This is a genomic window from Enterococcus sp. AZ067, assembly GCF_051715005.1.
Taxonomy (GTDB): Bacteria; Bacillota; Bacilli; order Lactobacillales; family Enterococcaceae; genus Enterococcus_D; species Enterococcus_D casseliflavus.
This window is the reverse complement of the sequence record NZ_JBIOSY010000001.1, coordinates 827,844-943,186: the sequence shown is the minus strand read 5'-3', so window position 1 is coordinate 943,186 and position 115,343 is coordinate 827,844. Positions and strand designations below refer to the sequence as shown.

Here is a 115,343-nt window from a genome sequence, read left to right as displayed (position 1 = left end):
TATCCAGGGAAGGTGTATTCGTTAAGATTCTTCGGTTTTTTTCGCGGTTCGCTCTGGACTGACCCAAACGCCGCTGCCGTAGCCAAGGATGGTCTTGACGGCTGGAATAAAGGTAGTGACGATCGTTATGGCATTGATCATCCAGTAAAACAGCATGTAAAAAGGGGCAAAACGGAAATATTTCAGCTTGCTGCGGTTATCATCCGCCAAGAGGCTGGTAAATAGCTGCATGACCCCCGCAATCATCTCGAAACAAACGAAGAGAAAGGCCATCGTAAACATATGATAGATCCGTTCGTAATTCCCAGTTGCACCATAATAGATCAGATAGAAGACAAACAAGGCAGATGAAAGCCAGAAAAAGAATGACCAGATGATACTTAATGTTTGATCGACAAACATAGCGGTTCGACCAATGTTTTCAAAAGGATGCAAAAAGACCTTTTTAAAGTTGGTCAGCCATACTTCTGTACCGCCCTTCGCCCAGCGTTTCCGTTGTCGGTAGAGCATCTTGAGTGTTTCTGGCACCTCCATGAAAAACATCACTCGTGAAGCAAATAAAGACAGCCAACCTCGGAATTGGTGGTCCCAGGCAATACTGATGTCTTCTGTTGCTCGATTTTGTCGAAACAGACCCACGTCCATCAATGCCGCGCGTCGATACATCGTATTGGCACCGCTATAGGCATAGATGACGCCGAAAACGGCTTGCTGGGTCCGCTTGATAATTCCTACGATACTTGAAAATTCAACGGTTTGTGATTTTCCTACGATCGTTGTGCGGTTTTGAACGTCCATATTCGCCGTAATGGCAGAAATATTGATGGAGTCTTGACGGATGAAATAATTGACATATTTCCATAACGCATCAGGTTCAGGAACCGTATCTGCGTCGTTGCTCAAGATCAATTCCCCTTTGGCAAACCCTACCCCAATATTAAAGGCATGGGCTTTTCCTTGGTTTTTTTCAATGCGCAACACTCTTAGATTTGGGTACTGTTCCATCAATCGGTCTAATATCACAGGGGTTTTATCCGTTGAGCCATCATCAGTCACCAACACCTCATAATTGCTGTAGTTCAGATTGTTCATTAAATAATGAATCGTGTCTTCAATAACGATTTCTTCATTGTGAGCTGGTACCATAATCGTGATCATCGGCTCGATCTCTTCGGGGATCGGTATCCACTCTAATTGTCGATAACGGAACAAAAAACGATTGCAGATCACCCCGATGAACCAAGCAAAGCCACCTAAAATCGGATACGTGAACAGAATCATTAAAACGACTGTTAAAAATGTGTCCAACCACGGGAACCCAGTATCAAAATTGACAACCATCAGCCCACCCCATTTCTACGGAAAAGTTCTTGGATCTCTCTTTCTCCGATGTTTTGCTCCGGTGCAACCGCGTAGTATTTTGCCCCGTGGCGTTCTTCTTTCGTCCCGAAGCGTTCTTCGTAAAATGCTTCTAGCAACTCTTTGCGTTTTTCCAAGGCTGCTTCATCATGCATCGATTGCTTTTGCAGCAATCGTTTGAAGCGGCGGTTGTTCCTCAAAGTTAATAAAGCAAACGTAAGAATTAAAATCAAAAAAGAAATGCCTAAAAATAACGCTAGAAATTCGAAAGTGACTGCTTCTTCTAAATAGGTCCGAAAGGCGATCCGATCCGCCAGATTCGGCAGCGTCAACGGAATGGCCAGCCAGACAAAGGGAACCAAGACCATCAGCCAAGCAAGAATCGTCAAAATCGTTTGGCGGGTCTTTAAAGCGGAACGACCTTTTTGAAAGTAGGCATCTGTTACCAACCGTTCTGTGACTTCTTCCCGTGTCACTCGTTGTTTCATTTTACTCACTCCTTAAATTTTTTTTTATTTGCTGTGAAGAAAAAGAAGCAACAAAAGCAAGTCGTCTGGACCTGCTTCGTTCTTCTTCTGTTTGTCTCACTTAGATTTCTTGCCAACTTTCAACGCATTGAACAGCGTGTGAAATTGGCCTTTAAAGGACATCACTTGCTCAAACACATCTTCCCCATCATTCAGCATCTTGACCGTCACCCAGCCTAATGCTTCGGTAATACCGCTAGCCACACTGGCATTGATTGCAGCTCCAGCAACGGTGCCGACTGCTGGGACAAATTTCAGGATATTGCCAACGGCACTGCGACCAAAACTCACAACGACTAGCTCTTTCGAAATACTTTTCGCTAACCCTTCACGCCATGTTCGCCCAAAAATACGATACAAACGGGCCATCATTGTCATCTGAACTGGCACAAGTAACACTGCATCTGAAAAGGGAATCGGTGAACAGCCGATGATCGCCGCCGTCAAAGAAGCCGCATGGATCGTGCGGTGGGCTTTTTTTCGTGTTTCATCATCTACGCCAACCAAAAACTCCTCAAACACCTGATCAAATTGATCCTTGCTTTTCGCTAACACTTTTTCCGCCTGGGCTTTTGATCCGTCATAGCCTTTCATCACCAGGGCAGCCGATTTTTTCGGCATTCGCTTCATGACATCCGCAAAAAAAGAAGTAAACTCCGCTTCTTCTTGCAGCTCTTCTCTCGTTTGACTTTGCTCGACTTGAACGGACTGTTCCGTTAATAATTCATTTTCGTTTTGCTTCTTTTTGCGTTTTATCCATGGTTTTTTCAAAGAAATGTCTCCTTCTTTCGACTCGTTGTTCATTTAAAAATCAAAGTGAGCCATGATTTTGTTCCTCTTTCTATTTTAGCTCAGGTTTTTCAAGATAGCGAAAATGTAGCTTGAGAGAGCTTACACTTGCTGAAAAATGCAAATTTGCATCTTTAGATTATTTATTTATATTATCGTTTTTTTATGCTATGATACACAAAAGGAGTGGATCGAATGAAAAAGAAATTGAATTGGAAAGTCCTTTTTTATCTAGGCTTATTGACTTACTTTCTTTTAAGCGGGATCTTCGCATTCTTTGGAGTCGAAATACCGTTTCTTTATAAACGTTGATCTTCACGTTTTCTCAGAACCATATCATTCAACTCTTTGCTCTATGTTGAGAGAATCCATCATTCTATCGTCCATTCAATCTAATCAGAAAAGGTGATTTTCTTGTCCATTTTATTTGATCTATTGCAGCTGCTTGCCGTTATCTGTAGCGCGTATTTATTGTTCACAAAAAACCATTTCCTCAAACAATTAACAGATGTTCAGAAAATGGTCTTTGTCGTCTTATGTATTTCGGTGATACTGCCGGCTCTCTACGAATTTATTACTGGTTTTGCGCAGGGATTTTGGGAACGGTTGTAATTGACGTCCTTACAAAACACGCTGCCTTTACAAGACAAATAGATAGCTTATATCTACCAATCCTTTCTCCTTTTATTCATGCAATGAACCAATTCTTTGGTGCTTAGAATACTAAGAAGAAAGGTTTTTTGTCTTTTTCTGTGTTGAAGTATTTTTTGATCGCATAAAAAAAGAACCCCTCAAAAGAGGAGTTCTCAAGGCTTGCTTACATCATGCCGCCCATCTAAGGTTGTCTGACACACTCAATTACACTAGTATAAAAATGCCTATTTAACAGCCTTTTTAACAATTTCAATTATAAAAATAAATCAACTAGTTCGAACTAATAAAGTTATTTTGCCCCTTTTTTGCCCCCTATTCTTTATTTAAACCCTTTACAAAACGAACAAACGTTCGTATACTGAAGATAAAAAAAACAAGAGGAGTGGTCAAAATGAAATATAATGATTTTAAAAACCTTTTGGAAAACCGTCTATCTGGTTACGAAGTATTTATGCAAAAAGCCGAGGAATTCCAAATTGCTAAGAATAAATTGCGTTCTGGAAAGGCTAAGTGGAACGATAAAAAAGTTAACAAAGCAATTAACGGTATGTGGGATCAAGCTGCACAAAATATCTACCAGACTGTAAAAAATATGGATAAGATTCCAAACAGTCGATCATTAGACCCTTACAATGATTGGCTTAAATTTATGGAAAGTAGAAATCTATTTGAAGCACTGTCAGATTCTCTTGCTGATGTCGAAATGGAATAGGAGTGATTGATATGCAAATACCGTTAGCGCATCAAAGAACCTATGCATTAGAAAGATATTACTACGAGTTTGTCGAGAGAATGGGTCCAGCACATTTCATGTACGACCAGTTTGTTCGGACGATGGAGAATTTCGGGAAACCCTACTTTACCGTACCATCAAGCTACAGTGGTTACCCAAAAGAATTAGCTTATGTATTTAAGAAAGATGGTGACAACTACCTGTTTGATCATGTTAGGACACAAGACAAGATACTTCGAAAATATGATCCTAGCATTAAGTACAAGCCTGGCGGTAATTGATATGAATATAATCAGCCAATACGATCAAGGCTACTTATCTCTTCCTGAGTTTATAAACGCATTTCCCGACTCTATTTCTGAATCACAGGAAGCATTATTCGGCTCAAAATGTGTCGAGTTTTATGTTGCTGTCACTTTAGGCAAAACGGATTGTCGCTATTATGTACAAGCTTACGGAGGCGATTGTTATGAAATCGATGAAAGGCTATGTATCGAAGATACGCGTGTTGAAGATGAGCAAGACCCCTTTGGTGCGGTTCTCTTTGAATAATGAGAATTGCTTGATTGCAGCTCATAGCTTGAACTTCTTGGCAGATGTGGATGAAGGAATGCAGATTGTGGTTGCTGGCGAGTATAACGATCGAAAGCAGTTCGTTGTGAAAAAGTATTCGGTGATTGGTAAGACTAAGATCATGATTGAATTTGAAGCAATGAAAAAAGACCTTAGCTTTCGCTAGGGTCTTTTTTTGAAAGAAACTTAAAATGTGTGTGACAAATTATTTATTTTACTATTGAAACTATTATGCACGTTTCTGTGCTCTTTAGGTGTAAAATCTTTAACAGTGGATCTTACATCGATATTTCTTGGAGAAAAATTTTTTGTTTCTAAAAAAAACTGTGATTTTGTACTAGTTTCTTTAATCAATTTAACCATTTGAATTCCTCCTTAATTTATATCCTAAATTATCATCCAAATTAAAGTAATGTTTCCTTTTAACCCATATTGGACCCTCGCTAGGCGTAATAGCAAGAACATCTATAGGCCCACCAACAGTTTCTACTGATGTACTGTATTTTCGTTTAAAACTTGTAAGATTCATTAAAGTTTCGGCAATCACTGATGTTTCTTCAACTGGCAATAATGCAATCATATCTAGCATTGGTTCTATATATACTTTTCTTTGTATTTCAGATAAATTATTAATAATACGATTATACTTTTCTTTGTCTAAGCCGTCAAACACCGCAGATTGATCAACAAGAAATTGAGATAATTGTGGATCTATACCTTGGACGACGGTATTGACAACATCGTCTTGAGCGAAAGGAATAATTGTCGATTTTAATTCATTACTTCCCTGTCCAACTCTAGCTTGTTGATGAAGAGAATATTTGAATTCATCCATAATAAAAGAGTATATTCTAAAAGAACTTAAAGACGGAAAAATTTCATCTTCACCATAACCAGCAATTACTATTCCAGTTGATGATAAAAATAAGTTATCTCTGATTAAAGTAAAATAAATTAGATCAAACAAATCTGAACTTATAGCTTCAGAAACTTCATCTATAGCAGAAATATTATACAGTATTTCTAAAAAAACAGCATAATATCTTTCTTTAAAATCCTCTAGATCCAATTCCAAAACATAAGCTTCATTAAATTGATTTTTTATATTCTTAATTTCTTCTCTTAATAAAGGTATCAAAACGTCAGAGCCAACTGTCTGGCCCTGAGAAATCAAAAAATTAACTGATTCTTCCGTGCTTGAAAAAACAAACGTAGTTACTTTATTTATGAAGGCATAGATATAATTATCTTGGATTTCCTTATTTTTTAAAAAATCATTTGTTTTTAGATATTCTATAAACGAACTTGCGTAATCTTCTAATTTGGATTGTTTTATGTTTCCTATAGACTTTCGATACTCTCCTATCACAATATCCCAAGGAGTTTGCATAAATTCTCCGTTACCATATACCATAATTCCAACAGAGTGATTCGAACTAAGAGTAAATAGCTTTCTTGCAGAATTATACACTTTGTTGTCACCTATGGTTGAAGCAGAATCTGAAGCCAAGACAATACCACTTTTGTTTAGAATTGCTATTTCAGCAGTCATATTACACCTCAATCTTATTTTTTCATTAATTATCCCCCTTTACATTACTTTTGTAAACACTATATTTTTCTTTGCATAAACAAAAAGCTACTCTGCACGAAATTGAAAATATAAACATTGTATCTACATAGTTCTTGGCCTGTCCATTAATTTGGTTTATAATTATTATGATGACGGAACATAGTTCCACTTGTACGGCATATGAGAATATGCTGTGCTTTTTTTTGCAAAAAAAACCACTCCCGGGGAGGAGTGGCACAATTAGATGAAAAAGTTTTTTATAAGGTGATTTCATTATATTAACTATTTCCAAATCTTTCAAACCATTTACTCAAAAATAACCCACCCTCAAGGAGAGTGGGCCTGAAAAAAGATATAAAATGAAATAGCCCCGGTCAAGGCTATGATTCCATTTTACAAGGTAATATTTTTTATTTCAACAAAAAGGCCGCCCTAGTTATGATAGAGTGGATCAAAATAAGTAAAACAATGAAAAAATTGAATTGGTTAGTTATTTAAATACTATACCCTTATTTTGATACAATTACCCTTTTTAAGATTTTCTTTTTTCAGACTTATTTAAATAAATTTCTGATATACTGAAAAAAAGAAATGAGGACCGTCATGAGAAAAATTTTAGGTGGATTATTGCTAATATTAGTTTTAAGTGGCTGTGCATCAGCCAGTAAAAATTCTGATTCGAATAATATCGATGAAGTTCATTTTCAAGTTACGAACGGAAGTATCTATCAATTTGAAGATATAGATAAGAAAAGTTCGGATCAAAAAATAATTTCAAAGGTTCAAGATATGATCTCCAAACTTGAGCTTCCGGATAAGAACAAAGTAAAAGATTACGATGGACTTGTTGGAGCTAATACTTATACGCTAGATTTATCTGAAAATGATAAGATAATTACTAGATATACTTTTTATGGAAATTTTGTCACAGTAAAAACCGATGATGCACAGAGCATCTATGAGTTGGATAATATGAAAGGTGTAGAAAATCTTATTAATTTTTTACAAAAGATCTAACGGTTAACTAAATATTTTACAAGCCCGCCGAAGCGGGCTATTTATTTATAAAAACCAACCATCTTCATGGAGGACTAACATAATTAAATGAAAAGTTTTTTTAATGAATACTGTTTTTCAAATTTCATGCTGGTTAAAAAACGCTGTATACTTCTCTAAAAGTTTAAAGTCCTGCTCGAAGTTTTTTCTGATCAATATTTTATCTCCCAATAACGACTTTCGAGATGTACGTGCTAATTTATGATAAACATCATTTTTAATTAAATAGTCTAATTCCTCATTAATTGTCTCGAGGTTGCTTTGATCAGACAATGACTGAAAGTATCGTATTGCATTGTACTCCAGGTGTTTTGCACTATTAATTACTTTTCTATAATGTAATTTATCAACTTTCATAGAATCACCTCTAATACAAATCTAACGTAAAATTAATCTTTTATCAAATTTTTAGTTTTGATAAAATAATAATTCCATAAATATAATAATAGTTATGACCAAATTATAAGATAATTTCTGAAGATAAGTAGATAAATTAGACGACTTTCTGAACAATAATATCTATTAAGTAAGAACAATGATAAAATAAATACGAAGAGTACTGGTCGCAGTCCAGAAAACTTCCCCAAGTTTCTGCCTAACGCTCTTTTTTGTGCATGTTGCACTATATAATAATATTTTAAAGTAAACTTTTTTCAAGTGAATTTGTTTGAGGGAGGAATTTTATATGACTAAAAAGCAAACTATAATATTTATCTCAAAAATGCTCTTTTATTATGTCTTAATTATTTTGATTGTTTCTTTAATTTCTGGTAATTTTACTTTCTCGCACTTTCTATTCAACGATATATTAAGTCCAAAATCGTTCATTGTACTTTTTGGAATTTTTCTATTTTATAATGAAAAAAGAAAAACTTTTAACGTAATTCAGGCAGAAGTTGATTCCCCTCTATAATTTATCTGAGTTTATGTACAAGCCCTCCTACTCAATTAAGAGAAGAGGGTATTTATTTACCATGGTAACTTATCGTTATTAAGCGTCCGTTGTACTGCTTTTACCATATTAGAAGTTGGACTGATGGTGCCATCTTGTATTGTACCCAAAGCTTTCTGCATTGCTTTGATTGTATTCTTTCCACAAAGTCCATCGACTGCACCATTGTAATAATCTTTTGCTCAAAAATAACCCACCCTCAAGGAGAGTGGGCCTGAAAAAAGATATAAAATGAAGTAGCCCCGGTCAAGGCTATGACTCCATTCTACAAGTTAATATTTTTTGTTTCAACAAAAAACATTAACTATTCTGCCTAGAGTGGACTAAAAGAAAAGTAAACAAATGAAAAATTGGATTGGTTGGTATGAATCTACGATACATCTTTTATTAATTAAACTGAACCAATTTATGACGATTTTCTAATCAATAATATCTATTACATTGAAATAATGCTAAAATAAAAAAATCGAAGAGTACTAGGCACACTTCCCCAAGCATTACCGCCTAATACTCCTCGTAGAGTATTGCACGCACCTACTAATCTATAGGATAAACTTGGTTACTGCAAGTAAAACGAATATGAATTATGTACAAGCCCGCCATAGCGGGCTGTTTTTAATTATCTGAGTTTCTTCACGTAAGCTTCATTGGCAGTAAAATACCCACCAGATTCTAAAAGAAGCCGTGTAATATTGCCATGCTTCACAACCTCTTTCACCAGAAGCTTGCTGCCCTTCGGATAATAGTTACCACGCATATTAGTAAATTCTAAATCCGTGTACTCTTGATCTCCACCTTCACGAATCACTTCAACACGTCTTGCGCTTTGAATATATGTTTTTTTGTTTGTCACGTTTGTTGTGCCTCCATTCGCTTTTTCAAACACCGCATCTTTGAAACGTTCCAGCTCACTTGGCTTTGCTACCCAAGGAGCCGGACAATTCTTGCCTGTTACGTCAAAGTGCCGCCAAATCTTTTCTCTTGTAATATTAGGATAGATAGCGATCAATTCTTTAACAGCCTTAACAGTGTTTTGGAAAGTTTTTTCAGTAATTCTTCCATTCTTATCCAAACACATTTCAACCCCAATCGTGGAGTAGTTAGCATTTCCTAAGATACTTCTAAGTGGATAGTACGGTTGGCCATTTACATATTTTTGGATATCATTCGCATGATAAGCAACTTCATTTAACGGAATAATGCAGATTGCTTCAATATCATCAACGAACAATTGAGCCGAAGCATAGACACCGCTCAAATTATTAAAATACGTTTTATGGTTTCGGGCTGTGCCACCGTTGTTTGCAGTATAATGCATGATGATGCCTTTAATACCGCTGTTCCTGATACCTGGGCGAGAAAACTTGTTCATATTGATATACTCGTACTTAATAAAACTCATTTATATCATCCTTTCTAAAATAAAAAGAGCGGCTTATTCAGCCACTCCTTGATTGATAATCCGGGTAAATGTTTGATGCAACCCTGTAGACGCTAGCCCACTAACTGCACCATAAACAATAGATTCAACCGTAAGACCATTCATGACAAGTCCTAGAATTGCTCCTAGTAAGCCGACAATCAATGGGATGTAATCATTCACCTTATTGGTTAAAACAGGTGTAGTCTTGATAATATAACCAACTACTAAACACGCAATCACAATCACTGGTACAAAGTTTTCTGTTACTACTGATAAATCCATTTAAATTCCACCTTTCAAATTTCCTAATTTATTCTCAATATTTATTAGTTTCGTTGTTAGTTCTTCATTTTCATCCTCTAGTCTTTCAACTTCGGACTGATAAAATGCTATTTCTTTTTCGTACTTGGTTTTCATGATTTCGATTTGGTGTTCTAAACGATCAACTTTCGCTTCCAATCCTTTATTTAGTTCTTCGTACTTCTGATAAAGCTGAGTTGCATTTTTGATATTCGTTTCAGCCAAATTCGTATTATTAGTTGTCTTTGTAGCAGCATAGGTAATCAACCCAGTTACTAACGACGGTAATATTACTATCCACATTTGCTCTGTCATATTTAACCCTCTTTCAGAGCGATTCCAAACGCCAAAAGCGCCATCGCTAGAGAGAATATCCACACAGTATTTGCTGGCGGACTAATTAAGAATGAAATAGCAAAAACCATCCATAAGAATGAAAGGGTCGTCAGTGAAAATCTTTTGATGGCCTTCTTGTTTAACACCACACCTAACAACTTCATTAGTCCCAAAATAACGAATGTTAAACTGATTAATTTCTGATCAAACATCCCATCAATCAACCGATAAACTTTGTAACTCTGCAGAATATCTGGATACAATAGAAGTTGAACACCATAGATTATTGAAACCAGTGATAAAATCAAACTATCCCACTTCAATACCAACACTTTCCACATAGGTCACCTACTTCCTAAAAGAGCAGGACTAACCCTGCTCTTTCTCCGTCATTTCATTAAAATTATGGACCAGCTTCTCTTTCAAAAGATTCGCATAGCCAGTTAACCCAGCGGCGTTTCCATTAAACTCATCCATTGTAAGCCCGACATTCCCTGATAAGATGTCACCACTTTCAAAGTTTGCATTAAAACTAATTTTCACTTTCATCTCAGTATAGTCAAACGACATATTCGTGATTTTAAATCCTGCCATAATTATTTATCCTCCTTATTCTCAAATGCTGTAACTAAAGCAAAAAAGCCTTGTGCATCATCTCCAGAAACATCACCATCGTATTCGTCTAGGAATTTTTCCAAATCATTTAGTTTGCTGGTATATTCTCCGTACTCGATAACCGCATATTCTTCAAATAAATCTGAGATTACTTTCCCAGCATCTTTATTGCCTTCTGGTGAAAGCTTATAGGTCCCATCGTCATTAGTAACCGGCTTACCGTCGCTATCTTTTTCTGCGTGTTCTTCAATAATCAGTTTGCGATCCTCTGTGAATTCCTTCTCCTTTCTCTCTAGCAAAGCGATTGCTTGTGATCGAGCCAAAGACGTTTTGCCTTTCGCAACAATATTTCGTAAGAAGTTGATTACACACATGATTTCTTTATTCTTGATTTTAATTTGCATTGAAAAATCCTCCTAAATTAAAAGAGCCTCACAGCTATGCAGCTTGTAAGACTCTAATTTGATTTTCTAATATTTCTATCTTGGTCTTGAGTTGTTCAATCTCGTCAGTAGTCTTTTTATCGAGCTCTTGAATTGCTTTCCAACTCAAACTGTTCATTCGGTATTGACTGACCCCATCACCGTTAACGACATAATCTGTGATGTTATATCCATTACCGATAACCAAACCGATTTCATTAACGAGCGGATCTGATATGAGATTGTACTCATATACAGTGGAGTCCTTAATTAGGTCAAGCGCATTTTTGGCAAAAGGACGAATGTTCATCTTGTACTCAGCAAGTGAACTTGTATTGAATGCAGATGCACGAATAGCTCTATATGCCGCAGCTTCTGAATCCTCTCCCCCTGCCTTTACACGTACCTCGTCACTTGTTTGTAGGTAAAGCTGAACTGCGTTTGTCGCACCATTAATACTTAAGCTATTTGCATACAACCGCCCCGCTCGCAACCTCGCGTAACTACTAGTACCTCCTGATGCAGTAATTCTCACTTCATTTTCAGCCGTTAGCGGTCTGATGTATACGTTTGTCGGATTACTTCCAGCGCCGGTATTAACTTCAACGAACCCAGCATATAATCCAGCTGCCCGATGATTTACGTAAGTATAATCATTCACGCCACCACTTCCAATTAGAGCTGACGCATAAGTGACCGATCGTGTTTCGTTAAACGCTGCAAGATAAACGTTAAACTCAGAAGTTCCGAAAATATCAGATGTGGTCAACTTGTTTGATGTCTGGAACAACACATCTCCAGAAGTATTTTTCCAGTAGATTCCACTTGTATCCATAATCAAGTTGTCACCGTTCGATTTGGTCATCTTTAGATTGTTCCCTTGGACTTCAAACAGAGAGCCATTGCTTGCCGACTTAATATTTACACCAACTAGCGACCCAGCCGTGACTTTACTCGCATCTAAGTTGATAATCTTCGCAGATGAGATTGTAGCATCAGCAATTTTTGTATTAGTGATTGCTAAATCAGCAATATTTGCCGTCTTAATCACTGCGTTAGCGATATATGTTTCTCCAGTGATTTGGATTTTTTTCCCGGCAATCAGAACACCTTCTGTCGAGATATTGATTTGATTGACCACATCATTCTTTTCTACTCGCAAGTTGATTGAGTCAGATAGCTGTGTGATTTGTGATTGCTGAGACTGAGTAATATCAATTATTTCATATCTTGCAATGTACCAGTTCAACGGTGATTCAGGAGTTGGTGTTGCGCCATTCAGGACGTATAAATGTCCAAAATTTGAAAACGTTCCTCCGGTTCCGCATTCAACTAAATACATGTACTCCGTCCAAGTTCCAGTTCCTTCAAAACTTGTTAGCCAAGTATGTTTCCCTCCTGTTCCTAGGCTATTGCTTGCATATTGAAACCTTCTACCTATGGGCAAATTAGCAATGATTCTTATAACAAATTTTGCATTAATACGTGCATTCGTTTGCCGTACAATTCCACCAAACTGAGGATTTGCTGCACCAGTCACAGTAATTCTCATACGTGTGTTTGAGTTAGTAGGTTGTGTGGCACTGCTTCCAGTGGATTCACGTGTCAATGTTACAACGCCGTTTTGTGCGTTGTTGTATACTGATAAGCCATTGTTTCCTTTGCGGAATTCTGGATCATCAGTTACAAATAATCCTCCAGCCATTCGAGCCTTAATATCCGTCAAGTCCAACTTATCTCCTAGATTGGAAACATCACTCACCGTAGTGGTAACTTGATTACTTAAAATCGTAAACTGCGATTGACTTACTTTGTCCGCAACAGTTAGTTGAATATCGTTGACTGTTTGAGTGATATTAGACATCTCGGTGACTGTTGCTAAGTCCTCAGGTGCCGGCGACCACCCCGTATATTTGTTGCCTTCAACAATCACAAATTCTTTAACTCTAATTACACAAGTGATAGTTGCCTGCAATGCAATAGTAATTTGTGGGTTAACAGTCCATGGGGTTGGTCTAGTTCTTCCTGTTCCTGTCACAAGTTGCCATTCTCCAACTTTGGTAAAGTCAATATATCCTATTGGCGCATCCAACATAGCACCGTTGTTGGTTCTCAAGAAGGCAGTTGAGCCTGTAGCAGTAGCATTGTTGGAAACTGATTCTACATAAACCATCAGCCCCAAAGTATATACCATGTCTGGTTTAATCCTGTCATCAGTAACATCCATGCGAAAAGATGGGCGAGATGTATTCTCACTCGGCTTCGCAAGAAGTGTATAGGAACCTTGCGGTGATGCACTGAGACCGCCTGATATAATCCACCCATTTGTATTATCATAAAGAGAACTATTTGTAACTAAATTCCTAGAATTCACATTAAGATTATCAAAGTCATTTTGCACATTCGCAATCGTGCTGCTCAATCCGTTATAACTACTTTGAAGCGTACCAATCTGTGTTGTGTTACCTTCGACTTTTGTGTTGATGGCTGTAATACTACCAGCTTGCGTTTTTAGTTCAGATTGTATACTCTCCACGTTTCCAGTAATCGTATTAACAGACGACTGACTCGCTTTTAAAGCAATCTCGGCAGCATTAGCACTTATTTGTACTGCTTGAGTGTCGACAGTTCCTTTGAGTTTATCAAAGTCAGTCTGTGATACCTTAACAGCAAGCTGATTGTTGATCTCGTCTACAACGGTTGAAATATTTGTGACAGTACCTTGTACATCAGTTACCGTTGTTAGTAGATTGTTTGCATCTTTAATTGCCTGTTGTGCTTGATCAATTGCACTGGCGGATTGTTCCAAGGCTGTGTTTACAGCTTTATCCATCGAGTCAACTTTTGCAACAGCTTCGTTAGCTTTATCAACTGCATTACTCGCTGCATTCTGCGCTTTTTCTGCCTCATCTTTTGCTTTTTCAATTGCAGCGAGCAATTCGGGATCACCAGCTGAGGTGATTTCCATAACCCAATCTAATACACCATCAACGTTTTTATAGACCCATATCTCAGTATCTTTTCCGTTTGGCTTAAACCAAACATCGCCTTCTTTGGGATTTGGAGGTTCAGTTGAATCATAGTAGTTTGAGTTCCAATTATTCGAGCTTAGAATAGAATCAAGATAATCAATTCGTTGATTCAGAGGCCCTCTATACTTGTAGGTGGCTTGCGAGCTTGAACTGGTAGTTGCTTTTGATTCGGCAGACATCCCTCCATTAAAAGTAACACTATAAGATAAATTAGGAACTGAATATTTTGTTCCGTCATTAGCAGTAACGTATATCCAATCGCCTGCTTCAAGTGGTGGGCAACCTCTCCACTTCAATTCATAAGGAAAGTAATTCAAATCCTTAACCAATTCCCAAGTTTGATTCAGCAATTGTTGGGTCATAACTCTGTTTTCTAATTGAACTTGAGAGCCATTTGTTGATCCTACACGTATGACATCCGTTTCCTCTTCGCCTGTTTTTACTGATATTCCGCCGATTCGATAACTGACTTCATTTTTTGTAAAGCCTTTTAGCATGTAACTTTCTGGGTTTATCTCAAAAGTTGTAGGTGCCAACCTGCGGATTTCTAGCTCTCCATTTCGATTAAAACTAGCAAATCCACCTTCGAACTGTGCGATTAAGCCAATTGCTTGTCTGAATGTATAATCTACAGGTTTATTGATTGCTCCTATACCTAAAGAAGCAAACGAGTTCTGATTGACTTCAACGCCTGATAAGTTAGCTATTTCCAATGCTACTTCTTTATATGCTCTCGGATAGCTCAACTTGGATTCATATGGCCCTTCCATAAATCGCATCTTATCAGTTGCTTTAATCGTTGTAGTATTGTTGTTTCTATTGCGCTCAAATTCATCAATAAAGAAGTGACCTAGCTTTGTATATTCGTAAATACCATTAACTAAAACGCCAAGTTCAGGTAGTAATTCCATATCTTCTTTGACGGTTTCAATGAGTGACGGGAAAATTATCTGAATAGAATTCATATAAGTAGAACCTATTTGGTACGTTTCTCCCGAAATACTGCCAGAATCAAAAGAGAGTGAGGTAATATCCTCACTCCCATACGTAACGTCATTCATTTTTACTCGAATAGATAGCTGTCTTGAGGGGCTTAACCAAGCAGCTATTACATCATCTGTTGTGACTAACAAAATTACCTCACCTACCTTTCAATAAAACTCATCGTTAACCCTTCCCATTTAGGCAATTTGTCATGCCAGGAATATGCTGGAGCTGATCGATCGCCGACATAGAATGTTTTCGTAATAATGCTGCCTTCCATCGGATCGGGATAAGTGACTTCAAAAAAAGGAGACATCACCGCTTTTAAAATTGGTGAAATCTCCGCATCTGTTAAGGCACCCCATTCAAGGTCCATTTTTCGTTTTGTAGCGATATAATCACGAGTCATATCGCCTTTCGCATTACGACCAGAATCACCATCAACTGCTTGTATACTTGCAGTAAACTTTTTAGGAGTCTTGATCGTAACTCCATTAATTTTCAAATATCCAGCCATCAGATCAATCCTCCTAAATGTTTAATTCTGTATAACCAAGCTGCTGATGGTATTTGTTTATCTCTTTCACTGCAATACGACCGAATTCTTTACCGCCAATATTAATGACAATATCACCATTTGGCGCTTGTGTTGGCGTTGCTCCCAATGCAGAAATAGCATTCATCAATGTGGTTACCATAGATGAAGTGAAGTCTTTCATGCCGCCACCTTCATAATTCATTTGGTTATTGTTACTAAACGTACTATTCGACGGTGTGAATGTTGGTGTTTGGAACATTTCTGGCAACATTATGCTTGAGTTGAACATATCAAGTCCAAGATATTCAACAGCTTGTTGGATTAATTCAGCAGCACGTTGAGGTCTCTCAAGAGGGATAACCATCTCTTTCTTGTTGCCTTCTCCCATACGATATAAACCGTCTTGAGTTACCAAACCGCCATTCTCATATCCCACGCCTCGATAAGCTGCCGCAAGTGATCCATAACGACTCAATGCGTATCTCATAGAAGCCAAAATATTCGACATTGGATCCCAAATATTTTTGTTGTACGGGCTTCTTGCATATGCTCTAAAGGTTGGATCAATGACCTGCATCAATCCTTTAGAAGGCGTGCCATTTTTAGCATTGATATCCCAATTATTGATAGCGTTAGGATTACCGTTTGATTCAGTCTTCATTTGGTAAAGCGTGCGATTTGCATTGGCTAGTGAGTAAATGCCTAGTTTGTTCAATGCGCTATTGACAGTCGATCGCCATCTTTCTACTGAAGAACCATACTTACCAGCAACTGCCGCACCTCCAGATGCACCAAACGAAGCATTCTTGTCTATGTCGCTTGCTCCGAGTGAGCCGTTGATATGCAAATGATCGTAGTGGTCATTCTGCGGCCATCTTACCCAACTTCCACTCGATCCAGTACCAGACATTCCTTTGCGGTCTCGAACTTTACCTTGAGTGATTACGTAAGCTACTTTTGAAGCAAAGTTATCGAACACCCAGTTCGCTGGAGCAAAGTATTTAGAAGATCCGTTCATACTGGCTGGATAGGCGACATCAATTGCTTGATGCTTTCCATGGGAATGTGGATCACCTGGTCTAAAGCCAGAAGTGATTCTCATACCAGGATATCGATCGACGGTTTTTCTTGCGATATCATATAGGTATTTGTATACACCCCAACTCCCCATTGATCCATCAAACGAACTATTTTGTGCTTCATATCCTGCATCGAACTTCGATTTAAACCATTCATAAGAACCTTCTGCGATCGTACCAACGGAACCTTTCGCCATTGATAGAGCCGGTTCAACTGCACCTTTCAAGTTAACGAATTTAGAAATTGCTGCATTCAAAAGCTTCTTGGGATTTGATGCATAGGACCAGATATCCGATGCAATTTCTTTTGCGCCATCCCATTTCTCTTTTAACCATTCGCCTACGCCATTTGCATAGGCTGGTACACCATACATTGCGGCAGTCTTCGGACCACTCAAGACGGATGTTCCTTTTGGAAGGTTAACCATCAGATTTCTTTGTGCTGGGAAAATACCCGTACGTCCATCAGGTGTCCGATAAGCTTCTTGATAATTAGATCCTAACCCATCATTTACTAAAGCAGGTCCGCCCGGATGATAGTCGGTACCTTTAGCATAAGTAGGAATGGTCCATTTCTTCAGAGCGCTGTCTCCTGCTCCGACTTTACTTAGCACCCAGTTGATACCGCTGATGACTCCATTGACACCTTTTCCGATAACTCCGACCATACCATTGAAAATTTTACCTGCTCCTTCTTTAACTTTCTTAGCGCCATTGCCAAGCCCTTTCCCGATTTTTTCTCCTAATTCATTAGCCCAACCGGTAATCTTTCCGAAAGCTTCAGAAGCATTTGTCTTCATAGTGTCGAACGAGCTTCCCATGCTCGTTTTTAAATTACTAAATGCAGTACTTGCTTTTTCTTTAGCTGAATTAGCTGAAGTTGAAACCTTATCACGAATGTCATTCCATCTATCAACGGTATTCTTTTTGATGTCATTCCATCGACCGCTCACATTATTCCAGATATCAGAAGCTTTCTCAGTAACTGTTTTCTTGGCATTATTCCAAGTGTCACTGGTCCATTTTTGCACATTGCCCCAAGTGTCAGAAACAGTCTTCATTATTTTGCCAAAGCGATCATCGATAACATCTTTAAGTTCACCAATCGCTTTTTTAGGATTCTTAACTGCGTTAGCAACTTTTTCTAACACTCCAGCAAGAAATTCTAGCCCTTTTGTCAAAAGTTCAATTTGTCCAATAATCAGGAATTTAGCCACCTGAGTAAGTGGAACAATAACGACATCCCAGAACCATTTAAAGATTGGTTTGAAAATCTCAATCACTTGGTTCAACACCTTCAATGCTGCTGAGAACATATCAAAATACTTAGGCACATAGTCTTCAATGAAAAAGCTTGCCAAAGGTAGTAGAACGTTTTTATACAACCACTCAAGTCCATCGCCAACATTTTTCAGGATAGGACGAATCGATTTAAATAATCCATCTATCGCTTTAAGTAATGGCGTAAAATCAAGGTTTTTCGCCCATTCTTCTGTAGCTTTGGTCATACTGTTGATATTTCCTAACAAATCATCTACTGCATCGAGTATCGTTCCGAAGATTGATTCTCCAACTCTTCCTTCTTTCCACGCCTTTTTCAGTTGCTCAGCAATGTTGCCGATCGTATTGAAGATATTCGTATAGATTTCAAGAATATTGGCAGCTATACTTTCTCCACGACCATCGTTCCATGCGTTTCGAAAAGCAACAGCAATTTCATGAAGTAATTCAAGAATTCGATTCCACATATCAAAAATGGATTGAATCAAGCGTGTTCCTCGCCCGTTGTCTTCCCACGCTCGCTTGAACGCTCCAGCTATATCACCAATAATCCCCAGCACATCTGCTAATAGAATAAGGATGTTTTCGATAAACCTCTGTCCAGTTCCGTTCGTCCACACTTCCATAAAGGACTTACCAATTGCTGAAGCAAGACCAATAACCTCACCCAGCGCATAGTTCCAAGCGTCAATGACTTTCTGGGCTTGGTTTTTCCATGCATCTTGGAAAGGCTTGAAGAAATCCTTCAACAAGTTTTGGATGTCTTTCATCCATTTAGGCGTTGAATAAGTGCCTGTCGCTGAACCAAAATCAATGCCAGGAGTTGCGGAATCTTCCTTCTTTTCATCATCCGTATCCATCGTTAGCTTGTTGATTTGGTCAAATCCCATGAGAGATTTTTGTAGTTTTTTCACTTTCTCATTGGCTTTATTTGCAGAAGACCCAGTATCGTTTAGCGCTTGGATATTGTCATACAATCCACTAGCGCCTTGTTTTGCAGCATCATAGGTTGTCCCGAATAACATAGCAATAAATGATGCCAATTGCCCTGTAAGTTGCGCCACAGTACTCATAAGAGCATTTAGCGCTGGCAATATTGCGGTATAGATTGGATAGAAAGCAGTAAGCAGATTGACTTTGATTTGATTCAACGAGGCGCTGAATTGATCGTTCGTTTTTAACGCTGACATCATACTGCTAGCTAGTTTGGTAATTGCGCCACCTAACAGCTGATAAACAACCAATGAAGGTAACAGATATTTCATTGACTGACCAAAAGCATTCGTGCTTCCTGTCATTCGATTTGTTCCAGCTGTAACTTTGTTGGAATTACTAGAAAATAGACTTCCGAACTTTCCAATAAATCCAAGAGAGTTCTTTAAGCCATTCCCGACGCTCCCGAATCCGTGTGAAACAGCATTGGACATGCGGTTGAATACACCGCCATATTTAGAAACAGCCCGCTCAGATTGCTTCAGTCCTGTACCTGTCATACTAGCGCCGCTAGAAGCGTTGCCCGTTTGAATGGAAGATTGACCCAAAGCGGAGTTAACTCGTTGCAGAGCCTTTCTCAACGCATCTGCTCTGTCTTCTGTTTGTGCGTATTCCTTTTGCAAACGATCATTATCACTTATAAGCTTATTCATTTTGATCGATTGTTTTTGAATCTCACCAGACGTTTTCAGAGATTGAGGAGTATCTTCATAATTCTTGAATCCTGATGTAAAGCTGCCAGTTGGCACACGTTGATCGTTGTACTCCGCCTTCAACGTCCGAATTCGTTTTCGCATCGCTTCAATTTGGGCTTCGTTTTGGCTCATACCTTTTGTTATATTTTCCAAGGAAGATGGAACAGCGTCTAATTCACGCTTGATTGTATTACCCATACCTTTTGCCTGATCTTGGAATTTTGTCATCTGAGCTTGCGCTCGAGCGATTTGTTCATCGTATTTAACGACTTTCCCTGTATCTCCTTGACTGAATGCCGTTTGCCTTTGCGATTTCAGATAAGCAACCTTTTCTTGTGCCGCTTTCGCTTGTCCCATTTTAGCGTTGATTTCATTCACCATCGCATCGATTTCCTTGGTAACCTTCGGACGTGCTTTGCGCACCCCGATTGCGAAGTTGTCTCCAGCAGTTTCAGACGATTGCTTTGTCGATCGCTCGAAGTTTGCTAATGTCTTTTCTAGTGCTTGATTCATTTTTTCTAGTTGTTTCGTGAAATTGCTAGCGCCTTTTTCAATATCCATATTTTTCTCAGTACGATCCATTGAGTTACCGGACATTTGTTGGATTCTACTCATAGCACTTTCGATTTGTGGCAGTACACGTTCCAAAGACTGCTCAACTCTAGCAGTATTGATATCTAACAAGACTTCAAGTGTTTCTAATTCCATGCTTTCTCACCTACCTTTCTTCTATGAGTTTTCTTCTTTCTCTTGTTGCTTTGATAGCCTGAGCTTGGGCCAAGAAAATTTCTTGCTCACGCTGCATAGCTTCTTGTTTTGTTTCTTCTTCGGTTTTAGCTTCCTCAACGGCCTGCTCGATTTGCTTGAGAAACGGATAGGCTTCTTCAAACTTTGGCATATGCTTGGGATCGTTAAATGCGAAAACCGCTAGTCTTTGTTGCGAATAGTCGAACATCGCTCTTTCTCGCAGTTCATTCTCTTTGATTTTCTTATTTGCTTGAACTTGTATCATGATTTCCTCAAGTGTCATTCCCCAATACTCTGTAGAGGGGATTCCTGCTTCAACAGCTTGTGGGTACATGTAATCAAGCATTTCGGAAAGATTATTGAAGTTTTTTACAGAAGACTGTCTTCGCTGTTCGTTTGATCCAAAGATTCCCCATCTGTCGCTTCGTTCGCCGTTTCTTTCTTTCCGAAAAAACCAGCTTCATCCAAGAAGTCATTGATTTCGCCAAATAGATCCATCGTTGTTTTTCCTGATTCAATGTATTGCTCGAACGCATCAACGATTGCTTTATCTGTCACGCCGCTTGTTTTATTGGCACCTTGTAAGATAATCAATAAACTGTTGGCTGGTGGTAATTTGATTTCGCCTTGTTTTTTAACAAACAGTCCCATAATCCCTTCATCTAAGCGCTTTTCGATTGCTAAAATCGATTTACCGTCTAAACGAAGTTGTAAATTTAGCTCTCCTAATTGAAATGATTTAGTGTTTGGCATTTGTACTACGTTGTTTTTTGACATGTATGTTTCCTCCTAATTTATAAAAATAGAGACTAAGGATTATCCCTCAGTCTCTGATTCGTATGCATTGTCCCCTGTGGTATCTTCAGGGGTTGTTACTCCCCCGGCGCTGGTGCCGGAGTGATATCTGGACCGTCACTTACAACGATACCTAAGTTAAACCCAATCGCTTGGTTAACTTCAGCTCCATCAAATTTGTAGTAAGGCTCGCCAGTGAATTCAGCTTTCAATCCGTCTGGATAAGTGATCGTCCAAGCCACAGATTTGCCAGTTTCAACCAATGCATGGACATCTCGGAAGTTGTCCCCTTGATAAACGATCGCAAATTCAAAGTTATCTACATCTTCGATACCTTTGATATAAGCTTTCTTTTCTGATCCCAAGTGTGTAACATCAACTTTTTCTGGGTCACTGCCCAATGCCGGGATAGATTTAACTGCTGCTACAGTTTTAGTTGTTGCACCATCTTTGTAGGTTAAGACGGTGCCTTTTGATAATAGTCCTGCAAAATCCATGTGTAATTCCTCCTATTTTTTGTAAACATATTTCGTAACATTATCAACAACAGCTGTTACTTCGACGATGATTCGCTTCAGATCAGCCGTATTAGCATCTTTAGCGGTACCAGAAAAACCAATACTGCCGAATGTGCTTAAAACACTTTCAGCAATACTGGTCTGGCTTTTGTCTCCGTATAATTCAACTGTGATTGTCCAATCTGTTTGTAACTCATTACCCAACGAATCAATCTGATGTGGTTTATTGGCTGTCCTATAAATAGCCAATGGGAATGTATTCCAAGTTGAAGGATAGTCCGTGGCAATCTTTTTGATGTCAGTGACGGCTTGTAATACTTCAACAGTGACTGTCTTCATATTCACTCGTTCCATCACTTCAACTCCCTTAACTTGCGTTGTACATGCTCTTTGTAGATTTCTGGTGCTTCACCGATCAAATCTACTAAAGAAGGATACAAGAATGGTCGTGCTGGCTGTCCTTTGGTAATGTAGAAGTCTGTACCTTGAACAGTCACACGAGGAATACCGTATATAGCTTCCAAATCCGCAGCAACATCTTTTGCCGGGATAAACCATGCTGTTTGCGAGTAAACTGGTGTAAATCCTTCTGGTAAGTCTTTTTGACTAGCTTCACCGACAGGACCAGTACCAACTTCACGGAATAGCGCTTCTTGCTTGTCGGACCAGACACGTCCAACAATTTGGTTTTGTGCATTGATCACAACTTCATTCTTCAAACTACCCAATAATTCACCACTAGAATATTTCATGCTAGACGACAATCGCAATTCGGCAGCTTGTTTGATCAACTCAGTGATTTCAAAAGTCGCATCCCACATCGCATCATCTAAGATTTGCGGTATTGCTTTGACTTTTCGCCGTAAACTTTCAAGGCCTTTGATTTCAACTCCCACGATTATCATTCCTTTCCAGCATAATATTCTTATGTGTAGAAAATGTCTGGATAGATTTGATCGTGAAGTCTGGTTCATCATCTTTGCCGACATATACGCAAACGCCATCTAGTTCGTTCTTTCCCTCATTGATCTTATCACCTTGGTATTTGCATGCTTTCATTGTTTCAAGCTTGCTACCGTAGATTTGTGCGTTTACTGTGCCGCTTGCTGCTTGCACGTTCATTCGTATTTCAATTGGATCAAACGGGTATGTGACTATTTCTTCTGCTTCTTCGTCATGAGTGACTTTTCGCTTTTTTAGGTAGACTGTTTGCAAGTCTCGTTCTCTAAGTCTCATCTGAACGACCTCACTTTAGCCACTCTGTAGCGATTGAGTTTTGATTGGATCTTTGCAGGCACACCAATTTCAAACGATTGAGATACGCCGCCCTCAGTTCGAGTGGTTTCTCCTTCGTTTCCTTCAGTATTTCTGCGAAAGATATACAAATCTTTAACAGAAGACGACATATTGCCCACAAGTACATCTCGATTGCAATAATCCAATGCATCATACATTGCATCTTTGATATCATCTTTCAAAACTTCAATGGCCGTTGGATCCGTAATAGAAAACTTACGCCCTAGTTCGATCGCAAGCTTATCTAGGGTGATTTGATTTTGTTCGTTCATAAGCTATCACTCCTTTGAGTTAGCTTTTTTCTTCTGTTGTACTTCTTCAAAGAGAATTGAGTTAAAATACTTCTTGTCTATTTGAAGTGTTTCTCCTAATTTATACCGGTGTCCATCATAGTACACCGGGGTATCTTTAACTTTGACCTTCATAAGCTAGACCTAAATCGGTTGTGCTTGGAACACTTCATCAGCAGCTGCAAATGAAGGTAATGCAGTTGCAACAGCTTTTGTCCAAGTTCCAACTGGATCACGAGTTTCGTCATATACAGAAGCTAAGACGTTTCCAACTAAGCTGGTATCGACAGCTGGATCACGAGTCAACCGAGTTTCTTCTGCGGTTGGCCCATATAATGTTTCACCCAGCAAATCGTCATTGAACATTGCAAATTTGTTTTCTGGGAAGTATTTCTTAGTAGTGTATGTTCCATTAGCTTCCTGTACTTTGTATTTTTCATCGTAAGTACGGATCACTGGATAACCATGAGTCTCCATGAACGAATCCAAATCAGCTTGAGAAACTACACGACCAGAATCTTTGCCAAAAATTGCAGCAATGATTTTAGGATGAGTGGCAAGCGCACGATAGATTTTGCGAGAAGTCAATGCACGAGTTGGTTTTGTATCCAAAGCATCAATCCAACGTTCGATATCAGCCAATGGATCAGAATTTTCATTCGTCCATACGTTTGTACCAGTCAAAGCTTCTTTGTGTTCAGCAGGCACATGGTAATCAAGTGTAAAGTTCAATCCGTTTTCTTTAACAGTCACTTGACCAGCTGCTAATACTTCCATCCGCATAGCTTCCACTCGAGCGCGAACACCAGCTACTAACTGGTCAATGTCGTTGTAAACTTGCCCTACTAGATACGCTTGTTCTGCTGGTGTACGTGGGTTTTCTAATGCAATAATGTCTGTTTCTTTCAATTGCATTTTGCGTTTGATCAAGCTTAGTTCTAATTCTTGCTTGTTAGCAATACGGCTACCGATTTCAGCCTCAGTATCGAAGTCGTGGATAGATGCTGCGATAGGTATACGGCTACCACCGCTTAATTGATCCAATTTCAAAGAAGGTTGTTTGCGCTCAGGGAAAAGAGTCTCACCTAGCAAAGGTTTATATTCGCGATCACGGACATAGCTTAAAACTTCATTCTGTGTAAATAATTCCATAATTGTTGGCATGTTTGTTTCCTCCTACTTTCTTTTATTCTCCGCCGCCAGCGGCTACTTTTGGTTTTTTGTTAGCATCTAAGAAAGTGATATTCTTTAATGCAGTGATTGCAGCATCCGTTGGTGCTTCTGGCAAACGGTCAGCTAGCACATAGCCGCCTACAAGAATCGCTACTGGTTGTGAGCCTGTATCAGCATCCACAGTTACTGAATTAAATACAATACCTAAAGCTGTACTATCGTTAGCTGGATAGATTTCACCAGCTTCGAAAGATTTGTCAGCTTGAAAGGTAAAGTTTTGGAACGTTGCGCTAGCTAAGAAGTTTAACTGCTCAGCTGTTTTGATTGGTTTTACATACATTTGTATTTCCTCCTAATTTTTTATTTCCAAAAGTTGTCATTGTCTGCTTTTGTACGATTGTTTGCATTTTTGGCATATTGACTACCGATTGATTCTGCATCTGAACCGCCACCGTTACCTGCTGGGTTATCAGCTGATCCAGCAAGACGAATGTTCACAGCTTGCTCAACAGCTTCACGAAATGCTTTAGATACATTGACATAAGCTTCGTCCAAATTCTTTTCATCCCCGCCGAATAGAGGTGCCAAAACTGTTGAGAGAGAGTCAGGAAGCTTATCAGTAGAAAGACGTTTAATTACGCTTGTTTCATCTTTATCACGCTTTAATGCCACGCGGTCAGCTTCTAACCTTTCACGCTCTTGTTGCAACTCGTATTGCGCTTTTTCTTCAGCGGACATTTGACCTTTTTTTTCAGCATCTTGAATGCGTTTTTCAGCTTCTGATTGCCATTTAGCCTGTGCAGTTTCAATTGCTTTAGAAATACGCTTATCGACTACAGAATCAAATTCAGATTGGCTGGTGAAAGAAATCGGCTTGCTTTCACCATCTCCAGAATCACCATCTTGACCACCATCTGCACCGTCACCCTCGCTACCATCAGCAAAGAGCTGCAGTTTCATCTTCATCAATCGATTGCTACATGACTGTCCTACAAATTGGTTCATTAACAATTTATTCTCTTGCATAAACTTTTCTCCTTTACCCATGCACACTCAAAACAGGCATAACAAAAAGCACCCCATCCACGCTTTCGCCCAGACACAGTGCTCTACCTTTGGTATTCTATTTTGAACCCACACACGTTATTAGATTATTGCTCACTTAATTTGTAAAGCCCCAAGTAGCTAATGGGCTTATTAATCATTAATATTTGAAAAAAACGAACTCTTCCATTCCTTAGATTCATCAACATGATCAGCGTAAGCTTTTTCGATTGCAATGAATATCTCGTCTTTTTTTAAAATATTCTCCGAATCTTTATCCTTAATTAGCTTGCTAGCTTTCAGCCATTCTATTTTTAGGTATATCCTGATGAACTCTGTGAAAGAAAATAAAGTTCGAGAATGCTTAATATTATTATTTTCATCAACATATCCTTTTTGTTCAAAGTTTGCTAAATCCTTAGTAAGAATAAAAATAAAATAACTTATATAATCATTCAATCCAGATGAATCGGGACCAAAGTATAGCATGAGCAAATCACCGTTTTTCTGGATATCAAGCTTCATTTTGATATACCTTGAATTAGTATCCAAGTTTGTAAATACTATGTTTCCGTTTATATTTTCTGATTTTTCCGTAGTAGTTTTCAGAAAGCTTATTAGAATATAGCAACTCTCTATAAAATTTACAGATTGTTCTCTTACGTTTTGAATCCATTTGATACGAGAAGCGTTAATTGTATTTCTTTTATAATTAACCTTGTTCAAATAAGTTTGATAAAAAGTTCCCACTAAAGCAATACCCGCTGTTATGGAAGCCCACAGAAAATCGCCGTTATGATCAAAGAATAGTTTGCTAATTATCCCCATTGTTACTACCTCCTTTTAGAAGATAGTAAGTGTTTATTTTTAAAATATCAAATATATACTAAGATATTTGTTAAATTTTCATGGACTATCTAGCTTTTTTTATTTTCTTTTTCTGAAATACAATTTCATCATCCGAATACTTTTCTTTCAACTTATCCATCCATTCGTTATAGGTTGTGTCACCTCTGATTGGAATGACTTTACCGCTGATAGGATCTAAAGCGTTTCTAGGTAGCTTCATGGTGCGTTTGCTGTACATTACTGCTATCGTTCTGCACCAAGGATGGAAAGGCGGATACGTTCCGCTAGCACCGTTTACCTTAGCTTCAGAAACTGGATAAATTTTGTGATCTTTGCCTTTGCAGATTTCAGACGTTCGCAAGTCCAGCACAGCTACTAGCATGTACTCTTTTACACCATTATCTTTCCACGCTTTGAGTTTTGCTTGGTTAGCCATGTAGTTAGCTTCTGTACGTATCAACCGCCTAGCAACACCAATAGAGCGATCAAACTCACTAGCTATTGCCTTTGCCATCTCAAACTCAGACATACCAGTCATGCTCTCAACCGTAAATAGCTCCCCAAGGCGTTTGGCTAATGCTTCAGTATCGCCCCATATCCGTTTAGAATAATTTGATCCATGCCAGTGGCTATCGAGGATGTTCTTTGTATACCTGGTCGATAATTCTTTGAACTGATAATCCTTTTTATTCCACACCTCTATGACTACACCATTCTTAGCATTCTCTTGCGCCTTACGAATGACCGATTCAGCAGTAGCCTCACGATATGACTCATGAATAGCATCTACATAGAACTCTGTCTGCTTTTCTAACTGAACATCTGCAACTTGCTTAGAAACTAAAAAAGACTTGGCTTTCAAGTCCTCTGCACGAGTGATACGCTCTTTATATGCTAATGCTTGCAATCTGTTTTTTGCTGCAGCTTGTAATGCAGGATCTTTAATCTGTTTAGATAGCTTTCTCAATTCTGCTAACTCTTCAACTGACGTTGTTTGATTTAGCATCCTTTTAGCTTCGACCTCAGATAGCCCAGAGCGTTGTTGAGAGCGAGCGAATAACTTTCTAACCTTTTGGGTTAAGTAGGTCTGCGCTTGCCTGTAGGCTTTTGCTACAGCTTCCTCAACTTTGATAGCGCCATCGTTTATTTTTTGTTCAGCATCAACATTGCGGCGCTCCCAATAGGATAGCTTACGTTTCTTTTGAGCCATTTAATCAGCTCCTAATCTTCCTGAACATCATCTTCAGGTTGATCATCCAAATCCGAATGACTATCTTCAGCTTGAACCCCCAAAGCTCTGGCTTGCAATTTCATGTTTTCCTCTTTTTGCTGATTCAACATTTCAACCACTTCTTGTGGATTATCGATATCGTCCAACCAACCTAAACTAATTAATAACGGTATAAACTCTTGCGATTCCTTGATCTGATTTATGATATCCGATCGGTTAATTGGCAAGTTAGGTTTAAACTTGATTGTTGTTCCTTCAACATCTACATTATGTCCTTTTACGTTCAAGATGTTTTGCAACAATTCCAAACGCTGCATAATTCCATCTTCTAAATATCCGATCTTGATTGACAATACAAGTAATAATCCAAACAGTTTATATTTCATCGCTTCTCCAGATTGAGTACCAGCAAAGTTCTCATCATTAAGATTTGGTACATAAGTTGTCTTATGAAAATCGTCTAGCAATGAATCTGCTAGTGTTTGTACTTGAGTTTCATCAAACGTGTTAGTAGCATACTGGAAATCTCCGCCATCTGATTTGGCTGGCGCTTCTATAGCCATTGTTCCATTAATCTCATCTGGCTTTTCGTCTGGCAGACCAAATCCAAACATGATCATAATCGCTTTGACAAAGTTCTTCTTGTCTTTGATACGATCAGTCTGTAAGACGTTGTACCCATCTATCTGGGACAGTTGCTGCTCATAGTCGCCTTGTTTTTCTTCGTTATTCCTAAATTCGACCACAGGCACATCCTTGTAGTAATGTGGTTTAACTTTAGGATTCGGCGATTTATTGATTAAGCTTGTAGGGTCTAATCGCTTCGTTTTAGATAAATAAGTGATCACCCACTTTGGAGTGTAAACTGTTATCTCCCAGAATGTTCTTCTTTTCAAGTCACGCTTCTTGACCATACGAACAGCAAATAGCTTCGTTCGGTCGATAGTATCATCAACCACTAAAAACATACCTCTTGGATCAATCCAAGCAATCTTAGGTATGGTTTCAGGAACATCGTTTCCTTCGGTACCGGGTTTAATAGCAAGGTAATGTAACTCAAGTCCCATGCCCATTGTTGATAGACCTTTTTCTAATTCTTTATCGTGCTTCTTAATTTTCATCTTTTCTAACGCATCCGTAACAGGCGTAATGTCTTTATCCTTTGCTGGTGCATAAGATACAGGAGCGCCGACGGTGAATCCTACCATCATATCCGTTACATATTTAGCGTTGTTGACAAAGATTTCATCCATGTCGTGTGGTGTTCGAATCTTCGTTTGTCCGATCTTATGTGGGTTCCCTTCATAGTAATCAAACAACATATCCAGCCGTGGTATTTCTTTCTTATGCTCATCCATGCAGAAATTGATTACTTCCATACTAGGATTATTAATATCACCAGCTAATTCACGATCAATAGCAATTGCCATTCTTTCACCTTCTTGTTAACCATTCTGGTTGTTTTTTGATAGTAATTGTTTTCTTCTTCATATCATCACTAAAAGCATATCTAGTAGCATCGATCGTATGATTATCTTTATCTTCAAGACGCGGCTTGGGATTGCCATCCTTATCCGTCTGATAATCGATATTTTCGAACTCTCTCGCAATGTTCGGTGTTCTCTTGGGATCAATGCATATGAAATCCAGATCATCCAACCATTGCTCTCCATACTCAACCGAATCAGGGCCTTTCTTGACGCCCTTAACTTTCTTCATCCCTTGGTCATATCTTAATTCATCTATACTTTTTGGTTCTGCCGAATCTGCAAAGACCTCATCTGAACCATATCCTTTTGAGCATGCTTTACCAGCAAATTCACGGTTACTCATTTTCACACCGTATATTTCATCGATAGCATAAATACCATTTTTCTTCTTGTCATAATGCCACCGCACGAATGCCAATGGATCCGTAGCATAACCAAAGTCTAAGCCGTTACGGATGTTATCGAAGTTTGCCACCATTTCATCAGAGATAGATCCTGGTTCGATGTGCAAATTATCGAAAGGAACCACGCCTGAACCGATCGCTTCACCCATATATTCCCAACGATACTTCATAGGTTTATTCTTTTTAACATTTTCAGCTTCTTCGATAAACTTCTTGGAAAGATGCGGATTACCTAGGTATGTCGAATGGTCAACATATGTATTAGCATCAATAAAGCTAGATTCATATTTTTTGTTAACCCACGACTGCCGTCTTTTCGGCGGATTATATGAGTAATAGAAACTATAATCGAATGGATAGACTCGCTTACGCATCGAGAAGTTGGCTATCTTACCCTCCAACTCTTCACGCAATACTGAGTTCTCAATGGTTGTTACTTCGTCTTCATTTTTAAACTCTGCCAATTCCTCTATCCACATAATAGCTAAAGGAAAGTCTGCATCTTTAATCGATTTGATCTTGTCCGAATCGTCAGCGCCAGCGAAATAAATCTTGTTTCCTCTAGGCTTATAAGTGATTTCAAGCTTGGAATCGACAAAACGAAAAAGATGCCGAACGCCCATTGCATTCGCAGCACCTTTAAAGTTCGCATATACTGATTTTAGAATAGTATTTTGAACCTTCCGAACACCGATAGCCGAGACAGGATATTCCATAATATCTAGCATGATTCTCATAGGAATATGAAAAGACTTCCCAGAACCACGCCCACCTTTTAAAACATAGCGTAGATGCTTCTTTTTCTTTGAAGCTATCCAGAATGGTTTAAATTGATCAAGTACAATTTCAGATAAAACGACTCTACTCATCTATATCATCTACAATCGTTACGACCTCATTTGCTGTGATATCCTGCTTATCAGTCCACATAGCATATCGCTTACCAAGCAACTCCAAAGCTTTGTTTTTATCACTCGTCTTTGGCGGAATAGGTATCAACTCAACTCTTTCGTTGTAGACAAGTTGTTTCTTACCGTCTTCACTATTAGGATTGACTACGAACTCACCTTTTTTCGTTACAACTTCTTTCAACTCAGGGATCTCGCCCTTTGCTATTTCAGACAGCATGACAAGTATTTCTGTTTGAGTTAGAATCTTGTCATTTTGAATTTCTTGGATCCGCTGGTCTATATATTCTTTAATGCCGACATTTGCCAACAATTTATAACTTTGTCCCCTTGCATAACTTTCACTGTACCCTGCTTTAATAGCCGACTGTTCTGCGTTACCTGTGATGATGTACTCATCAGCAAAGGCTCTTTGTTTAGGGTTTAAACTCATTTTCCATCATCACCTTTCTATAAAAATCTGTTCAACCTCTCCACAATATGCGGATCACTCTTCCAACCATGCCCAATGTATATCAACCTATGCCGATCGATGTACTCGTCGCTAAACTGCTGAAAGCATTCAAGCAACGTGTGCTTTGGTTTCAACTCCGCTTGACGAATGTTCTTATGCCTTAATATTTCTACCGATAGTTGGATGTAGTAGTAATGCATATCAGTCACCTACTAGCTTCATGTGCTTGTTCCAAGACTCGCGCACATAATCTTCTCTAAAGCAATACCAGTTATCGTAGCAAGCTTCCTTAACGAGGTCTTCTACATTATCAAAAGATCCAACATAGTCATCTGAATCTCCACACATAGGGCAAACTCTTGAAGTGATTTCTTCATCGTATTCATCTAAAAAGTAAATATCGCTTAAGCAACTCACATATACATAGAACGTTTTGTTTTTAGATGTCATAAGTCACCCTCAACCTTTCACTATCATATTCAAACAACTGCAGCACCTTCTTGCCCATCGTCCAACCGTTCTCAATCTCGTAGTTGTCATTCGGCTTAATGGTCCCTAACTGACGATGGATCACACCTTGATAGTCGTTTGTCTGTTGCGTGTGAAAATGACCAGTGATTATCTCCCGTGTAGTTGCCTTACTCCATATATCGCTATACTCAGTAGCAAACAACATCGGCAAATCCTTCCTCTTGCCATACTGCCCATGAGTAATCATGATCGCCACGTTATCCAACATGAACGCTTGTCGATATTTGTTGTGCGCATGCACTTGGATATCTGGGTACTTGGCTTCTAGGTATAGGAGAAACATATACTCGATCGATCCGCTGTGATTACCTTCAGCGTGTTCGACAGTCACTTGCTTCGAATGTCTCACACACTCAGTAATCAACACATCAAAAAAGGAGCGAGCGTCTTTAATCGCTTGCTCCATGTCCACATCATCTAGCTGTGTGCCAGCCATCGTGACCGACTTCTTAATTTGGCTGCTATGGAATAAATCTCCTAGCTGACCAATAACAATCTGCTTATAGCCTTTTGAGATAACTTCAATCATTCTCGCTAGCTTATCTTGTAAATCCTCTAGCTTGGTGATTCCAAAGTGCCAATCAGCCAAACCGATGAATAGGTTTCTATCTCCTATTTTGATAGCTGTTATTTTTACTGGCTTAATCGATTCAGTGAAGGCTGCTAAGTTAAATCCTTTAGGTTTCGGCTTAACAACTATCTTTGATTGATAAAGCTGTATAAGTCCATCTACTTGGTTGTTCTGTTCCCAAATATTGTTAGTCGCTTGGACCAGTTCCCAATTTTCGGGATCGTATCCGTGTGCTTGTAATACATAATCAGGATTCTTTGACTGCTCTTCAGTCATACGTAACTTGATAAGGTTTGTCTGTGTCCCATCTGATTTAATTTCTGTAGATACTACATTCTTCTTAGCCTTATCAGTTTGCTTAACACGCATATTCTTTTCGCTCGGTGGCAGCTTCAACCTGGCACGTTTACTTCTAACGCTTGGCCACGAGAACTCTTTGCCGAACTCCTCTGACAGCATAGGCGCTATCTCTATATTTGTTAGTCCTTCATTTGCCAATTCCGACAATCGCTTGACCTGCGGTTCCGTCCATTTAGTAATGATTACCACCTCACGTTATTCTTATATTAAAAAAAGTTACCCACAATAAAAAAACACCCACAATTGTGAGCGTTAAGTTCTTACTTAAAAACTAATATTTTCTTTTTGCTATCAAAAATAGTTAATGTTTTGTCCTTATCAGAAAATCTGAAATTATAATTATATCCGGTACTATACCTTGACCACAGACCCATCGATTTAACCTGTTCATCACTAATGTTTACTCTATCCCAGAAAATCTCGATACCAAACCTATTTGAATCCATTGTTAATATCAATATCGGCACAGAAAGTCTATCGTTCTGTTCAATAAGAGAAACCATTACCTCAACTTCTCCCTCTCCACAAGAAGATATTCTCTTTTCAATTTGAAGGTATTGCTTAAACTCTCTAATGTCCTGATAATCATCTGATATCATAAAAAAACTCCTTTTCCTTTTATAATAACAGGAAAAGAAGAAACGCCCATTGATAGTTAGATTTTTTTAACCTTTCTAAATCTATTAACTCACTGAGAAAGATTTGCCTTGCTCACTGCAAAAATCTATTTATCGCCCACAAACACCAACTAAGCATTAATGAAAGGAGAGTGATCTGTCATTTGCTTGTGGATGATATCTGATAATACTATTTTACCCCTATTGACAGTGAGACAACTATACATTTTTGTCTCAAATTAATTGATTTCGCCAATTCTTCTACCAAAATCGAATAATACTTTTTGACGGATCCGATAGATTGTTGGTTTGCTGTATCCGTGTTTATCTCCGAAAGATTTCCAATCCATCCAGCTATCTTCACCCCAGTATTTTGTCTCAATCAACTGTCTTATCTCCGCGCTTTGATCGCTTAGAGTTTCTTTGACTGCCTTTTTCCACAGTTCTCGATTCATAATGTATGGATCAGACATTTCTTTTATAACCTGTGACTCAATCGGATTACTCATGATATTGCTTCGACCACCGCCGATATTTTCATCGACTTCTCGAAGCTTCAGCTCCTCTTTTCGAATAGCAATCTCTTTGTTATATGCATGATAGTTAGCAAACTTTCTATCTAGCTCATTGATTAATGAATCATTCTTACTCAATCACTTGCCCTCCTTATTATCTTCCTTACCAAAAATCACGCTTGCAACCACTGTCGCTACGACTGCGAAAAAAATCGCTACTGCAAAGTCCATCATTTATCCTCCACTTTCCATCGCATCTCGTACTAGCGGATCGTTAATAATAATCTTGTACTTCATTTGCTCATGTTGCAGCTGTTCTTGTAGCTGCTCAATCTGCTGTTGTTGGTCAACTATTGTATAGGATAGCCAACTCAAGCCAGCGATCGTTAGCAGTATTGATACAACAGCCAGTACCGTATAATGATTAACTTTCATTGGATTGATCCAAAAGTTCTGGTTTCTCGTAGATGTTGCCGGCGACAGTTACATAAGGTTTTAATCTTGCTAACAAAAGATTACCCGCACACCAAGTTAGGTCCCCTTCATTCCAAGAAATCGCATAATCACCATCAATTTCGATGCCAGCGCCCGATTTTTCTGTTTTCTGAAATGGATGATTTCTTACTGAAACGATATCCCCCTCGAAAATCTCCACGTCGTTCTTGTCTTTCAAACCAGTGGATTGCATTATTTCCCATGTTTTACCAAGTTCATTTTCATAATAAACAGGATTAAAATCGTCCATAACCGGACCCAAATACCACATTTCCCCTTCTTCATCAAAAACCAAAGATGCAACCTTAATCCAAAGGTTTTCTTCCTTACCCACGCTCTAAATTGTGGTACCATCTTATCCCTCCTGTTCAATCAAACGAATAGCACGACCACAAGCAAGTTCATTGTTAAATTGGTGAATATTTCTCTCAAGTTCATCAATTTCACCCTCTTCAATCGCTTGCCCCATCTTATAATCTTTGTCAAAGTAGCCATTGAATGAATCAAGCCATCCTTGTTCCTCGTTGTCAGTGGTAATGATGTATTTCATTGTTATCCCTCCTGTTCCTTTTCCCAAGATTCCTGCCGCCTAATTGACCAAACTGGTACTGATTTATTGCCAAAATCCTGCCATTCAATCCACCAACAGGACATCGGCTCGTTGTCTTCATTGCGTCCAAATCTATAGCGGACAAAAGCATCCTCGATTACGAAAGGAACATCCTCATCAAGTCCGGAAAGTTCTTCACGCCAAGCATTGACTGCTTCTTCTTTGGTGAACTTCTGTTTGCTGAATCCACCCCAAAAGTTCCAATCACCGTAAAACTCACTATATTCGAATTTACTTTTACCTTTTACTGGCATTGATTTACCTCCTTTAGTTTTCTATCGCTGACGATTGCGGAAATTTACTACTATCTTTTATTATTTACTGTCTTGCAATACTGTAAGGGTTGCTGACTCCCCTTAATGATATAATTTGATTATTAATTAAAAAGGAGTCTTTTTATGGACAAAGTAAAAGAAGTAGTTTCAGTAATACTAATATTTGCTTTGATATATTTTTTGTTGTGTCTCTTCGCATCTCTCATAATCAGTTTTTTTAGATTAGTTTTTAAAAGAGAACCTTTCTTTGTAAACTTTAAAGAATTATTTCTTAACTTGTTTTTAGAAATTTTGAATCCCTTTAATTATCTGTTCTGATTAAAGCATTTCGTCGGATAACTGACTTGGTAAAATATAAAATATGTTACAATACCTAAAAGGAGGTATTGCTTTGGGAACTTTTTTAGCTTTTATTTGGTATATTTTTATAGGATTTATGCTTTATGGAATCATCAGGTTAGCAGTTAAACATGGGATTGCCGATTCTAATAAAGATAATCTGTGACATAGTTACTACTCTATTAGGGTAGTTTTTTTTATTTCCGTAGATAGTGAAATTATTTATTCAAGACTTTCTTTTTAATTATTTTTTTACATTAAAAATAAAATATGATATTCTGTTCAAAAGGAGTGAGTACATTGAACAGAAAAACTAGTTTCTACCTTTATCTGTTAGCCGCTTTTGTAAACCTTATAGCAGCTTTTTTATTTTTAACTTCAATTGGTGCCATTCCAAAAATTGCAGGGCTTTTATTTTTTGCTAGCTTTTGCGTCCATCTAATACGAGCAATGAAACTAAAGAAATCTGAAAATCACAACTAATACTTATCTCATTTCGCTAGTTGACTATTTTGGTGGATTGTGGAATCATCCTGTCTGATCTTTGACCCATGTTAAAAATTCAATGACAGCTGCAGCCCATTCTTTGTCAGACAGTGGAGCATCTATATAAAACATCATGTTATTAACAGCGCTATAAACATCGCTTGTTTCAAAGTAATCCTTTTTCCCTCTTTCTATTGCTATTTGTTGCTTCTGGTTCATATTCTTCCTCCAATCAATATTCGAAATCACCTAAATCATAGCCTTGTAAAGCTTTGTAAGCTTGTTTTTCATGACCAGCTAATAAAAGCTCAACTGCTAGACTGCATCTTTCAATTTGAGTTTCCTGTTTCTCTACTAGCTTTTCCAGTTTTTCAATTCTTTCTTCTAGCTGATTTTTTTCTTCAGTCATTGTAAGTCCTCCTAGTTTGTAATATCTGTCGTTGCTAAATTTTCATATCTACAAACGTTTATAGTATTTATTTATTTTGTTTGTTTATTGTGGTATTTTATTTAAAAGGAGTGATTCTATGGCGAACAATATTGAATTTGAAGTTGAAAAAGTTTATAAAGGCAGAGCCAACGAAATCTTTGTTATTACTGATCCCGAGACACAGGTACAATATATTCAAACAATTGTTATCGGTTCTGAGGGAAAAGGCGTCGCAATTACACCAAGACTAGAGCCAGATGGAAGTATTCATTATAAGGATTAATTAGATCAACTTGTGTTGGTCTTTTTTCTTTCCAAGTTGGTAATATCTTCCGATTCTTAACTAACAAATTTTTGATGCGACAACTTGAGTTCCTCGTCACCGATCATTGAATATTTCAACGTTGTATCGATTGATTCATGACCCAAGAAGTTCATCACTAATTCAATTGGCATCCCGTGTCTTCTTGCCAAGGTGGCTGCAGTACGTCTGAATCTATGCGGATGAACATTTGCCACACCTGCTCGATCGCCCAAACGCTTTACTAGCTTCTGAACTCCTGCTGATGTCATTTCCTTACCTACTGTTTGTCCGAAAAATAGTGGTCCAGTGATATGTGGCACGTCTTTCAGATAGTGGTTCAAAGCCATCTTCGCTTTCGCATTCAGGTATAGCGTTCGCTGCTTATTGCCTTTACCGATCACTGTGATTGAGTCATTTTCTTGATCGTAATCACGAAAATTAAGAGAAACTAATTCCGAGACACGACACCCGGTACTCAGCAGCAATTCAATTACGAGTGATTCTTTAGAATTTGCTGTTGCTGATCGCAACTTTTCAACTTCTAGCTCGCTGAATTCCTGTTTCCTACGTTTGGGTACTTTGATGGCTTCTACTCTTGTCCCAGGATCTTTTGCGATATATTCCTCGTTGCATAACCATTTGAAGAATCGAACAATACAACCTCGTTCTCTTGCTAGCGTTCCTTTGCTAACCTTATCGATCATTTCCCTGTTGGCAATAAACAATCGAATGTCGTTCGTAGTGACATCTCTGAATGGCTTCCTAACGCTTCTCATGAAGAGATTGATTGTCTGCATGTAAAGATTCAAAGTACCGCTCGAAAGGCCTTGTATCTTCTTTGATACGAAAAACTGCTTGTATGCAGCGATATCAGATGTTTCATCGTAAATTACTACTTCATTTTTCTGCTCAGTGATTAAATATTTTGAACACTCAATTGTCAAAACGTCTTTTAACCGTCTCAGTTGCTCTCCGCTTAATAGGTCCTGTAGTTCAAGTAAAGTTTTGTTAATCAATTTATCGCTCAATGGATTCACTCCATTTCTTTAGCTATCGAATAGGTTTGATCGCCAGTGGTTCATCATAAATTGGATTATTGACAATATCTTTCTTAATCCCTTTGTGAAAGTCACGAAACTTTTTGTGTAGTGCTCTCATGCAATCAATCTTTTCACCCGTTGCATATACATTGCCTGATTTCATACCGTAAACTTTAACTTTCATCTTTACTTCTCCGCTCCATTTCCTCGGCTAGCCATTCTTGTTGCTTAAGCAATCTCTCGACATGGCTGTCGATTACTTTCTTTCTCCATACTAGGTCCTTATCCGACATGTTTCTGATTTGGATTTGTGTTGGCGTCATCTGCTCACCTCTCAAAATGGTAAATCGTCATCGCTGATATCAATTGACGAGTTTCCAAATGGGTCTGCCGTTGCGCTGTTTGTGTTTTGTTGGTTGCGAGTGTAATTATTCGTTTGACTATTTGAAACGCCGCTACCTTGTGTGTTTTGGCTAGAATCGGCTTTCTTGCTTTCTAACAACTGGAAGTTGTCCGCAATCACTTCGGTGACATAAACTTTTTGTCCTTGTTGGTTATCGTAAGAACGAGTTTGAATCCGCCCTGTTACTCCGATCAACACGCCTTTTTTCGCATAGTTCGCTAATGTTTCAGCTGACTTTCTCCAAATTACACAACTGATGAAATCCGCTTCTCGCTCTCCGCTCTGATTCGTGAAGTTGCGATTCACAGCTAATGTGAAGGTGGCAACTGCGGTTCCGTTCCCGGTGTATTTCAAATCCGGATCTTTCGTTAGTCTTCCGACAAGTACAACGTTGTTTATCATTTTTCTTCCTCCAACCATTTTTTTAAGTATTTCATGAGTTCTTTTACTTTTGGTTTACTAAGCGGAGCAGATAACAGCTCTCCTGGTATCGTAATCACCATATTTTTCTTAAATTGCATCACGTTTATCCAACAGGTCTAACGTTATGACCGCTATTTCCCTTTCTGTTAGCTTTAACTCATGCGCAACCTCTGTCGGCTTCATTCCTGAATCTAATAAAGCCGCTGCCTTTGCTAACGTTCTTTTTGGAAAATCGAACCGCCATCCATCTAAGCAAATAACTTTTTCCATATTACTTACCCCCATTTTTTAGGTTGACGTAAAGTTGTTGAGCTTCCGACCAAAGTTCATCGGTCGTGACCTGAGTAAAACTGTTGCCATAATAATTAGCATTCACCTTTTTTTCTGATATCTGCCAGTGCCGATACAGAATCATAAACGTACGGAATTTTGCTTCTGCGCCTTTTCCGCTTGTATCTCCTGTTTCCTTTACGTAGCCTGTCATTGAATCTAAAGGGAACTGCATGAGTTCTTGTTGTTCTGGTGGCAACATACCAAATATCAGCTTGACCGGCTTACTAAAATCCCTCTTCGTCTCCGACATCCTCCAAAAACCTCCTTCGATCTTCTTCGGTTACTTTTGCTTTCTTACCGGAATAATCGATTGGCTCTTTCGCCCAATCCGGCAACTGTTCTTGCCTTGTGTAGTTTTGCTTGGCTTGAAAATTGCGTTTAGGTTGCTGTTTATCCTTCTTCGCCCAAGCTCTAATTGTTGCTAGGTAGTTTTTATACGTCTTCCCAGACAACTCACAATATTCTGATACTCTGTCAATTCGTTGTTCCCAGTCGTTTGGGAATTCATATTTCAGCTTATCTAGTTGTTCGTCACTGAGAAGAACATTTTGATATTCACCGTATTTATGACGGACCGGCGTTTTTTTCTTTTTCTTTATCTCTTTATCTCTTTCTTTATCTATATCTTTATCTAATTCTTTATCTATATCTGTTGCGTTAGGTTGCGTTATATCTAACGTTAGACTAACGTTAGAATTTTTCTTTTTCTCATAATGCTTTTTCGCCCTTAATCGATTTTGCTCTCTAACCTTTTCCATGCCTTCAACATTTTGATGTTTTTCCCAATTACTAATTACTATTAAGCCATCGTTGCTAAGATCGATCATGTTGAAACTAGCTAAGGTCGTCAGCGCTAATCTAACTGTGTTAACGTTTTTGCCAAAAAGGGTTGCTAACATTTCTTCTGAATAGGGCATATTCCTTTGTATATAGATCAAGCCATCATCATTAGTCTTCCCTGCTAATACGAGAAGTCTTATCCAAATGACTAAGATTGCATCTGACTCAGGAACAGCTTGAATTAACCTTATTTTTTCATCATCAAACATTGTCGTCTTAAGCTTAATCCAACTTATTTCTGCCACGTTATCCCTCCTCTATTGCTTTCTTGAACAGCTCTTCTGTTTCGTACTTTTCATCAAAACGCATTATTTGAGCGTTACTCATAATGCCAATCTTGATTAAAGCTTCTTTATCCAAATAAACCGGCTTGATCTGGTATCTCTTTAAAAATTCCTCTTGCCCAAGTTGGTGAGCAATATTGTGCGTTTTCCAATCCAAAGCCACAACTGGAAATAATCGGTGGTCAACGTTATTTCTATGACGATTTCCAACCGCCGTGACATGATGAATTTGCGCTCCTGGTCTACCAGAAACTGCACATTTTCGGTACTTACAGCAATAGTAGAAAAAGCTATCATGTTCTAGTAGATATGAGTATCTTTGGTTAAGTTGGACTCCTTCTCTTATGACAAATTGAATGAGTTTCGTTATCCAAATATTGCCTTCATTCATACTTGCTACGGCGTGTGAGAAAGGTTCGTCTTCTGTGTACTCGTATTCGTACTTAAGCATCGTTTCTACGTGTCCTGGATCATCAACATACCAATTAGCTATGTCACGAATTAATGCGTGAGAAAGCTTATTCTGCTTTACTGAGAGTGGTTTGTTATCTATGAGCTTCACTTTGACCAGATTTTCTTTCTCACGAGCCATCATTTTTAGGTATTCGGCATTTATTTCCTCTTCAAATTCGATTGTCAATTTTTTACCCTTGTGATCAACTACTTTCCCAAGATGGAACATTTACATCACTTCCACTTTTATTCCTTTGCCAATGATAAATTCGTTTAATGCAGTTAGTTGTTCATGCGTTCCTGTTAGTCGCAATTCAACTGTTTTTGACTCTTCAATTTCTTGAAGTTGTAAATCTTCTGACTCCTCTAAAATCTCGCCAGTTTCTTGATCGATAATGTTGCTATCAACTTGGCTTTCTTTGAGTTCTCTCATAGCTTGTTCATATTCCGCTTGGGCTTGCTGTTCCCTAAGTTCACGCTCTTCTCGTTCCCGTTTAGCAGCCACAGTTGCATCAATTTGCTTCATCAACTCGGATGCGAATAATCCATTCTCAATCTGCGCTACCCACGATTCTGGCTCAAGCCCTACCGTTTTTGCATAGTTGCCAATGATAGCTTTCTCGCTCTCAATACGTTTGTTAGCATCAGCAATTTGTTTCATTTGGAAAATAACTTCTTCTAACGTTTTTTTGTTCAACTCGCCCTTAGTAGTGAAGTTCCCCTTATTTAGCCATGATGGATTAATAGTTAATTCCGATGAATCGATTCCGTAGTTAGGAGAAATTTCTTCAATAGTCGAAACCAACTTATCAAGCCGTTTAGCTTTTTCCGACTCTTCAAAGGCAGAAATGCTTTCATTGATTCTCTCGCTGACTAACTTGATTTGATTCGTGTAACCATTGATTTTCGTTTCAAACTCTTTCAATGGTTTACTGTATTCTTTCTTAACAGCCTTGCGTTGATCGTCTAGCAACTTAGCAACTTTGTTTAGATCGGCTTTTGCTTGCTTTGCTTCAGGAATGTTGTCATCTGTAAAAACCAGCGATCCGTATCGACTGATAGTTACATCAACCAATTCTTTTAGCTTTGTTTCGTTGTTAATCGTGATTTCGCTCGGTTTAAAATCAACTTTAAACTCTAGTTGCGTAGTTAGATCGTTGGTCATTATTTATTCCCCCAGTTGATATCATTTTGCTTTTGTTCCGCCGCCTTGCTTTCTTGTGCGTTCTTCTCGTAACCTTGTTTCCATTTGATTAATTTGGCCATCGCACTGTTGTATAGGTCAGTCGGTAGTTTATCTAAAGTATGAATATTCGCACTCTCAGCTAACTTGTTCTGGATTAGTGATAGCTCAGCGCCAGCTAATTCTGCCACTTTTCTGGCTTCTTCATTGAGATTAGCTAGTTGTTTGCCATCAATAAGCTTTGGCGCTGTTTGCTTCTTTTTATCACTACTGGCATTACTGTTGCTCGCTTCGTTGCCATCATCGTCTGCGTCGCTTGTGATACCGAATGCCGCTGACAATGTGTATCTTCGACCATAACTAGCTGCAGAACCCTGTCCTTGTGCATCTGCCTTTTTTGTCATAACATCGAATGGTTCATATTCAATATATTGACCGCTTTCGTGAAAGATCCAAGTCGCAACTGATACTTTATTTTCCGCAAACGTGATCTCTTGTGTGTACGATAAACCAGTCCCTTGTATCGCTTCATCTATCACTTCAACAATATTTTCAAGTGGTACATATTTAGAATTAAAGAATGGGTTATCTGCATCTTTTAAAGGCTGTTTTAAAGCTTTTCTGAAACTAGCAATTGCTTTGAAAATTTCTGATTTGCCTTCGCTTATCTTCATTTATAAAACCTCCTTTAATTTCTCGATTACTTGCTCTAGCCCTTGAATCAGTTCTTCTCGAGCGAACTCCGCTGATTCTTCAATAGTTTCAAATTGTGTACGGATAACCTCGTTGTCACTGTCCTGATAAACACCTACTCGATCGTTCTTCTTATCAATATCGAAAACGATTGATCCATAAGGTTTGTATGCGTCAATTAGATGAATACGCCCGATTGTGTCAATTGCTATTCTCATGGTATAATCTCCTTAGATGAATTTTTGTTAAGACTCTATGCTTGCCGGCTGGAGTCTTTTTTTGCGTCCATTTTCGCTTGCGCTTCATAGTAAATTTCTTTCCAGTCAAGTGTGCGATAGTATAGATCAAGCACTTCCGCTCTAGTCATTTCTTCACCGTCCTTGATCGTAATTCAAATACTGCGTCGTCATAGATCATTAGCAGTAACATTGCGACACATGGGAATCCGATGACTAGCCACGTTGGTGGTTTTGAAGAAAGCAATGCTCCCAATGCGAAGATGACAAGAATAAATGTTGTGCGTCTGATCCAGTAAATTTTCTTCATACTGACTCCTCCTTAAAGTATCGATTGATCAAAGCGACGGCTTCTTTTTTTGTTGAGACGGTATGCTGCATCGTCGATCCGTTTGTTTCTATTGAGATAGTGATTTTCATGCGGTTTCTCCTTTGGTATAATTGTTAAAAACTGGTGGTGTATTAATGGAAATAAAAACGAAGAAATTTCATTCTAATAGCAGTAATTACTTGCAAAATATTACTATCGAGCTTCCTAAGTTTTGTCCGAGATGCGGAGTTTCGAACAATCCCTCAACAGAGTATTTAGGTATATCTAGCAATCTTGCATATTTCAAACACTACTGTACTGACTGCTCAAGAAACCATTTTTGCTTCAATTTAGTTAATGATAAAATCGGTAAAATGGTAGCTTTATATCCTAACTCTCAGCCTAGTAATCTACCAAAACTGGTTTGTGATTTTTCGCCTCGATTTGAAAAAATTTATCACGATGCGGAACTTAGTGAGTTTAATAATGCTTTAGACCTTGCTGGTGTTGGTTATCGAGTATCTTTAGAAATACTTTTGAAAGATTTTGCTTTAGCAAACGAACTTGATTCTTACGAAGAAATTGCCAAAAAGACATTAAACAATGCTATAAGCCAATATTTTAAATCAGATATTGATCTACAAACTTCTGCAGATGTGGTCCGAATATTAGGTAACGACTATGCTCATTGGGACCAACATGAAGGGTATGACATCGAGACTTTAAAATCTTACTTACAAATATTCATTCAAATTATCAATACTAAGCTAATGCTCAAAAATCCACCGGTATCTCGAAAAAAATCATAGTTCAATATTGTCTAGATACTCTCTGAACATATTCAACAGCTTTAATTTTATTTCTTTTGTTTTTATATTTTTATCAAGTTCACTAGATATAACTTTTTTAGCTTCTGATATTTTTAATCCACTTAATTCCGGAACGATTGCTGAAAATACTTCTTGACATATTTTTTCTTTTTCAACAATTAACTGATTTCTCTTTATCTCATAGGAAGCAAGTTGATCCATAATATTCTTTTTCACCCTAGCCCCTCCTTTCGTGTGGGGTTATTTTTAATCCAGTAGATCCATTTGAGGATAGTAACCCTCTGCAGTTAATAAGTTGTAAATGAAGACCCGACCTTTTTGCATCCACTTTGTATTCATCACAACTTTTACGCCGCCATCAGCTTTTGGAATTTCGCTTGTGTGCGATTTTGTGTATCCTTGGTTCATGTGTTTGCGGTACAGTATCCATTGACCACTGACTTTATACTGAACACCTAACTCATTAAGCAGTTTGTTAAGTGCGATTGCCGACATTCCATAATCAGCAGCGATTTGAGACGTTGCTACTGTATCAGTCGATGACAGGATCATATCTAGGTAACTGATTTTCGGCTCATATTCAGCTATTTGTTGTTCGAGCAGTTGATTCTTTTCTTCTAGGTCAGCTGCTAGTCGCAATGCCTGAGCGAAACTTTGAGGAACGTTTGTGTAGCTACCTGTTTTTCTGATTGTTGGAAGGACTTCACTCGTTACCCAACGTTTGAACTTTCTTGCATTTGGTAGCTTGGATTTAAGTATTAAGCTGTATAGCCCCGATTCATTTATTAGTATTAATGCTGTTCTATTAACGGTGAACGATTCGTTCTGCGTTTTATCTTCCTCATCTACATGATCTCTAATTGCTTTTGGCGTATTTGAATAACCCAAAACACTTGCAACGTCTTTACCAACAAAATACGGCTCATCATTCACTAAAAATGTTCGAACTTCGTTTTTTTCGAAATTGAAAATTTGCGGTGTGCTCATTTTGCTTCCTCCTCCTTATGCTACCTCTGAAGGTTTCAACTTTTTTGATCTATAACGGTTAGCTTCTTTCCATTTCAAATACCAAAGGAATGTTCCAAGGTGAATCCAAGTTACGCTATGAGTTGGTTTTAAAACTCCTTCTTTGAATTCAGGAATACTCTCCATCTCTTTTTGATACGTATTTAAAGTAGTACGAGATAACCCATTGAAACGAATCATTAAATCCTCACGCCTATCCCATTCAGAAATCGAAGTCTTATCCGTAGCCATTATGATTAATTCCGGAATAGTTGGTTTTTTCATATTTACATTCCTTTCTAATGTGAATTCTTAAGTTGTTCTAGAGCTGTTTCGATTGGTTTTATTTGTTTATCCGGTTTACGTCGACCATTCATAATGTCGGACATATATGTTTTCGAAATTCCAATTGTCTCAGCAAGCCAATTTTGTGTTTTATCATACCGTGCTAACTCAACCCTAACTTTAACGATGAAATCTTTAGACATACCCACACCTCCCTTTTTTAATAAAGCGAACAAAATACGCTAAAATAGTTGACATCCATCCCAAAGTTTTATAATATTGATTTATGGTTAATAAACAGACGGAATAATACCTATATATTAAACATTCTAAGTTTCCCGACCTCGATTGTTTTAATAAATATAAGTGTCTTTCTGTATTTATTAGCGTATTTAATTTGCTTATGAGCTAATATTATCCCATAACTTTATAATTGTAAAGTGTTTTTTATTATACTTTGGGAAAAATAACTCATTTGCAAGAAGGATGGTTGAAAATGAGTTTATTTGAAAGGGTTTCAGAACTTGCAAAAAAACAGGGGAAAAGTTTAAATCGAGTTGCAGAAGATAATGGATTATCTAAAAATGCTATCTATCAGTGGAGAACGAGTAGTCCAAAAGCTGAGACTTTAGAGCTTATTGCTAACTACTTTCACGTATCGACAGATTACCTTTTAGGAAGGACAGACAACCCACACATGGGAATGTCCGAAAAACAAAAAGAAATGACCATAGAAGAGGCTTTGAAATCTGTTATGAGTTATAACGGTAAAGAAGTTTCGGAAAATGACCGTCAAGTTTTAGAGAGGATTGCGAAAGCGTACTTGGACGGAAAAATATAAGAGGGTGTTTGTTTGGATGCTCAGATTTTGGAAATTGTTGAAAAGTTGAACATAACAATAGTTTATGATGAATTTTTGGAAGATCATGGGAAATATCTACCAATTGTAAATATAATTGTATTGAATAATAAGTTAAATGATTTTGATACGAAGAAGGCTTTACTTCATGAATTAGGGCATGCTTGTGAAGATCAAGATAATTACGAGCTATATAAACTCTCATTTGTCTTAAAGTCGAAAATGGAATATGCTGCAGATAGATTTATGATAAGCTACTTCACCAGCGAATACGATGACATTTATAATTATAGTCAATTAATAGAAGAATTTAGTATTGGGATGGGCTACGATGTTAAATATGCTAGATAAAAATACCCCTATCAAAGGACCAGCTTCGATAAGGGTTACTCATTTCTGAGATAGTACAAATATATTATATCAGAGAAATGAGGAAAGAAGATGAAAAAAGTCGTACCGTGCTTATTGTTTGTTGGTTTAATAATGACCGGATGTTCTAATAATGAAGAAAGTACAACTCCCCCAACTGATACAACTTCTCAAACGACTTCAGTTTCTGAAGAACAGAAAGCTGACTTCGAATATGGGAAAATCATTACTGAAGAGTTTGAACTTATTTATAAAAATTCTGAAATAGTTAAAAGTCCGTCTGAAGATGGCTATGGGTTATATATAACGTATTCATTAAAGAATACTTCAGATAACAATATCACACCTATTGATATTATTAATGATTACGTTTTATTTAGACAAGAGAATGAAACTTCTGAGGTTGATCTCGATAATACCTACTATAGCTTAGATGCATTTGGATCAACAGATGATGTCGAATCATATAATGAGCAAGTTGATAAAGAAAACTCTCGTTCTGATGAACTGTTACCCAATAAAACCGTGGACATAATTGAGACTTACTCTCTGGATAACTTGGATTTCCCAGTTAAAATGATAGCTATGTATGAAGATAAAGAAATAGGTATTTATGAAATTGATTTGACTGAATTAGAAAAGCCTGAAGAAACAAAATCTTTAACCAATACAAATAATCCCAATGAAGATAGTTCCTATGACGAAGGCATTTCCGATATGCCAGCAAGCTGGCAAGAAGGTGAAGCTGAGTGGGAAAAAGCAAAGACTGAAGGCTGGACAGCCGAGGGTTGGAAAGAAGCAGTCAGAGCTAGTGAAAACGAAACTTATGTAGTAGGTTCCGGTCAATATGAAGATTCATTTAATGGTAGTCAAGCTGAGCAAACAACATTGCCTGAAGGAACTTCTGAAAATGCAAGACATATATATAATGAAATAAAAAGTATTCAAGATAGAGAATTAACATCTGGTGAAATTCAAACATTAGAAGCTATCGAACAAGGCTATTACGAGTAAAGAAAAAACACGCCCCTCCGACCAAAGACAGGCGTGAAAAACAAAATAAACGATAGGCTTATTTAGCTATGCCTATTGTAACAAAGAATTGAGGTACACACAATGTGGAGCGAATCTTTAGGCAACGGAAGATATAAGTTTATAGAAAGATACAAAGATCCCTATACCGAAAAATGGAAAAAGACAAGTACTGTTCTAACAAGTGATTCTTCCAGAGCCTGGAAGAATGCACAGAAAATATTAGACAAAAAAATAGAGGAAGCTTTGAGTAATTATGATAAATCTGACATCACTTTCAAGGAGCTTTACGAAGAGTGGTTTGTTTATTATCAACAATATGTAAAAAGAACAAGCTGGACCAAAGTTCCAAAGATGATGAAACATATTCAAAAAGTTATATCTGACGATGTTCTTGTTCGAAATATAGACGAGAATATGATTCGTAATATTACAGAAAAAATGTATACTTTCGGTGAACTATCCTTGAATTATACGAAACAGACCAAGACGACCCTTTCAATCATGTTGAATTATGCAGTTGAGAAAAAGTATATTAAACAAAATCTAGCGCTGAATGTCAAAATTCAAAGAAAAAAAGCTGAAGAAGAAAAAAGAAAAAAGAACATGGATGAAAAATACCTTGATCAAAGCGAAATGACAGAGTTGCTTGTATATATGAGAAAATCTACTAAAAGATTATTGCACGCTAACATTGCAGAATTGTTATATTTAACAGGCCTAAGATACGGAGAGTTACAGGCATTACAAGTAAAGGACTTTGACGGGAGTACTTTGGATATTAACGGCACATTGGACTATTCTTTCTTAAAAATGGCAGATGCTATAAAAACTTCACCTAAAAATATCTATTCTAAAAGAATAGTTTCTTTGCCTAATAGAGCAGTAAAAATTGTTAATGAAATCATAGAACACAACTCTTTAGTATTCGGCTCCCAAAGTAACGAGGATTATATATTTAAATCATCTAGAGGTACTCCGTTGTCTCTCCATAGCTTTAATATGGTACTGCATAGAGTTCAAGACGAACTAAAATGGGATAAAAACTTATCCTCACACATATTCAGACATAGTCATATTTCTTTACTAGCTGAATTGAATCTTCCTTTAAAAACCATAATGGAGAGAGTCGGACATTCCGATGCCAACACGACTTTATCAATTTATAATCACGTGACCAAAAAATCCAAAGAGCAGGTTATCGATCGATTAAACAATTTGTAATTTGCCCCTTTTTTGCCCCTTTTGTATAAAATCGACATTAAACAAATAAAAGAACCCCTATAAATAGAGGTTCTTTTATTATAACTACATCATGCCGCCCATACCCATTGATGGGTCCATTGCAGGAGCTGCTGGCGCTGCTGGTTCTGGTTTGTCGGCAACGACTGCTTCAGTTGTTAACAATAATGCGGCAACAGAAGCTGCATTTTGTAAGGCAGAACGCGTCACTTTTGTTGGGTCAACGATCCCAGCTTCTAGCATGTTTACCCATTCGCCAGTTGCTGCATTGAAACCAACGCCTAAGTCAGCGTTTTTCAATTTGTCGATGATAACTGAACCTTCGTAGCCTGCATTTTCAGCAATTTGACGAACTGGTTCTTCTAAGGCACGTAAAACGATTTTGACACCTGTTGCTGCATCGCCATCTGTTTCGATTTCTGCAACTTTGTTGATGACATTCACTAAGGCAGTTCCCCCACCTGAGACCATGCCTTCTTCAACAGCGGCACGTGTTGCATTCAATGCATCTTCAATACGTAATTTCAATTCTTTCAATTCAGTTTCAGTTGGTGCCCCAACTTTGATCACTGCAACCCCACCAGCAAGTTTTGCTAAGCGTTCTTGTAGTTTTTCACGGTCAAAGTCAGAAGTTGTATCAGCGATTTGGTTTTTGATCAATTGAACGCGTGCGTCAATTGCTTCTTTTTCACCAGCACCTTCAACGATTGTTGTGTTGTCTTTATCCACAACCACTTTGCTTGCTTGACCTAAGTTATCGATGGTTGCATCTTTCAGCTCAAGACCTAAGTCTTCAGTGATCACTGTACCACCAGTTAAGATCGCAATGTCTTCTAGCATTGCTTTACGACGGTCACCAAATCCTGGTGCTTTCACTGCAACAACATTGAATGTTCCACGGATTTTGTTCAATACAAGTGTTGGTAATGCTTCGCCATCAACGTCATCAGCGATGATCAATAATGGTTTTGATTGTTGTAAGATTTGTTCTAACAATGGCAAGATATCTTGGATGTTAGAGATTTTTTTGTCAGTGATCAAGATGTATGGATTTTCTAACGCTGCTTCCATTTTATCGTTGTCAGTTACCATGTATTGTGATAAGTAACCACGATCAAATTGCATTCCTTCCACAACATCTAATTCTGTTTCGATCCCTTTTGATTCTTCAATAGTGATAACACCGTCATTGCCGACTTTTTCCATTGCATCAGCGATGTATTGACCAACTTTTTCACTACCAGAAGAAACAGCACCAACTTGTGCGATTGCTTCTTTTGAATCAACGATTGATGAAATGTTGTGTAGCTCTTCTACAGCCACTTTTGTTGCCATTTCGATCCCACGACGAATACCTAATGGGTTCGCACCAGCGGTGACATTTTTCAATCCTTCACGAACGATTGCTTGTGTCAATAACGTAGCAGTCGTTGTTCCGTCACCAGCGATATCGTTTGTTTTTGAAGCGACTTCAGAAACAAGTTTTGCGCCCATGTTTTCAAAATGATCTTCTAATTCGATTTCTTTAGCGATCGTTACACCGTCATTTGTGATCAATGGTGAACCGTAAGATTTTTCTAAAACCACGTTACGACCTTTAGGGCCTAAGGTTACTTTTACTGTATCTGCTAATTTATCTACCCCACGAAGCATTGCTGCGCGTGCGTCTTCTGCAAATTTGATTTCTTTTGCCATGATTTCATCACCTCAAGTATTTTTTATTTTTCTTATTCTACTACTGCAATGATATCTTTTGCAGCAACGATCAAATATTCTGTTCCTTCATATTTCACTTCTGTGCCAGCGTATTTTTCGAACATTACTTGTTCGCCAACGTTGACAGCAACAGGAGCTTTTTCACCGTTTTCGAGCGTGCGTCCTTCGCCGACTGCAATAACGGTACCCGTTTGTGGTTTTTCTTTTGCTGCTGATGCAAGCACGATTCCGCCTACAGTTTTTTCTTCTTCTTTTGCGACTTCGATAATCACACGATCACCTAATGGTCTTAACACGATAAATCCCTCCAATGAATGTTATAGAATTTAGCATTAGCACTCTCTTGTATCGAGTGCTAACTTACAGTTTCAATATTACTCATTTTCCCAAATTTTTGCAAGCCTTTTGCTAAATTTTTTTTGCATTTCTAATTGATTGATAAATATAGTAGGATTTTTTGTTTCTAGAAGCAACCTAGTCTATAATGAAGCAAAGGAGTGTGAGGAAACAACTATGTCTTTATCAAAATATTCTTTGTCCACGATTCTTACTTACGGCATCGTCTTTTTTCTACCGATCGCCTTCGTCCCTAGCGGACATCAAGTAGCAGCAACAACGATCGGTTACTTAGCTGGTGCAGCGATCATGTTTTTCTTGTATTTCAAACAAACAGAACCGCTATCGTTTGAACACAAAAAAACCAAAGTCTCAGCGATTCTTATTTACGGGCTAACCGGCATTGTCGCAGCGATTTTGTTGCAAAATCTAGCCATCTTTATCGAATCCTTTTTCGGAGAAGTCAGCGCTTCGCAAAATACCGAAAACATTATTGCCATCGTGGTGCAAAACCCACTCTTTGCTCTCGCAGCAATGGTCGGTGGGCCAATTATGGAGGAATTTGTCTTCCGCAGAGCCTTAGTTGGCATCATTGGGAAATACAGCAATGTTTGGGTCGGTGTAGTGGTCAGCGCCGTAGCCTTTGCCTTTGCCCACAATGACAATCATCTCTTAGTCTATATTTTCTTAGGACTGTTCTTTTCTGGGCTTTATGCTTTGACCGGCAGTATTTGGACTTCCATGATCACCCATGTGGGAATGAACACTTTAGTTATTATTATTCAGTTATTGCTTCATTACGGCTATATCCAAATGCCCTAAAGAAAAAACGCTACGCAGAAATTTTGCGTAACGTTTTTTTCTTTAGACCTTCGTGCCATTGGACGCAATCACTTGCTGATACCATGCAAATGAATCTTTCTTCCGACGAGCAAGGGTTCCATTTCCTTCATTGTCTTTGTCCACATAGATCACACCATAGCGTTTCTTCATTTCCCCTGTCCCCGCAGAAACCAAGTCAATGATGCCCCACGGTGTATAACCTAATAAGTCGACGCCATCATAAGCTACTGCTTCTTTCATCATTTCGATATGGGCTTTTAGGTAGTCAATACGGTAGTCATCGTGGATCTGTCCATCCTCTTCCACCGTATCCACCGCACCAAAGCCATTTTCTACAATGAAAAGCGGCAATTCGTAGCGTTCGTTAAACCAGTTCATGGCATAGCGCAAGCCTACGGGATCAATCTGCCAGCCCCATTCAGAAGCATCGACATAAGGATTGTCCACCAGATCTTGGCTCTCATCATAGTCATAGGTTGGATCATTCTCCTTGCCTTTGATCGCAAAAGACATATAGTAGCTAAAACCAATGTAGTCAACACAGCCTTTTGCCAAAGCTGCTTCATCTTCAGGGGTGATATCTAAATCAAATTGTTTTCTTTCAAAATAGCTGCGCATATAACTCGGATAGTGCCCACGGGCATGAACATCTGAAAACCAATAGCGCCGCTGCATGGCCACCGTGGCTGCCATCATGTCTTTGGGATCGCAAGAATACGGATAGATTGGGCACATCGCGATCATCGATCCGATTTGAAACGCAGGATTGATCGCATGTCCTAGCGCCACCGCTTTTGCACTGGCAACGAGCTCGTAATGAGCTGCTTGGTACATGACTTTTTCTCGGTCTTCTCCTTCCGTAAAGAACAGACCAGAATTGGTAAATGGCGCAAAATCTTCTTTATAGTTTGCTTGATTATTGATTTCATTGAAGGTCATCCAATACTTCACTTTCTTTTGATAGCGCGTAAAACAAACTTCTGCAAAGCGGACAAACAAATCGATCAATTTACGGTTACGCCAACCTCCGTATTCGGTCACTAAATGATAAGGCATTTCAAAGTGAGACAGGGTAATGACTGGCTCAATGCCATAGCGTAAACACTCATCGAATAATTGATCATAAAAGGCCAGGCCTTCCTCATTCGGCTCGCGCTCATCCCCCTTTGGAAAAATACGGGTCCAGGCAATCGATGTTCGGAAGCACTTCAACCCTAATTCGGCAAAAAGCTTGATGTCTTCAGGATACCGATGATAAAAATCGATCGCTTCATGATTGGGATAGCTTTCGCCCGGTTGGATACCTTCCGTGATTCGGCGAGGAATTCCGTTGCCTCCGACAGTCATGACATCAGCGACACTCACGCCTTTTCCACCCGCACGATAGCCGCCTTCCAATTGGTGAGCAGCGACTGCGCCACCCCATAAAAAATCGCTTCTTAGTTTATTCATTTCTATTCAACCTGCTTCCTTGGTATTAAACGATCTCTGTTTCTTGTTTATAGTTCAAACTATCGACTTTACGAATGAAAGGATAGTAAATAAAGAAGCCGATTGCTAAAACAACAAATTGTAAAATAGCGGTCCGAATGCCACCTACTAGAAAACCTGAAATGATCGGCGGGGTCGTCCATGGAACTTGCACAGCAGTAAATAGCGGTACGATACCGGTATAAAGTGCAAAATACGTGATCACGCCTGAAACCATCGGTGTCAAAATAAATGGTAATACCATGATTGGGTTCATGACGATCGGTGTCGCAAAAATAATTGGTTCATTGATATTAAAGAATGCCGGTATCAAGGAAAGACGTCCTAATTGTTTGAACTGCGCCGAACGGGCAAAAGCCACCATGTATAGCACGATCCCAATCGTCATTCCTGCGCCAGTTACCGTCATAAATTGATCCAAAAACTGCTGGGTCACGATGTGTCCGCCATTTTCTAATGTCAATGCTTTACCAGATTCAAGAATAGCCGTATTGGCTAATGAATTGGCTTGTAAAATTGGTCCCATGATCCCGCCCACGATCGTCGAACCATGAACCCCAAAGAACCACAAGAATGGCACTAAGAAGCCTAGCATCATTGCACCACCAAGGGAATCCGTCACCCCTTGCATTGGACTTTGAATCACGGTGTAGATCCATTCGACTACGGTTGTTTGAAAAACTTTATCAAAGAAAATATAAATGCCTAATGCGATGGTCGTCAAAACAGCGGCTGGAATCAATGCTGTAAATGAGTTTGCGACATTGGTGGGTACTTGCTCTGGCAGTTTGATTCGGATGTCGCGTTTCAAGAACCACGTATAACCCCAACCCACAAAAAGTCCCACTAAGATGGCACTGATCATTCCTTGTCCACCGGTCCACGTCTTATCAATGACATTTGCGATGGTCACATTTGCTTCAGCATCCGTCACACTTGACTCCATAGTTAATAAGAAAATAACTAAACCAATCATTCCTGCAGGGAGTCCTTCGTAACCTTCTGCTTTTACATATGAATAGGCGATGCCCATTACGGCGAAAAAGGCCATAATTGCAAAAGAGGCGCCATAGGCTTGGTTGAAGTATTCACCTAAGCCGCTATTCGTTACCCAATCCGCAATCGACTGGACGGGAAAGTTTGCTAATAGTAGGAAAATCGATCCTACGATTGAAAAGGGCATCGTATAGAGCATACCGTTTCTTAATGCAGTGATTGCTTTCGTATTGACAAATTTTAATATTGGGGGTAATAATTTCTCATTGATCCATTCGTTCATCTCACATCACTCCTAAAATAAAATTCTATCCACTGGCCAGTGAATTCGCTTACAAATAAATCTTAATGGATAATATTCCCCTTGCCTATAGCTTTTCTACGTTATGAAACATGTTCCAACAAAAAAAACAGCCGAAGCTGTTTTTTTACGATCACTTAGATTTGCTTGTAGACTTGATGGGCTAAAAGTTCGATCAGTGTAATCACCGGGACTTGCGTCGTCAGGTTCAAATCGACTTCTTTTCCCCCACTGACGACGGGCATATAGTAGGAAATATTGTAATCTGCCATTTGGGCGATCGTCGATTTTTCATCATTGGTGATACTGAGTACTTTTGCCCCATACCGTTTGAAGTCCTCCGTTTGCTTGATCATTTGAATGGTTTCCCCCGAAACTGATAAAATGATCGCTAACGTATTTTCCATCCCACGAGGCGGTACTGGCAAAAAGGGATCGACGATGCTATAGGCATTGATGCCTAAATTAGCAAAATAGCGGCTGCCATAGGTGCCAAGAATGCCACTTGTGCCGATACCTGAAAACGCCACATGGCGTGCGGAAAGAATCAGTTCTACCGCTGGCTGGATAAACTTACGGTAATCTTCATTATTGACTTTTTTTAAGAATGTATTGACTTGGATCGTTGCATCATAGAAAAGATCAAACGCTCGTGCATCTTGTTCCTTTTTTTGACAGATCGCATACTTTAACTCTGAATACCCGCGATAGCCTAATTTCGTGATACATCGTAAAATCGTCGAGGTCGAGACATGGCATGCAGCTGACAATTCGCGGATCGTCAGTTGATCGATCTCTTCAAAATGCTGGACAATGTACTTATAAACAGCCATTTCAAGCTCGTTCAGACGCTTGATTTTTTCTTCATCAAACATACCTGCTGCCTCCACCCGACAATTTTATCCTTTGTTGATCGATTAGATTGCAAATAACTCCGTCGCTTTGTCAGGATCGGTATCATAGACTTCAAATGTTTCTCCAACACCTAGATCATGTTCTTTCATGGTGTTGACCATCGTTAAGTGCGCCAACTCTTTCAAGTTGTTTTCTTTACTTAAATGACCAAGATAGACCCGTTTGGTATTGTCGGTCAAGATATCCGTCATGACCAGAGCGCCATCTTCATTCGATAAGTGACCACGGTCTCCAAGAATTCGCTGTTTGAGGCTCCATGGGTAAGGGCCCATTCGCAGCATTTCTAGGTCATGGTTGCTTTCCACAAGGTACGCATCGGCGCCTTTGATAATGCCTCGTACATGATCGCTGCAATAACCGGTATCCGTCAACATCACGAATGATTTGCCGTCTTTATGGAAACGATAAAATTGCGGCGCTGCAGCATCGTGAGAGACGCCAAAGCTTTCAATGTCCAAGTCACCCAAGGTCAGCACTTTTCCCATTTCAAAGATATGTTTTTGTTCGACAGCGACGTTACCGATCATTGGATCCATCGCTTGCCATGTTTTTGTATTCGCATAGACATCAAGTTTGTATTTTCGCGCCAGTACTCCGACACCGTGGATATGATCTCGATGTTCGTGGGTCACAAGAATGGCGTCCAAATCTTCTGGTTTACGCCCTACTTCATCCAATAATGAAGTGATCTTCTTGCCGCTCAAACCGGCATCCACTAAGATCCGCTTTTTATTGCTTTCGATATAGAGCGAATTTCCTGAGCTTCCGCTGGCTAGAATACTTACTTGAAAGGCATTTTCCTTCATCATGGTTTACGTGACTTCCTCTCTGGTTGTTTCAACGAGTTCCATTATACCCGCTTTTTTATGGATTTTCTACCTTTTGAACGGCATTATTCGTGATGATCCGATTGCTAAAGGCATTGACCGTTTCGATTTGGATGGTGTCATCGCCATCTAATTGGAACGCAATAAACCATGCAGGAATGTACACATTTTTTTCCCTAACCTTCAAAATCATCGTATAGGCTAATTCCGTCCAGAGAATTTTCGAGTGACTCGGCAGCTTGTTGTTTAGATAAAGCGTATTTACTGCTTCTTTTTCTGAATAGACCGTCATCTTTTCCCTTAGAGGCGTAATATTGGAGATATGTGTTTGCGTGTAACGAGCAATTTGCAATAGATCATCCGTTTGTTCTAAGGTGATATCGATTCGACTTGAGCTGTCATTGAAAGGAATGCCTTCATAGGATTGAACCGCCACCACGGTCGGATGATTGGCGTTCAAGACAGAGAGGTTTTCCAAATAGTCATATTCATCCCCAAACAGGACTTGATCTTTTCGTTGCAAAAAACCATTGACGGTTTCTTCCGTTTGGGAATCATCACTGATGTAAAAGCCATTGGTTGAGACATGGATCAACTGCTGCCCTTTGACCGTCGACCCTCTTTTGAACTGCGTGTTGAGTTGCGGATTTCGTAGCTCCACATCAAAATCCGTCTGTTCACCGCTCAAATAATAGCCACTCAAGACCTCATCTGATAATTCGCCAGAATACCGAATGTCCTCAGACTCGAGGCGTTGTTCGATAGGAATCGTTTGGTTTGATTGTGAAACCATCTGATGCTCGCTGCGAGCCTCACTGTAAACATTGAATAAAAAGACGTTCAGACCAAGAAAAGCGAGGAAAAAAATCCATTCGATTCGTTTAAAATCCAATTAATTCTCCTCCGTTTCTGCTAATTTTGTCATTAATGCATCATAACTGATCCAAGACGAGTCATAATTGACATACCAAGCAGGCGTCAAATCAACGAGTGGTGCATCTTTGATCTCCCCCCATTGATAGCCAACGATGATCTGTTGTAACAATTCAGGATCAGCCCCTGCCGCAATCAGATCATTTTTGACCGACAAACTAGAGGGTAATTCAATCTCGGTTTCAGAAGGAATCGGCACTTGGATCGCGTTCAAACTGGCAGAAATCGTCATTTCCCGACTGCCGGTCTGACCACTTTCTGAAAAAGCTACACTGATCACCCCTTGACCACCAGTACTAAAGACTGGATAGCCTTCAACGAAAACCCGATAATCCAAGTGCTTATCTTGTTGATCAAAATAGCGGATCGTCCCAAAATTGTTGCCTAAACGAATAATATAATCCGCACTCAACATCGCCAGATCCGTTTCATCGGAACCATCTGTGGTGGTTTCAAACTTGACTTGCTGCTGATCTTGCAAGACCGTCATGTTTTGCCCACCTTCATAATAGTAGGTATCGACACTTTCATCATTGATCTTGACGTTTTTAGGATTGCTGAAAAAGGCTTCTCGAAACAAGCTCTGAGATTGGGTCGAAGAATAGTAGCTGTATTTTTTCAGCTTGATCGAATCCTGCGTATAATATTGCTTGCTGGATCGTTCTTCATCTGCCACCATTGTCGTCCATTCCCGAGGGTTGTCTGCTAGTAAGTGTTTTACTTGGCTTTTGTCCCAGTCGATTTTGCCTCGCACCACTCGTTGATGGGTAAAATCAACAAATTGGATCGTGTTTTCTTCAAGGTCAAACTGGATGCGGGAAAACGGAAAATCCTCTGTTTCACTTTCGTCCTCTAAGGACAGCTCTTTTTCAAAGGTTTTCTCATAATCTTTCAAGTAAAACGTTGTATAGTAGTTTAAGGACACCCCTTGATTGACTTCTTGGGCTTTTGAAAAAGCTTGTTCCTCGCCATAGGTTCGCAGCGTCAAATCACTGATCGTTGCCTCATTGATCGCCTCTTGGATCTCACGAATCACCGCTTCAGAGTTGGTTTCTTTGATCGCGTCCTCGTCATTCCAAGTCAAATACAGGGGCAAAAACAAATCGCTTTTTTGTTTGTAGGTTTGAACCGAAGGATTGACGCCGGTATCTGTTTCCGTGCTGGCATTGTTGAACCCAGTCGGATTCAGCCAAATCATATAGGAGAAATAAAAACTCAAGGCGATCATCACGATCAAGCCTACACGAATGATTTTTTCTGAGATTCTCATACCCACCAATCCTCCTCATACGGTTCATACGGCAACATGATATAAAATGTTGACCCGCGATTTTCTCGACTTTCCGCCCAAATCGCACCGCCATGAGCTTTGATGACTTCTCGTGAGATCGCCAATCCTAAGCCAGTACCTCCTTGCTGACGGGCACGAGCTTTGTCGACCCGGTAAAAACGATCAAAGATCTTCGTGAGATCTTTTTTCGGAATCCCTAGTCCTTGGTCATTGATGCTAAGTACGATGTTGTTATGGGTCTCCATCAATTTCACCGTAATGATCCCGCCATCTGGCGAATATTTGATGGCATTATTCATGATGTTATCGATCACTTGGATCATTTTATCGGTGTCGACTTCCACCCACAATTCTCGTTTAGTGAACTCCCGACGAATCAAGTATTTTTTGCTTTCATTCGTCACCATCATGTCAAAACGATCCAACACGAAATTGACCATTTCATTAAAGTTGATGTATTCCAACTGCAGTTGCGAATTGCCGCTATCCATCCGTGAAAGACTCAACAAGTCATTGATCATCCGAATCATTCGATCCGTTTCATCCAACGTCACTTTCAAAAAGTTCGGCGCAATTTCCGGGTCTTTCCAAGCACCCTCACTCAGCGCTTCGATGTAGCTGCGCATACTCGTTAATGGTGTCCGTAACTCATGAGAAACGTTGGAAACGAACTCTCGCCGTTCCTGTTCATTTTTTTCTTGCTCTGTAACATCGTGCATCACCGCAACTAACCCAGAAATAAAGCCAGACTCCCGACGAATCATAGAGAAATCGATGCGCAAAATCATATTTGTTCCCGTCAAATCATTGCTAGGACGCTCCAACAGCATGTCTTCAGGATTTTCCAAAAGCTTTCGTAACGTGTATTCTTCATCGATTTCCAATAACGTCAAAATCGACTGCCCGATCGCTTCTTCGTTGCTGACATTTAACAAGGACATCGCCATCTCATTGATGGTAATGACTTTGCCTCGTCGGTCGGTGGCAACAACGCCGTCTGTCATGTGAGACAAGACGCTGTCCAAGCGGTTTCGCTCAGATTCCATCGCCTCTTGAGTCTCTTCGATTCGTTCTCCTAGTTGATTAAAGGTCTCCGCCAGTTGCCCCAATTCATCTTTTCCATGAATCGCGACCTTGCGGCTATAATCTCCTTTGGCGATGCGAATCGCTTGTTCGCGCATCTCTCCGATCGGTTGGGTGATGGAACGAGAGACCAATAGTGCCACAATGATCGAAATCACTGCCGCAATCAGCGAGGCTGTCACAAAAATGACCGCAGTCGTACTGACTTCATTGTATTTTGACTCAAGATTGCTCCGTAAATAAAGGGTTCCTAAAACGGTATCCCCTGTCGGTGATTGGATCGACTGCACGATATTGAACACCCGCTGGCCGCTGGATTCATCATAGAGGACTTCACTGCGGTTCGTATCGTAATCACGGTAATCATTTTTTTCTCCCACCGAGCCACGATCATTGATATTGGTGGTTGCACGAATGATCCCTTGCTCATCCACCACCCGCATCTCCAAAATTTCCGATGAGTTGGTACTCGTTAAGATTCGATTCAAGGAAGCATTCATGGAATCCCAATCTAAACCGTCATCATTATCCATTCGACTCAATTCAGAGCCTAATGTTACCACTAACGTGCTGGCACGTGCCTCCATGTCGCGTTTGAAGGCATCGACCGTTGTTCTTTCCAATTCGCGAATAAAATACGCCCCGATAATCTGGATCGCAATCAATAAGATCAAGATAAAAGTCAGGGCGATTTTGAAGTTCACCGATTGAAAAAAGCGAACTTTATTTTTCATAGCTTATTCCTGTTCTGGGTTCCGCAAGTAATAGCCCACTCCGCGACGAGTAACCAAATAATTTGGATGGCTCGGGCTGTCTTCGATTTTTTCACGTAAACGACGCACCGTCACGTCAACGGTCCGAACATCACCAAAGTAGTCATAGCCCCAAACCGTTTGCAATAAATGCTCTCGGGTCATCACTTGACCAAGATGTTTTGCCAAGTAGTGCATCAATTCAAACTCTCGGTGCGTCAATTCGATGGCTGCACCATTTTTAGTGACCATGTACGCATCAGGATGAATGGTTAAATCACCAATCGTTAATTCGCTGTTGGCGTTATCGTCTGCTTCCTTCGCAGCTGCCGAGCCGCGACGCAGATTGGCTTTGACGCGGGCCACCAATTCCCGGTTTGAAAATGGTTTGGTTACATAATCGTCCGCACCAAGCTCGAGGCCTAGTACTTTATCGATTTCAGAATCTTTGGCTGTGACCATGATGATCGGCATGTCATGGGTTTTGCGCACTTCCCGTGCAACTTCCAACCCATCCATTTTTGGCAGCATCAAATCAAGCAAAATCAGATCAGGATCGACCTCGGCTACTTTTTCTAATGCCTCTTCTCCATCATAGGCGGTATATACTTCATATCCTTCTTTGGTTAAATTAAATTTGACGATATCAGAAATTGGTTTCTCATCGTCCACGACTAGGATCTTTTTCAAAAATGTCACCTCAATTTTTTTTGGTTTCTTACTTATTATACATTATTTAAACGGGCTTTTCATCTTTCCCAAAAACCGCGGCCTTATTCTTAAGGAAAGCACAAAAAAAGAAAGGCACGGGGCCTTTCTTTTTTACTCTTCTAAAAGCTGGATACCGATCCCTAACAACCCAGGTCCCGTGTGGACGACTAATGCGGGAGAGATTTGTCCAAATAAGATTTCTTTAACCTTAGGAAATTCGGCTTCTAATCGTGCTTTCATCTCTTTGGCTTCTTGCAGTGCATCACCTTGCGCCACGGCTAAACGCACATGGCGATGATCACCGATGAATTGCTTGATCAAGTCAACGGTTTTGTCCAAGCTTTTCTTCCGTCCACGAGATTTTGCGACCGTATAGTAGATCCCTTCTTCATTACAAGAGATAATTGGGTTCAATTTCAAGGCATTGCCTAAGATGGATGCAACCAGACCGATGCGGCCGCCTTTTTGTAAATACTCTAAGGTAGCTACGTTGAAAAAGACTTTGTTTTTCGGTACTTCATTCGTTAATTGTGCCCGCAGTTCTTCCCAAGTCACGCCTTTTTCTAACAGTTCTGCCGCACGAATCGCTTGTAGCCCTGCACCGATCCCGATATTTTTCGTATCAAGTACAAAAACCTCAAGGTCGGTCCGTTGTTCACCTAACAGGCGAACAACATTAAACGTTCCACTCAATCCGCTGGAGATGGTTACGGCAAAGACTTTTTCATACCCATCGGCTTTGATCCGATCAAAGATTTCCCCGATCGCAGCACCGTCAGGTAATGAAGTACTCGGGATTTCTTGTGGCAAGCGCTCGTAAATTTCTTCCGCAGTAATATCAACTTTATCAGTATAGGTCCGATCCTTGTAGATAATTTGCAATGGCAGCATATACATGCCGTATTGCTCCATGATCTGTGCGGGAACATCGGTACCTGAATCAACTAATAGGGCAATTTTCTCTTTATTCATGGGCTTCTCCTTTATGTGTTTCTAAATAAATGACTTCTAATTCAATCGTTTTTTCTGCCAATAGTTTGTTGGCAAAGGAACGCGTCGCACCTTTCATGGCTACTAATTCAATTGGGATCGGTTCCGACGTCATTTGTTCGGGTTCTCCCATTGCTTCTTTGCCGACAAGGTGGATCGCTTTTTCTTGTTCTTCACAAAATACATTGTAGGCATTTCTGATGCCGACGACTTTCCCTTGAAAAAGGATCCCCGTCTTTATTTCAGGAATCGTCAGCACTTGCTTGAGCATCGTGATCGCAATCAAAAATGCGAGATGCTTTTGATTGTAACGTTTCTTCTCTGGTGCTGGAATCATCCCTTTTTTGACATAATTATTGACCATGGAAGAGGTCAATAGCGGATGCTTTTCCGTTTGGATCACCGGTGATAAATATTGGTCAATCAAAGTGATTACCTGATCCATATACAGTTCCAGGGTTGGCAACTCTTCCCATCTCGGCAGATGGAATTTCAGCAATGAATTGCCCCAATTTTTCATGTCTGCTTGTAATTTTTTCATGTCATCCTCCATTTTGACGAACAGAAGGTTAGATTATCGTAAACTAATCATCTAGTTATGATAACTAGATATATTTTATCACGGTTTTCTGAGTTTTTAAAGCAATCTGATCAATCTTTTAAGAATTTCCTATCATTTGAAATTGGGGAACCAATGGTGTTTTTTTAAGATAACCCCTGATTTTCAACTGAAAAAAGCGCACATTTTTTTCAAAAGAATGATTGATTTTTAAACACCGGAGTGCTAAGATAATGAAGTACTTTTGGTACGGGCCGTTAGCTCAGTTGGTAGAGCAGCTGACTCTTAATCAGCGGGTCGCGGGTTCGAGCCCCTCACGGCCCATTGGGTGCCAAACCCACGGAACAGGTAAATGTTGGTGCGAAAGCATTTCGAAAACATTTATGCTGTTCCATTTTTTTGTTTATAATTAATTTATTGCCAATTGAATAAGAAGAAATGCCTTGCTGTCAAAAAGTTTCTTATTAAATGATGTATGTAAGAGCTATGCTTTTCGAAAAGTTTTTTTCTACGAGATGACTGAACTCTTTGCACGTGAAATGCTTCGTTTCTCCATAAATTAACTGAGTCAGATAATTTGTGGAAGTAATATCTTCTGTATAAATTCAGTGAGTGCTTCGCTAGTTCAAAAACCTTTACAGTAATTTTTTTCTCACTATTACCACTACAAATTAGATATGAAATCAAAAAAATCACTACCTAGTCCTAATGAAAAGGTAGTGTATTTTTAATGCTGTTCATTCTTCTAAGAGCGCTCCTTAAGAAACTCTTCTAAACGATTCAAATCTTTCTGAGATAGTTACCCTATATCTTTATATTTAAAATCTATTTTTTCTTTGGAAAGAACGAATAACGTTCCTGTGTCAATCCAAGACTCTTTTTTTAAATTTGAATCTTGCCAATCATTGATATGGAAATAAAGCTTTTTTATGCGCTCTGATTTGTGTTCAAACTTGCTTGTAATCGCATAAAAAAGAACTTCATTTTCACTATTCTCAATAATCAAAACTGGTCGTCTTTTTCCTTCTGGTTTACCCACATAAGCCACATACATTGAAACTATTTTATTCATCTTCATCCAACCAAGCCTTGAAAGCCTTATTATCATCTATCCTCGTCACATTAGTAGATTTTTTCGCTAACTTAGCAATTCGCCTAGCTTGCTTTGTTTGTTCAGAAAGTTTTACCTCAAAGGGTAATCCCCCTTTTTCTATGACTTGTTTATAAAAAATAGTAATTGCCGTAGTGGGATTCATTCCTAAATCATGTAAAATATCTTCTGCTTCCATTTTTAGATCTTTTTCAACCGCAATCTGAATTCTTTCTTTTTCCTTCTTCATAACGCACCCCCAAAAAAGAGTTTTTTATACTCATATTATACTCTATTTGAGCGCTATTTTCACTTACTATACTCATAAATAAATTTATTTTTCGCATAAAAAATCTAACTTCTTCAAATTACCTAACTTTTAGTAAGTGGGTTTAACACCCAATGAACAGGTAAATCGTGGCGCGAACCCCTATTTATATTATCTCCATATATTCTTCAAAAAATCCATGGATATTACACTAACACTAATTATCGTAACACCATAAAACAAGGAGCATAACTTGTTAACCTATGTCATGTCCCTTGTTTTTTTAATTCAGGTATTGATAAACTAAATACATAAACCATACTAATCCTATTATAAAAAATAGATTTAAAATGTTTTTATTTATTTTTCTTCTTTGCTCTCCAAAGTATGGCGACCTTTTTTGCCAAAACAATTTCCTGTTTTTCACATCAGAAAAAAACAATTTAAAAATTATAAATAACACAGGAAGAGAAAAATTTAACACTATATAAAAAATATCTGTAGGATCTCCAATTAAAACTAACCCTATCAAAATAAATAATATAATAAGAAAAATTAGTTTATACTGAACTTTCATAACTCACCTATACAATCAATTGATTTTATTCTATTTGTATTCTGAAGGTTCTGAGGGGACGATCGTCATTTTAAAATAGTTCTCCTATTTCTTACCCTCTTTTACAATTTTGGCTGATCTAATTCCTCTCATCAGCAATTGGATACAAATTTCGTACTAGCTGCTCTTATTCTTCATTTGGGGTGGTCACCGCTAAATTATTTCTTCTATCGAAGAATGCAACAAGAAAAGAAATTGCCAATCACTATTTTGCTTCTAGCATGACTGTCCTTCGTGTCCTGCACAGGAATAAGACTAACTGTATTGAAAAAGAGTAAAAAAAGTTTTGAGGCTACTTCATATATTCTTTTGCTCGATCACTACCTCATCTTCATTTACCGGTTCTTCGAATCCTGAAAAAAACCGTTGAAGGATTTCTTCTGTAATAGGAAAAGCGGAATTTGCAGTCTGGACTTTATTTCTGATCGCTAATCGTTTTCGTAAAGTATCATAATCAGCTTTTAGATAGATTACTTTAATCGTCACATCATATGCTGCCAGTAGTTCTCTATAAGCGTCTCGGTGACTTTTAGCCCAAAAACTAGAATCGACAACTACGTTTTTTCCTTCTTGAACAGCCTTTACTGTAAGCTCTTTCAATTTAACTGAAGATAATGAAGAAACTTTTGCATATTTCTCCGAAGGGTAATCAACACCATAAACGCCATAATCTTCCCAAATCAATTCATCTATTGCTAGTCTTACATAGCCTTCTTGCTCTTTTTGTTTTGAGTAAGTGGTTTTGCCTGCACCACTAACGCCACACATCAAAAGTACCTCAACCATTATTCTCCTCCTACCTTTTCTGATCAATAAACAAAGAGAACGAAAAAACCTTATTTGTAATCACCGCTCGTGTTTTAGACCACTGTTCGCCACCACATCTGATGGTACAATGATAACATTGTTTTTATGAACAACAAGCAGATTGGGAAACAATCGCAAGAAAAATAGTAAGTAAAACCATATATTAGAGAATAGAAGCGTTAGCCACTTAAGCTAACGGATAAATCAAATTTTTGTCCATTTCCACTCTACTATAAAAAAATTATTTTCTACAAAAAATAGGAACGAAAGCCAAAATACGAAAGAAACATCATGGCTAAAACTTATGTATGTAATGGTATCTTTACTTCTATTATTCCAATTTTAAAATAAACTAAGCCACCACCCAACCCCTGATAGAAAAACAAGAATAGACTCTTGAATAGAACTTGAATGCAAAACTGCCTCCAAAATCAACGCAAGAGTCTATCTGTATAGATAAAGATCTTTATATGCAAGTTCTTTTGCACCAATAAAGATCCTTAGAATCAAGCAAATCAGAATGCTTTCAAATCAAATGTGATAGTGTCATTGTTCTTTAAAATCAACGCTTGTGCCCCTTTATCGGTCATTTCGTCATTGACGGTATAGACCCAAAATAGATTGGCTTTTTGATCTTGACTGATGCCGTCGATCGAGGTGATAAAGCCATCTTTTTCTTTGATCGCAAAGTTTTCTTTCATTACTTCCAGCAGCGACTCATTTTCTCGGAACGTTACTTCTTTTGAGGTCACAGCTTCTTGATTTTGGATGACGATCGTAGCTGTTCCTTGTTCTTGCTTCAAGGAACTTTGCTGCGTGCTTTCTGGCGTTACACTTGCCTGTTGGCATCCTGTAGCGACGAGTAGTGTGCTCACTAGCAGGAATACGACAAATACTTTTTTCATCTATTTCTTCCTCTCCAATAGTCAAAATACTAATCGTTTTTCTATCCAGTATACGGATAAGAATTATTTTATCACTCTCGTTTTTTCTTAGAGCCCGCATTTTAATTGGATTTTACAGTTTGTGCAGGTACTACAGCCACCGATTTCCTCAATGGTTCCTTCATGGCAGATGGGACAGATTTCACCAGAGGCGACGGGTTCATTTACTTGAACGACAGGCAGCGGTTCAACTTGTGCGGTCAGCTCATTTTCAACCGCTTCTAAGGTAAGTACTTGTGAATCTCGGCTGCCGTCTACATAGACAGTCCCTCCTTTGGCTCCTCCTTCATAAAGATCTCGATAAACCTTGGCTACTTGGCTTACTGTATATCCTTTTGGTGCATTGACCGTTTTTGAAATGGAGCTATCCACCCAGCGTTGTATGGTGCATTGCACACCGACATGCTCTTCGGGCGTCAACTCCATAGCGGAAATGAACCATGCCGGCAACTCCGCTTTGGTTCGTTCAGGATGATCCATCAGGTATTCGTCAACGATTTCCGCATTGATTTCAATAAACTTACCTAGTCGACCGCTTCTAAAATAAGAAAAGGAGTAATAAGGTTCTAAACCAGTTGAAACTCCCGTCATCGTGCCTGTCGATCCTGTTGGCGCAACAGTCAAAAGATGAGAGTTGCGAATACCGAATCGCAGCACGCCTTCGCGGATGTGCGCTGGCATTTTTTTCATGTATCCTGTATCGATAAATTTCTTTCGCAACGCTTGCGTCTCTTGGTCATTTTTTCCAATCAGGAAGGGAAAGCTGCCTTTTTCTTTCGCCAATTCAATGGATGCCTCATAGGCAGTGACTGCCATTGCCTCGAAAATTTGATCAATGAATTGATTTCCTTCTGCCGATCCGTATTTTTTCCCGCAGTAGATCAATAAATCTGCCAAGCCCATGATCCCTAATCCAACACGTCTTTCCCCTTTCGCCTGCTGCTCATTTTTGTCAAAAAAGTAAGGCGTTACGTCAATAACATTGTCTTGGAAACGAACCGCTGTTTTCACGGTTTCTTTTAGTTTGGCAAAATCAACGGTGCCCTTTTGGCGATCCGCCATGTTTGCGAGATTGATGGCTGCCAAGTTACAGACCGCATAAGGGGTTAGGGGCTGTTCACCGCACGGATTAGTTGCTACGACTTTTTGTCCATATGCTGTAGCATTCGTCATCTTGTTGGCATTATCGATAAAGAAAATACCAGGCTCAGCAGAATACGTTGCACAAAAAGTAATCAACTCCCATAACTCACGAGCTTTGATCCTTTGATAGGTTTTGACTTTATGGCCAGCAGCTGCCCATTCTCGCACATCCCCGACTTCAGCCCACTTTGCATCATATTGCGCCATCTCTGCTTCTGAATAATTGTCGATATCTGGAAAGCGTAGCTCATACCACCCATCTGTCTTCACTGCTTCCATGAATTCTTCTGTCAAGCAGACTGAGATATTCGCGCCAGTTAAGAAATCACTTTCTTTCACCGTATAGCTGCCACCTATGCGCAATTTTTCTTTTGCCTTTTGGATCATGTCATTATGTTCCTTATCTGACGATTCAGGCAGTTGTGCTAGATAAGTGAACATTCTTTCTTCCATTTTTGTCAGAGGGTCAAATTGCAGTTTTTCATTGATCAGTTGTTTGATCGTCGCATTTGTGATTGTTTTTTTTAGGTGAAGCAATACAGCAGGATTTTGAATTTTAGAAAGAATAAACGCAAAAATATCTGGATGCCAATCTGCCATCATAATCATCTGCGCTCCACGGCGGCTACCTCCTTGTTCGACAAGGTTCGTCAAGTTTGCCAAATCATTCAACCAAGAAACTGCCCCAGAAGACCGACCACTGACACCGTGGACCACACTTGATTTTGGTCGCAAGGTCGACCCATTGGTTCCGACCCCGCCACCTCGACTCATGATTTCCATAACTTCTTGTCGATGAACAGCAATCCCTTTTCGGGAATCATGGATGAAAGGCATCACAAAGCAATTGAAGTAGGTAACTTGAGAATTTGTTCCTGCTCCATAAAGTACTCTGCCTGCAGGAATTAGGTTTTGCGCCACGATTTGTTGGTAAAACACCTCGAAGAAGCGCTCCTGGTCATGGGACTCGTTGGCAGAAATCCCTTTGGCTACACGATGCGCCACTTGCTCAAAAAAGAGTTCTAACGGTTTTTCAATGTCACTTTTTCTTCTTTTAACAAGTCCATTGGCTTGTTCATCAATATCTTCTAACGCTGAGCGATAGGCCTCTTCCACTTCGATAGAGACTAGTTCCCCATCGATTGCTTTCACAACACCGATTCCTCGCGCAGGATATTTAGGATCAGCTTTCGTTGTCAAAATCACCAAATCATCCTTACGCAATGTTTGATGGGTTTGATCCTTGTATGAATAACGATCCAGCATAATCAAACGAGCGATTCCCTCAAATGTTTGGGTCATTTCTGGTGTGATCGCCGAAACTTCTTGGAAAAACTTGATATCCTCGTTCAATTTCTCAATCGTTTGTTTTTTGTATTCCATTTCTTTCCCTCACCTTCTAAAACACAACATATTGTGCTCGTTTTTTATTATCGTACTATATAATGTGTATTTCAATCTTGAATTTTATTATTTTCCATGTATAATGAGAATGATTATCAATTAGAAAGACGGCGATTTTCATGCTTCCTCCCCAAACCAAGATATTTTCCATCCAAAGAATTTCTCATTTAGCACTGATTACTGCGGCTTGTATCGTTGGACGGTTAGTTTTTGTCTTTATCCCTAACGTTCAGCCTATGAGTGCCCTTTTATTTTTAGTGGCTTTTTCTTACCGTTTATCCGATGCGTTGATGATTGCCTTATTAAGTTTGCTCGGAACAAATATCTATCTAGGCATGGGTCCCTGGACGATCAGTCAATTGGCTGCACTTACTATCACCATCATTCTTTTTCATCAGTTTGGAAAAATACCGATCATCAAGAAAAACCGCTTCTTGCAAGCTTTCTTTGCCTTTCTTTGCGGACTTCTTTATGGCTTGATCATTTCGTTGATGGAAGTTTGGCTTTATCAGTTTCCTTCGTTTCTTGCCTATTACCTTCAAGGACTACTGTTCGATTTCTTCCATGCCAGTGGAAACTTCGTCTTTTATCTGCTTTTATGGCCAGTATTTGAGCGAATAACACCCACTTCCTATAAATTGGCGAAAAAAAACGAGTGATTTCGATGGAACGAAGCATTTGGCTAACTTTGTTTACGTGTTTCTTTGAAAGAATGTTCGCGTAAAATTTTTCTTAAAAAAACAAAAAAATTACGTCTACTCTCCTGTTTCCTTTGCTTAAAAATCTATCCTAAAAGCACCAGTGAAAAGCCTTTCGAAAGGGTTTCTTCCATCTTTATACGTCCATTCATTTGAATGAAGCACTCCCTATTTCATCCATGCCCTTGACCGAATGTAGTTGGATTTCTTTCAGATTATTAATGAATGATGATGTTTGCTTTTGCTATCATCAGAAATTTATTATTTTTTTTAAATAACAATTTAATTTTTCTTGACCAAAAGAATTCAGAGGTTTATCCTAACTATGGAAAATCAACGACTGGATAAAAAGAAGCAAATGAAATTTTTTTATTCAATTTGACCTTTGACATTTGTGAAAAAATGCATAAGAAACTTGATCGTGATCAAGCGCTTATGGAAAGAAATTTTTTTCTCACTAAATTTCAAAAAACGCTCTATTTTAACCAGTCAGAAAAATCATTTTAAGAAGGAGAAAGCGATGAATGAGAAACAATTACGCTGGTATAATATTGCGCTGATGGCGTTCGTCTCTGTTTGGGGACTGGGAAATGTTGTAAACAACTACGCTCAACAAGGGTTGACTGTTGTTGTTTCGTGGCTATTAATTATGGCTCTTTATTTTGTACCCTATGCATTAAGTGTTGGTCAGTTAGGATCGACCTTCAAAGAGTCAAGTGGTGGGGTTTCCTCATGGATCAAAGAAACCTCAACAAAGCGGTTGGCTTTTTTTGCTGCTTGGACTTATTGGGTCGTTCACGTGCCTTATTTGGCACAAAAACCCCAAGGAATCTTAGTATCATTGAGTTGGTTATTTAAAGGAAACGGTACATTTGTATCAACGATGGGCTCCATGGAAGTCTCATTGATTTGTTTAGCTATTTTTCTATTCTTTTTATGGATTGCCTCTAAAGGATTGACGACCTTAAAAATGATTGGGAACATCGCCGGAACAGCCATGTTCGTGATGTCGATTCTTTTTATTCTTTTAGCAGTGACTGCTCCAGCAATGACTGGTGCTGAGATTGCTACACCAAATATGTCATCTGTTTCAACCTATATCCCTAAATTTGACTTTACCTATTTAACCACGATCTCGATGCTGGTATTTGCGGTAGGTGGCTGTGAAAAAATCTCGCCTTACGTAAATAACACAAAAAATCCTGCCAAAGAATTTCCAAAAGGCATGATCTTTTTAGCCGGTATGGTGGCGTTATGTGCCTTGCTCGGCTCGATTGCTATGGGGATGCTTTTTGATGCCAACCATATTCCAGAAGATTTGATGGTCAACGGCGCTTATGAAGCCTTTCAACGACTAGGAAACTTCTACGGAATCGGCAATTTCTTTGTCATTCTTTATTCCATCGCCAATGCGTTAGCGCAAATCTCTGCTTTGGCTTTTTCAATTGATGCCCCATTGAAAATATTATTGTCTGATGCTGATTCAGAATTTGTTCCAAATGGTTTAGCAAAACTAAACAAAAAAGGAACACCAGTGAATGGGTATATTATGACTGGTATCCTAGTCAGCATTTTGATCATTATTCCAGCACTAGGAATCGGCAATATGACCGAACTGTATCGTTGGTTGTTGAACTTGAATTCAGTTGTCATGCCATTGCGTTACTTATGGGTCTTCTTAGCTTTTATGCTAGTCAACAAACACGCCAATCGCTTTACTTCCGATTATAAATTCGTGAAAAACACCAAGGTTGGCTTTGGGATCGGCTTATGGTGCTTCTTGTTCACGGCCTTTGCCTGCATTTTAGGGATGGTTCCTAAGCTTGATTATGCGGCAGATCCGCAAGCTTGGTTCTTCCAATTGGCCTTAAATATCATTACGCCAATCGCCTTTCTTTTGATTGGCTTGATCTTGCCGATCATTGCGAAACGTGTAAATAAAAAATAATCATTCCCTCAAAAAAGAGGTGTCCGACAACTATTTCGGTTGTCGGGCACCTCTTTCCTTATATATGAACTTTTCCGCCGTGCGAGGCATTTGGTCCATCCTCTTGCCGAAGCGTTCATTCTTCTTCATTGTCCTCTTTGTTGTCCTCTTTGATTCCATACTTGATCCATTGCACCTTATAGCGAAAATCTTTGATCAGCTCTTTTGCGGTCCATTCATTCGAAATAAAATCTGTCAGACTATCCATCACGACCGCCATAATAAAATAAAGGAAACTGACAGCTTCTTGCGTATCATGGATCGTAAAGCGATTTTCTTCCAACAGCTCCAACCACTGACGAATCATGGGCGAATCGTCAGAGATCGCATCGCGCTTCGTCCAGGCATTGCTTTGGGTACATAAGTGGATCATTTTCCAATGATCATCTTCAGGTGACCATTGACTGCACCAAGCCAAGTATTCTTCGATCCCTTTGAAAAAATCATTTTTGTTGCGATTGATAAACGTAAAAATCGCAGAATGGATTTGGTTTGAATAGTCGGCGATCGCATAGTCATAGGCATCTTCTAAGTTTTGAAAGTACTTGTAAAACGCCCCTCTAGAAATGTGCGACTTTTCGACGATGGCAGAGACCTTGACTTGACTGATGTGCTTGCTGAAGAATTCTTCTAAAAGCACGGCATCGATTTTTTCTTTTTTCTCTTGTTTTAAATGAAAAAATGTTGTACTTGGCAAGGGATTCTCCTCCATCATTCGCAATCTACTCCCTCTATTATAAACTAATCCCTCTACTTTTCCACTCAGACTTGTGCAGTTTCTCTTGACGGGGCGTTTTGTTCGATCAGATTGCCATCTTCCATTCGGAAAATGCGATCACTCCATTGGATCATTCGCTCGTCGTGAGTGACCATGACTGTCGCTTTCTTTTTCTCATGCGCTTCTTTCACCAATAACTTCACCACTTCATACGCATGATCGGTGTCTAAGCTGGCAGTTGGTTCATCCGCCAAAATCAAGCTGGGGTCATTAAACAACGCCCTGCCGATCGCTACTCGTTGACGTTCCCCACCAGATAAATCGCGGGGAAACTTGTCTTGAAGATCGAGAATATCTAATGAAGCAAGCAATTCATCAATCCGTTCCTTTTCCTTGGCTTTTCCTGAAACTTTGTCGACCAAATAAAATTGTTCCTTTACCGTTAGAAAAGGGATCAAATTCGAGCTTTGCAAGATAAACCCAATCTCTTTAAAACGCAACTTCCCTCGTTGCTTTTCATTTAATTGGGAAAAGTTCACCTGGTTGATGATGATCTCTCCCGACGTTGGCCTTTGTAAGCCGCCAGCGATGGTCAAAAAGGTACTTTTTCCTGAACCAGAAGGACCGATGATACTGACAAATTCCCCTTCTTGAACATGAAAATTCAGTCCTTTTAATGCCGTTACTTCGGTATGCTGCTTGCCAAATTTTTTTATAATATCCTTCATTACTAAAATGTCTTTCATCTTTGTTACCCTCCTATTGCCGTGATTGGATCGACTTTTGTGACCGTCCGAATGGAGAATAAGCCGCCTAGAACTGCCACGAGAATCAAGATGCCGCTATAAAGCAGCCATTGCTTGAATTCAAAGAAAAATGGCATGGCATCTGGTAAAAACAAACTGGTGCCGTATGCCGCCGCAAAGGCTAGGGCTACCCCGATCACACCGACCATAAATGCTTGCGCAATAATTGATTTGGCAATAAAGCTGGTCCGAATGCCTTGGGCTTTCATCACACCAAAAATCGCCGTTTTTTGCAGGGTGATCACATACATGAAAATCCCCACGATTGCCGTTGCAACGACAAATAAGAAGTAGATCATGGCATTTAAGGTCAAGTTTTGGGCAGAAAATCCAGGAAGCTTTTCAATAAAGTCTTCCGTTGCCAACACTTTAAGCTGGGTTCCTTCTTGGTTATCGACTTTCGGATCACTTGATTTGGTCACAATGATATTGATGGGCTGCTCCTTGTCAGATGCAAATGGTTGATTAGCAAACTTCATTTTCGTCCAAGTATCGAGGGAAGTATAAATCACTGGTGACACCGTATAAGACGTTTCTGGGGTGATCCCAACGACTTTGAAGGTTTCATCTGAGCGTCCGATTTTCACTTGGTCTCCGACCTTGATACCTTCTTCTGCTAAATTTTCTGAAATCGTGATCTCATTTTCTTTTGAAAACAGCTTGCCCTCTGAGACTTCTGGTAACAAGAACGCATCGTCTTGTGTACCAAAAACAGTCACATTGACTTGTTCATCGTTGACCGTGATGACACTGCTATATAAACCAATCGGGGCTTTTTGGGTTCCTGCTACACGGTCTAGATCCCCTCTCGTCAATTGCGAAGCCGCAAATGTGTCATTCGCATCTTCTGATAAAACGATCGCGGATGAATCCCAGTCGACGATGGCCTTTTTAAAATCCCAGTTAAGTCCGGTGGCTAAGCCAGACAATATAAAAACAACATAGGCAATCAAAAACATGATTCCTACGATCAGCCCATATCTTAATTTTGAATAACGCATTTCTTTTATAGCCAGAAACATTGCTCTTTCCTCCTGTTTTCCAAATGTTGACAAAGTGTCACTTTTTGAAGAATACCACACAAGGTGACACTTTGTCACTTTTTACAACTCGAAATGTTTGCAAGGTTGATCGATCATTCTTTTTCTGTCATTCACTGAGGATGTTTTTTTTAAAGGAGTGAGAAAAAAGAGAGTTGAATAGTGGGCGTTTCGCGTAAAATACGCCATTTCCTTTTAACATTCTTGGCTAGATGTAAAAAAAGCATGGCCGACCGTAAATAGTCGAACCATGCTTTGGCAAAAACGAACACGAGGATTTCATTACTAGTATTCTTGAGATCAGCTGACTTTGCTTTGTCCAATTGTGGAAATTACTGCTCGTAACTGATGACACGAAGTATCAAACTGCCGTTTTTCCTCAGGGGTAAGCGTCAATTCAATAATTTCGCGGACGCCGTTTTGGTCCACGACTGCAGGAACACCTGTGAATAAATCGTTGATGCCATATTCCCCATCAAGGTAGGAAGACACCGGCAGAATCGCTTGCTCATCATTTAAGATCGCTCGAACGATTCTTGCGACACTCATCCCTATCCCGTAAAATGTTGCTTGTTTTCGATCGATGATTTCATAGGCGGCATTTTTTACTCGTTCAGAAAGAACCGCTAGATCGGCAACGGTCAAACGATCCTTTTGCTTGATCAATTCTACGATCGGTTGACCACCGATCGTTGTATGGGACCAGACAGCGACTTCCGAATCACCGTGTTCCCCAATGATATACCCATGAATATTCCGTGGATCGATGGCTAATTTTGCCGCCACTTCTTTTCGAAGTCTTGTGGTATCGAGGGTCGTTCCCGTACCAACAACACGATTGGCTGGCAGCCCTGACACACGCCATGCTTGATAAGTTAAGACATCGACTGGGTTTGAAGCGATGACAAGCACGCCATCAAAGCCTGAAGCCATCACTTGTTTTGTGACGCTTGCCATAATTTCGGCGTTCACATCGATCAATTCAAGCCGTGTTTGTCCTGGCTTTTGGTTGATCCCTGCAGTAATAACGACGATATCAGCATCTTTACATTCCGAGTACTCTCCCGCCCAAACTTTGATGTTTTCTTGCCCCCATGACATACCGTCTAACAAATCGAGGGCTTCTCCTTCTGCTTTGTCTCGATTGACATCGATCAAGACCAATTCATTGATTAGTCCTTGATTGATCATGGAATACGCAATGCTCGTTCCAACGAAACCTGTTCCGACAACGACAACTTTTCTGCTTGTACTTTTCATGTGCGATCCCTTCCCTTTCTTTTCAAATACTTGTGCTATTGTTTTGCGTAGAGTACGCATTTTCTCAAAAAATGGATGATTTTTTGTGTTTCCTTAATAACTATGACCGGCAATCAGCGCTTTGGTTTGCTGATACAAATGAACAGCATATTTTCCTAACACATAGCAGACGACAATCACGGCAAAGCTGGTTTCAATAATCGTTAAGGCTTGTAGAAACCCAAATATCAGTGGGTGATTCGCAAAAAACAGTGCTGATTTGAACATTGCAGTCGCCGAGATCACAAGAGGAAACGTAAATGCCGCATAGCTTGGGTAAAACCCGACTGCCAGCATGTTTTTCATATAAGCGACAACACAGAAATAAATCGTTTGTGACAATAACAGCATAAAGGCGACAAACCAAGCAGAGCCTTGTTCAAATACGGAAAGGTAACCTGCTAAGCAAAGAGAACCTGGTGCTGTTAAAATCGTGATCAAAGGAACTGCCGCACGTTCCGTCAGCTTTTGATGGACGACTCGCTTTAAAATAATCGGCAAAAGCGCAAAATACAATACCAATGCGATCCAGACGATCACTTCCCCTAGCTCTTTAAAAAAGACAGCAGAAGTATTGGGAATTACGCCAATCCCGACGAAGGTAATAAACCAGCTTGGATAAATGTATTCCAGCGAAAGGTCGACAGGCAAAATATGCACGACAACAAAATAGATCATTAGAGCAAAATGTAAGCCGATAGCCCCCCACCAGAGCAGATCATTCACCACTGCATTGGGAATGACCCGTTCAAAAACAGTGGAGATCACCATCAGCGCCATCGTAAAGGTCGGCGCCACCGAAGCAACGATTGGGTTTTGCAACTCTGACATCGTGTGCTTAAATGTAAAGCATACTTTCAGAAGGAAGAGCCCCATGATGAAAATACCAAGGGTGCAAAACGCATTTCCAACCGTCTCCATTCCTTCTGAATACAATAAATTCCCCAAAGACACAGTGCCTAAAATCAAGCCGCAAATCGGGATTGGCAATGAATGTAAAAAATGCTGGATCGATGTTTTCATCAACTCATCCTTTCTTAACGTATGAAAATTTCAATTAAATTTGCTTTCTTTTTTCTCTACACTTATACTATAATCACCTGATAACTATTTGTAAAATTGTACTTTTAAATACTAATTATAAATATTATTAATAATAAAGGAGTCCGCAAAATGATTGAATTGCTCAAAACCTTCATTGTTGTTTATGAAACGAGAAACTTTAGTCTTGCCGCAAAACAGCTCTATAAAACTCAGCCAACGATCTCCTTGCAAATCCAACGATTAGAGGCGGAACTTGGCTTCAAACTTTTTGAACGTAAAGGAAAACAATTGATTTTACCCACTAGCCAAGCGGAGTTTTTGTATCCTCGTGTGGTCGAGTCCCTCCGCTCATTGTCCACTATTTTTTCGCAAGCCAAAGACACCAAAAATTTTAAAACAGCGTGTGTGCTCGCTTGTTCGAATACCACCGCCGTTTACTTACTGCCTAGCATCATGGCACAGCTGATTGCAGAATTTCCAACATTTGCCTTTGAAATCAAAATCATGAATTCGCAAGAAGTGATCGATGCCGTCGAATCAAACAAAGCCCATATCGGCCTGATCGAAAAATCAATCGTTTCGCCATTGATCCAAAAAGAATTCGTTTATCGCGATGAATTGGTGTTAGCAGGCAACCTCGCTTCTGATTTTTGGGTCTTGCGAGAAAACGACTCGGGGATGTATTACATTAACGAAACCTATCTTTACGCACAGCACCTAAATCCGCAAATCATCAAAGCCAATAATAGCGAAGTGATTTTGTCCCTACTAAAACAAAACATCGGCAAATCGATCATTTCGAAACTTTCATTACCAGAAGAGTTGCCTTGGCAGGAACTTGATCCAGAGTACCGCTATCGTGATCTTTTTATCATTCAGAATCGTCAACGTGTGACGCCGGAAACCGGAGAGGTTTATGAGGAGATTAAACGGCTGTTGTTAGCATTGATTCCATAAATATTAGTCTTTTGAACCAATTAAAGTGAATACAAAAAAAGACGCTGGAGTGTCGTTTGTCACTCCTCCAGCGTCTTTGTATTTTTATAATTCCTTGATAAACCGTTTCTGTTCATGACTGCTGTGGTAGCCATGATTTTCATAAAACCTGTGAGCAGCATGGCGTTTAACATTCGAATTTAATCGAATACCTTGCATTCCTCGCTGTCGGGCTTCTTCTTCAATTGCCGACAGTAGTTTCCCGCCAACGCCTTGCTTTTGCACTTGATCATCCACTACCAAACCTAGGACATTAAAAAATTGCCCAGCAGAATAAACTGTTGAATACGGCTGTGCTTCAATCATCCCAACTGCTTTACCCTTTATTTCGGCAACAAGCAAGAGATGATCCTCCTCAGCTAAAATTCTCTTTAGGCCTTCGATCAATACTTCTTCTTCGATTGGATAGCCTAGTACTTTCGACAAATGAGTTAGTTCTTTATGATCAGACAATGCTGCGGCTCTAATTTTCATGATATTCTCCTGTCTTGCAGCTTTTGACTCAACTATATTTTTAGAATGCTTATTTGTCAAGAAAGCCCGTTCTGCGCCGCTGATGTGAAATACCAAAAACTACATAAACTGAGATGGAAATAAGAATTAAAAGAAAACCGACAAGCTGCCTTCTGACTTTCCTCCTTTCGTGCAACTCGTACAGAGGAGAGATTTTTGCATACCTTGGAAAGGATGGGTTAGGTATACATTCGCTATTGGCATTCAACCTACAAAGATTCTCGTCTGTTTCGCATTAGTATTAAAAAAGGCTCGTAAATACTTTGATAAGACTTACGAACCTTTTTCACTTTTCTATGGCACAAGCGGACTCGCCGCTTCGCGTGACTTTTTCTCAGTAGCAATTACTCTACATACAATGTCACAAATTTTGCGTGGCCTATCTTTTCAAGAGTGACTACATTCTTTTCCACAACCAGTGCTTCTTTTGTAGCTTCTTTTAAATCGACTGTTTCTACTAACTTCACTGGATGGTTGAATGTGATCGTTGCGTGTCCACCTTCATCTAAAAGCCCATTGTATAGACGCAAAATATAACCTAGACGATCTTCGGCTTTTTTCAATACACTCAGGGTCAAATTGCCATTGATCTCAAAAAGACTAAAGTTTGCCGGTAAGGTTGGTTTAACCGGTCCTAAAGTAAATATCAAGCGGGAATTCAGGAATTCTGCGGATTGATAAAGAGTGATCGGTGTTACTGCTTGTTTGGCACTCTGTGCAACATTTGCTTGATCAAATCCTTTAGCAAAGTAAGCAACAGAGAAATCAAAATGCATCGTTTTGTGGCACTGCGCAGCTGGTGTCGCAATCACTGATTCTCCTGAAGCACGCCCTGGTCGATACAGTAGATTCTCTTTCCCCATGAAGCCATAGGTTCGGAAAATCGTTAAGCGAATCGTATCAAACGCTTTCCCCACGATCTCATATTCACGTACACCCTTGGGCATGACTGCTACGCCATGGGATGCATCGAATAAACCGACAAACGATTGACAAGTTTCTATGGCGATCGGCTGCTCATTCCATTGCTCTTTATTAGCTTCCCAAAGAGCCATTTCTTTTTCAAACACAACAGGGCGCTGCAACGTGCCAAACTGTTGGTCAGCCAGAGAAAATTTCGAGGCAATTCCGGTATCAAATAGCACACATACCCGATGACTATCCACTTGTTGGTTTTCAACCGTTAAGTTGAAATCAATTTGTTGCGATTGTTTTTTCAACACGATCGTCAATTGGATCGGTAGTGAAGCCGAGACCTTCTTTTCTGCACGTTCAGCTAAATCCTTCGGAACCCTCAGCGTGAATACCACATCAATCTTTTGGTAGATTGCTGATTGCTGAATCGAGATCGTTGGTTGCGCATCAATTGATGAAATCACAAAATCTTTCACAGGTGGTGAATAATTGAATGAATCACCATCGTCGCCATTTTCTTCAATGATCCCTTGATTTTGATAAAGCACCTGATTGGTTTTATCTAGAATATCTAACGAGCCATTGCTATTGACAGTGGTCTGATAGTACTCATTTTCGATCGTATTGGTTGTAATCTCCTGCAATGGTGCGCTTGTATCACCTTTTAAATCAATTGTCAGCTGGGTATACCCCATACTCGGCACATCAGTCGTTTCTATGGCAATCTTTGCTTTATAGACTTTCTCCGGCAAATAGATCTCCTTGACTGGATCTAATATGTTCCCCTGATTCAACACATACTCCGTTTGGTCGGTAAGCTCTAAAATCGTATAAGGTAACGCCTGACCTGACTGGTCAAGGATCGCAAAATCTTTTTGCGGCAAATAAACCTCTGCTTCGATCACCCCATTACGTTTTGTGTCATAGGTATTGAAAAGCGTAAAAGTAATTTCTTTTGCTTGTGGGTTGTTGATTGCAGTAGAAATCTGTCGTAACATCAATTCGACAAGATTCATAGAAATATCTCGCGCTTGCTTATAGCGCATATAGATATCTTCGTTGGTCGTATCAGAAACACAAGAACCGATCGAATCATGCGCCGCATTTTCAAACATTAACTTCCAAATCTCTATGACTGTTTCTACGGGGTACTCAAATCCTAATTGCATAGCCATGGTTAAGATAGGCTCCATGACATTGACTAAGTAATGTTGGATCTGTGTGTTCATCGCCTTCAAATCAGGACGTGAAGAAAAAATCGTTTTGTGAATTCGCATCAATTTGCCGTTGATCAGTTCACCAGCGATTTCTTCCAACTCAGGATGGCGTACTTTGACCGCAGCAATGTATTTTTCGATCGTTGAAAATTGTAACTCATACTCATCCTGATACAGTTGATTCATTCGATCAACCAATTCTGGAAGATTTTCTCTAACTGGTGCTTGGTCGAAACCATTTGGAAAATACACTTGATCCGTTGCACTGCGCCCCCAAGTCGTTTTAAACGGTTCTTGATGTAAGAACTCTGCTAATTCTGCTTCTCGTTCAGGAATGGCACCGCCAATGTAGTACCCACTTGGGATCTGGTAAACATTGACCACAGAACCATCTTCTCCACGCCATTTGTACTCTGTGTGTTTAACATCGTCATCACTGACACCGCGCCAAAACATTGTGTCTGTGATACCAAACTCACGATAGATTTGTGGCATACTAGCTGCTTGTCCGAAAGAATCTGGCACATAGCCGACATTCATGTAGGTTCCGAATGCTTCACAAATTTTCATGCCATATAACATATTACGAACAATGCTTTCTCCCGAGATCACTAATTGATCGGTTTGTGTGTACCATGGGCCAATGATCAATTTTCCTTGTTGAACAAGTTGTTGAATCCTTTCTTTGTCCTGTGGGCGCCATTTCAAGTAATCATCTAACAGAGAAGCCTGTCCATCTAAAATGAAACTTTCATAAGGATCATCCTTTTCTAGTTGTTCAATGACGTTTTTTAGATCGTGCATCAAATAGATTTTCGAGCGACTCGTCGTAAAATACCATTCGCGATCCCAATGACTGTGGGGTACGACATGTACTGTTTTTTTCATTCAATCATTCCTCTCCCGTGATTAAAAAAGGCACGTAACGATGGGTGTCGTTCGTGCCTATTAATTTTTCTCAATTTTTTTACCATCTGGTACGCATCATTTGATCCTTACATAAATGCTTCGAATTTTGAAAATCGTTTCTCTTCAAATACTCTTGTTTTCTTCCCCAAGTCTTGTCCTTGTCAGATACCTTAAAGCGTTCTTGAAAAATCACCTGCTCGTGCCTTTTCTTTTGCTACTATTTAGCTAATCAGCCTTGTTACTTAGTTTTCAAAGCTCACTTCAATATCATCGAGGGCAATATCTTCTGTTTGTTCTTCTTGCTTATTGAAATTCACGAATAAAGGCGCGACAAAACCGATGAAGGCTGCTCCTGCAAATAGTCCAATCAAATACGCCCAACCGTTTCCAACAGTGAAGAAGCCGTAGATTCCCCCAACTGGTGGCATTTTGTCATACATTCCTAATGCGATCCCCAAACCAGAAGCAATTGCACCTCCCAACATGTTGATCGGCACAAGCCGTAATGGATTGACTAATGTAAAAGGAATTGCTCCTTCTGTGATTCCGATGAACCCCATAATAAAGTTATTACGCCCAGCATCCAGTAGCTCTTTGTTGAATCGATTTTTGTGGAACAAAGTTGCTAAGGCATATCCAAATGGTACCGCACAAATCGCAACGTTCACGATGATGGCTGGTAAATAGACTCCTTCCGCTAGTAACACATTTCCTGCCATCCAAGCAGCTTTGTTTACAGGTCCCCCTAAGTCAGAGCCAATCATTGCCCCCATGATGAATGCCAGTAAAATTTTGTTAACGTCATTTTCAATCATGGTTCGGATCCATTCAACCAAACTAGTATTGATCCACGCCAAGGGCTCAGAGAGTAAGGCGCCCATGACGATTGCTACGGACAATGTAGCAATCAAAGGTAAAATTACCAACGGCATCACCCCAGCAAACGACTCCGGTAATTTGATATGTTCTTTCGCCCACTTCACTAAGTATCCTGCTAAGAACCCAGCAATAACTGCCCCTAAAAACCCAGCATTGGTGCTAGAAGCGACTGCACCACCGATAAAGCCGGCACCTAGCGCAGCCTTATCTCCAACAGAATACGCGATAAAACCAGCCAAGACAGTATTGATCAAGCCGATTCCTGTCCACCCTACTTGTTCAATCAAATAAAGCGCATGTTTAAAGCCTTCCGTGTCAGCATAAGGATCTAAGCTTGTGATCCCCATACCAAGAGCAATCATTTTCGGAATGGCAACAACCAGTGAAGCACCAATAATCAATGGCAGTACAAAACTAATTCCACTCATCAAGTGGCCTTTTAAATCTGCTAGAACTCTTTTCATCATCCTTGCCTCTTTCCTTTAGTTTGCGTTTCTTTGTTCAACAGCAGCTACACATTTCTTCAGCACCGCTTCCGGTGCCTTGATACACGTATTGATATTTACTCGAATTTGCGGTTTTCCTTCAAACCGTTCCATCCCAACAACTTTTTGGTCAGTCGCTAAAAGCAAGAAATCCGCTTCTTTTGCTTCGGCTGCAGTGATCTCATTGACTTGCCCTAATGAGCCTTGCTGTTCGATCTTGACCTCATAGCCAAGTTTCACACCAGCTTTTTCTAAAGCTTTTGCCGCCATCGGTGTATGTGCCAATCCAGCTGGACAGGCGGAAATTCCTACTATTTTCATACAATTTTCTCTCCCATCATTTCCTTTTTGATCAATTCTGCTAAATAAGCTTTGTCTTCTGATTGTTGAATCTGCTGGATGAATGTCTCTTCAAGCAATGCGGTTGCTAGGCGACTCAACATTTGCAGATGCACCGTTCCTTCATCTTTTTTAGGAACCATCAAAGCAAACACATTTTTGACTGCTGAATCATCGAAGGTTTCCCATTCGATGGCTTGCTCTAAACGAATAAACAAAACGGTCGGTTCCAAAACGGGTTCAGCTTTTGCATGTGGAATAGCAAAGCCTTCTTGTAAGCCGGTTGAATATTGTGCTTCCCGTTCAATGAATGCCGCACATGTATCTGCTGCATTGGTAACGATCCCTGATTCATAGGCATGATGCGCAATTACGTGAAACAGTTCTTCTTTTGATGTAACAGCCACATTCAAGAGAATATTTTTTTTCTGAAAATCCATCTCATCTGCTCCTTTCCTTTATTATGAAACCATTAGCGTAATTCGTGTGGTTTATTTTCTGTACACGTTTAATTTACGGTTTCTAATTCACGATGTAAACACAACAAATTTCCAATTCAAGTGGCAATCATTAGTAAAGCGTTTTCCAAAATGATTGCCAACTCTTCTGGAAATTTTCGGTACTGGTGAAGCATTTCATTCTTATTCTTTCTATTGTATGATGAGAAAGAGCACGGAGGTGAAACAAGTGTCAAAACTTGCTTATCAACGATTAGATGATCTAATGGAAGTATTAACTAGACAAACGGCGCCGCTACCAATGAAGGAGTTAACAAAAAGCTTCTCGATTTCTGAGCGAACGGTTCGGACCGATATTGCAAATTTGAATGATTTGTTAACAAATGTGGGTGCCTCCATCAAGTTGATTCGAGGGCAAGGCTATTTGTTGTCTATTGGTTCAAAAGAACGATTTCATGACTGGTGGACTGAAAGTATGTCGACTACCGAGTCCTTTCTAACTACGAGTGAAGAACGACAAGCCTATCTACTTTTCCTTTTATTTAAGAATGAAAACCCTTTATCCTTAGATGATTTTCTTGATCGATTATTTATTAGTAAAAACACCTTTTACTCATACTTAAAAACGGCTCGAGACAATTTAGCGACCTATCAATTAAAAATAGTAAATCGTCCAAATATTGGCTTTGAAGTCTTGGGTAACGAATTCGCCAAGCGACAAGCAATCAGTGATCTTTTGATTGAAAAAGATCTCCAAGAGTATTTGGTGGGTTTTACGGAAATGGAACTTGAGTTGTTTGATACGATTGATCTGACCCGCTTGCAAGAATTGTCATTAAATCATCTGGCGCCCTTAGACTTGTTAGACTCTGACTACTATCATAAAAACATTCTTTCTCATTTTGCTTTAGCAATCAGTCGCTTTATAGCTGGCCATCAGATCAACGAATTTCCCTTGCACGTGCCCGCGCTCAAAGAAGACGCCCAGAAAGTTGTTGGTCACTTCTTAGAAGAAATCGATCATGCATTTGATATACAATTGACTGCTGGAGAAAAACAATACTTCATTTACTATCTTGCGATGAATGCACCACGTTTAGTTGAAACAGGCGATGCAAGCGATTCTTCCACGAAAACTGCGAAAGCCATTGTGGAAGAATTATTAACTGCGATCAAACAGACGTCAAACTATGCGTTAGAGACAGACAAGATGCTAATAGACGATTTGACATCTCATATTGAGGGCTTTATCAACATGAATCTAATGGATGCACGCCGTAGCAATCCATTGCTGGCAACGATCAGAAAATCTTTTCCACAGGCTTATGATTTATGTTTGACTCATTTAGAAACGGTAAGCCTGAAACACGGTTTTTATTTTTCTCCTGATGAGATCGGCTATATCGCTTTGCACATCGCAGGTGCTATGGAAAGGAGTTCCATCAGAAATCATCATAAACATCGCGTCATCCTTGTTTGCGGAACCGGTCGAGCCATGAGTCGTATTATTGAAGCAAAAATTATCAAGCACTATCAAGAAACGATCGAAGTCGTTGATCGCTTTTCTTACGTCGAGCTACAACAATGTGATCTTTCTGCCATTGATTTTGTGATCACAACCGTTCCATTAGAACAGTTCTCGGTTCCTTCTATTTACATCAACATGGCCAAGCTAGATAAAGAAATTGGCAAAATCGAACCGTTCATTGAAACGCTCAGTGAATCAAAAGATGGTATCTATTCATTGTTTCAAAAAGCATTTTTTCTTCATGAAAATCATGCAGATAAAGAAACCTTACTAAAGAAAATGGCGCAGCAACTGTACCAAAAAGATTTTGTGCCCCAAGATTTTTATGACAGTGTGAAAAAACGAGAAGCAATCAATCAGACCAATATTAACGAGTGGCTTGCTATCCCCCATCCCATGACCTTGATGGCAAAACGCTCAGCCGTTTCAGTGGCGATCATTCCTGACGGCGTTGATTGGGGAAATGGTGATTTGGTTAAATTCGTCTTTCTCTTTGCGATTCAAAAAGACGAATATGAAGATACCGAAGAAATCTATAGTCTTTTATTAGAGTTGATGGATCGTGAAGATATTCAACAAGCAATCCTGCAAAATAGTGACTATCACCACTTTTTGAGCTGTATAAAGCAATTATAAAAGGAGCTGGGGAATCCAGCTCCTTTTGTTGATATGACTAATCTTATTTGATAGCTCTTTTTCTCATTCATAGTATGCAAGATTAAGATTGTTTCTTGACCTTTAAAATTTTAAATATCATTAACAAGATGAAACCAATAATACAAAACAATCCAACGAGAACATATCGTTGATCTGCAGTTTCTCCTGTCTTAGGCAGAGCAGCACTGTCTGATTTTTTTATCCTTTTATTTTCTTTTTCTAACACTTTTGGCATCGATATATTAGTGGAGCGATCATTTATTGAAAATTTGATCGGTGTTTTATCAATTTGATAACCACTCGGTGCTTTGGTTTCAATCAACTGATACTCTCCTACTTCTAAATTACTTATCTCAACCTTTCCATCTTTGCTCGTAACTATGTTTTTTTGTACAATATTTCCTTTCGAATCTTGCAGCTCAAACTCTGCATTTGCCAGTAGTTTTCCTGTTTCGCTGTCTACTTTTTTCAGAGTTACTTTCCCAAGTTTTGGTGATACATAAGCATTCTTGAAAATAATCGATTCTTGGTACGCTGGACTTGCCACTAATTGTCCCGATTGGTCTTCCACATTTACGGTTACATGGTATTCTGTTTGGTCATAAGTGATCGTGCTATCTGTCCCTGCGACTTCTCGGATCGTATACTTGTATGTGCCTGCTTGGTCATAGTCGATCGCATCGAAGTAAATTTTTCCGTTGGCATCATTGCTCTTGGTTTGGAGCACTTCCCCTTGTTCGTCCAACAGCTGGAATTGAAATTCATCCGCACTTAGTGCTTTGCCAGTCAATTCTTTACTTGCTTCTAGAACCGCACTTCCTTTTGCGGGATTGTAGCTATTTTTAAAAACAGCACTGCCTTCATAGCTTGGACTTGCCACTAATTGCCCCGATTGGTCTTCCACATTTACGGTTACATGGTATTCTGTTTGGTCATAGGTGATCGTGCTATCTGTCCCTACGACTTCTCGGATCGTATACTTGTATGTGCCAGCTTGGTCATAGTCGATTGCATCGAAGTAAATTTTTCCGTTGGCATCATTGCTCTTGGTTTGGAGCACTTCCCCTTGTTCGTCCAACAGCTGGAATCGATATTCATCTGCACTTAGTGCTTTGCCAGTTAGTTCTTTACTTGCTTCTAGAACCGCACTTCCTTTTGCGGGATTGTAGCTATTTTTAAAAACAGCACTGCCTTCATATAATGGATCGTTTGTTTGACTTCTTTGGTTTCCGTAGATTCAATCATGTTTGGCGAATAAGTGATAGTCACTTCGCGATCTTTGTCCTCTGCTGTCAAACCTGTGACTTCCTCAATGCTTGTTTTGTCTGCGTGATAGTTTTTGATTTCAGGACTTTTCACTTCATCAAACGTTGTATCATCATCTTTGGCTTGCCATTCACTAAAAGTTTTGTCACCTGTTGCTTCATTCGTTGTCACTGTCCGTGTAAAAGTCACAGTGTCCGTCTTGTCTGACGCGGCTTGTTTACCGTCCTCATAAACATAATGGATCGTTTGCTTGACCTCTTTGGTCTCCGTAGATTCGATCATGTTTGGCGAATAAGTGACAGTTACTTCAAGATCTTCTGATTCTGCAGTCAACTCATGACAGATGTAATAAGTTATCTCTCATAGTAGAATCAAAATTTTCAAACCTACTTCTAATGAAATGGAAAAAATCGTCATTAAAAGATTCTACTCCTTTTATATTCTTTCTCAGAAGTTCCGAATCTTTTAATATCTCTTCACAGTCTACAATGGATAAGCTAGAGATACTTTCATAAATAAAATAGCCCTCAGGATTATCAATGAAGCATTGGGGATAATTTTGATTATATTCAAGTATATCTGAAAGTAAGTCTTCAGTTTTTTTTTGGTAACTACGTGTAGGATTTTTTTCATCATTCTTATATTTTTGATACTCCACAGATCCTAAAAATTTTTTTGATTTAAGGGTATCTCTGTACTTATCTGGATAAAATAAGTACAAATAAATAATTGCCAATTGTTGTTCAATTTGTGTATGTCCTAGCTTCTTGTATTTTATTAATTCTTGTTTTAGGTAAAAACTAAATTGATCTAAGTCACGTAAATTTCTATTATCTTCTATAAATATTGTTGCTAAGCTTTCTTTAATTTCTAAATCAAAGATAGTACCCAATCTTTCAAAATAGTCTCCCCAAATTTTTTGAGGATGTAAAACATAAGGAAGTTCAACCCTTTGATCAATAATCTTTCTTAGATAGTCATTTTCATTATTAATTATATTCTCAAAATCACCTACAAAAACAATAGGAAGTTTATTATTTAATACATTGAAAAGCTTATATGCACTTTTTTGAGTGGGGAGCGTCAATAATTTTGTGTAAATGATTCTTCCCTACTGCAGATTGTTTCTAATTCTCAATCAGTTGGCTTAGCATTTGTTCAAGTTCGCCTTCGGCCTGTTGAAAGCCTTTATGACTGCGACCTAGGAATTTTTGGTTGTAAGTATCAAAAGACGAGACTAAGAAACGTTCCATCGACTCTTCGTTTTGGAACTGTTCCTTGCGGTGGCTGTATTTCTTGATTTGCTTATTAAAGGATTCAATCAAGTTCGTAGAATAAATACTCTTGCGTATGGCCAAGGGGAAATCATAGAAAGTGAGCAAGTGATCGTTCGAAAGAATCGATTCAACCACTTTTGGATTGCTGGTTTTCCATTTTTCCGCAAAAGCACCACGTGCTTCCAACGCCACCTCTTTAGATGAGGCTTGATACACCATTTTAAAATCATCACAGACTTCCTTACGATCATCGACACGCACTTTGTGACTGATATTACGGGAAACGTGTACACAACAATGTTGAAAACGAGCTTTGGGATAGAACCGACTAATCGCTCCTACCATCCCCTTTAAGCCATCCGTGATGAACAGGAGGACATTTTTCAAACCGCGCTCTTGAAGGTCCAATAAAATTTCCTCCCAAATCGTGATGGATTCAGTCGGTGCAATCGCATAGCTCAATACTTCCTTTGATCCGTCCGGGCGAATGCCAACTGCGATATGAATAGCTTCCTTGGCGACGGTTTTCCGCTTTAACGGAATATACGTTGCGTCCATATAAATAGCAGCATAACGGTCATGAAGCTCCCGCCCTTTAAACGCCGTTACCTCTTCTGTAAATGATTTTGTTATATTGGACATGGTTTGGGGCGTGTAGTGATGCCCATACATTTTCTCAATCAAGTCTGCGATTTACGACATGGTAATACCTTTTCGGAAGAGGTGAATGACGGTCTCCTCTAACGTGTCATTCGTCCGTCTATAAGCAGGAACAGTCTGTTGCTTGAACTCACCATTGCGGTCGCGCGGAATCTGGAGATGAAGTTCCCCATACTCGGTCTTGACCGTACGGTCATAGGAGCCGTTACGAGAATTACCCGTGTTAAAACCAATGCGATCATACTTTTCGTAATCTAGGAAAGCCGTTAACTCCGTTTTGAGAAGCGTATTGACTGCTTTCTCCAAATGGACACGGAATAATTCATTCAAATCGCCTTTGTTCGCTAGAGTCTTTAGAATTTCTGTAGTAGAATCGTTCATAGGGAAGTCCTCTCTTCTGTGAATGTGTTGTGGTAACTCTATTCTACAGAAGGGACTTCCTTTTTTCTATTTACACAAAATATTTTACACTCTCAAAAGTTATGATAAAATACATTTGCGATACAAATAATATTAAACCAATAATTATTTTAAAAGAATATCGTAAATGGAGTTTCTTAAAATTTTTTACAAATAAATCATAGGAAATAAGTAAGCTAATTACTATAATTGAATACAATATTACATAAAGCAAATGTAAAAGTCCCATAGACATTTCTCCATTTCTTTTTTACTGTATACCAAGACTATAAGTATGAGATTTTACCTTTTCATTCCAACTATATAAATTTATTTTGCATATCTTTTTGTTTCTCTTATTTTATCTAGAATAAAACTTGTTTGACTATAATCAGTTAGTTCACGTATTACTTTTTTCACCGTACGATCAACTGCGCAAATACCAAACATATCAGAATAGAAGTCAGTTATTGATTTGATTGGACTAAACAATTTTTCTGATAATTCAGTTTTTTTTGAGTAATTCATTTCTAAGTACCCTTTGTCTACTAGCCGATCAATAACTAAATAAGCTGTATTCAGCTTAAATTCTGGGTATTTTTTTACAAAGTTACGTTTTGTTATCCCTCCCTCGCATTCATATAATGAAATCAAAACTCGGTATTCAATTTTAGTTAAATCTACCATCTTCAATTTCACCTCTAGTAGTCCATAATATATAAAAAAATGAAGCTTGAAAAAAATACAAATGTTACATCAAACCTCAAAATAAGTTTCTTCCTAATTATTCCAATATTTGTAATTCTATCATAATTTTTGTATCGTTTCACAAACTTCTTGATAGTTTTTATTTCCTCCGGATAAATTATAAACTTGTTTAAATCCTTTGTTCAGTAAAATATTTTGTGCTGCATTTCCAGTAACGCCTTTATTACAATAAGTTACTGTCACACATTCTTTATCCAATTCCTCATATCGATCTCTTAACTCAGCTAAAGGTATGTGAATTGCTCCCTCAACTTTCGAAGTTTCAAACTGTTTTCTTGATCTGGTATCAATAATTTGTAATTTCTCGCCGCTATCAATTCTTCTCAATAGCTCTATAGGGGTCATTAACGGGGTATCATTATTTATATCGTTGTTCAAAGCCATCCCAGTATAATGAATGGGATCTTTTGTTGTAGAAAAAGGTGGAGCATATGCTAAATCCAAGTGAAATAAATCTTCAGCAGCTGCGCCAAATGAAATAGCAGTAGCAAGCACATCGATCCGCTTATCTACCCCATCATAACCTATGATTTGAGCCCCAAGTATCTTCCCATTTTCTTTATTTGCGATTGCTTTGATCACCATTTCTTTACCATTCATATAGTCCGGCTTATTAGGTTTAATATTATATAAAGTAGTAATAGCTATATTATTTGCTAAAGCATCTTTTTCTGTGAGACCAGTTTGAGCAATTGTTAAATCAAAGAATCGTAAAATACCAGTTCCTAAGATTCCCTTGTGTCGTAGATTGCCACCTGTAATAACATCTCCTGCGATCCTTCCCATTTTATTGGCTGTTGAAGCTAAAGGTCGATAAATTGGTCGCCTAGTTATGCGATCAAAACTTTCTGCAACATCACCTACAGCATAAACATTTGGAAAATTGGTTTCTAACTTATCGTTTACTTCTATAGCTCCGGTAATTCCTAATTTAATTCCCATGGATTTTGCTAATGCGGTGTTCGGCTTTACTCCGGTAGCTAATACAAAAATATCTGCCGAAAAGATAGTTCCTTTAGCCGTTTCAATAGACTTCAGACTACCATCACCGTTAACTTTTCTGACGGTTTCTTCAGGGAAAAAGGCAGTGTTTTTCCTTTTCATTTCATTAATGATTCTTGAAGACATGTCCCAGTCTAAATGGGACATGGGATATTTACTTCGTTGAAGTAACGAGACCTCAAGACCTAGTCTCTGTAACTGCTCGGCCATTTCTAAACCAATATATCCAGCACCAATGACAACTGCTTTTTTTGGCTCGTTTTCATCTACAAACTTCTTGATACTTTTCCCACTCGAAATATTTTTCACCTGAAAAACATTCTCAAAATGTCTATTAACAAATATTTCTGGGGTATTATAAACCGATCCTGTGGCCAACACTAAAACATCAAAATTATTGGTAAATGATTTTTTTGTAATTAGATTGATTCCGTGCACCAATTTTTTATCATAGTCAACCTGAGTTATTTCATGAGAGGTATGAATATCTACGTCGTACCTTTTTTTAAACCATTCAGCATTACGAGGCGTCAGTTCATCAAAGTTTTCCACTTCTCCCCCCACTGCATATGGAATCCCACAAACTGCGTAAGACACATCCATATCTTTATCATACAAAACAATCTCTGCATCTTCCGTATTTCTTCTTGCTTTTGCAGCGACACTTGTTCCAGCAGCGACAGATCCAATAATGATGATTTTCATTTCTCCACACCTATCCTTTATACGTTCTTGATTTCACTCAAAGATTCCGGATTTATGAACCAGTCTTTTGTTTTATTAGAAACCTTAACTAAAAGTAACATAACTGGCACTTCCACAAGTACGCCTACGACTGTTGCTAAAGTTGCTCCCGACTGTAATCCAAAAAGTGATATTGATACCGCTACTGCCAACTCAAAAAAGTTACTTGCTCCTATCATTCCAGCAGGAGAAGCAATATTATGTGGCAACTTCCAAAATCTTGCCCAACTATAAGCAATTGTAAATATTAAAATCGTTTGAATCGTTAAAGGAATTGCAATCAATAAAATATGCAATGGATTAGCAATGATTCTTTCACCTTGGAAGGAGAAGATAATGATCAGAGTTAGTAATAAACCAATAATCGTCACTGAATCAAATTTCTTCAAGAAGACATTTTCAAAATAGGTTAAACCTCTTTTTTTTATGATCAACACTCGAGTAATGAAGCCTAAAAACAATGGAACAACTACAAAAAGAACAGTAGACAGTAATAAAGTAGCTAAGGGGACACTTACATTATCAACACCTAACAAGAAAGCAACAATAGGTGCAAATAATACTAGGATAATTAAATCGTTGATTGCGACTTGAACCAAAGTATAGGCAGAGTCACCTTTTGTTAGGTAGCTCCACACAAAAACCATCGCTGTACATGGTGCTGCTCCTAGAATAACTGCACCAGCGACGTATTCTTTTGCTAGTTCTATTGGAATCAATTGTTGGAAAATCACATAAAAAAAGAGTGCTGAAATGCCATACATCGTAAACGGTTTAATAAGCCAATTAGTAACGCACGTGATAACTAATCCCTTAGGTTTTTTAGCAGCACGAACAATACTGGTAAAATCAATTTTTAACATCATAGGATAAATCATCAACCATATCAAAATAGCCGTTGGAATTGAGACCTGAAAATACTCAAATTGACTTAATGTATCAGGAATAGCTGGAGCAAACTGTCCAATCAATACTCCGATTATCATACACAAGATTACCCATAGAGTTAAATACTTTTCAAAAAAGCCTAACCCTTCAGCTTTACCTTTTGATTTCATTTTTACTTTCCTCCTACTTAGATCCTTCTTTTACTTTGCATACACAGTTGTCTTCATTATTTACAAGTAATTGTTGAATAGATTCCATAAATTCTACAACAAATTCTTCCCTCAATGAATAATGGTGCCATTGCCCTTTTTTACTTACACAAACGACACCCGCTTTTTCAAGTACTTTCATATGATGAGAAAGTGTAGGCTGCGTAAAATCAAAATATTCAAGTAAATCACATGCACACAAACTACCGCAAGAAAGCACATCTACTATTTTCATACGATTTGGATCCGCTAGAGATTTTAATACTAATGAAAGAGATTCATAATTCATTCTTCGACCCTCCTTATATAGATGGTTGTCTATATATGTAATATAGACAACCATCTATATAAGGTCAAGTTGTTTACTCATAATTTCTAAGTAAATAGGAATTAATAGCATAGTTAGTACTCTCACTATAGGTTAATTTAGCATAGAAGAACTGTTAAAGAATATTCTATCTTGAACTCTTTTATAGTTATAGCAATCAAAGAGAGCTCATAAACCCTTAAGTTTTTGACCACATCCAAGATTTGTCCTAATACTCATAAACCTAAATTTTAATTGAACAATGATTTAGCTACGAGTTTATGAACACAAAAATAGAGTGATACACATAAATTACAGTATCTAAAAAGAGTGTCCAGAAATTAGTCATTTTCTGAACACTCTTACTCAAAATAACTCATTATGAATTTTTTATGATTCGAGAAAGCTTTTTGCACAATCTACATGGACACTATTAATGATTTAAAAATCTGTTTAAAGGAGTGTCCAACAGAGTATACTCTGCTGGCCTTTGAATCCCCTAACTAAACGATGTGCTGAAAAAAGAAAATATCTATATAAATATAGTATGATTAATTATTTAACTGATGACTAGATTTATAAAATAATTTAAAAAAGTAATCAGCTTCAAATTCCAACAAGATATTTTTTTTTAAGAGGAGTAGATGAAAAGGATTTTGAGTTTCGTATTTTCTGAAAAACAATATCTATAAAAATATTTACGATAGCTAAGATTGAAATAGAAATTGAAGAAAGAGGAGATATAAATGAATAGAATCATAGTTACAAGAAAACAATATTGCCATTCCATTAAATAGTGAAAGAACCTCAAGATTCAAATATAAACCATCATTGGTACAGGTAATCTTGTAGTTTGTTTGATAATAGGGCGCCATTTGATGGAAGAGTAGGGGTCGAACTATCATGTTGCTTAAGAGATCGAGATTTTTAGTTAACATAAACATTTACATGTTTTTAATTATATTGATTTATAGCTTTTTAAAAGAGACAACTTTGTATAAAATCTATGTTATGTAAACTGAAATTATTCATACATCATTTTTCAAATATAATTAGCATTTTATACTTTTTTGAATTAAAATAGACTTAAGATTTAGTAGTAGTGCCAAAAATAAAAAAAGAAATACTATTATTAGGAGGAAGCATTATGGCAAACATAAAATATGTTGGTAATGACACAAAGAAATCTGAAAACGGAAAAATTCATAGAAAAGAAGGTAATTATACTGGTTGTGGAGCAAGAATTGATGACAATCCACAAGATTGGCAGTCTACGACTTCTTCTATCACTTGTGAAAAAAAAGGCTGTAAATAGAACCACCTCAAAGTATTAATTTAAAAATTAATCGGATAAGCAATATAGCACAGCTTTGGCAACACTATAAAATCTAAATATGAAACCGCTATCTTGGTTTGTATGTATTTTAGTTATCACTTACTACTTAGTGATAGCTAATAGATTGTTCCATATCAATTCTGAATAAGAACCATACATTGTTTCATTGTTAATACACAGATAAACAAAAATTTTTTAATATTTTATGCCGAAGATGCAGTATTGATACATAAAATCTGCGATATCATAAAAATGAGTCCTATCAACAGAATTATAATATTTAGACAAAGGAAATCAAGCATATATCATAATTGATTTCCTCATATAATTTGATTAAAAAGAGACATCAATATTTGAAAGCGGATGATACAGTTGATTCATTAATTCCGTGTCGCTTTTACGTCCACGATTAGAGAGCAGAATCACACTAGTTTTATTATCTTTAGAAAACAACCCAAACGATTCGAATCCTCCTTTACCACCATGAGCACGGAAATAAGTCCCTTTGTCATAAAAACCTGCTGCATAGAATCCGCCAGCGGCTGGTTGCCACATTTGCTCCAGCGAAGCTTTATCTAACAGTTTCCCATTCAATAATAAATCATAATAGCGATACAAATCGCCAACTGACATATAGAGATTTCCAGTTCCTACCTCAGCTGCCAAGTTAGCTGAGGAAATATCGTTAGGGTTCCCATAAGGATCTGTTTCACCATCCGTTTTGTAATTGACCGTAGGATGATCCTGCTGCAAAAAAACTTTATATAAGAAAGAGTGTTTCAACCCATTCTTATTGATAAAATAATCCGTTAACAGCATATCATAACTTTTTCCTGTTACTTTTGTCAAAATGCCTGCTAGTAAATTGTAGTTGATGGGACTGTATTTGAATGTTCCTTGGGTTCCGGATAAGACAGCATGTGCAGCATCCCAGTCGAGAATCTGCTGCACGTCTTCCAGTCCTTGGGGATTTTCTGAAAGCTTGAGTCCGGAAGCCATCTGCAGCATTTGCTGAATCGTAATATTAGCAGCACCAGGAATATAGGGATAAAAGCGGGCTAACGTATCTGTCAAGAATAATTTCCCGTCCCTAACTGCTCGCATAATCAAGACAGCTGTTAGACCTTTTTGTATCGAGCCAATATTGAATAATGTTGTCGGAGTATTTTTAATATCAGCTGCCTTGTCCGCATATCCGTACCCTTTATGCAGCAGGACTTTCCCATTTTTTACAACCAATGCACTTCCGATAAAGCCACTGGAAATAATTTTCTGATCGTAGATAGCTCCTTCAGGTGTGATGACTTCTTGATTACTAATGAGATTGTCATAGTTTCCCGCATCCAACAAGTCCTGTTTCTTGTTGGATGCGGGCTGCTCATTTTTGGAAGAGTAGCTGCTGGCAGTACTGGAATGTACAACTTGCTCACTGAAATGATCAGAAGCATCCGTTGGTTCCGTTGGTAAAAACAAGTAGTAGAGGCCAATGAGACCACAAATAATCACAAGGATATCAATCCCAAGCACTAGTTTATGAACGTTTCTTTTTGCATGTTTTTTCGTATGTCTACTCATTGAATAAAGCCTCCAACATTTCTATTCTCCAACAGTCCTCCTTTTTCATTCCCCCTGAATATCTTTTGGTGCTTCTTGCTGCCAATTTTTGGATAGGAAATAATGGTTGATTTCATAAGATGGTTTCTCTTTGCCCTTAGAATCCAAGAATGGCTGAATGTATTCATCTGCTGCTAGCCAGCCACGCCAGCCTAAGTGAATCGTATCTTCCATAAAATAGGGTTGATTGCCTTTCGTTGATAAATCAGCGATATTCATAAAGCCTTGACTTCTTAACTGGTAGCGGATCTTTTTGTCAAAACCAGTCAACACCTCTTGCGGTAAGCCAGTATAATCCATCCACTTCTGATTGATAGGCGGAATCACAAATAAGACATCCACATTGTTGCGAGCAAATTCTGTCAGTACTAGTTGAAAGTCACTATATTCTGGTCCAAAACGATAATCCCATTTCTTTTGAGAGCCTTTCATTTTATCTATGCGGCTTTGCAGATTATGTTGGTAAAAAGAATTCTTGATCCCTAAAGAATTATTAGTCGTTTCTGCTTTTCCTTCATTATCGGCTACTTGTTCTATTTGAGCGAGATTATAGGTAGAAGGTAATTTCTTTGCAGCAGCAGTGATTTTGTCAGTCAAGTTATGCCCCAACCCAAGACCACTAAAAAGCTCATCTTCCCGTTTCAAAATAGATCGTTGCAGATCAATCTGTTTTTTCTGCCAATCAGTTGGTATCTTACCGGATTTCACTTCATTCAAGACTTGTTCCGTCAAGCGATTTTCTCTCACTTTCGAATAGTCTAAGAGACGTTCGGCATAGTATTGATCGGTGTCAGAGATTTTCTTTAACGAAGAGAGCCAATCGTACACATGCTGTTCGGAATAATGATGGTTGAAATAGTCTCCTTTCAACCCTTTAGGAACGAACCATTGAGGGGAAACGATGAAGACTGCTTTTTTCCCTGCTAATTCTTTCGCCATTGATTGAATGATGGCGTACTGGGTCAGCGACTGGGTGCCAGGTGCACCAATCAAAAATGGCGTATAAGAACGGTGATATTTCTGCACCAATACGGAAGGATGTGTGGCACTCACACGGTTTAGTTCGGATGAGCCAAAAAATGGGACATATTTTCCTGTTGCTATTGCCTCATTTTTGATATGATCCCCACGAAACACCGCATCATTCATTGCCGTCGCCGCTTGAGCGATGACTTTCGGATCGTGGCTATTGATCTTCCAAGGGCCAAGGAAGAGTCCCCCGACAAGAATCACCGCACAAAGAAGCGGTCCAAAAGCCGTGAATAGTCGTTTTTTCATCATCGGCTTTGCAGCGTGTCGACTTTCTCAATGATTTTTGCTGGTGTATTCCACTCTGCCCGGTCAAATTCTGATACAGGAAACTCAATTCCTAACCGCCCTTCTAGTTCAACCAGCAATTGAACAGATCCTAATGAATCTAATAATCCTCCATCAAAAAGATCGATTGTTTCGTTTTCTTTTACTTCGTCACTTCCTGTAACTGATACTAAAATGTCTAATACTGCTTCTTTGGTTGTCATATTCTTTTCTCCTTTTATTTAACGAATAATTTGTCTAAGATTCCTGAGAAAATCAGGAAACTAAAGCAAACTGCTTGGAAGGTCAATACAGTGGACACCGCTTTGGTTAGTTTGTTCGAAGGTAGATTTCCTTGTTTTTTCTTCCAACGGATCCACGCATCATTTCCGCAAATCAGTGTCGCATGATATACCCCGTATAAAATGTAATACCAGGTAAGACCGTGCCAAATGCCCATTAATAGAAACAGGGCGAAATAACCGACATTAGATGCTACTATACGACTTTTGAAAACTTTCTTTTTGATCAGGGTGAACATCAATCGCATGTATACGTAGTCTCGGAACCAAAAAGACAGACTCATGTGCCAACGATTCCAGAATTCTTTGATATTGGGCGCCAGAAAAGGTTTATTGAAGTTAGCTGGTGTATCATAACCCATGAAGTTGCTGATACCAATTGCAAATAAACTATAACCAGCAAAATCAAAGAACAGATACATACTATAGACATACATATACCCTAGCATTCCCCAAGAGAACAGTCCATTTTGCAGGGCTTCTTTGGTCACGATCGGTAGTAATACTTGACCGAGATAATAACCAAGAATGAACTTATACAGGAGCCCTAGCATTATTTTGGCGACTCCTTTGTTTAAATAGTCGAGATACACTTCTTTTGTCGGTGGATTCAGCAGATCTTTCTCAAAGCGACGATAACGATCGATCGGTCCCGAAGAAATCGTTGGAAAGTATAGTAAAAACTGGATATAACGCCAAGGATGGTATTCTTTGATCAGGCCATCCCGTATCTCCATGATCATTTGCACCGATTTGAAGGTCAGATAAGAGATGCCCAAGAAATAAATCAGTGAGGCATGCCCAACAAAGAAAGGGGTGACTTTACTCAATGCCAATGGTAAGATCGCTGCTACCACTGCACCATAAAAGACGCCTGAAGTATTTGCTCGTTGACGATGCTGATAATAGCCATAGACGAGTAATGTCTGATACACGACGTACCCGATCAGCGCCAGACCCTGCTGCCAATATTCACCACCAAAACTTACGTACAATACCGCTAGTGTGAGTAACGTTTGATACCATTGCCAACGCTTTTGTTTGAACAGCAGCACAAGCATCATCGGAAGCAATCCTACCATTAGCCAAATGAAATAGGTGGGATTTGCATAAGGAATCATATGCTGCAGGTTCATGAAGGATTCACCTCATTTGTCAGCCGTTTGCGGTCGATTTTGCCATTTGCCGTATGGGGCAGATGCTCAACATAGATAAATCGCTGCGGGATCATATACTCCATCACCGTTTCACTCAGTGAAGATTTGATGGCTTTTGTCAGTTGAAACTCTTTCTCGAAGGGGTGCGTTTCGGGAACGACATAAGCAATCAACTGTTCCACTTTCTTTTCTTGATATTTAGGGACTACGACGGCTTGTTTGACCCACGAACTATTGCTTAAATGATGGTCAATCTCTTCTAGTTCCATTCGATACCCATGGAACTTCACTTGAAAATCAAGACGCCCTTCATAATGCAACAAACCATCTTCCGTCATTCTGCCGCTATCGCCGGTTCGATACGCTGGTTGCCCTTCATGGACAAAAAATGCCTCTTTTGTTTTTTCGGGATTGTTCAGATATCCTTTTGAAACGCTAGGACCACTAATGATAATCTCACCTACTTGCCCTTTAGGAACTAGTTGATCTTCTTCCATAAAGAAAACCGTCGAATCTTCTTTCACATACCCAATTGGCACCCGATCATATTGCTCCAGTAATTCTTCAGTGATTTGCACGCCGGATACGGCAACAGTCGCTTCAGTAGGTCCATAAGTATTGTAGATTTTTGCATTCGGAAAACGTTCCAGTAGCTCTTGAGCGGTTTTTTTCGGTAGTTCTTCCCCACAGAATAAGAAACGCTCCAACTGAGGAACGTGCATCCCGTCAAAGGTCTCTTCCATCAAACATAGTTTCATAAATGAAGGTGTCGAGATCCAAACATTGATAGCCAATTGCGGCAAAATCGCAAATAATGTTTTGAAGTCATTAATGACAACCTTTTTTAAAGGTACCAAGCAGCCGCCAGAAGTTAATGCTGGGTACACCCCCATGACAGAGAGATCAAAGGAATACGGTGCCTGCGCCAAATAATACATCCCGTCGCGTAAGGAAAAATCTTTCAATGTCCATTGCACGAAACTCAATAAATTCCCGTGACTAATCTGGACTCCCTTAGGGATGCCGGTCGTTCCTGATGTAAAGATGATGTAATAAATATCATCTTTTCCGAGCGTTTTTGCGTTACCTAAATTGCGCCCGCTTTGATAAATTTCTTCCAATTGATTTATTTCTAGCATTGGAATCATTGTTTCCGGACCTTGCCAGTCAGCTACACTAATGATCAAATCTGGTGTAGCCACAGAAAGGATCAATTCAACACGCTCTTTTGGTGTGGTACTTTCAATGGGGATATATGCCCGACCAGTTTTGGAAGCTGCCAAAAAAGCTGTCAGCATGTCAAATTCTAACTCGCCATAAACAACAATCGGTCCGCGAGTTTCCAACGTTTCCTCGAAATAGGCAGCTAATTGATTGGATCGAGCTGCTAATTGTCCATAAGTATATACTTGGTGATCTTCCCGGTAGGCAATCCTCTCTGAATCTTTTTTTGCCCACTCTTCAATGGCTTGCACAATATTCACCACGTTCATGAACATTCCTCCTAAAATTCATTATAGATAAAGGTGCCACCTTGCACGTTTTTATAGTGATAAAGATAAATTATCATAACGATAACAAAAAAATATAAAATAGTTTTCCACACAAAAGTAAGTACATGACTCTCAGGTCTATTATTCATAAATTTTTTCACAAAATTTCACCTCATGATAATATTCTGGAACCATTTTAATATAATTCAATAATACGAGACATTGATTTGTAGACTATAATCCTTACAATTTGGTAAGATTATTCTATGTTATTTAAACTTAATAAGGTTATGGTTATCCTATTAATATATAATGTATCTGGTCTATGAAAAATTGAATATTTTGTTTCTATTACTTACATCAAACGAATCGCTTCATGTGATTAATTAATCAATATAAATTATATGAAAAATCTCAATTATATTAAGATCTTATGGATTTTCCATAATAAAATCGAATTGAAAAAACACAGTTTGCGATTTTTTTTACAAAGGTTAAAATTTTTTAATTACTTAATTCAATATTTCTCTCAATTTCCTTAAGTTTCTCTTTCAAAACTACTTTATCAGACAAACGCTTAATTTTATTAACCAATTTATTTATTTCTTCATATTTTTTTTCGATATGTTCTGCTTTACTTTATCTCCGCTATAGCAATCATTTATAACTTCCTCTGTATGATTAATTAATTTTATTTGATATTTTACTTCTCTTAATAAACCTTTTATCACTCGTTTCCAATTATCTTCTTCAAATATGTCTATATTTATAGAATCTATTGTTTTAATATCAACATTGTATTCTATCACAATATCTTTCCGAACAGTTGAACCATTAATAGCCGGAGGGGGGATTGAAAGATTTCATTTACTGAATTTTGTACAATTAGTTTTTGTTGAATAATATTACATTGTTTACTTATTGCTTCAAATTGATCTGTTTTCAACTTTTCTCTGGGATACTTTTTCTTAAAGCTATGTATTTGTTCATTTAATTTTAGCAATAACTGGTTAATCGAAGATACCCTTTGATAATTTAAACTTTTTGATAAAAATCCTAAGTCATCTGAAAAGCTATCAATGACTTTTCCAATAGATCCTGAACTTTCTAAACTTAACAATTTTTGCTCAATTTCATTCCTTTCATTTTTGTATTTATTTTCTATGTAAGCTCCTAATCCACCAAGCAGAACTACCATAAAAAAAACAATACACCCACTAAGCACTAGTATCGTAACATTATACTCTGTTACTCTCTAAATAAAACATTTCTGACCTAATTAATTGAGCTGCTTGAGAATCTATAAAATGGGCAATTAAAAAAGGATCAAAAACTTTTAAGTTTCTGACCCTTTTGTATTAAACTTGAAAATAGAAAACCATATTATTCTCATCTATTTTTGTCTTAGCGGCACAATAAATCGACAATATCAAGAGCACCCTATCCTAACAAAAAAGAGAACAATAATTGTCCTCTTTCTAATTAGATCTTTATAAATGTAATTAAAGCAGCGATTCCTGTTAGGACTGCAGGGACGAACATTACGTATGTTGATTCAATTACGTATGCATCTACAAGGTATCCTTGCATTACAGAAAATGCAAGAACTGAAATGATATTCAATATAGTAATTATATAAAGTAAGTAATTTTTATATTTTTCTCGATTATTATCCTTTTTATAGACTATAAGTAACAAAAACACTTGTAGCAAAAATGGGACAACAGTAAGAAAAAAAACGATATTTTCTAACATCAAATCAACCTCTATTCTAAAAAATTATTTATGCTACCAATTTGATCGGTATAAGATAAGCGCTCTTTAGTTTTCATATTTACTGTAGTTGGAACTTCGGTTATCTCTAACTCATTAATATACCATAAAGTAGAAGGATTAGTTTCTTTTGTGTCCGTATCTATAATCAAGAATTTTTTATCTTCATATTGAGAAGATAAAAATAGTTTAGGAGCAAATGCATTGCAATACGGACAAGATTCTCTTGTAAATAGTACATAGTCAAAGTTATTAATATCTGATTTAGTAGTCACTGAAGTTTTTGCAGAGATTTCTTTTTCATAATAACTATATGAAAATACTGATCCAGAGGTCAACTGATTTTTAAACAAAAATAATACAAGCAAAATCGAGATCAAAGCAAAAATACTTGAAATAACTTTAATTACTATTCTCATTAAGGATTACATGCCTTTGCAACAGTAGCAGCATAGCTAACATCTGGTCTCCACGGCTCAATATTCCATGGAGTTTTCATACCACTGGCCCATTGTGCATGACACAAATATTGATCTAGCATACCATTTGTGTTTTTCCAATTCTTATCATTTTTATGTTTAGGCAATAATTTGTTCCAAGCGTTACCAATATGTGCAGCTCCTCCATTTCCTGAAGGAAGGTTTTTGGTTAATATAGCCTTAGGAGTTATACTCAAAGATACTTTACCATCTCTAGTGATCCATTTTACCGAAGAAAAATAATCTGAATGACTGTAATCACTTACCGCTTTTGCTAATGCTTGAATTTGTACAGGTTGTGTATAATCTAAAGCCCATGAAACCTCCGATAATACATCATTGTTTTCGACTGCTATTTGAACTTGTTCCTACTTAGGAGATAGTTCCACGGTGTCCTCACTATTAGAGATAGAATCTGCTGATACGATTGATGTGCTACCAATAACAGAACCTAAAATAAGCATTGACCAAATAACTTTTTTCATTTAAAATCCTCCTTTTTTAAAAATATACCATTTCAAATAGTATCTGAAAAACCTTTTATTCCTTGAATAAATTCATCTGAAAGTTTTGTGATATCATGCATTTCTACCTACTGTTTTTTGTCAAAAATTGATTTATAACTTTTTCTGACATGGCCATCGATCTCACAATACCCAACACATCGGTAGCCACCTTGGTCCATCCCTAAACGAAATCCTCCGATTCCTGAAAAGATCTAAAAAGGTGCCCTTATTTTCTGTTGTACCATTTTTCATTGTTCACTCAGTTTCTTCATGCGTATGAAAGGTGTTTCAAGTACCTGATGGATTAAGAATACCGAGAAAATGGTTGTTTATATTTCGGAACAATGGTGGCAATTAGACCTTTTTTAAGAAAGAAAAGTGATCTTTTTTGCCCTCCATGTTCCAGCCGCCTCCACCACTTAAGAGGGCCAAAAAATAGACGTGCAAGGCACGTCTGTAGAGCAAAAGGTTGATATTTCACTGAAATCTTGCTATACTAAATATGTAAAGAGGAGTTGCGCGAACAACTCCCCTACAGCACCGTTTAAGACGGTGGCAGTACTATTATTTAAACGAAAATAACCGTGACCTGCTAAAGTAGACGGTTATTTTTTTTTGTCATTTTTCACTGCTGTTAGGATGCCAAAGATGATCGTTGCGATTAAAGAACCGAAACTAATCATTAGCCCTAATGCTTCAGCTACAGACAAAAAGCTTCTCCTTTCTAAAGAGTGAACACTTACTTTCATAAGCATCACCACCTTCCAAAAGATAGCCACCGTCACAAACTTTACTGTACTCATATTATACCATAACCCACGCTGAAAACCTATATTTATCAAGGTTTTTAGCGTTTTTTTATCAACATTATTTAAGCCAATAAGCTTGTTCCTTCAGTCGCTCCAGCTACCACCACCGCTCCTTCAGAAACCGTGTTGTGGACACAACCCGAAGTGATCAATAGAAAAAAGTACCAACATCAGGCAGAGATCTCTTGTTCTTTTAAAGCTAAAATAGACAAAGCATTCGCAAACTGCAGTAAGCTGGATTGAGAATCATCGACGATCACATTTTTCTGATAATGGATCCGATCGCTCACATGATTGATAATCCGTAGACAAAACGCATCAAAAAAATCTTTCGTCTCCGATCGGTGATTTCTGGTTTATATGGATGGCTAATGGCCGTCAGACCCAAAGAAAATAAGTGGTGAAAATAAAGAAACTCTTGTTTGAACTGCTGATTTTCTTGAACAAAGCTAGAGTGTTTGATTTCTGGTATATCTTGGTCTAAGAGCGAATACGTTGAATGGATCGGCGACATCCTCGTCAATCCCATCCTTTCTCTTGAAACAAGATAACTAGAGAACATCGATCCGATCTCTCTTTTGGTTTTATCCCAATCAATCACCTCTTTTTCAGGTAATTCAAATTGGTGAACATCAAATAATCGCACGTTTTTCCTCTTTTCATATTAAAGTAGTCACTGTTCGAGAGACTTTTTTCTTTGATGTTCGCCCTCGTTTACTTGATAGACCAGCTCGGCTGACCGTTTGTTTGTGCTTGATGGTCAAAGACTCTTGAAATTTGCGCACTGTAGTCTCTCTTCAGACGTTCCAACTTTCTTTTTGCTCTTGCTAATCGATTATTGTCTATTTCTTGTCGATTATTGTCCTATTCTTCCATCAAATTTCCCTCCAAAAAAAGACCGGCTTTCGCCGATCTTATTTTTTTATTCTGCTATTTACTAATTGAAAGTAACTCTAACAATTTTTAAATTGTTCTATCAGTTTCCTTGAAGGTGGTTTACGATCAATTTTCTAAATACTTAGTTTATTTAGTATAAGAAAGTTTAAACTTTACATATATTTTTCTTGTACAAGGATTAGTTCTTCTTGTCTATGATAAAATTTATTAAACAGTTTGAAAGTAAAAACTATTCAAAGAAAGTGGGCGATAACAATGGGATTTTGGTATTTTTTAACGTTAGCTGTCGGTATAACTTTGTTGATCATAAGTGTTTCAAATAAAGAAGTATCTAGATCAACCAAATTCGTAATAGCCTGTTTTGTTTTAGGGATCTTGTTAGTCATAGGTAGTCTACTTTTATTTTTACCAGGCAGCTCTTCGATTATTGAGCAACTACTTCAACTAAATTAGCTTCGTTATTAAAAGCCGACTTTCTAAAAAAAGAAAATCGGTTTTTATTTGTACTGGTCGAAAAAAATTTTTCTACGGCTGATTTTGACTTTATTTTAGATCCAGCTGAACGATCAACGGCTCCCCTTCTTGCGTTGCTTCATCCAACATTAAAGAATAAACATCGGCATCCTCTTTCGTGATACGTACCTGTTGCGCACTCATTTCGCCAGCACCCACTTCTTGAATACGCATCATTTGGTTCTCTGGATCCACGCTATTGATAAAGTAATAATTTTCCATGACTTTCCTCTTTCTCCTAATTGAATAGGTCTGACTCTTGACTCATTTTTGCTTGTTCGATTTCACGCTGCAGCTTTTCAAAAGCTACTTTATTTTTGAATTGATCAAATTCATTGCTCGTCACCCGTTCCAGGTGTTTGACTTGATTTGTGACCGACCGACGATACTTGAATGATTCCTTAAATGGTTTGATTCGCTCATTTGGATTTCGCTTTGGCGGTGATCGACTTTCATTCGTTTCTTTCCCCTTGAAGTACTCCTGTTTCATTCTATTGTATATTTCTTTGTTAGGGTTTTGTTTACCTGATAGCGAAGACGGACGGAAAGGGTTGTCTTGTTGGGAAGAATCATTTTCCTTTTTCAGTTCTTGGAGGATACTGTTTCCTAATCGATAATATATGCCATCCGGCCCGTACATTCGGCCCTCGTAAAATGATTTTTTCTCTTTGTTAGGATCTCCCTCACCATAAGTAGCTTTCTTGAAAATATCTTCCTCTTTTGCCAGCTGTTTGAATTCTTCAAAATGGCCATTGTCTTTCATGGTATTCAGTAATTCAACCAACATATCATAATCAATAAATAGTGTAATAAGGTCGATCTCTTTTTTTAATGCGCTACTTAATTTACTTTTTAACCGAATCACATCAAATATATTTTGGAGCAAAGACCCTTCACCGTCGATTAAAATATCTAAATCACTGGTTTCTGTTGCTTCGTTTCGAGCGTATGACCCAAACAGAAAAGCTTTTTTTATTTTCCATTCTAAAAATATTGGTGTACATAATTTTTGAATGTCACTAATTGTATAAATCAAATAACCGAACTCCTTGTCTTCAATTTGAATATTAAAATAAAAATGAAAAGCGACAATTATACTCACCGTTTAGGAAAAAATATTGATAAAAAAGGGAAGGAACAGGTAAATCGATTGCTTCTTTTAGATCAAAAAAAGGGAAAGAGCATAAGGTAGATACCCCCACCTTCTAGTTAGAAGGTGGAAAATAGGCTGTGCCTATTGGGTTTTAAGAGATTTCAAAGTGATATCATTGCGGCTTTTTTAGTGGCACCCAGATACCACTACCGATGGCACCTAGGTGGTACTTTTTGTAAAAAGTGCCACCTAGGTGCCACCATCAACCCTCAATTATTTTGGTAAATATTGGGAAACAATATCATTAAAATCACGTTCTTTTTTGACATCTTCTTGAACAGATTTGACCTTTTTCTTTTCTTCTTTCTTTGATTCGTCCTTCCTGTTTTTAAAGCGATAGTTCTTATTTCGAACAACTTTCTTACTCATTGTGACTGCTTCTTGATAAACATCAGAAGAAAAAAGGTCTTGTATTTTGGTATGATCTTGCTCCAATTTTGCATTGGTCATAATCTCTAATAAAGACAAAGAATCCAATACTTTTTTTTTCGAAATTTATTTCTTTTCTCACCCGATTAAGTAATTCAAGCAGCGCATATCGAATTATCGGACTATCTTTAATATCCTCGTCAACGGGCAGATAGGTTTTTAATTCTTTCAAAGCATCTTCATGTTCCGTGTCTAAAAATACCGGAATTCGTTTCTTTGACATGTTATCTCACACACCTTTTTTGAGTTCGTCAATTTTCGATTCAATCAACTGAATCGTCTTTTCGATATCAGAAATTTTGGTTTGATTATCTGAAATGTTCCCTTTAAATGATTCAATCGTATTCTCCAAAGTGGTGATTGAATCTTACGTTTTTGCTAACTACTCTCCGACTTGATATTCTTTTTCTTCAGTGAAAGAAGCAATTTTTTCTCGTGCATTTTTTATTTCTTCGACAAGAGATTTGTTCTCTTCCTCAATCATTCTCGGATATAATGAATTTTTAGAATTTGATAATTTCATGAATTTATAAAGAAACTAGACTTTTTGAACCGATCCCCAAAAGTTAGATTCTTAGTCTAACTTATAGGAATCATTTTTTTTATGATAAAATTTAGTTGTGATTTTAAGAAAATAAATGGACAAAATTATCGTAACGATAACTCTTAAATAACAATGAAATGAAAGAAAAGACGAGAATCTTCCAGTACTTCGAGAATCTTGTCTTTTCTTGTTGAATATAAAAAACCGAAAATAGATATATTTTAAAGGCTCTTGTCAATAAATCTAATGGTAATAAGTCAAGTTGAAGATTGAAAATATTTTTATTGTGTAACCTGTTTTGAAGCGCACTTAACTAGCTCCGTCTAAAATCAAATTTTTTACAGGGGATTTCAAAGGTTTGCGTCAATAACAGAATGTTATTTACCTATTACTCTCCTTGGCAACGCGTAGAGTCGATGGTTACGTAGTAGCGTATCCACAAGACGCGTAACTTAAGACGATTGCTCGTTTGTGTTTATATTTGGGACCTCTTTACATTTGCTTTGATAAAAAACTTTATATTCAGGAAGATACTTTTTTATAGAGTTGGTAGCTTTAACTAAGTAGTATCCAAAATAGCGATTCCCTTGTTTTGTCAGAGGTGTATTTTATGACTGACAGTTACCAGATTGTTTGACTTTCGAATATAAGCCTGCATATTTTGCCAATTTTGTTTGATTTTCCAATCGTTCAATTTGACCGATTTCAACGATTAATTAAGTGGAGTACACCTTTCCAATACCTGGAACACCGGGCAAATATTGATATTCTCGAATGCCGACAAATAATTGCTTGATTGCTTTTCCAAGTCTTTGATGTTCTTTTCAAGCGCACGAATTTCACGTACAAGAACACTTAGAACGACATTGATGGATTCTTGTGCAAGTCTACCTAAACGATAACTCATGGTAATTGCACGTTGAATGATTTGGCAATTTTTTCTGGATCTTTAAAGCAACCTTTTCCTTCTTCTTGTAGTAAGTCACAGAACGCCTCTAAGGCTTCTTTAGCTATAGTCGCAGCATCCGCAATATTTCCATAGTTAATGCAATTCCTTTTACGGTATCTTCACCCATGACAACCATTCTAAAAATTTTCGCTAACTCGTCCATTCCAGCTGGAAAAGAATCCCAAAAATCAATATCATAATTACCATTTTAATGATTTGTATTCAAAAATCAGATGAATTGTTTGACGTGGCAATTAATAATAATACTTTAGCAATCAACAAGATGATTGACGGTATGTGGTTAAAGAAGAAAAATAGCTAGGAGATTTTTGAGAGATGACTGGTAAATTTAAAGATGAATTATTAACTGTTGTTGCAGATAATGATTTAAAAAATATTATTCAGTTAAGAAGATACTTTGAAAATCATAGTGATGAATTTACGTTCAAAAATATCACTCGTTTTCATCAAACCATTAATAATAATGTCGATGTTTTTGGTCTATATTTTGAGGGTAATCTTCAAAATTAAATGCACTTAAATATAAAAGCCCCCTGACGAAAGTCGAAGGGGGTTTTTATTTTGGTTTGAGGTTTGCATACCTACCGAAAAGGTAGAGTAGCAAAACGTCAAACAGGTATCAGCTAAATGCCACCATAAGGGTGCGCTGATACTCGGCTCAAAAGAGCCGACAGAGCCGTCTGCAAGACCCCTCGGAGAGCCCACACTTTACCTTGTAAAGTATAGTGGGTTATACTTTACAAGGAAGTAGTCACCGAATTCCAGTTAGAAATTACTTTGTAACTACGTTTTGAGGAGGAGTAAAATGCTTTCCTACGTTCGACATTACCCATTAGCGATAGCTAAATTAATGTGTCTGTGCTCTCCTAAAATCTGCTGATTTATTACTGACTAATACTGGAGGTTTTTTTATGGGACAGACAATCATATCTGCTATTGGTGTTTATATTTCCACCAGTATCGATTATTTAATTATTTTAATTATTTTATTTGCACAGCTATCACAGAATAAACAGAAATGGCATATTTATGCGGGGCAATATCTAGGAACTGGCTTACTTGTAGGGGCGAGTTTAGTTGCTGCTTATGTCGTCAATTTCGTGCCTGAAGCATGGATGGTTGGATTGCTTGGTTTAATCCCTATCTATTTAGGGATTCGCTTTGCAATTGTTGGAGAAGGTGAGGAAGAAGAAGAGGAAGAAATTATTGAAAGATTAGAACAAAGCAAGGCAAATCAACTGTTTTGGACAGTCACATTGCTGACAATTGCGTCTGGCGGAGATAATTTAGGTATCTATATACCTTATTTTGCTTCGTTAGATTGGTCACAGACCCTCGTGGCGTTGCTTGTGTTTGCAATCGGCATAATTATCTTTTGCGAGCTTAGTCGGGTGCTATCTTCTATTCCGTTAATATCCGAGACAATTGAAAAATACGAGCGAATCATTGTGCCCTTAGTATTCATTCCACTTGGACTATACATCATGTATGAAAGTGGCACGATTGAGACTTTTCTGAACTTTATTTTATAGATAAAAAAGCCCCTTAAATGGGGCTTTCAGACTGTAGACAAAGTACTAGTTTTTAGTGCTTTGTCTTTTTTTATCCGTTAAAATAAGAGTATCAATTGGAGGTGTATCCAGATGCTCTCAAAACAAGATATGAGTAAACGCGCACAAATCGGTTTCTTTTCTCTTGAAGACTTGGTCCCACAGGACCATTTATTGCGGCAAATAGATCAATGTATTGATTTCTCCTTTATTTATGAATTGGTTAAAGAGAAATACGATGAAATCCAAGGACGTCCTAGCTTGGATCCTATTCTTCTAATTAAATTACCAATGATTCAATATCTATTTGGTATTAAAAGTATGAGACAAACAATAAAAGAAATAGAAGTGAATATCGCTTATCGCTGGTTTTTAGGTTTGAGTTTAGAAGATCCTGTTCCTCATTTTTCAACATTTGGTAAAAATAGTGTTGCTGACCAATACTATTTGACACAGAACCATTTAACTTAACTTGATGCAAATAATAACTTATCTAAATCAAATATCTCAACATATTTTTGAGTATGCTGTTTAATTAAACCTCTCTCTTCCAATGATGAGAACTTACGACTTATTGTTTCTGGGGTTGTACCCAAGTACGAGGCTAGATCTTTTTTCGACATTGGTAAAGTCACATAAGTATGGTTTTCTTCATCTTCAACGTATTCTGATAGAAAATCAATAATACGAGACTCTACTTGCTCCATACCAACCTGCATCGTTTGCTTTTCTGATACCTGTAAACGTTTCGTAACATCTGATAGTATTCTTCTCATAATTTCTGGGTAAGCGCCTAAATAGTCATCCATATCCTTTTTATGAATTCTACATATGCTCACTTCTGATATTGCTTCAGCATAATTAGAATGGTAACTTTCAGTTTGAAAAATAGCCACTTCTCCCATAAAATCACCAGGATTTAATATGCGTACAGTTTGTTCACGACCAGATTCATTTAAGTTATAAACACGTACACGCCCATTATTTATAATATAAAGTGTGTCATCTTTATCACCATTTCCAAATAACAACGCATTCTTTGCATAATGTACTTCTTGCGCTGATTGCGCAATTAAACTCATTTGTTCTTCATTTAGGTGATTAAAAATCGGAACTAAACGTATACAATCTATATGACTATGGTGGTGATGGTGTGCCATACAGCTTTCCTCCTAATTAATCGTTATCTATATAGTCATCATCTTCTAACGCATCCTTGTTAACAAAGGCTTGAAGTTGCCAAATATTTATATCTAAGTAATCTTTATAACTAATTAGTAAATCTTCTAATGCATCATCTGCTTCTTCTTGTGCTAAACGCATTGCACGAACGGTAAATTCACGATTAGTCCTAAAATCTTCTACTAACTGTATGACCATTTCTTCAGCAGAATAATATTTTTCAGACGGATCTTCAGAAATTATTGTAAATTCCTGAAATTCAGTAGTTGTTGAAGCTGGCTTAAATCCTGAAGTTAGTAAACGTTCTGCAATCTTATCAAACCATGTCTCATTCTCATTGTATAAATTCTCAAAAACACTATGCAATGAATAGAAATTTGTGCCTTTCACATACCAATGATATTGATGTAATTTTACATGTAAGGTATGGATATTAGCAAGTATATGATCTGTGACAGCTACAGCATTAATCTTAGTATGATGAATGTGTTCTTTATATGCTTTTTCAGCAGCTAATTTTTCTTGTCTTTCATTTGCTGTTGTCATTTTATACACCTTCCTTTACTTTTGAACTAATAACTGAATATCCTAGGTTTTCAATAGCTCTTTCAATTGTACTCAAATTGACTTGTTCTTCATCAAAATCTACTTTTACCTTACTTGCATTGAACAGTACTTTTACAGAATCTTTTTCTACACCAGCTGTCTGTTTTAAACCACTTTCAATTTTTTGTAAACACGATGGACAAGTTAATGTTTCTAATTTTAATGTTGCTTTAGTCATATCTATCACTCCTTTAAATAAATTATACAGGACATTTCTTTTAAGATAATTGACATAGATCAATTATCTTAATTGATATCTTCTTAATCTCATTGCATTTAAAATAACTACTAAAATACTTGCCTCATGAACTAACATACCTATCGACATAGACATCCATTCACTAAATATTAAACTAACCAATAATATTATCACCACACCAACAGCAATTAGAATATTTTGTCTCATATTCGCATATGTCCCTTTAGCTAAACCTAAAGCATGGGGGAGACGATTAAAATTGGAATTCATTAGAACAATATCTGAACTTTCAATAGCCACATCTGTCCCATTTCCCATAGCAATCCCTACTTCTGCAGTAGCTAGAGAAGGGCTATCGTTCACACCATCACCAATAAAAGCAATAATTTCACCAGTAGACTGTCTTTCTTTTAGAAACGCTTGCTTGTCCTCAGGTAACATATCGCCATGAGCCTCGGTTAATCCTAGCTCCTTTTTAACTAAATTAACTGTGCCTTGATTATCCCCTGATAATACAGTGAGATTTTTAACACCAAGTGATTTTAATTTTTGTAGGTCTTGTTTAACACCTGCTCGAACTTGGTCACGGATTCCCATTAAAATAATTAACTTACGATCAACTGCCGTTAATACAATACTCTTCTTTTTTTTTCAAGAACTCAAAAAAGCGGAAAATCCCAGATTTAAAAATCTGAGTTTCCGCTTTTGTCATTTCAAGGATGGACTATTGTCTCAGCCTCTTCTAATTTATTCTTAAGATATTTTTACTTTCTCTGCAGGTGCTGATACTTCTTTTTGTTCTTTTCGACCTTTCAACTTATACTTCATTAATCTCATGCCATTGAAAATTACCACCAAGATACTACCTTCATGAACCAACATTCCGATAGACATATTCATCCATTCGCTGAAGAAGACGCTGGTCAACAAGACCAACACTACTCCAATTGAAATCACGATATTTTGTTTCATATTATTTGCGGTGGCTTTTACTAATCCTAATGCGTGAGGCAAGTTGCTGAAGTTCGAGTTCATTAAAACGACATCGGATGTTTCAATCGCTACGTCCGTTCCGCTTCCCATTGCGATTCCAATGTCTGCTAAAGCTAAGGACGGACTATCGTTAACGCCATCTCCAACAAAGGCTACAATTTGACCACGTTGTTGAAGTTTTCCGATATAAGCCGATTTGTCTTCCGGCAACATGTGGCCGTGAGCTTCGGTCAAACCAAGTTCGCCGGCGACCACATCAACGGTTCCTTGGTTATCTCCTGAAAGAACGACTAGATTTTTCACGCCCAAGTCTTTTAATTCCTGCAAATTAGCTTTCACACCCGGACGGACTTGATCGCGAATGCCCATCAGTACTTTTAATTCACCGTCGACCGCTGTCAAAACGAGAGAGTTCCCTTGTTGTTCAAACCGTTTGACATCTTTTTGCACTTTTTTGCTGAGAGTGACATTTTCTTTTTCCATCAAGGCCACATTCCCAACAGCCACTCTATGTCCAGCTACACTTGAAACGATTCCGCCGCCTTTCACGACTTCAGTTCCTTCAACAGGATAAAAATTTGTTTCTCCAATTTGATTTAAGACCGCTTTTGCTAATGGATGATCTGATTCCCGTTCCACACTGGCCAGATAGCCAAGCGTTTCAGCAGAATCTTTTTCATACAGTTCAGTCGCTGCAACGGTTGGGTTTCCGACAGTTAAAGTACCTGTCTTATCAAATACAATTGTATCCACATTGCTGAAGTCTTGAATGACTTCACTCCCTTTTAAAAGAACACCGTTACGAGCACCATTCCCGATACCGGCAACGTTTGAGACAGGCACTCCGATAACTAATGCGCCTGGGCAACCTAGAACCAAGATGGTGATTGCTAACTCAATATTTTGACTGAACGCCCATACAACAATTGCCAGAACCAAGACAGCTGGTGTGTAGTATTTAGAAAAGCGATCAATGAACCGTTCCGCTTCGGATTTAGAATCTTGTGCTTCTTCCACGAGTTCAATAATTTTTCCAAATGTGGTGTCCTCACCAACTCGGTCAGCTCTGATTTGAATCGTTCCGTTTTCTAAAATGGTTCCTGCAAAAACTTCTGCATCAGCTAGCTTGTTGACCGGAACAGCTTCCCCTGTAATGCTAGCTTCATTGATATGCCCTTCGCCCGTAAGGACTGTGCCATCCACTGGAACTTTCGCACCCGTTTTAACGAGCAAGATATCCCCTTCATCTACATCATCCACTTCTACTTCTTCAAATTCGCCATTATCCATTTGTTTCAAGGCGCTTTCGGGTGCCATTTCAGTCAATTCTTTGATAGCAGATCGCGTTTGGTTCAATGTTCGTTGTTCCAAGTAGTGTCCGAATAAGAATAAGAACGTGACAATAGCCGATTCTTCATAATTTTGAATAAAAAGCGCACCAATCGCTGCAATACTGACTAAGACATCAATACTGATGACTTTGACTTTCATTGCTTGAAACGCTTGAATGGCAATTGGCGTAATCCCAAAGACAGAGGCGATGATCAAAGACCACTCTGAAAGTCCTACGTTTTCTAAAACAAAGTGACTGAAGAAACCGAGTGCGATTAACAATCCACTGATGACGGTGATAACATTTTTCTTGCTTAATATATATTGTTGCATGCTTTTTCCCTCCAAATTTAATTTCTCTTTTATTGATAAACACAGTATAAGATAATTGCCTAAGTAATTAATTGACTGACATCAAGTTTTGAAAAAATACGTGTCCCTTCTCACTATTTTTTTGATCTAACAGCCTCAATGACACTTATTCCTCTTTACAGTTATAACGATACCCTCTTTTTATCGAATAAAAATTTACGGCTATCAAGTTTAGAAAGTTCTCTTTTATCGTTTCTAAGCACCTCGAATCGGATTGCAACAAAAAAGCAATCCCGGAAAAATAGCTTTTCTTCCAGAATTGCCTAGTTCATTTAATCTGTTAAGCGGCCTTGACTTTTGCTTTAAGGACCGGATAGCCTACGTTTTCGATAGCTTTTTGAATCTCTTCAATCGAAGTGACAGCTGAATCAAAATTGGTTTTGACTTTGCTGGAGTTGAATAATACTTTAATGCTGTCTTTATCAATACCGTTAACTGATTTCAAGGCACCTTCAATTTTTTGCATACAACTTGGACAAGACAACGTTTCTAATTGCAATATAGCTTTTTCCATAATTCCTATCTCCTTTATGTGTTTTTATTTTATCCGCAGCAGATTAATGAACACTGCCTTTTCCTCTTTACAACTGTAGTATATCTCACTTTTAGCAAACGAAAATTGACGCATATCAAGTTTTGCACTTCTTTTTATCTTTTTGCTCAATTCACCATCTTAATAGTCTTTTTCTGCCCCTTATTGCCATCAGAATAATAATAAATTGGTGGATAGTCTTGTCTGCGTATAAACCATACTACAATCGCGCCAATAAACAGGGCCAGAGACAAGGCTTGTGAAACGCGGATCTACTCGCCAATCCATAAACTGTCCGTTCGCATACCTTCAATGAAGAACCGACCCACTGAGTACCACAAAACGTAACTCAAAGCGACTTCTCCTTGACGCAAAAGCTGTTTTCGGTTCCGTATAGTGACGATGAGGACAAAGCCCAACAAACTCCACAATGACTCGTATAAAAAAGTCGGATGGTAGTAGGTACCATTGATATTCATTTGTTCAATGATAAATTCAGGTAAATAAAGATTTTCCAAGAATTGACGAGTAACCGGTCCACCATGAGCTTCCTGATTCATAAAATTGCCCCAACGACCAATGGACTGGGCTAACAATACATTGGGCGCTAAAATATCAAGAACGAGTGCCAAAGAAGTACCTTTTTTCTTTGCATACCAATATAGCGTACCCCCTCCTGCAATCAATCCCCCATAAATCGCAATGCCGCCATTCCAAATCGCAAGGATTTGTCCTGGATTTTGCAGATAATAACCAAGTTCAAATAACACATAATAAAGCCGAGCGCCGAGGAGTCCAATCGGAATTGCCCATAAG

Annotated in this window: 129 protein-coding genes, 1 tRNA gene and 5 pseudogenes (1 of these 135 only partly in view); 21 read left to right on the top strand and 114 right to left on the bottom strand. The window is 38.4% G+C overall.

The genetic code is table 11. The features are described from left to right. Window positions 1-21: 21 nt before the first annotated feature. The 3 genes from IGI82_RS04540 to IGI82_RS04530 form a co-directional block, all read right to left on the bottom strand. Window positions 22-1,341 carry a glycosyltransferase family 2 protein gene (locus IGI82_RS04540; protein WP_034868331.1) on the bottom strand — a complete coding sequence of 440 codons (1,320 nt, stop codon included), beginning with the start codon at window positions 1,339-1,341 and terminating at the stop codon, window positions 22-24. Then, on the bottom strand, window positions 1,341-1,847 hold the full coding sequence (locus tag IGI82_RS04535) for a hypothetical protein (RefSeq protein ID WP_034868329.1): 507 nt from the start codon (window positions 1,845-1,847) through the stop codon (window positions 1,341-1,343). The genes IGI82_RS04540 and IGI82_RS04535 overlap by 1 nt, the downstream gene beginning before the upstream one ends. A 96-nt stretch (window positions 1,848-1,943) precedes the next feature. Continuing rightward, window positions 1,944-2,690 (bottom strand): YcjF family protein, encoded by a 747-nt coding sequence (locus IGI82_RS04530; RefSeq protein WP_005225303.1) that lies wholly within the window; start codon window positions 2,688-2,690, stop codon window positions 1,944-1,946. Window positions 2,691-3,720: 1,030 nt separating this feature from the next. Here IGI82_RS04530 and IGI82_RS04525 point away from each other — a divergent pair. From IGI82_RS04525 to IGI82_RS04510, 4 genes are read left to right on the top strand one after another with little or no spacing between them, the layout of a single operon-like run. Further along, on the top strand, window positions 3,721-4,041 hold the full coding sequence (locus IGI82_RS04525; RefSeq protein WP_413136290.1) for a hypothetical protein: 321 nt from the start codon (window positions 3,721-3,723) through the stop codon (window positions 4,039-4,041). Window positions 4,042-4,052: 11 nt separating this feature from the next. Continuing rightward, on the top strand, window positions 4,053-4,343 hold the full coding sequence (locus IGI82_RS04520) for a DUF5960 family protein (RefSeq protein WP_271814802.1): 291 nt from the start codon (window positions 4,053-4,055) through the stop codon (window positions 4,341-4,343). Window position 4,344: 1 nt separating this feature from the next. Then, a complete protein-coding gene (locus IGI82_RS04515) occupies window positions 4,345-4,614 on the top strand; it encodes a hypothetical protein (RefSeq protein ID WP_438841794.1) in 270 nt (89 codons plus the stop codon). Continuing rightward, the gene (locus IGI82_RS04510) at window positions 4,532-4,801 is read left to right on the top strand and encodes a hypothetical protein (RefSeq protein ID WP_271814799.1); all 270 of its coding nucleotides are present in this window, start codon (window positions 4,532-4,534) and stop codon (window positions 4,799-4,801) included. Before IGI82_RS04515 ends, IGI82_RS04510 begins: the two co-directional genes overlap by 83 nt. A gap of 20 nt (window positions 4,802-4,821) precedes the next feature. Here the strand turns inward: IGI82_RS04510 and IGI82_RS04505 are convergent, their stop codons facing one another. After that, window positions 4,822-4,998, bottom strand: coding sequence for a hypothetical protein (locus IGI82_RS04505; RefSeq protein WP_271814797.1), 177 nt, complete (start codon window positions 4,996-4,998; stop codon window positions 4,822-4,824). Then, entirely contained in the window at window positions 4,991-6,187 is a 1,197-nt protein-coding gene (locus IGI82_RS04500; RefSeq protein WP_413136287.1) for a hypothetical protein, read from the bottom strand. Before IGI82_RS04500 ends, IGI82_RS04505 begins: the two co-directional genes overlap by 8 nt. Before the next feature lie 624 nt (window positions 6,188-6,811). Here IGI82_RS04500 and IGI82_RS04495 point away from each other — a divergent pair. Further along, window positions 6,812-7,225, top strand: coding sequence for a hypothetical protein (locus IGI82_RS04495; RefSeq protein ID WP_413136286.1), 414 nt, complete (start codon window positions 6,812-6,814; stop codon window positions 7,223-7,225). A 1,610-nt stretch (window positions 7,226-8,835) separates the two neighbouring features. Here IGI82_RS04495 and IGI82_RS04490 read toward each other — a convergent pair. The 34 genes from IGI82_RS04490 to IGI82_RS04325 all read right to left on the bottom strand — a co-directional run bounded on the left by IGI82_RS04490 (window position 8,836) and on the right by IGI82_RS04325 (window position 36,321). Beyond that, window positions 8,836-9,618 (bottom strand): N-acetylmuramoyl-L-alanine amidase, encoded by a 783-nt coding sequence (locus IGI82_RS04490; RefSeq protein WP_413136284.1) that lies wholly within the window; start codon window positions 9,616-9,618, stop codon window positions 8,836-8,838. 33 nt (window positions 9,619-9,651) lie between these two features. Then, entirely contained in the window at window positions 9,652-9,921 is a 270-nt protein-coding gene (locus IGI82_RS04485; RefSeq protein WP_271292435.1) for a phage holin family protein, read from the bottom strand. Continuing rightward, the gene (locus IGI82_RS04480; RefSeq protein ID WP_413136282.1) at window positions 9,922-10,254 is read right to left on the bottom strand and encodes a hypothetical protein; all 333 of its coding nucleotides are present in this window, start codon (window positions 10,252-10,254) and stop codon (window positions 9,922-9,924) included. A 2-nt stretch (window positions 10,255-10,256) separates the two neighbouring features. Next, window positions 10,257-10,616, bottom strand: a complete 360-nt coding sequence (locus tag IGI82_RS04475; RefSeq protein ID WP_413136281.1) for a hypothetical protein — start codon at window positions 10,614-10,616, stop codon at window positions 10,257-10,259. 28 nt (window positions 10,617-10,644) lie between these two features. Continuing rightward, window positions 10,645-10,869, bottom strand: coding sequence for a hypothetical protein (locus IGI82_RS04470; protein ID WP_413136279.1), 225 nt, complete (start codon window positions 10,867-10,869; stop codon window positions 10,645-10,647). 2 nt (window positions 10,870-10,871) lie between these two features. Further along, window positions 10,872-11,294, bottom strand: a complete 423-nt coding sequence (locus tag IGI82_RS04465) for a DUF1617 family protein (protein WP_413136277.1) — start codon at window positions 11,292-11,294, stop codon at window positions 10,872-10,874. 34 nt (window positions 11,295-11,328) lie between these two features. Next, entirely contained in the window at window positions 11,329-15,477 is a 4,149-nt protein-coding gene (locus IGI82_RS04460; protein WP_413136275.1) for a hypothetical protein, read from the bottom strand. Window positions 15,478-15,488: 11 nt separating this feature from the next. After that, window positions 15,489-15,845, bottom strand: a complete 357-nt coding sequence (locus IGI82_RS04455; RefSeq protein ID WP_413136273.1) for a DUF6711 family protein — start codon at window positions 15,843-15,845, stop codon at window positions 15,489-15,491. 13 nt (window positions 15,846-15,858) lie between these two features. Then, window positions 15,859-20,622: a transglycosylase SLT domain-containing protein gene (locus IGI82_RS04450; protein ID WP_438841793.1), complete on the bottom strand. Its 4,764-nt coding sequence runs from the start codon at window positions 20,620-20,622 to the stop codon at window positions 15,859-15,861. Between the two features lie 10 nt (window positions 20,623-20,632). After that, window positions 20,633-21,007, bottom strand: coding sequence for a hypothetical protein (locus IGI82_RS04445; RefSeq protein ID WP_413136270.1), 375 nt, complete (start codon window positions 21,005-21,007; stop codon window positions 20,633-20,635). A 23-nt stretch (window positions 21,008-21,030) separates the two neighbouring features. Further along, a complete protein-coding gene (locus IGI82_RS04440; protein WP_121262102.1) occupies window positions 21,031-21,438 on the bottom strand; it encodes a DUF6096 family protein in 408 nt (135 codons plus the stop codon). Window positions 21,439-21,533: 95 nt separating this feature from the next. Beyond that, window positions 21,534-21,953 (bottom strand): phage tail protein, encoded by a 420-nt coding sequence (locus IGI82_RS04435; protein WP_086294682.1) that lies wholly within the window; start codon window positions 21,951-21,953, stop codon window positions 21,534-21,536. A gap of 12 nt (window positions 21,954-21,965) precedes the next feature. Then, window positions 21,966-22,328 (bottom strand): hypothetical protein, encoded by a 363-nt coding sequence (locus IGI82_RS04430; protein WP_010749493.1) that lies wholly within the window; start codon window positions 22,326-22,328, stop codon window positions 21,966-21,968. Further along, window positions 22,328-22,870, bottom strand: a complete 543-nt coding sequence (locus IGI82_RS04425; RefSeq protein WP_368854529.1) for an HK97 gp10 family phage protein — start codon at window positions 22,868-22,870, stop codon at window positions 22,328-22,330. The genes IGI82_RS04430 and IGI82_RS04425 overlap by 1 nt, the downstream gene beginning before the upstream one ends. Continuing rightward, entirely contained in the window at window positions 22,860-23,210 is a 351-nt protein-coding gene (locus IGI82_RS04420) for a hypothetical protein (protein ID WP_413136267.1), read from the bottom strand. Before IGI82_RS04420 ends, IGI82_RS04425 begins: the two co-directional genes overlap by 11 nt. After that, a complete protein-coding gene (locus IGI82_RS04415; protein WP_413136265.1) occupies window positions 23,207-23,542 on the bottom strand; it encodes a phage head-tail connector protein in 336 nt (111 codons plus the stop codon). The genes IGI82_RS04420 and IGI82_RS04415 overlap by 4 nt, the downstream gene beginning before the upstream one ends. A 162-nt stretch (window positions 23,543-23,704) precedes the next feature. Beyond that, entirely contained in the window at window positions 23,705-24,724 is a 1,020-nt protein-coding gene (locus IGI82_RS04410; protein WP_413136263.1) for a major capsid protein, read from the bottom strand. 22 nt (window positions 24,725-24,746) lie between these two features. Continuing rightward, window positions 24,747-25,073: a hypothetical protein gene (locus IGI82_RS04405; protein WP_413136262.1), complete on the bottom strand. Its 327-nt coding sequence runs from the start codon at window positions 25,071-25,073 to the stop codon at window positions 24,747-24,749. Between the two features lie 20 nt (window positions 25,074-25,093). Further along, window positions 25,094-25,759, bottom strand: a complete 666-nt coding sequence (locus IGI82_RS04400; protein ID WP_428213742.1) for a DUF4355 domain-containing protein — start codon at window positions 25,757-25,759, stop codon at window positions 25,094-25,096. 171 nt (window positions 25,760-25,930) lie between these two features. Then, window positions 25,931-26,605: a hypothetical protein gene (locus tag IGI82_RS04395; RefSeq protein ID WP_428213743.1), complete on the bottom strand. Its 675-nt coding sequence runs from the start codon at window positions 26,603-26,605 to the stop codon at window positions 25,931-25,933. 85 nt (window positions 26,606-26,690) lie between these two features. After that, window positions 26,691-27,836, bottom strand: coding sequence for a minor capsid protein (locus IGI82_RS04390; protein ID WP_428213744.1), 1,146 nt, complete (start codon window positions 27,834-27,836; stop codon window positions 26,691-26,693). Window positions 27,837-27,847: 11 nt separating this feature from the next. Then, a complete protein-coding gene (locus IGI82_RS04385) occupies window positions 27,848-29,287 on the bottom strand; it encodes a phage portal protein (RefSeq protein WP_438841792.1) in 1,440 nt (479 codons plus the stop codon). A 4-nt stretch (window positions 29,288-29,291) separates the two neighbouring features. Further along, on the bottom strand, window positions 29,292-30,620 hold the full coding sequence (locus tag IGI82_RS04380; protein ID WP_428213746.1) for a PBSX family phage terminase large subunit: 1,329 nt from the start codon (window positions 30,618-30,620) through the stop codon (window positions 29,292-29,294). Beyond that, window positions 30,613-31,092, bottom strand: coding sequence for a terminase small subunit (locus IGI82_RS04375; protein ID WP_438841791.1), 480 nt, complete (start codon window positions 31,090-31,092; stop codon window positions 30,613-30,615). The genes IGI82_RS04380 and IGI82_RS04375 overlap by 8 nt, the downstream gene beginning before the upstream one ends. Before the next feature lie 222 nt (window positions 31,093-31,314). After that, window positions 31,315-31,563, bottom strand: coding sequence for a hypothetical protein (locus IGI82_RS04370; RefSeq protein WP_428213747.1), 249 nt, complete (start codon window positions 31,561-31,563; stop codon window positions 31,315-31,317). Then, on the bottom strand, window positions 31,553-32,722 hold the full coding sequence (locus IGI82_RS04365) for a helix-turn-helix domain-containing protein (RefSeq protein WP_438841790.1): 1,170 nt from the start codon (window positions 32,720-32,722) through the stop codon (window positions 31,553-31,555). The genes IGI82_RS04370 and IGI82_RS04365 overlap by 11 nt, the downstream gene beginning before the upstream one ends. Window positions 32,723-32,835: 113 nt before the next feature. After that, complete coding sequence (locus IGI82_RS04360) at window positions 32,836-33,174, bottom strand: hypothetical protein (protein WP_271814997.1); 339 nt, start codon at window positions 33,172-33,174, stop codon at window positions 32,836-32,838. Window positions 33,175-33,431: 257 nt separating this feature from the next. Beyond that, window positions 33,432-33,845: a hypothetical protein gene (locus IGI82_RS04355; protein WP_244733442.1), complete on the bottom strand. Its 414-nt coding sequence runs from the start codon at window positions 33,843-33,845 to the stop codon at window positions 33,432-33,434. A gap of 96 nt (window positions 33,846-33,941) precedes the next feature. Beyond that, a complete protein-coding gene (locus IGI82_RS04350) occupies window positions 33,942-34,142 on the bottom strand; it encodes a hypothetical protein (protein ID WP_438841789.1) in 201 nt (66 codons plus the stop codon). After that, window positions 34,132-34,536 (bottom strand): YopX family protein, encoded by a 405-nt coding sequence (locus IGI82_RS04345; protein ID WP_438841788.1) that lies wholly within the window; start codon window positions 34,534-34,536, stop codon window positions 34,132-34,134. The genes IGI82_RS04350 and IGI82_RS04345 overlap by 11 nt, the downstream gene beginning before the upstream one ends. Before the next feature lie 21 nt (window positions 34,537-34,557). Continuing rightward, the gene (locus tag IGI82_RS04340; RefSeq protein ID WP_438841787.1) at window positions 34,558-34,752 is read right to left on the bottom strand and encodes a hypothetical protein; all 195 of its coding nucleotides are present in this window, start codon (window positions 34,750-34,752) and stop codon (window positions 34,558-34,560) included. Between the two features lie 2 nt (window positions 34,753-34,754). Then, complete coding sequence (locus tag IGI82_RS04335) at window positions 34,755-35,066, bottom strand: hypothetical protein (RefSeq protein ID WP_438841786.1); 312 nt, start codon at window positions 35,064-35,066, stop codon at window positions 34,755-34,757. 888 nt (window positions 35,067-35,954) lie between these two features. Next, window positions 35,955-36,131, bottom strand: a complete 177-nt coding sequence (locus IGI82_RS04330; RefSeq protein WP_156248115.1) for a hypothetical protein — start codon at window positions 36,129-36,131, stop codon at window positions 35,955-35,957. Window positions 36,132-36,144: 13 nt separating this feature from the next. Beyond that, window positions 36,145-36,321 (bottom strand): hypothetical protein, encoded by a 177-nt coding sequence (locus tag IGI82_RS04325; RefSeq protein WP_156248116.1) that lies wholly within the window; start codon window positions 36,319-36,321, stop codon window positions 36,145-36,147. A 118-nt stretch (window positions 36,322-36,439) separates the two neighbouring features. Between IGI82_RS04325 and IGI82_RS04320 the strand changes: the two genes are divergently transcribed. Next, the gene (locus tag IGI82_RS04320; protein ID WP_438841785.1) at window positions 36,440-36,625 is read left to right on the top strand and encodes a DUF6440 family protein; all 186 of its coding nucleotides are present in this window, start codon (window positions 36,440-36,442) and stop codon (window positions 36,623-36,625) included. Window positions 36,626-36,681: 56 nt separating this feature from the next. Here IGI82_RS04320 and IGI82_RS04315 read toward each other — a convergent pair whose 3' ends face one another. The 11 genes from IGI82_RS04315 to IGI82_RS04265 all read right to left on the bottom strand — a co-directional run bounded on the left by IGI82_RS04315 (window position 36,682) and on the right by IGI82_RS04265 (window position 42,844). Continuing rightward, a complete protein-coding gene (locus IGI82_RS04315; protein ID WP_413136818.1) occupies window positions 36,682-37,674 on the bottom strand; it encodes a tyrosine-type recombinase/integrase in 993 nt (330 codons plus the stop codon). A 22-nt stretch (window positions 37,675-37,696) separates the two neighbouring features. Then, window positions 37,697-37,870 carry a hypothetical protein gene (locus IGI82_RS04310; RefSeq protein WP_271814924.1) on the bottom strand — a complete coding sequence of 58 codons (174 nt, stop codon included), beginning with the start codon at window positions 37,868-37,870 and terminating at the stop codon, window positions 37,697-37,699. A 150-nt stretch (window positions 37,871-38,020) separates the two neighbouring features. Further along, the gene (ssb, locus tag IGI82_RS04305) at window positions 38,021-38,491 is read right to left on the bottom strand and encodes a single-stranded DNA-binding protein (RefSeq protein ID WP_271814923.1); all 471 of its coding nucleotides are present in this window, start codon (window positions 38,489-38,491) and stop codon (window positions 38,021-38,023) included. 108 nt (window positions 38,492-38,599) lie between these two features. Then, a complete protein-coding gene (locus tag IGI82_RS04300) occupies window positions 38,600-38,782 on the bottom strand; it encodes a hypothetical protein (protein ID WP_301389823.1) in 183 nt (60 codons plus the stop codon). Window position 38,783: 1 nt separating this feature from the next. Further along, window positions 38,784-39,095 carry a hypothetical protein gene (locus IGI82_RS04295; RefSeq protein ID WP_271814921.1) on the bottom strand — a complete coding sequence of 104 codons (312 nt, stop codon included), beginning with the start codon at window positions 39,093-39,095 and terminating at the stop codon, window positions 38,784-38,786. Then, window positions 39,070-39,930 (bottom strand): phage replisome organizer N-terminal domain-containing protein, encoded by an 861-nt coding sequence (locus IGI82_RS04290; protein WP_271814920.1) that lies wholly within the window; start codon window positions 39,928-39,930, stop codon window positions 39,070-39,072. The genes IGI82_RS04295 and IGI82_RS04290 overlap by 26 nt, the downstream gene beginning before the upstream one ends. A gap of 1 nt (window position 39,931) precedes the next feature. Further along, entirely contained in the window at window positions 39,932-40,651 is a 720-nt protein-coding gene (locus IGI82_RS04285) for a putative HNHc nuclease (protein WP_271814919.1), read from the bottom strand. Beyond that, complete coding sequence (locus IGI82_RS04280) at window positions 40,652-41,587, bottom strand: DUF1351 domain-containing protein (RefSeq protein WP_438841784.1); 936 nt, start codon at window positions 41,585-41,587, stop codon at window positions 40,652-40,654. After that, entirely contained in the window at window positions 41,587-42,279 is a 693-nt protein-coding gene (locus IGI82_RS04275) for an ERF family protein (RefSeq protein WP_144772220.1), read from the bottom strand. The genes IGI82_RS04280 and IGI82_RS04275 overlap by 1 nt, the downstream gene beginning before the upstream one ends. Next, window positions 42,280-42,516: a hypothetical protein gene (locus tag IGI82_RS04270; protein WP_271814916.1), complete on the bottom strand. Its 237-nt coding sequence runs from the start codon at window positions 42,514-42,516 to the stop codon at window positions 42,280-42,282. A gap of 145 nt (window positions 42,517-42,661) precedes the next feature. Then, window positions 42,662-42,844, bottom strand: a complete 183-nt coding sequence (locus tag IGI82_RS04265; protein ID WP_271814915.1) for a hypothetical protein — start codon at window positions 42,842-42,844, stop codon at window positions 42,662-42,664. Window positions 42,845-42,999: 155 nt separating this feature from the next. Between IGI82_RS04265 and IGI82_RS04260 the strand changes: the two genes are divergently transcribed. After that, complete coding sequence (locus IGI82_RS04260; RefSeq protein WP_231477771.1) at window positions 43,000-43,653, top strand: DUF4145 domain-containing protein; 654 nt, start codon at window positions 43,000-43,002, stop codon at window positions 43,651-43,653. Here IGI82_RS04260 and IGI82_RS04255 read toward each other — a convergent pair. Genes IGI82_RS04255 through IGI82_RS04240 form a run of 4 tightly spaced genes read right to left on the bottom strand, consistent with a single transcriptional unit; the run spans window position 43,648 to window position 45,167 of the window. Continuing rightward, on the bottom strand, window positions 43,648-43,890 hold the full coding sequence (locus tag IGI82_RS04255; RefSeq protein WP_231477772.1) for a hypothetical protein: 243 nt from the start codon (window positions 43,888-43,890) through the stop codon (window positions 43,648-43,650). The two genes, IGI82_RS04260 and IGI82_RS04255, sit on opposite strands and share 6 nt — an antisense overlap. A 30-nt stretch (window positions 43,891-43,920) precedes the next feature. Further along, window positions 43,921-44,661 (bottom strand): phage antirepressor KilAC domain-containing protein, encoded by a 741-nt coding sequence (locus IGI82_RS04250; protein WP_413136826.1) that lies wholly within the window; start codon window positions 44,659-44,661, stop codon window positions 43,921-43,923. Between the two features lie 15 nt (window positions 44,662-44,676). Continuing rightward, window positions 44,677-44,964 carry a hypothetical protein gene (locus tag IGI82_RS04245; RefSeq protein ID WP_413136827.1) on the bottom strand — a complete coding sequence of 96 codons (288 nt, stop codon included), beginning with the start codon at window positions 44,962-44,964 and terminating at the stop codon, window positions 44,677-44,679. Between the two features lie 14 nt (window positions 44,965-44,978). Next, the gene (locus IGI82_RS04240) at window positions 44,979-45,167 is read right to left on the bottom strand and encodes a helix-turn-helix transcriptional regulator (RefSeq protein ID WP_086294643.1); all 189 of its coding nucleotides are present in this window, start codon (window positions 45,165-45,167) and stop codon (window positions 44,979-44,981) included. Between the two features lie 293 nt (window positions 45,168-45,460). Here IGI82_RS04240 and IGI82_RS04235 point away from each other — a divergent pair, with 293 nt between their 5' ends. The 4 genes from IGI82_RS04235 (at window position 45,461) to IGI82_RS04220 (ending at window position 48,448) form a co-directional block, all read left to right on the top strand. Beyond that, complete coding sequence (locus IGI82_RS04235) at window positions 45,461-45,805, top strand: helix-turn-helix domain-containing protein (protein WP_086294642.1); 345 nt, start codon at window positions 45,461-45,463, stop codon at window positions 45,803-45,805. A 12-nt stretch (window positions 45,806-45,817) separates the two neighbouring features. Continuing rightward, a complete protein-coding gene (locus IGI82_RS04230; protein ID WP_413136828.1) occupies window positions 45,818-46,174 on the top strand; it encodes an ImmA/IrrE family metallo-endopeptidase in 357 nt (118 codons plus the stop codon). Between the two features lie 90 nt (window positions 46,175-46,264). Further along, window positions 46,265-47,206: a DUF5067 domain-containing protein gene (locus tag IGI82_RS04225; RefSeq protein ID WP_413136829.1), complete on the top strand. Its 942-nt coding sequence runs from the start codon at window positions 46,265-46,267 to the stop codon at window positions 47,204-47,206. Window positions 47,207-47,308: 102 nt separating this feature from the next. Next, window positions 47,309-48,448 carry a tyrosine-type recombinase/integrase gene (locus IGI82_RS04220; protein WP_438841783.1) on the top strand — a complete coding sequence of 380 codons (1,140 nt, stop codon included), beginning with the start codon at window positions 47,309-47,311 and terminating at the stop codon, window positions 48,446-48,448. A gap of 84 nt (window positions 48,449-48,532) precedes the next feature. Here the strand turns inward: IGI82_RS04220 and groL are convergent, their stop codons facing one another. Then, on the bottom strand, window positions 48,533-50,161 hold the full coding sequence (groL, locus tag IGI82_RS04215; protein WP_005237384.1) for a chaperonin GroEL: 1,629 nt from the start codon (window positions 50,159-50,161) through the stop codon (window positions 48,533-48,535). A gap of 32 nt (window positions 50,162-50,193) precedes the next feature. Next, entirely contained in the window at window positions 50,194-50,478 is a 285-nt protein-coding gene (groES, locus tag IGI82_RS04210) for a co-chaperone GroES (RefSeq protein ID WP_005225291.1), read from the bottom strand. 217 nt (window positions 50,479-50,695) lie between these two features. Between groES and IGI82_RS04205 the strand changes: the two genes are divergently transcribed. Further along, window positions 50,696-51,340: a CPBP family intramembrane glutamic endopeptidase gene (locus tag IGI82_RS04205; protein ID WP_005225290.1), complete on the top strand. Its 645-nt coding sequence runs from the start codon at window positions 50,696-50,698 to the stop codon at window positions 51,338-51,340. Window positions 51,341-51,382: 42 nt separating this feature from the next. On the opposite strand, the gene IGI82_RS04200 is transcribed toward IGI82_RS04205, so the two are convergent. The 10 genes from IGI82_RS04200 to IGI82_RS04155 form a co-directional block, all read right to left on the bottom strand. Further along, window positions 51,383-52,813, bottom strand: a complete 1,431-nt coding sequence (locus IGI82_RS04200) for a 6-phospho-beta-glucosidase (RefSeq protein ID WP_005225289.1) — start codon at window positions 52,811-52,813, stop codon at window positions 51,383-51,385. 25 nt (window positions 52,814-52,838) lie between these two features. Beyond that, the gene (locus tag IGI82_RS04195; RefSeq protein WP_005225288.1) at window positions 52,839-54,131 is read right to left on the bottom strand and encodes a PTS sugar transporter subunit IIC; all 1,293 of its coding nucleotides are present in this window, start codon (window positions 54,129-54,131) and stop codon (window positions 52,839-52,841) included. A 155-nt stretch (window positions 54,132-54,286) separates the two neighbouring features. Next, window positions 54,287-55,024 (bottom strand): MurR/RpiR family transcriptional regulator, encoded by a 738-nt coding sequence (locus IGI82_RS04190; RefSeq protein WP_010747610.1) that lies wholly within the window; start codon window positions 55,022-55,024, stop codon window positions 54,287-54,289. Window positions 55,025-55,066: 42 nt separating this feature from the next. Beyond that, window positions 55,067-55,873 carry an MBL fold metallo-hydrolase gene (locus tag IGI82_RS04185; protein WP_005231151.1) on the bottom strand — a complete coding sequence of 269 codons (807 nt, stop codon included), beginning with the start codon at window positions 55,871-55,873 and terminating at the stop codon, window positions 55,067-55,069. A 55-nt stretch (window positions 55,874-55,928) separates the two neighbouring features. Then, window positions 55,929-56,783 (bottom strand): two-component system regulatory protein YycI, encoded by an 855-nt coding sequence (locus tag IGI82_RS04180; RefSeq protein ID WP_005225285.1) that lies wholly within the window; start codon window positions 56,781-56,783, stop codon window positions 55,929-55,931. Next, window positions 56,784-58,094, bottom strand: coding sequence for a YycH family regulatory protein (locus tag IGI82_RS04175; protein WP_288723355.1), 1,311 nt, complete (start codon window positions 58,092-58,094; stop codon window positions 56,784-56,786). Continuing rightward, on the bottom strand, window positions 58,091-59,932 hold the full coding sequence (gene walK, locus IGI82_RS04170) for a cell wall metabolism sensor histidine kinase WalK (RefSeq protein WP_005225283.1): 1,842 nt from the start codon (window positions 59,930-59,932) through the stop codon (window positions 58,091-58,093). Before walK ends, IGI82_RS04175 begins: the two co-directional genes overlap by 4 nt. Before the next feature lie 3 nt (window positions 59,933-59,935). After that, entirely contained in the window at window positions 59,936-60,640 is a 705-nt protein-coding gene (gene yycF, locus IGI82_RS04165; protein WP_010747607.1) for a response regulator YycF, read from the bottom strand. Between the two features lie 132 nt (window positions 60,641-60,772). Further along, the gene (locus IGI82_RS04160) at window positions 60,773-61,633 is read right to left on the bottom strand and encodes a DegV family protein (RefSeq protein ID WP_005225280.1); all 861 of its coding nucleotides are present in this window, start codon (window positions 61,631-61,633) and stop codon (window positions 60,773-60,775) included. Then, window positions 61,626-62,192, bottom strand: a complete 567-nt coding sequence (locus IGI82_RS04155; RefSeq protein WP_275626302.1) for a DUF1836 domain-containing protein — start codon at window positions 62,190-62,192, stop codon at window positions 61,626-61,628. Before IGI82_RS04155 ends, IGI82_RS04160 begins: the two co-directional genes overlap by 8 nt. A 269-nt stretch (window positions 62,193-62,461) precedes the next feature. Here IGI82_RS04155 and IGI82_RS04150 point away from each other — a divergent pair. After that, window positions 62,462-62,534, top strand: a tRNA-Lys gene (locus IGI82_RS04150). A gap of 475 nt (window positions 62,535-63,009) precedes the next feature. Here IGI82_RS04150 and IGI82_RS04145 read toward each other — a convergent pair. The 5 genes from IGI82_RS04145 to IGI82_RS04125 form a co-directional block, all read right to left on the bottom strand. Continuing rightward, window positions 63,010-63,282, bottom strand: coding sequence for a type II toxin-antitoxin system PemK/MazF family toxin (locus IGI82_RS04145; protein WP_244323525.1), 273 nt, complete (start codon window positions 63,280-63,282; stop codon window positions 63,010-63,012). Next, window positions 63,275-63,550, bottom strand: a complete 276-nt coding sequence (locus IGI82_RS04140; RefSeq protein ID WP_311957799.1) for a type II toxin-antitoxin system RelB/DinJ family antitoxin — start codon at window positions 63,548-63,550, stop codon at window positions 63,275-63,277. Before IGI82_RS04140 ends, IGI82_RS04145 begins: the two co-directional genes overlap by 8 nt. A 931-nt stretch (window positions 63,551-64,481) precedes the next feature. Then, window positions 64,482-64,970, bottom strand: a complete 489-nt coding sequence (locus IGI82_RS04135) for an AAA family ATPase (protein ID WP_034868317.1) — start codon at window positions 64,968-64,970, stop codon at window positions 64,482-64,484. Window positions 64,971-65,506: 536 nt separating this feature from the next. Beyond that, window positions 65,507-65,896, bottom strand: coding sequence for a DUF4430 domain-containing protein (locus IGI82_RS04130; RefSeq protein WP_060792688.1), 390 nt, complete (start codon window positions 65,894-65,896; stop codon window positions 65,507-65,509). 87 nt (window positions 65,897-65,983) lie between these two features. After that, window positions 65,984-68,461, bottom strand: coding sequence for a vitamin B12-dependent ribonucleotide reductase (locus IGI82_RS04125; protein WP_311957800.1), 2,478 nt, complete (start codon window positions 68,459-68,461; stop codon window positions 65,984-65,986). A 140-nt stretch (window positions 68,462-68,601) separates the two neighbouring features. On the opposite strand from IGI82_RS04125, the gene IGI82_RS04120 reads away from it, so the two are divergent. Both IGI82_RS04120 and IGI82_RS04115 read left to right on the top strand, forming a co-directional pair. Continuing rightward, a complete protein-coding gene (locus IGI82_RS04120) occupies window positions 68,602-69,141 on the top strand; it encodes a hypothetical protein (RefSeq protein WP_096742302.1) in 540 nt (179 codons plus the stop codon). Window positions 69,142-69,700: 559 nt separating this feature from the next. Further along, window positions 69,701-71,128, top strand: coding sequence for an APC family permease (locus IGI82_RS04115; RefSeq protein ID WP_005225272.1), 1,428 nt, complete (start codon window positions 69,701-69,703; stop codon window positions 71,126-71,128). 115 nt (window positions 71,129-71,243) lie between these two features. On the opposite strand, the gene IGI82_RS04110 is transcribed toward IGI82_RS04115, so the two are convergent. The 5 genes from IGI82_RS04110 to IGI82_RS04090 form a co-directional block, all read right to left on the bottom strand. Then, the gene (locus tag IGI82_RS04110; protein WP_060792684.1) at window positions 71,244-71,882 is read right to left on the bottom strand and encodes a TetR family transcriptional regulator; all 639 of its coding nucleotides are present in this window, start codon (window positions 71,880-71,882) and stop codon (window positions 71,244-71,246) included. 47 nt (window positions 71,883-71,929) lie between these two features. Further along, entirely contained in the window at window positions 71,930-72,631 is a 702-nt protein-coding gene (locus tag IGI82_RS04105; protein ID WP_060792683.1) for an ABC transporter ATP-binding protein, read from the bottom strand. A 5-nt stretch (window positions 72,632-72,636) separates the two neighbouring features. Then, the gene (locus IGI82_RS04100) at window positions 72,637-73,713 is read right to left on the bottom strand and encodes an ABC transporter permease (RefSeq protein WP_438841782.1); all 1,077 of its coding nucleotides are present in this window, start codon (window positions 73,711-73,713) and stop codon (window positions 72,637-72,639) included. A gap of 318 nt (window positions 73,714-74,031) precedes the next feature. Next, window positions 74,032-74,991: an L-lactate dehydrogenase gene (locus IGI82_RS04095; RefSeq protein WP_010747562.1), complete on the bottom strand. Its 960-nt coding sequence runs from the start codon at window positions 74,989-74,991 to the stop codon at window positions 74,032-74,034. Between the two features lie 93 nt (window positions 74,992-75,084). Beyond that, window positions 75,085-76,053 carry a TDT family transporter gene (locus tag IGI82_RS04090; RefSeq protein WP_060792681.1) on the bottom strand — a complete coding sequence of 323 codons (969 nt, stop codon included), beginning with the start codon at window positions 76,051-76,053 and terminating at the stop codon, window positions 75,085-75,087. Window positions 76,054-76,203: 150 nt separating this feature from the next. On the opposite strand from IGI82_RS04090, the gene IGI82_RS04085 reads away from it, so the two are divergent. Then, window positions 76,204-77,031, top strand: a complete 828-nt coding sequence (locus IGI82_RS04085; protein ID WP_081117234.1) for a LysR family transcriptional regulator — start codon at window positions 76,204-76,206, stop codon at window positions 77,029-77,031. Between the two features lie 84 nt (window positions 77,032-77,115). On the opposite strand, the gene IGI82_RS04080 is transcribed toward IGI82_RS04085, so the two are convergent. The 5 genes from IGI82_RS04080 to IGI82_RS04060 all read right to left on the bottom strand — a co-directional run bounded on the left by IGI82_RS04080 (window position 77,116) and on the right by IGI82_RS04060 (window position 82,767). Beyond that, window positions 77,116-77,544 carry a GNAT family N-acetyltransferase gene (locus tag IGI82_RS04080; protein WP_005225265.1) on the bottom strand — a complete coding sequence of 143 codons (429 nt, stop codon included), beginning with the start codon at window positions 77,542-77,544 and terminating at the stop codon, window positions 77,116-77,118. 383 nt (window positions 77,545-77,927) lie between these two features. Further along, the gene (gene mngB, locus IGI82_RS04075) at window positions 77,928-80,603 is read right to left on the bottom strand and encodes a mannosylglycerate hydrolase (protein WP_438841781.1); all 2,676 of its coding nucleotides are present in this window, start codon (window positions 80,601-80,603) and stop codon (window positions 77,928-77,930) included. Between the two features lie 263 nt (window positions 80,604-80,866). Then, window positions 80,867-81,967, bottom strand: coding sequence for a PTS fructose transporter subunit IIC (locus IGI82_RS04070; RefSeq protein ID WP_118214723.1), 1,101 nt, complete (start codon window positions 81,965-81,967; stop codon window positions 80,867-80,869). A gap of 18 nt (window positions 81,968-81,985) precedes the next feature. After that, window positions 81,986-82,309, bottom strand: coding sequence for a PTS fructose transporter subunit IIB (locus tag IGI82_RS04065; RefSeq protein ID WP_005225262.1), 324 nt, complete (start codon window positions 82,307-82,309; stop codon window positions 81,986-81,988). Continuing rightward, window positions 82,306-82,767, bottom strand: coding sequence for a PTS sugar transporter subunit IIA (locus tag IGI82_RS04060; RefSeq protein ID WP_005225261.1), 462 nt, complete (start codon window positions 82,765-82,767; stop codon window positions 82,306-82,308). Before IGI82_RS04060 ends, IGI82_RS04065 begins: the two co-directional genes overlap by 4 nt. 247 nt (window positions 82,768-83,014) lie before the next feature. Here IGI82_RS04060 and IGI82_RS04055 point away from each other — a divergent pair, with 247 nt between their 5' ends. Continuing rightward, on the top strand, window positions 83,015-84,949 hold the full coding sequence (locus tag IGI82_RS04055; protein ID WP_060792678.1) for a BglG family transcription antiterminator: 1,935 nt from the start codon (window positions 83,015-83,017) through the stop codon (window positions 84,947-84,949). Between the two features lie 82 nt (window positions 84,950-85,031). Here the strand turns inward: IGI82_RS04055 and IGI82_RS04050 are convergent, their stop codons facing one another. The 8 genes and pseudogenes from IGI82_RS04050 to IGI82_RS04015 form a co-directional block, all read right to left on the bottom strand. Continuing rightward, on the bottom strand, window positions 85,032-86,207 hold the full coding sequence (locus IGI82_RS04050; protein ID WP_311957804.1) for a Spy0128 family protein: 1,176 nt from the start codon (window positions 86,205-86,207) through the stop codon (window positions 85,032-85,034). After that, the gene (locus IGI82_RS04045; protein WP_311957802.1) at window positions 86,108-86,569 is read right to left on the bottom strand and encodes a mucin-binding protein; all 462 of its coding nucleotides are present in this window, start codon (window positions 86,567-86,569) and stop codon (window positions 86,108-86,110) included. The genes IGI82_RS04050 and IGI82_RS04045 overlap by 100 nt, the downstream gene beginning before the upstream one ends. Before the next feature lies 1 nt (window position 86,570). After that, the gene (locus IGI82_RS04040) at window positions 86,571-87,323 is read right to left on the bottom strand and encodes a hypothetical protein (RefSeq protein ID WP_311957803.1); all 753 of its coding nucleotides are present in this window, start codon (window positions 87,321-87,323) and stop codon (window positions 86,571-86,573) included. 40 nt (window positions 87,324-87,363) lie between these two features. Continuing rightward, window positions 87,364-88,554: pseudogene (locus IGI82_RS04035) on the bottom strand (IS256-like element ISLgar5 family transposase). Window positions 88,555-88,902: 348 nt separating this feature from the next. Further along, window positions 88,903-89,259 (bottom strand): hypothetical protein, encoded by a 357-nt coding sequence (locus tag IGI82_RS04030; RefSeq protein ID WP_010748150.1) that lies wholly within the window; start codon window positions 89,257-89,259, stop codon window positions 88,903-88,905. A gap of 120 nt (window positions 89,260-89,379) precedes the next feature. Beyond that, window positions 89,380-91,047, bottom strand: a complete 1,668-nt coding sequence (locus IGI82_RS04025) for an FAD-dependent oxidoreductase (protein ID WP_086295851.1) — start codon at window positions 91,045-91,047, stop codon at window positions 89,380-89,382. A gap of 17 nt (window positions 91,048-91,064) precedes the next feature. Beyond that, window positions 91,065-92,144: an ACR3 family arsenite efflux transporter gene (gene arsB / locus IGI82_RS04020; RefSeq protein ID WP_005237696.1), complete on the bottom strand. Its 1,080-nt coding sequence runs from the start codon at window positions 92,142-92,144 to the stop codon at window positions 91,065-91,067. A gap of 13 nt (window positions 92,145-92,157) precedes the next feature. Then, window positions 92,158-92,472: an ArsR/SmtB family transcription factor gene (locus tag IGI82_RS04015; protein WP_010748148.1), complete on the bottom strand. Its 315-nt coding sequence runs from the start codon at window positions 92,470-92,472 to the stop codon at window positions 92,158-92,160. A 1,165-nt stretch (window positions 92,473-93,637) separates the two neighbouring features. Here IGI82_RS04015 and IGI82_RS04010 point away from each other — a divergent pair. After that, window positions 93,638-93,805, top strand: a complete 168-nt coding sequence (locus IGI82_RS04010) for a hypothetical protein (RefSeq protein ID WP_010748147.1) — start codon at window positions 93,638-93,640, stop codon at window positions 93,803-93,805. 354 nt (window positions 93,806-94,159) lie between these two features. Here the strand turns inward: IGI82_RS04010 and IGI82_RS04005 are convergent, their stop codons facing one another. The 18 genes and pseudogenes from IGI82_RS04005 to IGI82_RS03920 form a co-directional block, all read right to left on the bottom strand. After that, a complete protein-coding gene (locus tag IGI82_RS04005; protein ID WP_121262241.1) occupies window positions 94,160-95,401 on the bottom strand; it encodes a serine hydrolase domain-containing protein in 1,242 nt (413 codons plus the stop codon). A gap of 45 nt (window positions 95,402-95,446) precedes the next feature. Next, window positions 95,447-96,721, bottom strand: coding sequence for a D-alanyl-lipoteichoic acid biosynthesis protein DltD (dltD, locus tag IGI82_RS04000; RefSeq protein ID WP_005237701.1), 1,275 nt, complete (start codon window positions 96,719-96,721; stop codon window positions 95,447-95,449). Further along, entirely contained in the window at window positions 96,718-96,960 is a 243-nt protein-coding gene (gene dltC, locus IGI82_RS03995; RefSeq protein ID WP_010748144.1) for a D-alanine--poly(phosphoribitol) ligase subunit DltC, read from the bottom strand. Before dltC ends, dltD begins: the two co-directional genes overlap by 4 nt. 14 nt (window positions 96,961-96,974) lie before the next feature. Further along, on the bottom strand, window positions 96,975-98,174 hold the full coding sequence (dltB, locus tag IGI82_RS03990; protein WP_005237703.1) for a D-alanyl-lipoteichoic acid biosynthesis protein DltB: 1,200 nt from the start codon (window positions 98,172-98,174) through the stop codon (window positions 96,975-96,977). Beyond that, a complete protein-coding gene (gene dltA / locus IGI82_RS03985; protein WP_010748143.1) occupies window positions 98,171-99,688 on the bottom strand; it encodes a D-alanine--poly(phosphoribitol) ligase subunit DltA in 1,518 nt (505 codons plus the stop codon). Before dltA ends, dltB begins: the two co-directional genes overlap by 4 nt. Before the next feature lie 11 nt (window positions 99,689-99,699). Then, the gene (locus IGI82_RS03980; protein WP_080646975.1) at window positions 99,700-99,837 is read right to left on the bottom strand and encodes a teichoic acid D-Ala incorporation-associated protein DltX; all 138 of its coding nucleotides are present in this window, start codon (window positions 99,835-99,837) and stop codon (window positions 99,700-99,702) included. Between the two features lie 450 nt (window positions 99,838-100,287). Further along, entirely contained in the window at window positions 100,288-100,497 is a 210-nt protein-coding gene (locus IGI82_RS03975; protein WP_034695562.1) for a hypothetical protein, read from the bottom strand. Further along, window positions 100,494-100,886, bottom strand: a complete 393-nt coding sequence (locus IGI82_RS03970; RefSeq protein ID WP_034695559.1) for a hypothetical protein — start codon at window positions 100,884-100,886, stop codon at window positions 100,494-100,496. Before IGI82_RS03970 ends, IGI82_RS03975 begins: the two co-directional genes overlap by 4 nt. Window positions 100,887-101,454: 568 nt before the next feature. Further along, entirely contained in the window at window positions 101,455-101,880 is a 426-nt protein-coding gene (locus IGI82_RS03965) for a thioredoxin family protein (protein WP_118214683.1), read from the bottom strand. After that, on the bottom strand, window positions 101,880-102,161 hold the full coding sequence (locus IGI82_RS03960; protein ID WP_118214682.1) for a DUF2599 domain-containing protein: 282 nt from the start codon (window positions 102,159-102,161) through the stop codon (window positions 101,880-101,882). The genes IGI82_RS03965 and IGI82_RS03960 overlap by 1 nt, the downstream gene beginning before the upstream one ends. Before the next feature lie 371 nt (window positions 102,162-102,532). Then, a complete protein-coding gene (locus IGI82_RS03955) occupies window positions 102,533-102,625 on the bottom strand; it encodes a hypothetical protein (protein ID WP_375806106.1) in 93 nt (30 codons plus the stop codon). Window positions 102,626-103,051: 426 nt separating this feature from the next. Beyond that, window positions 103,052-103,195, bottom strand: a complete 144-nt coding sequence (locus IGI82_RS03950; protein ID WP_221928441.1) for a putative holin-like toxin — start codon at window positions 103,193-103,195, stop codon at window positions 103,052-103,054. 346 nt (window positions 103,196-103,541) lie between these two features. Continuing rightward, complete coding sequence (locus tag IGI82_RS03945; RefSeq protein ID WP_225582132.1) at window positions 103,542-103,901, bottom strand: transcriptional regulator; 360 nt, start codon at window positions 103,899-103,901, stop codon at window positions 103,542-103,544. Between the two features lie 794 nt (window positions 103,902-104,695). After that, window positions 104,696-104,887 carry a hypothetical protein gene (locus IGI82_RS03940; RefSeq protein WP_002314345.1) on the bottom strand — a complete coding sequence of 64 codons (192 nt, stop codon included), beginning with the start codon at window positions 104,885-104,887 and terminating at the stop codon, window positions 104,696-104,698. Window positions 104,888-104,903: 16 nt separating this feature from the next. Next, complete coding sequence (locus IGI82_RS03935) at window positions 104,904-105,701, bottom strand: nucleotidyltransferase family protein (RefSeq protein ID WP_375806103.1); 798 nt, start codon at window positions 105,699-105,701, stop codon at window positions 104,904-104,906. Between the two features lie 330 nt (window positions 105,702-106,031). Beyond that, window positions 106,032-106,187 carry a hypothetical protein gene (locus tag IGI82_RS03930; RefSeq protein WP_249641318.1) on the bottom strand — a complete coding sequence of 52 codons (156 nt, stop codon included), beginning with the start codon at window positions 106,185-106,187 and terminating at the stop codon, window positions 106,032-106,034. Between the two features lie 22 nt (window positions 106,188-106,209). Further along, a complete protein-coding gene (locus tag IGI82_RS03925) occupies window positions 106,210-106,470 on the bottom strand; it encodes a hypothetical protein (RefSeq protein ID WP_375806101.1) in 261 nt (86 codons plus the stop codon). Window positions 106,471-107,168: 698 nt separating this feature from the next. Then, window positions 107,169-107,805: pseudogene (locus IGI82_RS03920) on the bottom strand (transposase); the annotation flags it as partial. A gap of 271 nt (window positions 107,806-108,076) precedes the next feature. On the opposite strand from IGI82_RS03920, the gene IGI82_RS03915 reads away from it, so the two are divergent. The 3 genes and pseudogenes from IGI82_RS03915 to IGI82_RS03905 form a co-directional block, all read left to right on the top strand. Next, window positions 108,077-108,271: a hypothetical protein gene (locus IGI82_RS03915; protein WP_005225228.1), complete on the top strand. Its 195-nt coding sequence runs from the start codon at window positions 108,077-108,079 to the stop codon at window positions 108,269-108,271. A gap of 401 nt (window positions 108,272-108,672) precedes the next feature. After that, complete coding sequence (locus IGI82_RS03910; RefSeq protein ID WP_005237707.1) at window positions 108,673-109,293, top strand: CadD family cadmium resistance transporter; 621 nt, start codon at window positions 108,673-108,675, stop codon at window positions 109,291-109,293. A gap of 111 nt (window positions 109,294-109,404) precedes the next feature. Continuing rightward, window positions 109,405-109,737, top strand: a pseudogene (locus tag IGI82_RS03905) (transposase); the annotation flags it as partial. A gap of 41 nt (window positions 109,738-109,778) precedes the next feature. On the opposite strand, the gene IGI82_RS03900 reads toward IGI82_RS03905, so the two are convergent. The 7 genes and pseudogenes from IGI82_RS03900 to lgt all read right to left on the bottom strand — a co-directional run. Further along, on the bottom strand, window positions 109,779-110,471 hold the full coding sequence (locus tag IGI82_RS03900) for a Crp/Fnr family transcriptional regulator (RefSeq protein ID WP_005225225.1): 693 nt from the start codon (window positions 110,469-110,471) through the stop codon (window positions 109,779-109,781). 16 nt (window positions 110,472-110,487) lie between these two features. Continuing rightward, the gene (locus tag IGI82_RS03895) at window positions 110,488-111,039 is read right to left on the bottom strand and encodes a Dps family protein (RefSeq protein WP_375806099.1); all 552 of its coding nucleotides are present in this window, start codon (window positions 111,037-111,039) and stop codon (window positions 110,488-110,490) included. A gap of 1 nt (window position 111,040) precedes the next feature. Beyond that, entirely contained in the window at window positions 111,041-111,277 is a 237-nt protein-coding gene (locus IGI82_RS03890) for a heavy-metal-associated domain-containing protein (RefSeq protein WP_005225223.1), read from the bottom strand. A 63-nt stretch (window positions 111,278-111,340) separates the two neighbouring features. Beyond that, window positions 111,341-111,949: pseudogene (locus IGI82_RS03885) on the bottom strand (HAD-IC family P-type ATPase); the annotation flags it as partial. Window positions 111,950-112,051: 102 nt separating this feature from the next. Beyond that, window positions 112,052-113,956, bottom strand: a complete 1,905-nt coding sequence (locus IGI82_RS03880; RefSeq protein ID WP_005225221.1) for a heavy metal translocating P-type ATPase — start codon at window positions 113,954-113,956, stop codon at window positions 112,052-112,054. 319 nt (window positions 113,957-114,275) lie between these two features. Next, window positions 114,276-114,509 carry a heavy-metal-associated domain-containing protein gene (locus IGI82_RS03875; RefSeq protein WP_003125439.1) on the bottom strand — a complete coding sequence of 78 codons (234 nt, stop codon included), beginning with the start codon at window positions 114,507-114,509 and terminating at the stop codon, window positions 114,276-114,278. A gap of 146 nt (window positions 114,510-114,655) precedes the next feature. After that, a pseudogene (gene lgt, locus IGI82_RS03870) lies at window positions 114,656-115,343 on the bottom strand (prolipoprotein diacylglyceryl transferase); it runs 167 nt beyond the window's last position.

Coding starts and splice junctions, on each gene's coding strand:
- IGI82_RS04540 (WP_034868331.1), bottom strand. CDS start 1,341: ATGGTTGTCAATTTTGATACTGGGTTCCCGTGGTTGGACACATTTTTA.
- IGI82_RS04535 (WP_034868329.1), bottom strand. CDS start 1,847: ATGAAACAACGAGTGACACGGGAAGAAGTCACAGAACGGTTGGTAACA.
- IGI82_RS04530 (WP_005225303.1), bottom strand. CDS start 2,690: ATGAACAACGAGTCGAAAGAAGGAGACATTTCTTTGAAAAAACCATGG.
- IGI82_RS04525 (WP_413136290.1), top strand. CDS start 3,721: ATGAAATATAATGATTTTAAAAACCTTTTGGAAAACCGTCTATCTGGT.
- IGI82_RS04520 (WP_271814802.1), top strand. CDS start 4,053: ATGCAAATACCGTTAGCGCATCAAAGAACCTATGCATTAGAAAGATAT.
- IGI82_RS04515 (WP_438841794.1), top strand. CDS start 4,345: ATGAATATAATCAGCCAATACGATCAAGGCTACTTATCTCTTCCTGAG.
- IGI82_RS04510 (WP_271814799.1), top strand. CDS start 4,532: ATGAAATCGATGAAAGGCTATGTATCGAAGATACGCGTGTTGAAGATG.
- IGI82_RS04505 (WP_271814797.1), bottom strand. CDS start 4,998: ATGGTTAAATTGATTAAAGAAACTAGTACAAAATCACAGTTTTTTTTA.
- IGI82_RS04500 (WP_413136287.1), bottom strand. CDS start 6,187: ATGACTGCTGAAATAGCAATTCTAAACAAAAGTGGTATTGTCTTGGCT.
- IGI82_RS04495 (WP_413136286.1), top strand. CDS start 6,812: ATGAGAAAAATTTTAGGTGGATTATTGCTAATATTAGTTTTAAGTGGC.
- IGI82_RS04490 (WP_413136284.1), bottom strand. CDS start 9,618: ATGAGTTTTATTAAGTACGAGTATATCAATATGAACAAGTTTTCTCGC.
- IGI82_RS04485 (WP_271292435.1), bottom strand. CDS start 9,921: ATGGATTTATCAGTAGTAACAGAAAACTTTGTACCAGTGATTGTGATT.
- IGI82_RS04480 (WP_413136282.1), bottom strand. CDS start 10,254: ATGACAGAGCAAATGTGGATAGTAATATTACCGTCGTTAGTAACTGGG.
- IGI82_RS04475 (WP_413136281.1), bottom strand. CDS start 10,616: ATGTGGAAAGTGTTGGTATTGAAGTGGGATAGTTTGATTTTATCACTG.
- IGI82_RS04470 (WP_413136279.1), bottom strand. CDS start 10,869: ATGGCAGGATTTAAAATCACGAATATGTCGTTTGACTATACTGAGATG.
- IGI82_RS04465 (WP_413136277.1), bottom strand. CDS start 11,294: ATGCAAATTAAAATCAAGAATAAAGAAATCATGTGTGTAATCAACTTC.
- IGI82_RS04455 (WP_413136273.1), bottom strand. CDS start 15,845: ATGGCTGGATATTTGAAAATTAATGGAGTTACGATCAAGACTCCTAAA.
- IGI82_RS04450 (WP_438841793.1), bottom strand. CDS start 20,622: ATGGAATTAGAAACACTTGAAGTCTTGTTAGATATCAATACTGCTAGA.
- IGI82_RS04445 (WP_413136270.1), bottom strand. CDS start 21,007: ATGCTTGATTACATGTACCCACAAGCTGTTGAAGCAGGAATCCCCTCT.
- IGI82_RS04440 (WP_121262102.1), bottom strand. CDS start 21,438: ATGTCAAAAAACAACGTAGTACAAATGCCAAACACTAAATCATTTCAA.
- IGI82_RS04435 (WP_086294682.1), bottom strand. CDS start 21,953: ATGGATTTTGCAGGACTATTATCAAAAGGCACCGTCTTAACCTACAAA.
- IGI82_RS04430 (WP_010749493.1), bottom strand. CDS start 22,328: ATGGAACGAGTGAATATGAAGACAGTCACTGTTGAAGTATTACAAGCC.
- IGI82_RS04420 (WP_413136267.1), bottom strand. CDS start 23,210: ATGAGACTTAGAGAACGAGACTTGCAAACAGTCTACCTAAAAAAGCGA.
- IGI82_RS04415 (WP_413136265.1), bottom strand. CDS start 23,542: ATGAACGAACAAAATCAAATCACCCTAGATAAGCTTGCGATCGAACTA.
- IGI82_RS04410 (WP_413136263.1), bottom strand. CDS start 24,724: ATGCCAACAATTATGGAATTATTTACACAGAATGAAGTTTTAAGCTAT.
- IGI82_RS04405 (WP_413136262.1), bottom strand. CDS start 25,073: ATGTATGTAAAACCAATCAAAACAGCTGAGCAGTTAAACTTCTTAGCT.
- IGI82_RS04400 (WP_428213742.1), bottom strand. CDS start 25,759: ATGCAAGAGAATAAATTGTTAATGAACCAATTTGTAGGACAGTCATGT.
- IGI82_RS04395 (WP_428213743.1), bottom strand. CDS start 26,605: ATGGGGATAATTAGCAAACTATTCTTTGATCATAACGGCGATTTTCTG.
- IGI82_RS04390 (WP_428213744.1), bottom strand. CDS start 27,836: ATGGCTCAAAAGAAACGTAAGCTATCCTATTGGGAGCGCCGCAATGTT.
- IGI82_RS04385 (WP_438841792.1), bottom strand. CDS start 29,287: ATGGCAATTGCTATTGATCGTGAATTAGCTGGTGATATTAATAATCCT.
- IGI82_RS04380 (WP_428213746.1), bottom strand. CDS start 30,620: ATGAGTAGAGTCGTTTTATCTGAAATTGTACTTGATCAATTTAAACCA.
- IGI82_RS04375 (WP_438841791.1), bottom strand. CDS start 31,092: ATGAGTTTAAACCCTAAACAAAGAGCCTTTGCTGATGAGTACATCATC.
- IGI82_RS04370 (WP_428213747.1), bottom strand. CDS start 31,563: ATGACATCTAAAAACAAAACGTTCTATGTATATGTGAGTTGCTTAAGC.
- IGI82_RS04360 (WP_271814997.1), bottom strand. CDS start 33,174: ATGATATCAGATGATTATCAGGACATTAGAGAGTTTAAGCAATACCTT.
- IGI82_RS04350 (WP_438841789.1), bottom strand. CDS start 34,142: ATGAAAGTTAATCATTATACGGTACTGGCTGTTGTATCAATACTGCTA.
- IGI82_RS04340 (WP_438841787.1), bottom strand. CDS start 34,752: ATGAAATACATCATTACCACTGACAACGAGGAACAAGGATGGCTTGAT.
- IGI82_RS04335 (WP_438841786.1), bottom strand. CDS start 35,066: ATGCCAGTAAAAGGTAAAAGTAAATTCGAATATAGTGAGTTTTACGGT.
- IGI82_RS04330 (WP_156248115.1), bottom strand. CDS start 36,131: ATGAACCAGAAGCAACAAATAGCAATAGAAAGAGGGAAAAAGGATTAC.
- IGI82_RS04325 (WP_156248116.1), bottom strand. CDS start 36,321: ATGACTGAAGAAAAAAATCAGCTAGAAGAAAGAATTGAAAAACTGGAA.
- IGI82_RS04320 (WP_438841785.1), top strand. CDS start 36,440: ATGGCGAACAATATTGAATTTGAAGTTGAAAAAGTTTATAAAGGCAGA.
- IGI82_RS04310 (WP_271814924.1), bottom strand. CDS start 37,870: ATGAAAGTTAAAGTTTACGGTATGAAATCAGGCAATGTATATGCAACG.
- ssb (WP_271814923.1), bottom strand. CDS start 38,491: ATGATAAACAACGTTGTACTTGTCGGAAGACTAACGAAAGATCCGGAT.
- IGI82_RS04300 (WP_301389823.1), bottom strand. CDS start 38,782: ATGGAAAAAGTTATTTGCTTAGATGGATGGCGGTTCGATTTTCCAAAA.
- IGI82_RS04295 (WP_271814921.1), bottom strand. CDS start 39,095: ATGTCGGAGACGAAGAGGGATTTTAGTAAGCCGGTCAAGCTGATATTT.
- IGI82_RS04285 (WP_271814919.1), bottom strand. CDS start 40,651: ATGTTCCATCTTGGGAAAGTAGTTGATCACAAGGGTAAAAAATTGACA.
- IGI82_RS04280 (WP_438841784.1), bottom strand. CDS start 41,587: ATGACCAACGATCTAACTACGCAACTAGAGTTTAAAGTTGATTTTAAA.
- IGI82_RS04275 (WP_144772220.1), bottom strand. CDS start 42,279: ATGAAGATAAGCGAAGGCAAATCAGAAATTTTCAAAGCAATTGCTAGT.
- IGI82_RS04270 (WP_271814916.1), bottom strand. CDS start 42,516: ATGAGAATAGCAATTGACACAATCGGGCGTATTCATCTAATTGACGCA.
- IGI82_RS04265 (WP_271814915.1), bottom strand. CDS start 42,844: ATGAAGAAAATTTACTGGATCAGACGCACAACATTTATTCTTGTCATC.
- IGI82_RS04260 (WP_231477771.1), top strand. CDS start 43,000: ATGGAAATAAAAACGAAGAAATTTCATTCTAATAGCAGTAATTACTTG.
- IGI82_RS04250 (WP_413136826.1), bottom strand. CDS start 44,661: ATGAGCACACCGCAAATTTTCAATTTCGAAAAAAACGAAGTTCGAACA.
- IGI82_RS04245 (WP_413136827.1), bottom strand. CDS start 44,964: ATGAAAAAACCAACTATTCCGGAATTAATCATAATGGCTACGGATAAG.
- IGI82_RS04240 (WP_086294643.1), bottom strand. CDS start 45,167: ATGTCTAAAGATTTCATCGTTAAAGTTAGGGTTGAGTTAGCACGGTAT.
- IGI82_RS04235 (WP_086294642.1), top strand. CDS start 45,461: ATGAGTTTATTTGAAAGGGTTTCAGAACTTGCAAAAAAACAGGGGAAA.
- IGI82_RS04225 (WP_413136829.1), top strand. CDS start 46,265: ATGAAAAAAGTCGTACCGTGCTTATTGTTTGTTGGTTTAATAATGACC.
- IGI82_RS04220 (WP_438841783.1), top strand. CDS start 47,309: ATGTGGAGCGAATCTTTAGGCAACGGAAGATATAAGTTTATAGAAAGA.
- groL (WP_005237384.1), bottom strand. CDS start 50,161: ATGGCAAAAGAAATCAAATTTGCAGAAGACGCACGCGCAGCAATGCTT.
- IGI82_RS04205 (WP_005225290.1), top strand. CDS start 50,696: ATGTCTTTATCAAAATATTCTTTGTCCACGATTCTTACTTACGGCATC.
- IGI82_RS04200 (WP_005225289.1), bottom strand. CDS start 52,813: ATGAATAAACTAAGAAGCGATTTTTTATGGGGTGGCGCAGTCGCTGCT.
- IGI82_RS04195 (WP_005225288.1), bottom strand. CDS start 54,131: ATGAACGAATGGATCAATGAGAAATTATTACCCCCAATATTAAAATTT.
- IGI82_RS04190 (WP_010747610.1), bottom strand. CDS start 55,024: ATGTTTGATGAAGAAAAAATCAAGCGTCTGAACGAGCTTGAAATGGCT.
- IGI82_RS04185 (WP_005231151.1), bottom strand. CDS start 55,873: ATGATGAAGGAAAATGCCTTTCAAGTAAGTATTCTAGCCAGCGGAAGC.
- IGI82_RS04175 (WP_288723355.1), bottom strand. CDS start 58,094: ATGAGAATCTCAGAAAAAATCATTCGTGTAGGCTTGATCGTGATGATC.
- walK (WP_005225283.1), bottom strand. CDS start 59,932: ATGAAAAATAAAGTTCGCTTTTTTCAATCGGTGAACTTCAAAATCGCC.
- IGI82_RS04160 (WP_005225280.1), bottom strand. CDS start 61,633: ATGAATAAAGAGAAAATTGCCCTATTAGTTGATTCAGGTACCGATGTT.
- IGI82_RS04155 (WP_275626302.1), bottom strand. CDS start 62,192: ATGAAAAAATTACAAGCAGACATGAAAAATTGGGGCAATTCATTGCTG.
- IGI82_RS04145 (WP_244323525.1), bottom strand. CDS start 63,282: ATGAATAAAATAGTTTCAATGTATGTGGCTTATGTGGGTAAACCAGAA.
- IGI82_RS04140 (WP_311957799.1), bottom strand. CDS start 63,550: ATGAAGAAGGAAAAAGAAAGAATTCAGATTGCGGTTGAAAAAGATCTA.
- IGI82_RS04135 (WP_034868317.1), bottom strand. CDS start 64,970: ATGGTTGAGGTACTTTTGATGTGTGGCGTTAGTGGTGCAGGCAAAACC.
- IGI82_RS04130 (WP_060792688.1), bottom strand. CDS start 65,896: ATGAAAAAAGTATTTGTCGTATTCCTGCTAGTGAGCACACTACTCGTC.
- IGI82_RS04125 (WP_311957800.1), bottom strand. CDS start 68,461: ATGGAATACAAAAAACAAACGATTGAGAAATTGAACGAGGATATCAAG.
- IGI82_RS04120 (WP_096742302.1), top strand. CDS start 68,602: ATGCTTCCTCCCCAAACCAAGATATTTTCCATCCAAAGAATTTCTCAT.
- IGI82_RS04115 (WP_005225272.1), top strand. CDS start 69,701: ATGAATGAGAAACAATTACGCTGGTATAATATTGCGCTGATGGCGTTC.
- IGI82_RS04110 (WP_060792684.1), bottom strand. CDS start 71,882: ATGATGGAGGAGAATCCCTTGCCAAGTACAACATTTTTTCATTTAAAA.
- IGI82_RS04105 (WP_060792683.1), bottom strand. CDS start 72,631: ATGAAAGACATTTTAGTAATGAAGGATATTATAAAAAAATTTGGCAAG.
- IGI82_RS04100 (WP_438841782.1), bottom strand. CDS start 73,713: ATGTTTCTGGCTATAAAAGAAATGCGTTATTCAAAATTAAGATATGGG.
- IGI82_RS04095 (WP_010747562.1), bottom strand. CDS start 74,991: ATGAAAAGTACAAGCAGAAAAGTTGTCGTTGTCGGAACAGGTTTCGTT.
- IGI82_RS04090 (WP_060792681.1), bottom strand. CDS start 76,053: ATGAAAACATCGATCCAGCATTTTTTACATTCATTGCCAATCCCGATT.
- IGI82_RS04085 (WP_081117234.1), top strand. CDS start 76,204: ATGATTGAATTGCTCAAAACCTTCATTGTTGTTTATGAAACGAGAAAC.
- IGI82_RS04080 (WP_005225265.1), bottom strand. CDS start 77,544: ATGAAAATTAGAGCCGCAGCATTGTCTGATCATAAAGAACTAACTCAT.
- mngB (WP_438841781.1), bottom strand. CDS start 80,603: ATGAAAAAAACAGTACATGTCGTACCCCACAGTCATTGGGATCGCGAA.
- IGI82_RS04070 (WP_118214723.1), bottom strand. CDS start 81,967: ATGAAAAGAGTTCTAGCAGATTTAAAAGGCCACTTGATGAGTGGAATT.
- IGI82_RS04065 (WP_005225262.1), bottom strand. CDS start 82,309: ATGAAAATAGTAGGAATTTCCGCCTGTCCAGCTGGATTGGCACATACA.
- IGI82_RS04060 (WP_005225261.1), bottom strand. CDS start 82,767: ATGGATTTTCAGAAAAAAAATATTCTCTTGAATGTGGCTGTTACATCA.
- IGI82_RS04030 (WP_010748150.1), bottom strand. CDS start 89,259: ATGGTAGATTTAACTAAAATTGAATACCGAGTTTTGATTTCATTATAT.
- IGI82_RS04025 (WP_086295851.1), bottom strand. CDS start 91,047: ATGAAAATCATCATTATTGGATCTGTCGCTGCTGGAACAAGTGTCGCT.
- arsB (WP_005237696.1), bottom strand. CDS start 92,144: ATGAAATCAAAAGGTAAAGCTGAAGGGTTAGGCTTTTTTGAAAAGTAT.
- IGI82_RS04015 (WP_010748148.1), bottom strand. CDS start 92,472: ATGAATTATGAATCTCTTTCATTAGTATTAAAATCTCTAGCGGATCCA.
- IGI82_RS04010 (WP_010748147.1), top strand. CDS start 93,638: ATGGCAAACATAAAATATGTTGGTAATGACACAAAGAAATCTGAAAAC.
- IGI82_RS04005 (WP_121262241.1), bottom strand. CDS start 95,401: ATGAGTAGACATACGAAAAAACATGCAAAAAGAAACGTTCATAAACTA.
- dltD (WP_005237701.1), bottom strand. CDS start 96,721: ATGATGAAAAAACGACTATTCACGGCTTTTGGACCGCTTCTTTGTGCG.
- dltC (WP_010748144.1), bottom strand. CDS start 96,960: ATGACAACCAAAGAAGCAGTATTAGACATTTTAGTATCAGTTACAGGA.
- dltB (WP_005237703.1), bottom strand. CDS start 98,174: ATGAACCTGCAGCATATGATTCCTTATGCAAATCCCACCTATTTCATT.
- dltA (WP_010748143.1), bottom strand. CDS start 99,688: ATGAACGTGGTGAATATTGTGCAAGCCATTGAAGAGTGGGCAAAAAAA.
- IGI82_RS03980 (WP_080646975.1), bottom strand. CDS start 99,837: ATGAATAATAGACCTGAGAGTCATGTACTTACTTTTGTGTGGAAAACT.
- IGI82_RS03970 (WP_034695559.1), bottom strand. CDS start 100,886: ATGGTAGTTCTGCTTGGTGGATTAGGAGCTTACATAGAAAATAAATAC.
- IGI82_RS03965 (WP_118214683.1), bottom strand. CDS start 101,880: ATGAGAATAGTAATTAAAGTTATTTCAAGTATTTTTGCTTTGATCTCG.
- IGI82_RS03955 (WP_375806106.1), bottom strand. CDS start 102,625: ATGGACCAAGGTGGCTACCGATGTGTTGGGTATTGTGAGATCGATGGC.
- IGI82_RS03950 (WP_221928441.1), bottom strand. CDS start 103,195: ATGAAAGTAAGTGTTCACTCTTTAGAAAGGAGAAGCTTTTTGTCTGTA.
- IGI82_RS03940 (WP_002314345.1), bottom strand. CDS start 104,887: ATGGAAAATTATTACTTTATCAATAGCGTGGATCCAGAGAACCAAATG.
- IGI82_RS03930 (WP_249641318.1), bottom strand. CDS start 106,187: ATGAGTAAGAAAGTTGTTCGAAATAAGAACTATCGCTTTAAAAACAGG.
- IGI82_RS03925 (WP_375806101.1), bottom strand. CDS start 106,470: ATGTCAAAGAAACGAATTCCGGTATTTTTAGACACGGAACATGAAGAT.
- IGI82_RS03915 (WP_005225228.1), top strand. CDS start 108,077: ATGACTGGTAAATTTAAAGATGAATTATTAACTGTTGTTGCAGATAAT.
- IGI82_RS03910 (WP_005237707.1), top strand. CDS start 108,673: ATGGGACAGACAATCATATCTGCTATTGGTGTTTATATTTCCACCAGT.
- IGI82_RS03900 (WP_005225225.1), bottom strand. CDS start 110,471: ATGGCACACCATCACCACCATAGTCATATAGATTGTATACGTTTAGTT.
- IGI82_RS03895 (WP_375806099.1), bottom strand. CDS start 111,039: ATGACAACAGCAAATGAAAGACAAGAAAAATTAGCTGCTGAAAAAGCA.
- IGI82_RS03890 (WP_005225223.1), bottom strand. CDS start 111,277: ATGACTAAAGCAACATTAAAATTAGAAACATTAACTTGTCCATCGTGT.
- IGI82_RS03880 (WP_005225221.1), bottom strand. CDS start 113,956: ATGCAACAATATATATTAAGCAAGAAAAATGTTATCACCGTCATCAGT.
- IGI82_RS03875 (WP_003125439.1), bottom strand. CDS start 114,509: ATGGAAAAAGCTATATTGCAATTAGAAACGTTGTCTTGTCCAAGTTGT.